The organism is Nocardiopsis sp. M1B1, from assembly GCF_052466615.1.
The window spans coordinates 2,066,006-2,181,348 of record NZ_CP196194.1; the positions used below are offsets into that span (position 1 = coordinate 2,066,006).

General features: G+C 72.8%; 93 protein-coding genes and 1 tRNA gene (2 of these 94 running past the window's edge). 54 read left to right on the forward strand and 40 right to left on the reverse strand.

The genetic code is table 11. The annotated features are described in order from the left end of the window. From ACSTA4_RS08910 to ACSTA4_RS08925, 4 genes are all read left to right on the forward strand, one after another. On the forward strand, positions 1 to 733 hold the 3' portion of the coding sequence (locus ACSTA4_RS08910) for an LCP family protein (RefSeq protein WP_248774219.1). The gene continues 710 nt to the left of window position 1, outside the view; 733 of the gene's 1,443 nt are visible here — the last part of the coding sequence; the start codon falls outside the window, past its left edge; its stop codon occupies positions 731 to 733. A gap of 195 nt (positions 734 to 928) precedes the next feature. Continuing rightward, the gene (locus ACSTA4_RS08915; protein ID WP_248774220.1) at positions 929 to 2,332 is read left to right on the forward strand and encodes an LCP family protein; all 1,404 of its coding nucleotides are present in this window, start codon (positions 929 to 931) and stop codon (positions 2,330 to 2,332) included. A 297-nt stretch (positions 2,333 to 2,629) separates the two neighbouring features. After that, the gene (locus tag ACSTA4_RS08920; protein ID WP_444963127.1) at positions 2,630 to 3,280 is read left to right on the forward strand and encodes a DUF2975 domain-containing protein; all 651 of its coding nucleotides are present in this window, start codon (positions 2,630 to 2,632) and stop codon (positions 3,278 to 3,280) included. Next, a complete protein-coding gene (locus ACSTA4_RS08925; protein WP_444963128.1) occupies positions 3,280 to 3,504 on the forward strand; it encodes a helix-turn-helix domain-containing protein in 225 nt (74 codons plus the stop codon). Before ACSTA4_RS08920 ends, ACSTA4_RS08925 begins: the two co-directional genes overlap by 1 nt. An 81-nt stretch (positions 3,505 to 3,585) precedes the next feature. Here ACSTA4_RS08925 and ACSTA4_RS08930 read toward each other — a convergent pair whose 3' ends face one another. The 10 genes from ACSTA4_RS08930 to ACSTA4_RS08975 form a co-directional block, all read right to left on the reverse strand. Then, positions 3,586 to 4,311: a DUF4191 domain-containing protein gene (locus ACSTA4_RS08930; RefSeq protein ID WP_444963129.1), complete on the reverse strand. Its 726-nt coding sequence runs from the start codon at positions 4,309 to 4,311 to the stop codon at positions 3,586 to 3,588. A gap of 215 nt (positions 4,312 to 4,526) precedes the next feature. Continuing rightward, complete coding sequence (lipA, locus tag ACSTA4_RS08935; RefSeq protein ID WP_047867607.1) at positions 4,527 to 5,480, reverse strand: lipoyl synthase; 954 nt, start codon at positions 5,478 to 5,480, stop codon at positions 4,527 to 4,529. A gap of 93 nt (positions 5,481 to 5,573) precedes the next feature. Beyond that, positions 5,574 to 6,278, reverse strand: coding sequence for a lipoyl(octanoyl) transferase LipB (gene lipB / locus ACSTA4_RS08940; protein ID WP_444963130.1), 705 nt, complete (start codon positions 6,276 to 6,278; stop codon positions 5,574 to 5,576). A gap of 10 nt (positions 6,279 to 6,288) precedes the next feature. Then, positions 6,289 to 7,215: a TIGR01777 family oxidoreductase gene (locus ACSTA4_RS08945; RefSeq protein ID WP_444964129.1), complete on the reverse strand. Its 927-nt coding sequence runs from the start codon at positions 7,213 to 7,215 to the stop codon at positions 6,289 to 6,291. Between the two features lie 399 nt (positions 7,216 to 7,614). Beyond that, positions 7,615 to 8,181 (reverse strand): NADPH-dependent FMN reductase, encoded by a 567-nt coding sequence (locus tag ACSTA4_RS08950; protein ID WP_444963131.1) that lies wholly within the window; start codon positions 8,179 to 8,181, stop codon positions 7,615 to 7,617. A gap of 249 nt (positions 8,182 to 8,430) precedes the next feature. Continuing rightward, entirely contained in the window at positions 8,431 to 10,227 is a 1,797-nt protein-coding gene (gene sucB, locus ACSTA4_RS08955) for a 2-oxoglutarate dehydrogenase, E2 component, dihydrolipoamide succinyltransferase (protein WP_444963132.1), read from the reverse strand. A 103-nt stretch (positions 10,228 to 10,330) separates the two neighbouring features. Continuing rightward, positions 10,331 to 11,707: a dihydrolipoyl dehydrogenase gene (gene lpdA, locus ACSTA4_RS08960; RefSeq protein ID WP_013151995.1), complete on the reverse strand. Its 1,377-nt coding sequence runs from the start codon at positions 11,705 to 11,707 to the stop codon at positions 10,331 to 10,333. Positions 11,708 to 11,845: 138 nt separating this feature from the next. Further along, positions 11,846 to 13,345: a leucyl aminopeptidase gene (locus tag ACSTA4_RS08965; RefSeq protein ID WP_444963133.1), complete on the reverse strand. Its 1,500-nt coding sequence runs from the start codon at positions 13,343 to 13,345 to the stop codon at positions 11,846 to 11,848. A gap of 342 nt (positions 13,346 to 13,687) precedes the next feature. Further along, the gene (locus ACSTA4_RS08970; RefSeq protein ID WP_444964130.1) at positions 13,688 to 14,446 is read right to left on the reverse strand and encodes an adenosylcobinamide-GDP ribazoletransferase; all 759 of its coding nucleotides are present in this window, start codon (positions 14,444 to 14,446) and stop codon (positions 13,688 to 13,690) included. Positions 14,447 to 14,550: 104 nt separating this feature from the next. Continuing rightward, positions 14,551 to 15,546 (reverse strand): bifunctional adenosylcobinamide kinase/adenosylcobinamide-phosphate guanylyltransferase, encoded by a 996-nt coding sequence (locus ACSTA4_RS08975; protein WP_444964131.1) that lies wholly within the window; start codon positions 15,544 to 15,546, stop codon positions 14,551 to 14,553. A 207-nt stretch (positions 15,547 to 15,753) separates the two neighbouring features. On the opposite strand from ACSTA4_RS08975, the gene ACSTA4_RS08980 reads away from it, so the two are divergent. Continuing rightward, positions 15,754 to 15,960 (forward strand): hypothetical protein, encoded by a 207-nt coding sequence (locus ACSTA4_RS08980; protein WP_013151999.1) that lies wholly within the window; start codon positions 15,754 to 15,756, stop codon positions 15,958 to 15,960. Positions 15,961 to 16,003: 43 nt separating this feature from the next. On the opposite strand, the gene ACSTA4_RS08985 is transcribed toward ACSTA4_RS08980, so the two are convergent. From ACSTA4_RS08985 to ACSTA4_RS08995, 3 genes are all read right to left on the reverse strand, one after another. Beyond that, positions 16,004 to 16,366 carry a DUF1622 domain-containing protein gene (locus ACSTA4_RS08985; RefSeq protein WP_444963134.1) on the reverse strand — a complete coding sequence of 121 codons (363 nt, stop codon included), beginning with the start codon at positions 16,364 to 16,366 and terminating at the stop codon, positions 16,004 to 16,006. Positions 16,367 to 16,620: 254 nt separating this feature from the next. Next, complete coding sequence (locus ACSTA4_RS08990; RefSeq protein WP_444963135.1) at positions 16,621 to 17,625, reverse strand: aldo/keto reductase family protein; 1,005 nt, start codon at positions 17,623 to 17,625, stop codon at positions 16,621 to 16,623. A gap of 162 nt (positions 17,626 to 17,787) precedes the next feature. Next, the gene (locus tag ACSTA4_RS08995) at positions 17,788 to 18,459 is read right to left on the reverse strand and encodes a DUF3043 domain-containing protein (protein WP_444963136.1); all 672 of its coding nucleotides are present in this window, start codon (positions 18,457 to 18,459) and stop codon (positions 17,788 to 17,790) included. Between the two features lie 96 nt (positions 18,460 to 18,555). On the opposite strand from ACSTA4_RS08995, the gene ACSTA4_RS09000 reads away from it, so the two are divergent. The 5 genes from ACSTA4_RS09000 to ACSTA4_RS09020 all read left to right on the forward strand — a co-directional run bounded on the left by ACSTA4_RS09000 (position 18,556) and on the right by ACSTA4_RS09020 (position 22,871). Then, on the forward strand, positions 18,556 to 19,338 hold the full coding sequence (locus ACSTA4_RS09000; RefSeq protein WP_268742363.1) for a PspA/IM30 family protein: 783 nt from the start codon (positions 18,556 to 18,558) through the stop codon (positions 19,336 to 19,338). Further along, positions 19,335 to 19,613 carry a PspA-associated protein PspAA gene (gene pspAA, locus ACSTA4_RS09005; protein ID WP_013152004.1) on the forward strand — a complete coding sequence of 93 codons (279 nt, stop codon included), beginning with the start codon at positions 19,335 to 19,337 and terminating at the stop codon, positions 19,611 to 19,613. The genes ACSTA4_RS09000 and pspAA overlap by 4 nt, the downstream gene beginning before the upstream one ends. Positions 19,614 to 20,082: 469 nt before the next feature. Further along, entirely contained in the window at positions 20,083 to 21,006 is a 924-nt protein-coding gene (gene htpX, locus ACSTA4_RS09010; RefSeq protein WP_444963137.1) for a zinc metalloprotease HtpX, read from the forward strand. 112 nt (positions 21,007 to 21,118) lie between these two features. Continuing rightward, positions 21,119 to 21,718, forward strand: a complete 600-nt coding sequence (gene pspAB, locus ACSTA4_RS09015) for a PspA-associated protein PspAB (RefSeq protein ID WP_444963138.1) — start codon at positions 21,119 to 21,121, stop codon at positions 21,716 to 21,718. A 52-nt stretch (positions 21,719 to 21,770) separates the two neighbouring features. Next, complete coding sequence (locus ACSTA4_RS09020; protein ID WP_248774234.1) at positions 21,771 to 22,871, forward strand: glycerate kinase family protein; 1,101 nt, start codon at positions 21,771 to 21,773, stop codon at positions 22,869 to 22,871. A gap of 233 nt (positions 22,872 to 23,104) precedes the next feature. On the opposite strand, the gene ACSTA4_RS09025 is transcribed toward ACSTA4_RS09020, so the two are convergent. After that, positions 23,105 to 24,352 (reverse strand): ABC transporter substrate-binding protein, encoded by a 1,248-nt coding sequence (locus tag ACSTA4_RS09025; protein WP_444963139.1) that lies wholly within the window; start codon positions 24,350 to 24,352, stop codon positions 23,105 to 23,107. Between the two features lie 464 nt (positions 24,353 to 24,816). Beyond that, on the reverse strand, positions 24,817 to 25,245 hold the full coding sequence (locus ACSTA4_RS09030; protein WP_212640771.1) for a PaaI family thioesterase: 429 nt from the start codon (positions 25,243 to 25,245) through the stop codon (positions 24,817 to 24,819). Positions 25,246 to 25,380: 135 nt separating this feature from the next. Here ACSTA4_RS09030 and polA point away from each other — a divergent pair, with 135 nt between their 5' ends. From polA to ACSTA4_RS09060, 6 genes are all read left to right on the forward strand, one after another. Continuing rightward, positions 25,381 to 28,167, forward strand: a complete 2,787-nt coding sequence (gene polA, locus ACSTA4_RS09035; RefSeq protein WP_444963140.1) for a DNA polymerase I — start codon at positions 25,381 to 25,383, stop codon at positions 28,165 to 28,167. Between the two features lie 43 nt (positions 28,168 to 28,210). Beyond that, the gene (gene arfB / locus ACSTA4_RS09040; RefSeq protein WP_212640769.1) at positions 28,211 to 28,654 is read left to right on the forward strand and encodes an alternative ribosome rescue aminoacyl-tRNA hydrolase ArfB; all 444 of its coding nucleotides are present in this window, start codon (positions 28,211 to 28,213) and stop codon (positions 28,652 to 28,654) included. Positions 28,655 to 29,083: 429 nt separating this feature from the next. After that, the gene (gene rpsA / locus ACSTA4_RS09045) at positions 29,084 to 30,574 is read left to right on the forward strand and encodes a 30S ribosomal protein S1 (protein ID WP_212640768.1); all 1,491 of its coding nucleotides are present in this window, start codon (positions 29,084 to 29,086) and stop codon (positions 30,572 to 30,574) included. A 161-nt stretch (positions 30,575 to 30,735) separates the two neighbouring features. Continuing rightward, positions 30,736 to 31,254 carry a GNAT family N-acetyltransferase gene (locus ACSTA4_RS09050; RefSeq protein WP_248774237.1) on the forward strand — a complete coding sequence of 173 codons (519 nt, stop codon included), beginning with the start codon at positions 30,736 to 30,738 and terminating at the stop codon, positions 31,252 to 31,254. A 48-nt stretch (positions 31,255 to 31,302) separates the two neighbouring features. Further along, positions 31,303 to 31,905 (forward strand): dephospho-CoA kinase, encoded by a 603-nt coding sequence (gene coaE, locus ACSTA4_RS09055; RefSeq protein WP_444963141.1) that lies wholly within the window; start codon positions 31,303 to 31,305, stop codon positions 31,903 to 31,905. Between the two features lie 40 nt (positions 31,906 to 31,945). Further along, positions 31,946 to 32,470, forward strand: coding sequence for a hypothetical protein (locus ACSTA4_RS09060; RefSeq protein WP_444963142.1), 525 nt, complete (start codon positions 31,946 to 31,948; stop codon positions 32,468 to 32,470). 43 nt (positions 32,471 to 32,513) lie between these two features. Here ACSTA4_RS09060 and ACSTA4_RS09065 read toward each other — a convergent pair whose 3' ends face one another. Further along, a complete protein-coding gene (locus ACSTA4_RS09065) occupies positions 32,514 to 33,935 on the reverse strand; it encodes a hypothetical protein (RefSeq protein ID WP_444963143.1) in 1,422 nt (473 codons plus the stop codon). Positions 33,936 to 34,112: 177 nt separating this feature from the next. Next, positions 34,113 to 35,156 carry a hypothetical protein gene (locus tag ACSTA4_RS09070; protein ID WP_444963144.1) on the reverse strand — a complete coding sequence of 348 codons (1,044 nt, stop codon included), beginning with the start codon at positions 35,154 to 35,156 and terminating at the stop codon, positions 34,113 to 34,115. Between the two features lie 213 nt (positions 35,157 to 35,369). Here ACSTA4_RS09070 and uvrB point away from each other — a divergent pair, with 213 nt between their 5' ends. From uvrB to der, 17 genes are all read left to right on the forward strand, one after another. After that, entirely contained in the window at positions 35,370 to 37,469 is a 2,100-nt protein-coding gene (gene uvrB / locus ACSTA4_RS09075; RefSeq protein WP_358415887.1) for an excinuclease ABC subunit UvrB, read from the forward strand. A gap of 276 nt (positions 37,470 to 37,745) precedes the next feature. Next, a complete protein-coding gene (locus ACSTA4_RS09080; RefSeq protein WP_248774240.1) occupies positions 37,746 to 38,198 on the forward strand; it encodes a DUF3060 domain-containing protein in 453 nt (150 codons plus the stop codon). A gap of 430 nt (positions 38,199 to 38,628) precedes the next feature. Then, positions 38,629 to 39,624 (forward strand): GNAT family N-acetyltransferase, encoded by a 996-nt coding sequence (locus ACSTA4_RS09085; RefSeq protein ID WP_061078554.1) that lies wholly within the window; start codon positions 38,629 to 38,631, stop codon positions 39,622 to 39,624. A gap of 354 nt (positions 39,625 to 39,978) precedes the next feature. Then, on the forward strand, positions 39,979 to 40,128 hold the full coding sequence (locus ACSTA4_RS09090; protein WP_444963145.1) for a hypothetical protein: 150 nt from the start codon (positions 39,979 to 39,981) through the stop codon (positions 40,126 to 40,128). A 265-nt stretch (positions 40,129 to 40,393) separates the two neighbouring features. Continuing rightward, the gene (locus tag ACSTA4_RS09095) at positions 40,394 to 41,290 is read left to right on the forward strand and encodes a hydroxymethylglutaryl-CoA lyase (protein WP_444963146.1); all 897 of its coding nucleotides are present in this window, start codon (positions 40,394 to 40,396) and stop codon (positions 41,288 to 41,290) included. 244 nt (positions 41,291 to 41,534) lie between these two features. Next, positions 41,535 to 43,175 (forward strand): CTP synthase, encoded by a 1,641-nt coding sequence (locus ACSTA4_RS09100; protein ID WP_444963147.1) that lies wholly within the window; start codon positions 41,535 to 41,537, stop codon positions 43,173 to 43,175. A 44-nt stretch (positions 43,176 to 43,219) separates the two neighbouring features. After that, on the forward strand, positions 43,220 to 43,882 hold the full coding sequence (locus tag ACSTA4_RS09105) for an NUDIX domain-containing protein (RefSeq protein ID WP_444963148.1): 663 nt from the start codon (positions 43,220 to 43,222) through the stop codon (positions 43,880 to 43,882). 3 nt (positions 43,883 to 43,885) lie between these two features. Beyond that, a complete protein-coding gene (locus ACSTA4_RS09110) occupies positions 43,886 to 44,872 on the forward strand; it encodes a site-specific tyrosine recombinase XerD (RefSeq protein ID WP_444963149.1) in 987 nt (328 codons plus the stop codon). Between the two features lie 250 nt (positions 44,873 to 45,122). Continuing rightward, positions 45,123 to 46,076 (forward strand): ParA family protein, encoded by a 954-nt coding sequence (locus ACSTA4_RS09115; protein WP_274976981.1) that lies wholly within the window; start codon positions 45,123 to 45,125, stop codon positions 46,074 to 46,076. Continuing rightward, a complete protein-coding gene (locus ACSTA4_RS09120; RefSeq protein ID WP_444963150.1) occupies positions 46,073 to 46,474 on the forward strand; it encodes a hypothetical protein in 402 nt (133 codons plus the stop codon). Before ACSTA4_RS09115 ends, ACSTA4_RS09120 begins: the two co-directional genes overlap by 4 nt. 122 nt (positions 46,475 to 46,596) lie before the next feature. After that, positions 46,597 to 47,472 (forward strand): segregation and condensation protein A, encoded by an 876-nt coding sequence (locus ACSTA4_RS09125; protein WP_248774247.1) that lies wholly within the window; start codon positions 46,597 to 46,599, stop codon positions 47,470 to 47,472. Then, the gene (scpB, locus tag ACSTA4_RS09130; RefSeq protein ID WP_444963151.1) at positions 47,469 to 48,152 is read left to right on the forward strand and encodes an SMC-Scp complex subunit ScpB; all 684 of its coding nucleotides are present in this window, start codon (positions 47,469 to 47,471) and stop codon (positions 48,150 to 48,152) included. Before ACSTA4_RS09125 ends, scpB begins: the two co-directional genes overlap by 4 nt. After that, the gene (locus ACSTA4_RS09135) at positions 48,139 to 50,268 is read left to right on the forward strand and encodes a pseudouridine synthase (protein WP_444963152.1); all 2,130 of its coding nucleotides are present in this window, start codon (positions 48,139 to 48,141) and stop codon (positions 50,266 to 50,268) included. Before scpB ends, ACSTA4_RS09135 begins: the two co-directional genes overlap by 14 nt. A gap of 99 nt (positions 50,269 to 50,367) precedes the next feature. After that, entirely contained in the window at positions 50,368 to 50,730 is a 363-nt protein-coding gene (aroH, locus tag ACSTA4_RS09140; protein WP_013152028.1) for a chorismate mutase, read from the forward strand. Positions 50,731 to 50,801: 71 nt separating this feature from the next. Further along, positions 50,802 to 51,965, forward strand: a complete 1,164-nt coding sequence (locus tag ACSTA4_RS09145; RefSeq protein ID WP_444963153.1) for a prephenate dehydrogenase — start codon at positions 50,802 to 50,804, stop codon at positions 51,963 to 51,965. A gap of 200 nt (positions 51,966 to 52,165) precedes the next feature. Next, positions 52,166 to 52,861, forward strand: a complete 696-nt coding sequence (gene cmk, locus ACSTA4_RS09150; RefSeq protein ID WP_378637791.1) for a (d)CMP kinase — start codon at positions 52,166 to 52,168, stop codon at positions 52,859 to 52,861. Positions 52,862 to 53,154: 293 nt separating this feature from the next. Continuing rightward, entirely contained in the window at positions 53,155 to 54,591 is a 1,437-nt protein-coding gene (gene der / locus ACSTA4_RS09155; protein ID WP_444963154.1) for a ribosome biogenesis GTPase Der, read from the forward strand. A gap of 190 nt (positions 54,592 to 54,781) precedes the next feature. On the opposite strand, the gene ACSTA4_RS09160 is transcribed toward der, so the two are convergent. Next, positions 54,782 to 56,227 (reverse strand): MFS transporter, encoded by a 1,446-nt coding sequence (locus tag ACSTA4_RS09160; protein ID WP_444963155.1) that lies wholly within the window; start codon positions 56,225 to 56,227, stop codon positions 54,782 to 54,784. Between the two features lie 120 nt (positions 56,228 to 56,347). Here ACSTA4_RS09160 and ACSTA4_RS09165 point away from each other — a divergent pair, with 120 nt between their 5' ends. Then, positions 56,348 to 56,845, forward strand: a complete 498-nt coding sequence (locus ACSTA4_RS09165; RefSeq protein WP_444963156.1) for a DUF523 domain-containing protein — start codon at positions 56,348 to 56,350, stop codon at positions 56,843 to 56,845. 50 nt (positions 56,846 to 56,895) lie between these two features. On the opposite strand, the gene ACSTA4_RS09170 is transcribed toward ACSTA4_RS09165, so the two are convergent. Then, positions 56,896 to 57,435, reverse strand: coding sequence for a dihydrofolate reductase family protein (locus ACSTA4_RS09170; RefSeq protein WP_444963157.1), 540 nt, complete (start codon positions 57,433 to 57,435; stop codon positions 56,896 to 56,898). Further along, on the reverse strand, positions 57,432 to 58,364 hold the full coding sequence (locus tag ACSTA4_RS09175) for a helix-turn-helix domain-containing protein (RefSeq protein ID WP_444963158.1): 933 nt from the start codon (positions 58,362 to 58,364) through the stop codon (positions 57,432 to 57,434). The genes ACSTA4_RS09170 and ACSTA4_RS09175 overlap by 4 nt, the downstream gene beginning before the upstream one ends. Positions 58,365 to 58,530: 166 nt before the next feature. Between ACSTA4_RS09175 and ACSTA4_RS09180 the strand changes: the two genes are divergently transcribed. Then, positions 58,531 to 58,604: transfer RNA gene (locus ACSTA4_RS09180), tRNA-Pro, on the forward strand. A 225-nt stretch (positions 58,605 to 58,829) separates the two neighbouring features. On the opposite strand, the gene ACSTA4_RS09185 is transcribed toward ACSTA4_RS09180, so the two are convergent. Next, positions 58,830 to 59,264, reverse strand: a complete 435-nt coding sequence (locus tag ACSTA4_RS09185) for a hypothetical protein (RefSeq protein ID WP_444963159.1) — start codon at positions 59,262 to 59,264, stop codon at positions 58,830 to 58,832. Between the two features lie 241 nt (positions 59,265 to 59,505). Continuing rightward, complete coding sequence (locus ACSTA4_RS09190) at positions 59,506 to 59,772, reverse strand: hypothetical protein (protein ID WP_444963160.1); 267 nt, start codon at positions 59,770 to 59,772, stop codon at positions 59,506 to 59,508. Between the two features lie 761 nt (positions 59,773 to 60,533). Here ACSTA4_RS09190 and ACSTA4_RS09195 point away from each other — a divergent pair. Genes ACSTA4_RS09195 through ACSTA4_RS09210 form a run of 4 tightly spaced genes read left to right on the forward strand, consistent with a single transcriptional unit; the run spans position 60,534 to position 65,287 of the window. Continuing rightward, a complete protein-coding gene (locus ACSTA4_RS09195; RefSeq protein ID WP_444963161.1) occupies positions 60,534 to 62,045 on the forward strand; it encodes an ABC transporter substrate-binding protein in 1,512 nt (503 codons plus the stop codon). After that, on the forward strand, positions 62,045 to 63,043 hold the full coding sequence (locus ACSTA4_RS09200; RefSeq protein ID WP_444963162.1) for an ABC transporter permease: 999 nt from the start codon (positions 62,045 to 62,047) through the stop codon (positions 63,041 to 63,043). The genes ACSTA4_RS09195 and ACSTA4_RS09200 overlap by 1 nt, the downstream gene beginning before the upstream one ends. Then, positions 63,040 to 63,891, forward strand: coding sequence for an ABC transporter permease (locus ACSTA4_RS09205; protein WP_444963163.1), 852 nt, complete (start codon positions 63,040 to 63,042; stop codon positions 63,889 to 63,891). Before ACSTA4_RS09200 ends, ACSTA4_RS09205 begins: the two co-directional genes overlap by 4 nt. Continuing rightward, on the forward strand, positions 63,884 to 65,287 hold the full coding sequence (locus ACSTA4_RS09210; protein WP_444963164.1) for an ABC transporter ATP-binding protein: 1,404 nt from the start codon (positions 63,884 to 63,886) through the stop codon (positions 65,285 to 65,287). The genes ACSTA4_RS09205 and ACSTA4_RS09210 overlap by 8 nt, the downstream gene beginning before the upstream one ends. Before the next feature lie 79 nt (positions 65,288 to 65,366). On the opposite strand, the gene ACSTA4_RS09215 is transcribed toward ACSTA4_RS09210, so the two are convergent. The 4 genes from ACSTA4_RS09215 to ACSTA4_RS09230 all read right to left on the reverse strand — a co-directional run bounded on the left by ACSTA4_RS09215 (position 65,367) and on the right by ACSTA4_RS09230 (position 69,780). Further along, positions 65,367 to 66,224 (reverse strand): SAM-dependent methyltransferase, encoded by an 858-nt coding sequence (locus ACSTA4_RS09215; protein WP_444963165.1) that lies wholly within the window; start codon positions 66,222 to 66,224, stop codon positions 65,367 to 65,369. A 58-nt stretch (positions 66,225 to 66,282) separates the two neighbouring features. Beyond that, on the reverse strand, positions 66,283 to 67,605 hold the full coding sequence (locus tag ACSTA4_RS09220; RefSeq protein ID WP_444963166.1) for a salicylate synthase: 1,323 nt from the start codon (positions 67,603 to 67,605) through the stop codon (positions 66,283 to 66,285). A 141-nt stretch (positions 67,606 to 67,746) separates the two neighbouring features. After that, a complete protein-coding gene (locus ACSTA4_RS09225; protein ID WP_358415839.1) occupies positions 67,747 to 67,944 on the reverse strand; it encodes a ferredoxin in 198 nt (65 codons plus the stop codon). Positions 67,945 to 68,121: 177 nt separating this feature from the next. Beyond that, positions 68,122 to 69,780: a (2,3-dihydroxybenzoyl)adenylate synthase gene (locus ACSTA4_RS09230; RefSeq protein WP_444963167.1), complete on the reverse strand. Its 1,659-nt coding sequence runs from the start codon at positions 69,778 to 69,780 to the stop codon at positions 68,122 to 68,124. Positions 69,781 to 69,976: 196 nt separating this feature from the next. On the opposite strand from ACSTA4_RS09230, the gene ACSTA4_RS09235 reads away from it, so the two are divergent. The 4 genes from ACSTA4_RS09235 to ACSTA4_RS09250 are packed head-to-tail and all read left to right on the forward strand — an operon-like array spanning position 69,977 to position 85,075. Beyond that, complete coding sequence (locus tag ACSTA4_RS09235) at positions 69,977 to 76,510, forward strand: amino acid adenylation domain-containing protein (RefSeq protein WP_444963168.1); 6,534 nt, start codon at positions 69,977 to 69,979, stop codon at positions 76,508 to 76,510. Beyond that, positions 76,507 to 81,978, forward strand: coding sequence for an amino acid adenylation domain-containing protein (locus ACSTA4_RS09240; protein ID WP_444963169.1), 5,472 nt, complete (start codon positions 76,507 to 76,509; stop codon positions 81,976 to 81,978). Before ACSTA4_RS09235 ends, ACSTA4_RS09240 begins: the two co-directional genes overlap by 4 nt. Further along, positions 81,975 to 83,120 carry an NAD(P)H-binding protein gene (locus ACSTA4_RS09245; RefSeq protein ID WP_444963170.1) on the forward strand — a complete coding sequence of 382 codons (1,146 nt, stop codon included), beginning with the start codon at positions 81,975 to 81,977 and terminating at the stop codon, positions 83,118 to 83,120. The genes ACSTA4_RS09240 and ACSTA4_RS09245 overlap by 4 nt, the downstream gene beginning before the upstream one ends. After that, the gene (locus ACSTA4_RS09250; protein WP_444963171.1) at positions 83,117 to 85,075 is read left to right on the forward strand and encodes a Gfo/Idh/MocA family oxidoreductase; all 1,959 of its coding nucleotides are present in this window, start codon (positions 83,117 to 83,119) and stop codon (positions 85,073 to 85,075) included. Before ACSTA4_RS09245 ends, ACSTA4_RS09250 begins: the two co-directional genes overlap by 4 nt. On the opposite strand, the gene ACSTA4_RS09255 is transcribed toward ACSTA4_RS09250, so the two are convergent. Beyond that, positions 85,065 to 86,246, reverse strand: a complete 1,182-nt coding sequence (locus ACSTA4_RS09255; RefSeq protein WP_444963172.1) for a cytochrome P450 — start codon at positions 86,244 to 86,246, stop codon at positions 85,065 to 85,067. The two genes, ACSTA4_RS09250 and ACSTA4_RS09255, sit on opposite strands and share 11 nt — an antisense overlap. A gap of 261 nt (positions 86,247 to 86,507) precedes the next feature. Here ACSTA4_RS09255 and ACSTA4_RS09260 point away from each other — a divergent pair, with 261 nt between their 5' ends. The 4 genes from ACSTA4_RS09260 to ACSTA4_RS09275 all read left to right on the forward strand — a co-directional run bounded on the left by ACSTA4_RS09260 (position 86,508) and on the right by ACSTA4_RS09275 (position 90,711). After that, positions 86,508 to 87,299, forward strand: a complete 792-nt coding sequence (locus tag ACSTA4_RS09260) for a thioesterase II family protein (RefSeq protein WP_444963173.1) — start codon at positions 86,508 to 86,510, stop codon at positions 87,297 to 87,299. 25 nt (positions 87,300 to 87,324) lie between these two features. Continuing rightward, complete coding sequence (locus ACSTA4_RS09265; RefSeq protein ID WP_444963174.1) at positions 87,325 to 88,086, forward strand: methyltransferase; 762 nt, start codon at positions 87,325 to 87,327, stop codon at positions 88,084 to 88,086. Positions 88,087 to 88,703: 617 nt separating this feature from the next. Further along, a complete protein-coding gene (locus ACSTA4_RS09270; RefSeq protein ID WP_274977010.1) occupies positions 88,704 to 90,386 on the forward strand; it encodes a sodium:solute symporter family protein in 1,683 nt (560 codons plus the stop codon). A 52-nt stretch (positions 90,387 to 90,438) separates the two neighbouring features. Continuing rightward, entirely contained in the window at positions 90,439 to 90,711 is a 273-nt protein-coding gene (locus ACSTA4_RS09275) for a hypothetical protein (RefSeq protein ID WP_444963175.1), read from the forward strand. Positions 90,712 to 90,764: 53 nt separating this feature from the next. On the opposite strand, the gene ACSTA4_RS09280 is transcribed toward ACSTA4_RS09275, so the two are convergent. From ACSTA4_RS09280 to ACSTA4_RS09300, 5 genes are all read right to left on the reverse strand, one after another. Then, positions 90,765 to 91,658 carry an alpha/beta fold hydrolase gene (locus ACSTA4_RS09280; protein ID WP_444964132.1) on the reverse strand — a complete coding sequence of 298 codons (894 nt, stop codon included), beginning with the start codon at positions 91,656 to 91,658 and terminating at the stop codon, positions 90,765 to 90,767. Positions 91,659 to 92,058: 400 nt separating this feature from the next. After that, positions 92,059 to 93,186, reverse strand: coding sequence for an MFS transporter (locus ACSTA4_RS09285; protein WP_444963176.1), 1,128 nt, complete (start codon positions 93,184 to 93,186; stop codon positions 92,059 to 92,061). 154 nt (positions 93,187 to 93,340) lie between these two features. Continuing rightward, entirely contained in the window at positions 93,341 to 94,873 is a 1,533-nt protein-coding gene (locus ACSTA4_RS09290; protein WP_444964133.1) for a tripartite tricarboxylate transporter permease, read from the reverse strand. Positions 94,874 to 94,878: 5 nt separating this feature from the next. Beyond that, the gene (locus tag ACSTA4_RS09295; protein ID WP_444963177.1) at positions 94,879 to 95,649 is read right to left on the reverse strand and encodes a tripartite tricarboxylate transporter TctB family protein; all 771 of its coding nucleotides are present in this window, start codon (positions 95,647 to 95,649) and stop codon (positions 94,879 to 94,881) included. Beyond that, the gene (locus ACSTA4_RS09300) at positions 95,646 to 96,647 is read right to left on the reverse strand and encodes a Bug family tripartite tricarboxylate transporter substrate binding protein (RefSeq protein WP_444963178.1); all 1,002 of its coding nucleotides are present in this window, start codon (positions 96,645 to 96,647) and stop codon (positions 95,646 to 95,648) included. The genes ACSTA4_RS09295 and ACSTA4_RS09300 overlap by 4 nt, the downstream gene beginning before the upstream one ends. A gap of 345 nt (positions 96,648 to 96,992) precedes the next feature. On the opposite strand from ACSTA4_RS09300, the gene acnA reads away from it, so the two are divergent. Further along, complete coding sequence (gene acnA, locus ACSTA4_RS09305; protein WP_444963179.1) at positions 96,993 to 99,746, forward strand: aconitate hydratase AcnA; 2,754 nt, start codon at positions 96,993 to 96,995, stop codon at positions 99,744 to 99,746. A gap of 210 nt (positions 99,747 to 99,956) precedes the next feature. On the opposite strand, the gene ACSTA4_RS09310 is transcribed toward acnA, so the two are convergent. The 3 genes from ACSTA4_RS09310 to ACSTA4_RS09320 all read right to left on the reverse strand — a co-directional run bounded on the left by ACSTA4_RS09310 (position 99,957) and on the right by ACSTA4_RS09320 (position 103,397). Next, positions 99,957 to 100,898, reverse strand: coding sequence for a GntR family transcriptional regulator (locus ACSTA4_RS09310; RefSeq protein WP_444963180.1), 942 nt, complete (start codon positions 100,896 to 100,898; stop codon positions 99,957 to 99,959). 98 nt (positions 100,899 to 100,996) lie between these two features. Next, on the reverse strand, positions 100,997 to 101,932 hold the full coding sequence (locus ACSTA4_RS09315) for an alpha/beta hydrolase (protein ID WP_444963181.1): 936 nt from the start codon (positions 101,930 to 101,932) through the stop codon (positions 100,997 to 100,999). Between the two features lie 391 nt (positions 101,933 to 102,323). Further along, positions 102,324 to 103,397 (reverse strand): alkene reductase, encoded by a 1,074-nt coding sequence (locus ACSTA4_RS09320; protein ID WP_444963182.1) that lies wholly within the window; start codon positions 103,395 to 103,397, stop codon positions 102,324 to 102,326. Positions 103,398 to 103,510: 113 nt separating this feature from the next. Here ACSTA4_RS09320 and ACSTA4_RS09325 point away from each other — a divergent pair, with 113 nt between their 5' ends. Both ACSTA4_RS09325 and ACSTA4_RS09330 read left to right on the forward strand, forming a co-directional pair. After that, positions 103,511 to 103,888, forward strand: coding sequence for a MerR family transcriptional regulator (locus ACSTA4_RS09325; protein ID WP_444964134.1), 378 nt, complete (start codon positions 103,511 to 103,513; stop codon positions 103,886 to 103,888). 121 nt (positions 103,889 to 104,009) lie between these two features. After that, a complete protein-coding gene (locus tag ACSTA4_RS09330) occupies positions 104,010 to 105,188 on the forward strand; it encodes an alpha/beta fold hydrolase (RefSeq protein WP_444963183.1) in 1,179 nt (392 codons plus the stop codon). A gap of 57 nt (positions 105,189 to 105,245) precedes the next feature. On the opposite strand, the gene ACSTA4_RS09335 is transcribed toward ACSTA4_RS09330, so the two are convergent. Then, positions 105,246 to 105,917, reverse strand: coding sequence for a TetR/AcrR family transcriptional regulator (locus ACSTA4_RS09335; RefSeq protein WP_444963184.1), 672 nt, complete (start codon positions 105,915 to 105,917; stop codon positions 105,246 to 105,248). Between the two features lie 54 nt (positions 105,918 to 105,971). Here ACSTA4_RS09335 and ACSTA4_RS09340 point away from each other — a divergent pair, with 54 nt between their 5' ends. Both ACSTA4_RS09340 and ACSTA4_RS09345 read left to right on the forward strand, forming a co-directional pair. After that, positions 105,972 to 106,964 (forward strand): alpha/beta fold hydrolase, encoded by a 993-nt coding sequence (locus ACSTA4_RS09340; protein WP_444963185.1) that lies wholly within the window; start codon positions 105,972 to 105,974, stop codon positions 106,962 to 106,964. Positions 106,965 to 107,100: 136 nt separating this feature from the next. After that, positions 107,101 to 107,397 (forward strand): hypothetical protein, encoded by a 297-nt coding sequence (locus ACSTA4_RS09345; protein WP_444963186.1) that lies wholly within the window; start codon positions 107,101 to 107,103, stop codon positions 107,395 to 107,397. A gap of 352 nt (positions 107,398 to 107,749) precedes the next feature. On the opposite strand, the gene ACSTA4_RS09350 is transcribed toward ACSTA4_RS09345, so the two are convergent. From ACSTA4_RS09350 to ACSTA4_RS09365, 4 genes are all read right to left on the reverse strand, one after another. Continuing rightward, the gene (locus tag ACSTA4_RS09350) at positions 107,750 to 109,369 is read right to left on the reverse strand and encodes a CBM35 domain-containing protein (protein WP_444963187.1); all 1,620 of its coding nucleotides are present in this window, start codon (positions 109,367 to 109,369) and stop codon (positions 107,750 to 107,752) included. Between the two features lie 1,193 nt (positions 109,370 to 110,562). Continuing rightward, positions 110,563 to 111,327 carry a cupin domain-containing protein gene (locus ACSTA4_RS09355; RefSeq protein WP_444963188.1) on the reverse strand — a complete coding sequence of 255 codons (765 nt, stop codon included), beginning with the start codon at positions 111,325 to 111,327 and terminating at the stop codon, positions 110,563 to 110,565. Then, positions 111,324 to 112,244: a PmoA family protein gene (locus tag ACSTA4_RS09360; protein WP_444963189.1), complete on the reverse strand. Its 921-nt coding sequence runs from the start codon at positions 112,242 to 112,244 to the stop codon at positions 111,324 to 111,326. Before ACSTA4_RS09360 ends, ACSTA4_RS09355 begins: the two co-directional genes overlap by 4 nt. Further along, positions 112,237 to 113,376, reverse strand: coding sequence for a Gfo/Idh/MocA family protein (locus ACSTA4_RS09365; RefSeq protein WP_444963190.1), 1,140 nt, complete (start codon positions 113,374 to 113,376; stop codon positions 112,237 to 112,239). The genes ACSTA4_RS09360 and ACSTA4_RS09365 overlap by 8 nt, the downstream gene beginning before the upstream one ends. 155 nt (positions 113,377 to 113,531) lie before the next feature. On the opposite strand from ACSTA4_RS09365, the gene ACSTA4_RS09370 reads away from it, so the two are divergent. Continuing rightward, complete coding sequence (locus ACSTA4_RS09370; RefSeq protein WP_444963191.1) at positions 113,532 to 114,548, forward strand: LacI family DNA-binding transcriptional regulator; 1,017 nt, start codon at positions 113,532 to 113,534, stop codon at positions 114,546 to 114,548. Between the two features lie 574 nt (positions 114,549 to 115,122). Next, positions 115,123 to 115,343 carry the 5' end (the start) of an amidohydrolase gene (locus ACSTA4_RS09375; protein ID WP_444963192.1) on the forward strand. It continues 1,426 nt past the right edge of the window, so 221 of the gene's 1,647 nt are visible here — the first part of the coding sequence; the start codon lies at positions 115,123 to 115,125; the stop codon falls past the right edge of the window.

Below are 115,343 nucleotides of genomic sequence, written 5' to 3' on the forward strand. Positions count from 1 at the left end.
CGACCGCCAGCAGGAGTTCATGGGCGCCATGCTGCGCCAGGTGCTCAGCAGCGAGGTCATGACCAGCCCGGTGACCATCACCAACTTCCTCAGCGCCGTCACCGACTCGGTGACCACCGACGAGGAGCTGACCGTGGAGACGATGACCGACATCGCCATCTCCATGCGCGAGGTGGACCTGGAGCGCATCCAGTTCGTCACCGTGCCCAACGGCCAGCACCCCGCCGACGCCAACCGGCTGGCCATGAGCCAGCCCGCCGCCTCCGAGCTGTTCGCGGCGATCAACTCCGGCGCCTACCTGGAGGACGAGGAGCCGGAGGACGAGGGGGAGGAGTCGCAGGAGGAGTCCGGCGAGGCCGCACCGGCGCCCGCCGACATCTCCGTGCAGGTCCTCAACAACACCGGTGTCTCCGGTCTGGCGAACGAGGTCCAGGGCGTCCTGCTGGGGGAGGGGTACAACGTCACCGGTATCGGCGAACCCGTGGTGCGCTTCCCCGAGCTGACCACCGTCTACTACGCTCCGGGTGAGGCGGCCGCCGCCGAACTGCTGGCGGGCTCGCTGGAGAGCGCGGTCACCGAGGAGGTCGCCGACCTCCCGCAGACCCTGGAACTGGTCATCGGCCAGGACTGGAACGGCTTCACGGGCGGGGGCGGCTCGTCCGGGTCCGAGGTCTCCATCACCGAGGACCTGGGCGGCACCACCGCGGCCGGGGCCCAGGAGAGCGCCTGCTGAGGGCTGATCACCGGCACCCGGAGACCGGTTCCGATCTGACACGGTACGTGCCCGTCCGGTACCATCCGGCCGTTACGTCCGTGTCAGCTCTCGCGCAGTACGACCTCCCCCACCGACCGGACCAGCCCTTGTCCCATACCGAATCGCAGGTGCCCTTTGGCTCCCAGAAACGCGTCCTCAGCCCTGGCGGGGAAGATGAGTGCCGGCCAGTGGGTGGCGTGCGGGGCGACCGGCCTGCTCATCGCGGCCAGTCTCACCGTGTACGCGGGCTACCGCGACGTCCTCAGCATCGCCACCGAGGAGGTCAACACCGACGCCTGGGGTGACCGTCCGGCCCAGGCGGAGGGCATCCACAACATCCTGCTGCTGGCCACCGACCAGCGCGCGGAGGAGAACGCCGAGTACAGCGTGGCCAACGGCGTCCGCCCCGACGTGCTCGTCGTGGTGAGCATCAACGTGGACGAGGGCGGGGTGACGATGGTCAACATGCCCCGCGACCTGATGGTCCCGATGCCCGACTGCCCGGCCAACGGCGAGAACCCCGGGGTGACGGCGGGCACGGTGGACCAGCTCAACCACGCCATGACCTACGGCGGGATGGACTGCCAGGGCAACACGGTGGAGACGGTCACCGACATCCACCTCGACCACATGGTGATGGTCGACTTCGCGGGCTTCCAGGAGATCGTGGACTCCATCGGCGGCGTGGAGATGTGCGTCCCCCAGCCGATCGACGACCCCAAGGCCCACATCACGCTCGACGCCGGGATGCAGACCCTCAACGGCGAGCAGGCGCTGGGCCTGGCCCGCTCCCGGGCCAGCACGGAGCAGGGCAGCGACCTCAACCGGATCGAGAACCAGCAGCGCATGATGGGCGCCATCCTGCGCAAGGTCACCAGCGGCGAGATCATGTCCAGCCCCGCCACGCTCTACGACTTCATGGGCTCGGTCACCGACAGCCTGGTGACCGACGACGGGTTCACCGTGGACCAGATGACCGAGCTGGCCATCTCCATGCGCGAGGTCGACCTGAGCCGGATGCGGATGGTCACCGCCCCCGTGGTGGACTCCCCCGTCCACGGCGGGAAGCTGGACCTCCAGCAGCCCGCCGCCGACGAGCTGTTCTCCGCAGTCGCCTCCGGCGACGCCCTGCCCGAGGAGGAGGGCGGCGACGGCGGTGGCGGCGGCGGAGGCGAGGGCTCGGAGGAGGCCGCGGAGCCCGCCGTCGAGCCCGCGGACGTGTCCGTGCGGGTGCTCAACGGCACGGGCATCACCGGCCTGGCCAGCCAGGTCGGGACGCTGCTCACCGAGCAGGGGTTCAACGTCACCGGTGAGGGCGACCCGGTCGAGCGGACCCCCGCCGTCACCACGATCTACCACGGCCCCGACCAGCGCGCGCAGGCCGAGGAACTGGCCTCGGCGCTCAGCGTCGCCCAGTTGGAGGAGGTCCCCGACTTCGGCCCGGAGCTGGAGCTGGTGATGGGCGCGCAGGACTGGGACGGCCTGGCCACGAGCGGAGGCGGCTCCGGCGGCGGGGGCGACGCCCTGGCCGGTCTGGGCGCCACCAGCGCCGCCGAGGACGAGGTCAGCTGCGAGTAGCCCCTTCGGAGGGCTTCGGGGCTCCGCAGGCGCCGTGCAGGCGTCCGCGGGGCCCTTTTCCTGTGCCGGGCGGGGTCCGGCGACGGTTCCCGTCGCACTGGGGGCCTCGTGCCGGGAGCGCTGCCGGACGAGTGGGCCACAGGGAGGGCGGATGGGCTCCCGGCGGCGCGCGAGGAGCCTTCGCCGTCCCTAGGGGCCTCTCCCCGGTGCCCCCGGTGGGACGCGTGCCACCCCGTGTGACAGACCCGGACTTATCGTTTATCGTTAATATCGAAAAGCGATAAGAGAAAGGCCGTCATGTCCCTTCGCAAGGCCCTGGACTGGTCCGGGGCGGACTCCGCCCTGCTCCGGTTCGTCCTCGTCGTCCTCCTGGGCTTCCAGGTGGTCCACGGGCTCTTCCTACTCGCCTGGAGCACCGGACTCGTCCCCGCCGCCACCAGCGCGGGCCTCAACGTGCTCACGCGGGACCTGCCCTCCGGCACGGTGCCGCATTCGCCGGACGTCGCCGTGCGCGGCGACGCCACCGTGGAGGGGGCGGGCGGCATGGAGATCGCCTTCCACGACCCCTCGGTGGCCGAGCGCGTCATGCTGGTCGCCCCCGCGCTGCTCACCGCCCTGGCGGCGGGACTGGTCGCCTATCTGCTGCTGCGCATGGTCCTGACCCTGGACGGGGGAGACCCCTTCGTCCCGGCGAACGTCCGTCGCATGTACGCCATCGCCCTGACGGTGGTCACCGGCGCCGTCGCGGTCCCGGCCGCGGAGGCCCTCCTCGGCGCCGTCCTGGAGCACCGGGCGCTGGGCACGGACGCCACCGTGGTGTTCTCCCTCAGCCTGGACCTCGACGGCGGTGTCCTCCCGCTGGTCGCGGTCGGCCTCGTCATCGCAGCCCTCGCCGAGGTCTTCCGCCGGGGCACCCGGCTCCGCGAGGACGTCGAGGGGCTCGTCTGATGCCACCCGAGGAGGCCACCGGCGTCCGCGTGCACCTGGACAAGCTCCTGGCCGAGCGCGGCATGACCCTCACCCAGCTGGCCGAGCGGGTCGGCGTCACCGTCGTCAACCTGTCGGTGCTCAAGAACGACCGGGCCAGGGCGATCCGCTTCTCGACCCTGGCCGCCCTGTGCCGCGAACTCCGCTGCCAGCCGGGCGACCTGATCAGCTACGACCCCGACTGATCCGCACCCGGGCACGCGCGAGGGGGCCGCCGCACCCGACGGTGCGACGGCCCCCTCGTCCGACTGCGGCCCCGGTCGGGGTCAGCCGCCCATCTGGCCGCGCATGCCCCGGGGCATCTTGGCGTTCTTGGGCATGGGCCCCTTGGGCATCTGCATCTTGGCGGGCAGCGCCTTGAGCCGGTAGTTCAGCTCGGCGGTCCCGGCCTTGTCCAGGTTGCGCGGGAGCCTGACCAGCGTGCGCTGGAGCTTGGAGACCGGCACCTGGTCCTCGCCGTTGCCCACCTTGAAGTCGTAGATGGGGGTGTCGTAGGCGACGCGGGCCACGCGCTTCTTCTCACCGGCGATCAGCGGCTTGAGGCGGCCGGGGTCGCCCTCGCCGACCAGGATCACGCCGGGGCGCCCCACCACGCGGTGCACGACGTCCATCTGCTTGTTGGCCGCCACGCCCGGCTCGACCACCCAGTTGCCGCGCATGTTGTCCAGGATCGCCATGCCCGCGCCCAAGCGTCCGTCCAGCATCTTGTACTGCACGCGCTGCGCGGAGCGGGTGAAGATGATGAACCCCACCAGGAAGGCGACCGGCAGACCGGTCAGCGGCCACAGGATCCACGACCCGGTCCAGATACCGATGCCGACGAACACCACGAGGATGACCAACGCCGCCGCGACCGCGAGCGGGATGCTGCGCGGACTCTGCTGGTGGACGACCTTGGCGACCATGCCGATCTGCTTGAGACGGCCCGGCTGCTTCTCGGCACCGTCCTTGCCTTGGGCCGTGTTCTGTGAACCCTTGGGCTTTTTCGCCATCGTGCTCTCAGGCAGCTCACGCCGACGCCGGATCGGCGGGGAAGGAGATCCCTCGGCTGCCTTGCCTCCTCTTCGCGGTCGTCGTGGGTGCGGCGCCTCGCGGCGCCATCGACGGGCGCCTGTCCACATCAGGATATGTGCGGGTGCCCGTAACTGAGGAACGGTGGCCAGCGGGCCACCGTTCCAGCTTGGTCACGACTCGGGTGGAAAGTCCGTTACGCGTTGTTCGCCAGGGCGGCGTTCTCGGCGTCCCGCTTCTCCCGGGCCTGCTTGTACAGGCGGCCCGCGCGGTAGGAGGAGCGCACCAGCGGCCCGGACATGACACCGGCGAAGCCGATCTCCTCGGCCTCCCGGCCCAGCTCCACGAACTCCTCCGGCTTGACCCACCGGTCGATCGGGTGGTGCAGCTTGGAGGGGCGCAGGTACTGGGTGATGGTCAGCAGGTCGCACCCGGCCTCGTGCAGGTCGCGCATGGCCTCGCTGATCTCCTCACGGGTCTCGCCCATGCCCAGGATCAGGTTCGACTTGGTGACCAGGTTGTCCGCGCGCGCCTCGGTGATCACCTTGAGGGAGCGCTCGTAGCGGAAGCCCGGGCGGATGCGCTTGAAGATCCGCGGCACCGTCTCGACGTTGTGCGCCAGCACCTCCGGACGCGAGCCGAACACCTCGGCCAGCTGGTCGGGGTCGGCGTTGAAGTCGGGGATCAACAGCTCCACGCCCGTGCCCGGGTTGAGCTCGTGGATCTTGCGGACGGTCTCGGCGTACAGCCAGGCGCCGCCGTCCTCCAGGTCGTCACGGGCCACACCGGTGATGGTGGCGTAGCGCAGGCCCATGGTCTTGACCGAGTTGGCGACCTTGGTCGGCTCCATGCGGTCCAGGGCGGTGGGCTTGCCGGTGGCGATGTTGCAGAAGTCGCAGCGCCGCGTGCACTGGTCGCCGCCGATGAGGAAGGTCGCCTCGCGGTCCTCCCAGCACTCGTAGATGTTGGGGCACCCGGCCTCCTGGCAGACCGTGTGCAGGCCCTCGCTCTTGACCAGGGAGTGGAGCTCGGTGTACTCGGGCCCCATGTGCGCCTTGATCTTGATCCACGGCGGCTTCTTCTCGATGGGGGTCTCGCTGTTGCGCGCTTCCACGCGCAGCAGCCTGCGGCCCTCAGGAGCGATGGTCAACGTGAACCCGTTCCCTTCTGTGCCCCGTGCCGGGGACCCTTCCCCTCGTGGGGGCTCGGCGTCCCCGCGGGGACTGGCTCATGGTGTGGTGTGTCATCCACGCGCGGTGGCGCCGGAGAGCAGGTCCGCGCCGTCGGTGTGGCGGTACTCCCGCGCGCCGAGCAGGTCCGCCAGGTGGCGTTCCATCCGGGGCCGCGCGTCGGCCACGGACACGTCGCGCCCCAGTTCGGCGGAGAGCGAGGTGACTCCGGCGTCGGTGATTCCGCACGGGACGATCCGGTCGTACCACGACATGTCATTGTTGCAGTTCAACGCGAGCCCGTGCATCCCGACCCCGCGGGCGATCCGGCAGCCGATGGCGGCCACCTTGCGCTCGATGAGGCCGCGCTCGGGGTCGGCGGCCAGCCACACCCCGGTGCGCCCCTCCACCCGCGTGCCGGTCAGGCCGTACTCCGCGATGGTGCGGATGATGGCCTCCTCCAGCATCCGGACGTAGGCGATCACGTCGATGGGGTCCGGCAGCCGGACGATGGGGTACACCGTCAGCTGGCCGGGGCCGTGCCAGGTGATCTTGCCGCCCCGGTCGATGTCCACCACGGGCGCCCCGGGGTCGGTGATGGGACGATCCCACCTCCCGGTGCGCTTTCCGGCGGTGTACACGGGCTCGTGTTCCAGCAACAGGACGGTGTCGGGCACCTCATCGGCGACGCGGCTCTCGTGGAGCCGCTTCTGGAGATCCCAGCCCTGGTGGTAAGGGACGGGAGCGTCGCCCAGCCATGCGTAAACGAGATCACTCACACATCCAACCTTACGCCCCGGTGGACTGTGCGGGTCTGGCCAGGATGTCGGATAGCGCACTGTCCACGGTGGGCAGCGCGAAGGAATAACCGGCCTTCGTGAGGCGTTCGGGCTCGGCCCTCATGTCGATCAGCGCGGTCTCCTCGGCGAAGTCCCCCAGCAGTGCGCGCATCGCCGGCGCAGGGACCGGCAGGACGGCGGGGCGCCGCAGGGCGCGGCCCAGAGCCCTGGTGAACTCGGCGTTGGTCACCGGCTCGGGCGCGCACATGTTCACCGGCCCGGTGATCTCGGGGTGCTCCAGCAGGAAGCGCACGGCCCCGATCTGGTCGCGCATGGCGATCCAGCTCATGTACTGGCGCCCCGACCCCAGGCGTCCGCCCAGCCCCGCCCGGTACAGCGGCAGCAGCGTGCCCAGCATCCCGCCCGAGCGGTCGAGCACCACCGAGGTGCGCATGTGCGCCACCGACAGGCCCGCCTCCTCGGCCGGGGCGGTGGCCTCCTCCCAGTCCCGGCAGACCCCGGCCAGGAAACCGGTGCCCGGCGGGGAGGTCTCGGTGGCCGCGCGCCCGCCGGTGTCGCCGTAGAAGTGCATCCCCGACGCGCTCAGCAGGCGCGGGGGAGGCGAGGACATCCCAGCCAGGGCCTGGCACAGGGTCCGGGTGCCGCGCACGCGGCTGCGCCGGATGAGGGTGCGCCGGTGCCGCGTCCACAGGGCCGGGCCGACCGGCGCCCCGGCCAGGTGCACCACGGCGTCGGCCTCGTGCAGGGCCACGGTGTCCACCCGTCCCTGTTCGGGGCGCCACTCCGCCTCCTCCACGTCCGGGTGGTCCCGCCCCCGCGGCAGGTGGCGCACCATGCGCACCACCGTGTGCCCGTCGCCGAGCAGGGACGCCTCCAGCGCCCTGCCGATGAGGCCCGTCGCCCCCGTGATAGCCACTCGCATGGTCCTGGGTCTACCCGAAGGAGGGCGGTCCTCGCGCGTGAAGACACACCAAACGGACGACGGAGGACACCCGCCCGGTTTTTCTTCGGCTTTTTCCTCGAAAGAGCTGCGCGAGGGGCCCTCGGTCTTCTAGTTTGAACGTGGGACAGGAACTCCGCGTCAACGCGGGGCTACTGTGGGCGACGCGCTGTCGGGCTGACTGCCGCGTCCCCGACCACAGACCTTTGATGATGGGGATCATCAGGGGATGGTGATTGGTGGGGTAGAAAGACGGGGCGGTGCCGAGAGGCGCCGCCCCGTCCACTTTCCCGCCGCGGGGCTCCGCGCCGCCCCCCGGGGAGGCGCGGGCCGCGGGTGCCTCAGGGGCCCGCGGGCCCCTCAGCCGGTCAGCCCCTAACCGGGGTAGGGGCGCCGCTCCCGGGCCTCGCGCAGGGCCAGCGCCCACCACGCCAGCTGGCGCAGCATCCGCTCCACGGCGGCCTCCGCGGACGACATGTCCACGACCGGGGTCCCGTCCGGGCCGAACATCGTCTGCGCGTTGTGCAGGCTGACCGTGTCGCGGATCGTGGCGGTGTGCAGCTCCGAGAAGACCGACCGCAGCTGCTCGATCGCCCGCAGGCCGCCGGACATCCCGCCGTAGGAGACGAAGCCCACCGCCTTGCCGAACCACTCCCGGCGCGCGGCGTCGATGGCGCTCTTCAGCTCGCCCGGGTAGCCGTGGTTGTACTCCGGGGTCAGCACGACGTACCCGTCGGCCGCCTCCACCGTGCGCGCCGACTCCGGGGCCATCGGGCCGCCGTGGCCGTCCTGCGGGCTGATGTCCTCCACGTCGAGGAAGTCGAACGACACGGAGGGGTCCGGATACTTCCGGGCCCGGTCCACGAACCAGCGGGAGACGGCGGGTCCGGTGCGGCCCCGGCGGTTTCCGCCGAGGATGACCGCGATCCGAAGGTTGTCCATGTGGGTCCTTGCTTCTTTGGTGCCGTCTCGGCCCACACGTGAGCGGGCACGTCGGGCGGGCACGCGCGGACCGGCTCAGGGAGCCGCGCGGCGCACCGTCGGTTCTTAGGGGACGGGTCAACGCTAGGACCTCAACAGGTCTTGAGGTCAAATCGGACAACACATTCCCCGATAAAGGACGCGCCGGGCCGGGTGCCGACATGCGGCACCCGGCCCGGCGGGTGGTGTGGAGGCCTTCGCGGCCCGGGCCTACAGGCCCAGGTCGTCCTCGAAGGCGCCCTCCTCCAGACGCGCCTTCACGCTCTGGAGGAAGCGTCCGGCGTCGGCGCTGTCGATCAGGCGGTGGTCGTGGGCCAGCGACAGGTACACCATCGAGCGGACCGCGATCACCTCGTCGCCCATGGCGGTGTCCTCGACCACGACGGGGCGCTTGACGACCGCGCCGGTGCCCAGGATGGCCACCTGCGGCTGGTTGATGATCGGCGTGCCGAACAGCGCGCCGGTGCAGCCGGTCTCGGTGATGGTGAACGTGCCGCCGCCCAGCTCGTCCGGGCCGAGCTGGCCGGTGTGGGCGCGCTCGGTCAGGTCCTTGAGCCTGCGCGCCAGCTCACCCAGGCCCAGCTTGCCCGCGTCCTTGACCACGGGGGCCAGCAGACCGCGCTCGGTGTCCACCGAGACGCCGAGGTTCTCCACGTCGTGGTAGGTCACCTCCTGCTTGTCGCTGTCGACCACGGCGTTGAGCTTGGGGTGGGAGCGCAGGGCCTCCACCGCGGCCAGCGCGAAGAACGGGAAGAAGTCCAGCCGCACGTCCTCGCGCTCGGCGAAGCGCTCGGCGGAGTGCTCGCGCAGGCGGGCGATCTTGGTGACGTCCACCTCGATGACCTGCGTGGTCGTGGCCGAGACGTGCAGCGACTCCACCATCCGGTCCGCGATGGACAGGCGCAGGCGGGTGAGCTTCTCGGTGCGGCCGCGCAGGGAGGTGTCGGTGGCGCCCTTGCGCGGGGCCGAGGACGGCGCGGGGGCGGCGGCGCGCGCGGCGTCGGCCTTCTGCTCCTCGGCGGCCTTGAGCACGTCCTGCTTGCGGACGCGGCCGCCCACGCCGGTGCCCTTGACGCGGCTGAGGTTCACGCCGTGCTCGGAGGCGAGCTTGCGCACCAGCGGGGTCACGTACGCCTCGGTCCCGGCGTCGGTGCCCGAGGCGCGGCCGGTGCCGCTGAGGGTGCCGATGTCCACGGACGGGCTCTCGCCGTCCTTGTCCCGGTCCGCGGCGGGCTCGGCCTCGGCCTCGGCCTCGGGCTCCGGGGCGGGGGCGGCGGGCTTGGCGGGCTCCGGCTTCGGCTCGGCCTTGGGCTCGGCCTCGGCCGGGGCGGCTCCCTCGGAGACGGCCGGGGGCTCGTCCCCGGTGCCGCCGATGACGGCGATCTCCGCGCCGATCTCCACGGTCTCGTCCTCGTCGACGAGGATCTTGGTGAGTACGCCCGCGACGGGTGAGGGAATCTCGGTGTCCACCTTGTCGGTGGAGACCTCCAGGAGCGGTTCGTCCACCTCGACGGTGTCGCCCACGCTCTTGAGCCACTGGGTGACGGTGCCCTCGGTGACGCTCTCACCCAGGGCGGGCATGGTCACCGACGTGGTCGGGCCCTGCTCGGAGGACGAGGCCTGCGCGTCGGACCCGGCCTGGGGCTCGGGGGCGGGCTCCGGCTCGGGCTCCTCGGCGGCCTCCTCCTCGGGCTCCTCGGTCTCCTCGGGCTCCCGCGCGGACTCCTCGGCGGCGGGCTCGGCGCCGCCCTCGTCGTCGGTGCTCTCGCCTTCACCGCCGATGACGGCGATCTCCGCGCCGATCTCCACGGTCTCGTCCTCGTCGACGAGGATCTTGGTGAGTACGCCCGCGACGGGTGAGGGAATCTCGGTGTCCACCTTGTCGGTGGAGACCTCCAGGAGCGGTTCGTCCACCTCGACGGTGTCGCCCACGTTCTTCAGCCACTGGGTGACGGTGCCCTCGGTGACGCTCTCACCCAGGGCGGGCATGGAAACGGAAGTCGGCATGGGTTTCCTCGTTGGATCTGGGCGCGGTCTCTGCCCAACCCCTTGATGGGCAGCGCGGATGTGTGCGGGGGCGGGCCCTTGCGGCCCGCCCCCGGTGGTGCGGTCAGTCGTGGACGTGCAGCGGCTTGCCCGCCAGCGCGAGGTGCGCCTCGCCCAGCGCCTCGGACTGGCTCGGGTGCGGGTGGATCAGCTGGGCCACCTCGGAGGGCAGGGCCTCCCAGTTGTAGATCAGCTGCCCCTCGGCGATCAGCTCGCCGACGCGGCTGCCGACCATGTGGACGCCCAGTACGGGGCCGTCCTTCTCGGCGATGACCTTCACCGCGCCCTGCGTCTGCAGGATCTGGCTCTTGCCGTTGCCCGCGAGGCTGTAGTTCATCTCCACGACGTCGTGTCCGCGCTCCTTGGCGACCTTGGTGGTCAGGCCCACGGACGCGACCTCGGGCTCGCAGTAGGTGACGCGGGGGACGCCGTCGTAGTCGATCGCGGGCGGGTTCTGCCCGGCGATGTGCTCGGCGACGAAGATGCCCTCGGCGAAGCCGACGTGGGCGAGCTGGAGGGTGGGGATGAGGTCGCCCACGGCGTAGACGTTGCCCACGCCGGTGTGCAGGTTCTCGTCCACCTGGACGAAGCCGCGGTCCAGGGTGATGCCCTGCTCCTCGTAGCCCAGGCCCTCCGAGACCGGCCCGCGGCCGATGGCCACCAGCAGGACCTCGGCCTCCAGGGTCTTGCCGCCCTTGAGGGTGACGGTCACGCCGGAGTCGGTGGTCTTGACCGACTCGAACGGGGTGCCCAGCTCGTACTTGATCTTGCGCTTGCGGAAGGCGCGCTCCAGCAGCTTGGAGCTGGACTCCTCCTCCACGGGCACCAGGTGCGGCAGGGCCTCGACGATGGTGACGTCGGCGCCGTAGGAGCGCCACACGCTGGCGAACTCCACGCCGATCACGCCGCCGCCCAGGACGATGACCGACTCGGGCACGCGGTCCAGGTCGAGGGCCTGGTCGCTGGTCATGACCTTCTCGCCGTCGATGTCCAGCCCCAGGGTCTTGGGCTTGGAACCGGTGGCCAGCAGGATGTTGCGGCCCTTGTAGACGGCGCCGTCGACGGTGACCTCGTCCTTGCCGGTGAGCTTGCCCTCGCCCTCGACGACGGTGATCTTGCGCGACTTGACCAGGCCGGTCAGGCCCTTGAACAGGCCGCCGATCACCTTGTCCTTGTAGGTGTGCACGGCCTGGATGTCGATGCCCTCGAACGTGGCCTTGACCCCGAAGTTCTCGCTCTCCTTGGCGGAGTCGGCGACCTCGGCCGAGTGCAGCAGGGCCTTGGTGGGGATGCAGCCGCGGTGCAGGCAGGTGCCGCCGAGCTTGTCTTTCTCGATCAGGACGACGCTCATGTCCAGCTCCGCGGCGCGCAGTGCCGCCGCGTAGCCGCCGCTGCCGCCGCCAAGGACGACGAGGTCGAAGGTGCCGCCGCTCTCACTCACGGGAACGAACTCCTTGTTGTGGCTGGTGATGGGTGGTGGCCGCGGCCGGGCCCCGCGCGGGCGGAGGGAGGGTGTGCGCGGCCGCGGTGGCCGGAAGGGGCGGCGCTCCGGCTCGGGAGGCCGCCCCCTGGGCGGGTGCTATCCGGCGTACTCCTCGGCGATGCGGACCAGGGTGCGGGTGCCCGCGCCGGTGCCGCCCTTCGGGGTGTAGCCGTGCGGACCGCCCTGGTTGAAGGACGGTCCGGCGATGTCGAGGTGCGCCCACGTGACGCCCTCCTCGATGAACTCCTTGAGGAAGACGCCCGCGGAGAGCATGCCGCCCCAGCGCTCGCCCGCCACGTTGGCGATGTCGGCGACCGCGGAGTCCAGGCCCGCGCGCAGCTCCTCGGGCAGGGGCATCGGCCAGGAGGCCTCGCCCGCCTCGGCGGCCGCGGCGACGATCCGGTCGCGCGCCTCGTCGTCGTTGGACATGACCGCGAACACCCGGGTGCCGAGCGCGACCAGCTGGGCGCCGGTCAGGGTGGCGATGTCCACGATCAGGTCGGGCTCGTCCTCCTGCGCCCGCACGATGGCGTCGGCCATGACCAGACGGCCCTCGGCGTCGGTGTTGAGCACCTCGACGGTCTTGCCGCCGTAGATGGTCAGCACGTCGGAGGGGCGCTGGGCGGTGCCGCTGGGCATGTTCTCGGCCACGGCGAGGTAGCCGACCACGTTGACCCGCAGGTTCAGGGCGGCGATGGCGCGCATGGCGGCCAGCACGGAGGCGGCGCCCGCCATGTCGGACTTCATCCAGTCCATCGAGCCCGCGGGCTTGAGGGACAGGCCGCCGGAGTCGAACGTGATGCCCTTGCCGACGAAGGCGACGGTCTTGGTGGCCTCGGGGTGGCTGTGGGCCAGGCGGACCAGGCGGGGCGGGTTGGCCGAGCCCTGGCCGACGCCGGTCAGGCCGCCGTAGCCGCCTTCGGACAGGGCGGCCTCGTCCAGGACCTCGACGCGCAGGCCGGACTGCTGGGCGATCTCCTGGGCGGTGGCGGCCAGGTCCTCGGGCACCAGGTCGGCCGGTGCGGTGTTGACCAGGTCGCGGGTGAGGTTGACGGCCTCGGCCAGGACGGCGGCGCGCTCGGCGGCCTCCCGGGCGTCCCCGGCGGAGCTGGCCAGGACCAGCTCGGCGGCGGGCTTGTCCTTGGCGGAGGTGCGGTACCGGTCGAAGCCGTAGGCGCCGAGGCGGGCTCCGAGGGCGACGGCTCCGGCCTCGGCGGCGGTCCCGGCGGGCAGGGCCAGGACGACGCGGCCCGCGCCCTCGGGGCGCGAGGTCAGCGAGCGCAGCGCGGCGCCGGCGGCGCGGGACAGGACGTCGGGGTCGACGGGGCCCTCGGCGGGCGCCGGGCCGAGACCGACCGCGACGACGACCGGGGCCTTGACGGCTCCGAGGGAGGCAAGGGTGTGCACCTCCTCGGGGGCGCCGCTCGCTCCCAGGAGCGACAGGGTCTGGGCGAGGCCGCCGGAGAAGGCGGCATCGACGTCATGAGCGCCCGACGCGGGCTCCGGAGCGTCGCCTCCGGAGTGGTAACCGACGACAACCGCGTCGGCGTCGAGCGAACTGGGGGACTCCGTATTTACTGACAACGACGTGCTCACGTCCCCGATGCTAGTCGCCCCGCGCGCCCGGCGGGGACGCGGCGCCCCGGGTCCGCGGGGCCCTGACGCGGCGCTGCGGGGGGCCGCGCGAGCCGGGGGTGTGCGGGGTCGGCTCCGGCCCGCGCGCGCGGCGAGGGTGCCTCTGGCCGCCGGTGAAGGGTGTCGTGGGCCGTCTCCGGGGCGGACGCCGCGTTCCCGTCTGCGAGAACCGTGAAACCTGTGTGAAAAAATGTGATGATCACGACATCGGGCACCTCCGAGCCGGTTACCGATTGGTAGGAAACTGCCTGGTGGGACGCCCCGGGGCCCGCCGACCGGGGCCGTGAATCCCCGTTCCGGTCCTCACAGCCGGGCCGAGGCCGCCGCGGCCACCACCAGCGCCGTCGTCACCGCCGTCTCCGACAGCGCGCCCAGCACGTCGCCCGTGACGCCGCCCAGCCGACGCACCGCCCGGCTCAGCACGAGGCCCGCCGCCAGCAGCCCCGCCGCGGCGGCGAGCGCGCAGGCCAGCGCGAACCCCGGCGCGTGCGCCCAGCCCGCCAGGCACACCAGCGGCACGGGGACGGCGGCCAGCAGCGCACCCGGAAGGCGCACGGTCCCCGCCACGAACGCGCCCAGCCCCTCGTGCCGCGCCGAGGGCACGCGCGGGGTGCACGCCAGAGTCACCGCCAGCCGCCCGGCGGCCCCGGCCGCCGCCGCGCCCGTCAGAGCCGCCCCGGCCGATGCCTGCGCAAGCTGGCCCAGGGCCAGGGCCTGCGCGGCGAGCACGACCACCAGGGTGATGACGCCGAACGGGCCGATGTCGGACCGGCGCATCACCTCCAGGGCGCCCTCGGCCGGGCGCGCGCTGCCCAGCCCGTCGGCCAGGTCGGCCAGCCCGTCCAGGTGCAGTCCCCGCGTCAGCAGCGCCCCCAGGCCGACGGCCAGCACCGCGGCCAGGGCGGCGGACAGTCCGACCGCCGTCCCGAGCACGGCCGCGGCGCCGGTGAGGCCGCCAAGGAGCGCGCCCAGCACGGGCGCCCACACCATCGCCCACCCGGCCACCCGGCGGTCCAGCCGCCCCGCGCGCACCGGGAACACGGTGAACGTCCCCAGCGCCATCCGGGCCCCCGCGACCGCGTCCGCGGCCCGGGAGGGGCCGGAGGAGCCGCCCGGGGGAGGCCCGTCCGGCGCGGGGTCCTCCGGAGGGGGACCGGCGGCAGCGCTCACGGCAGCTCCAGGACGCGGCCCGCGGTCACCAGCACCACGTCCTCGGACTCGGCGCCCACCCACTGGTTCAGCCGGCCCAGGTGGTCGCGGAACAGCCCCCCGGCGCGGGTCGCGGGCACCACGCCCGAGCCCACCTCGTTGGTGACCGCCACGACGTAGGCCTGGGTGGAACGCCAGGCCTCCAGCAGCCCGTGGACCGCGGCCTCCACCTCGTCCTCCGCGTCGGACGGGGGGCTGTCCTCCCACAGCCCCGCCTCGTCCATCACCCGGGTCAGCCAGGTGCCCAGGCAGTCCACCAGTACCGCGCCCCTGGTGCCCTTGAGCAGCGCGGCCAGGTCGGTGGTCTGCTCGGTGCGCCACCACCAGGGGCGGCGCCGCACGTGCCGGGCCACCCGGTCGGCCCAGTCGGGGTCCGCGACCGGGTCGGGCTCCGGGCCGGTCGCCGCGTACAGCACCTTCGGCTCCGCCATCAGGCGCAGCTCCGCCTCGGTGGACTTGCCCGAGCGGGCGCCCCCGGTCACCAGGGTCCGGTGCGGCCCGCGCGGCCGCGGCTCCGGCCACACCGCCGGAGGGCACGACAGGACCTGCCCGTCGTTCGGTACCAGGGCGCCCCACAGCCGGGCCCGGCGGGCGAACTCCTCCGGTGAGCGGACGCGGTGGTCGCCGCCGACCGCGACGACGGCCGTGGTCACCCCGATCACCCCCGAGCGGCGCAGCTCGCCGATGACCTCCGGGCGCTGCGCCGCGTCCACGACGACCATGTCCACCTGCTGGTCGGGGCGGACGGAGGAGTAGCCGGAGGAACCCTCGGCGCGCGCCTCCGCCGGGGGCACGCCGGGCAGGGGCCCCGGGCCCGTGCGCGCGTACATCAGCCTGCCCCCCTCGGGGCCCTCGACCAGGACGCCGTCGGGGGTCGGGCTCACCGAGTACCCCGGCGGCACCGGGCCGACCACCCCCGCCTCGCGGACGCGGAAGCGGTCGTCCACCGTCACGCGCAGGGGCAGGCGGCGCTCGGCGAGGGCCTTGTTGCAGGAGGCGCAGGTGCACTGGGGGGCGGGCCACCCCGAGTGCCCGGCAGTCCCGAGAAATCGGATACGCACCGAAAAAGTAAACAGCATCCTCCGCCAAGGCTTGGTTAAGCTCGGGCCAGGATCACGGTGACCGGCGCTGTGACCTCCGTGACGAAGGGGCGGTCGAACATGGCGTGGACCTGGCGGTACTTCGAGGCCGACGGAGCCGACCCGCTGGGGCAGGACCTGCCCTCGGAGTCGTTCACCTCGCGCGGCGACGCGGAGAGCTGGCTGGGGGAGAACTGGCAGGAGCTCGCCGAGGGCGGCGTGGGACGCGTCGCCCTGCTCGACGGCGACACGGAGGTCTACGCGATGTCCCTGGAACCCGTCGAGTAGCGCCCGCCCGTCCGGGGGCCGGGAAGGCCTCCGGCGGCGGGGTTCAGCCGGTCCCGGGGACGGATCGGCGGCCCTGCCACGGCCAGCGGTTCTCCAGCTCCACCTCCAGGGAGAAGCTGAGGAAGGTCCGGATGAGGACGATCCCGGCGAGCACCCCCACGGTGGCGAAGGTGGGCGACACCGCGACCGTGCGGATGATGTCCCCGGCGACGAGGAACTCCAGGCCCAGCAGGATCGCCCGGCCCAGCCCCTGCCGGTAGGGCCGGTAGGCCGCGTCCAGCCCGTGCCCGCCGACCCACCGGTACAGGAACAGCGCGGTCGCGCCCAGGGCCCCGACGACGATGACGCCGACCCCGGCGACGTCGACCGCGGTGCCCACCGCCTCGATGACGTGCGCGATGTCCATGGAGCCCCCTCCGTGCCGCGTGCGTGCGCGCCAGCAGCTACCCAGGTCGGGCGGGGGCGACACCAGGGGCCGGACCGGCATCCGGTCCCGGAAAGCGGAAGGGCCCGGCCGTCCTGGGGACGGCCGGGCCCGCGGCGTCGGACACCGCTCGGGCGCGGCTGGGGTCTGTTCTTCGAACCGGTCTCAGCTTGTCGGGGGTTGGTTCGGGCGCCCGAACACGGACCGAAGCGGAGCGGAGGTCCAAGAAAACGCGGCTAGCCGCGGATGTTCTCGGGGCTCTTCGTCAGCGCCGGGTCGCGCTGGACGCTGTCGCCCAGGACCTCGTCGATCCTCGCCATCAGCTCGGCGTCCAGCCTGACCCCAGCGGCCTTGACGTTGCCCTCCACCTGCTCGGGGCGGGAGGCGCCGATGATCGCGGCCGACACGTTCGGGTTCTGGAGCACCCAGGCCACGGCCAGCTGCGCCAGCGTCAGGCCCGCCTCGGCGGCCAGCGGCTCCAGCCGCTGCACGCGCTCCAGCATGACCCGGTCCTTCATCTGGTCGCTCAGGAAGCGGCCGCCGCCGGGGTCGGCGGCGCGCGAACCGGCGGGCAGCTCCTGGCCGGGCTTGTACTTGCCGCTCAGGACGCCGCCCTCGAGCGGCGACCACACGATCTGGCCGACGCCCTCGCGCTCGGAGAGCGGGACGACCTCGGACTCGATGACCCGCCACAGCATGTTGTACTTCGGCTGGCTGGAGATGATGCGGTCGAAGCCCATCTCGTCGGCGATCTTGAGCGCCTGCTCGATCTCCTCGGCGCGCCACTCGGAGACGCCGACGTAGAGGACCTTGCCCTGGCGGACCAGGTCCTCGAAGGCCCGCACGGTCTCCTCCAGCGGGGTGGAGTAGTCGAACCGGTGGGCCTGGTACAGGTCCAGGTAGTCGGTCCCCAGGCGGCGCAGGGAGTTCTCCACGCTGCGGACGATGTGCTTGCGGGACAGGCCCCGGTCGTTCTTGCCCTCACCCGTGGGCCAGAAGACCTTGGAGAAGATCTCCAGCCCGTCCCGGCGCTCGCCCTTCAGCGCGCGGCCGAGCACCTCCTCCGCCCTGCCCCCGGCGTAGCCGTCGGCGGTGTCGAACGTGGTGATGCCCGCGTCCAGTGCCGCGCGGACACAGGCTTTGGCCGTGTCCTCCTCGACCTGGGAGCCGTGCGTGATCCAGTTCCCGTACGCGATCTCGCTGACCATGAGGCCGCTGTTGCCCAGATGCCGAAATTCCATGTCGAGCACTCTAGTAGGGGATTGTGCCCGTTCGCGAGGTTCTGTGCCGTGCGGTTGGAAGCGCTCCCAATCCGAGGGGAGCGGGGGGCTCGGCGGGGAGTGAGGGGCCGGTGCTGGGACCGGCCCGGGCTCACGTCGTCGGGGAGGCGGTGGCGGGAGCCGTCAGCGCGCCTGGCGGGGCGTGGGGTCCTCGCGGACCTTGAGCCGCGGCTTGGGCAGGCGCAGGCGGCGGAACTGGAGCTGGCGCATGGCCGCGTACATCCCGATGCCCTTGACGGCGGGGTCGTCGGGGAAGTACCCGGCGGCGCGCTTCTTGACCGTGCGGCCCACCATGACGCCCTCGGCGATGATGGTGACCATCATCAGCGGCCACAGGACGTAGGCCACACCGATCTGGAACATCGGGTTGTTGATGAACAGCAGCGCGATGATCACGATCGAGAACGGCAGGAAGAACTCGCTGGCGCTGCGGCGCGAGTCGACGAAGTCGCGGGCGAACGCCCGGGCCTCGCCGAGGTCCTGCTGCCGGTAGTAGCGGGCCTCGTCCTTGGGCACGCCCTTGATCGCGGAACTCGCGGTGCCCCTGCCGCGTTGGCGGTCAAGACGATCCCGGTAGGCCTGGTAGGCCTCCTTGCGCGTCTCGGGCGCCTTGAGCGGTCGGCGGGGGTTGGGCTCGGATTCCCTGCGCTTTGGGGTGGGAACACCCTTCTTGGGCGTGTATCCCTTAGGTTGGGTGGACTCAGTGGCCTCAGGGCTGGCGGATTCGGCGGAGGCCGGATCCGTGGCTGCGGAAGCGGAGCGACGTCGGAACACACCCACAGGGTAGCCGGTCATAGCTTTATGGCGACCGCGGGCCAGAGCGCGTAGGGTTGGGCAAAGCGCCCGCTGGGAACAGCCGATGTACGCACCGAGAAGGGGACGGCCACGCCGATGAGCGTGTTTCAGCGACTTTCGATGATCTTCAGGTCCAAGGCCAACAAGGCCTTGGATTCGGTCGAGGACCCAAGGGAAACGCTCGACTACTCGTACCAGAAGCAGCTCGAGCTCCTACAGAAGGTGCGGCGCGGTGTGGCCGACGTCGCGACCTCCCGCAAGCGCGTCGAGCTCCAGATCCAGCAGCTGGAGCAGCAGTCCGGCAAGCTGGAGAACCAGAGCCGCGCCGCCCTGACGCAGGGGCGCGAGGACCTCGCCCGCGAGGCCCTGACCCGCCGCTCCGGCCTGTCCCAGCAGATCGAGGACCTGCGCGGGCAGCACGCCAACCTCCAGGGCGAGGAGCAGAAGCTCACCATGGCGGCCCAGCGCCTCCAGACCAAGGTGGACGCCTTCCGCACGCGCAAGGAGACCATCAAGGCCAACTACACCGCCGCCCAGGCCCAGACGCAGATCAGCGAGGCCTTCTCGGGCATCTCCGAGGAGATGGGCGACGTCGGCATGGCCGTCCAGCGCGCCGAGGACAAGACCGCCGAGATGCAGGCCCGCGCGGGCGCCGTGGACGAGCTGCTCGCCTCGGGCGCGCTCGACGACGTCACCGGCACCGGCAGGGACGACATCCAGAGCGAGCTGGACCGCATGGCCAGCACCACCGGCGTCGAGGCCGAGCTGGAGCGCATGAAGATGGAGCTCGGCCAGGGCAGCGGCGGTTCCACCCCCCAGATCGAGGGCGGCAACGGCGCCGGGAACACCGGCGGCACCGGTAACCGGGAGGGCGCGTGATCGTCCGCATCATGGGTGAGGGGCAGCTCGACCTCACCGACGCCGACCTGGAGCTGCTCAACTCCTTCGACTCCGCGCTGGAGTCGGCGATCGAGTCGGGCGACGAGGCCACGTTCCGCCGTGCCCTGCACGACCTCCTGGAGAGGGTCCGCGAGGACGGTCGGCCGCTGCCGCCCGACGCGCTGGAGCCCTCGCAGTTCATCCTCCCGCACGCCGACGCCACCATGGAAGAGGTGCGGGAGATGCTCCAGGACGACGGACTCATCCCCGGTTAGGACCGGGTCCTCCGTCCGGCGCACCGCCTCCGTCCAGGTGCGTCCGGACCGGTGAGTGCGCACGGCGGGCCGGATTCCGGTCGGCCGGTGCGGCGCTCGGTGCCTGCGCGCGCGTTTCCGGGCCGCCGTGACCACGTGTCACGGCGGCTTTCGCGTGTCCGGGGGCGTACGCGCCCGTCCGGGCCGCCCGCGACGGGCCGCGTGTGGCGGGCCGCGTGTGGCGTGCGCCGCTCCCGCCCCAGGAACCGCGGCGGGACCCCCGTCCGTTGGACGTGGTGGAGGGAAGGGGAGAGGACGGGAACCCGCGGTGCGCGCGGGGGACGGTCCGCCGGGGAGGCCGCACCGGCTCCGCGGGGCCGGCAGCGGGCGCTGTCGGCGAACACGCGGCGGGCGGACCACCTCATACTGTTTCCCACCTGCGCGAACTACACTCCGAGACAGTCGACGCGTCGGCGGAGGGGACTACGGCATGGCCGGATCCAAGTTCAGACCTGACCGGGGACTGACCGCCCGCATGGTGACGACCATGGGCCTGCTCGCCCTGGTCTACGCGGCCTTCGTCGTCGGGCTGGTCCTCGTGGGCCTCAACGTGTGGCTGGTGCTGCTCATCGTCGCCGGGTTCGCGCTGTTCAGCTACTTCGCCTCCGACAGGATCGCCATGTTCGCCATGGGCGCCAAGGAGGTCTCCCCGGAGCAGGCGCCCGAGCTGCACGCCCTCGTCGACCGGCTGTGCGCCATGGCGGACATGTCCAAGCCCCGCGTGGGGATCGCCGACACCGACGTGCCCAACGCCTTCGCCACCGGGCACAACGAGAAGTCCGCGGTCGTGTGCGTGACCACCGGCCTCATGCGCCGCCTCGACGGCCCCGAGCTGGAGGCGGTCCTGGCGCACGAGCTGTCCCACATCGCCCACCGCGACGTCATGGTGATGACCGTCGCCGGGTTCCTGGGCATCGTGGCCGGGTTCCTCACCCAGGCCGGTCTGCGCTTCGCGATGTTCGCCGGGGCGACGCGCGGCAACAACAACAACGGGCCCGCGCCGGCCGTGGTCGCCCTGCTCGTCGTGGCCGTCAGCGCCGCGGCCTGGGCGCTCAGCTTCCTGCTCACCCGGGCGCTGTCGCGCTACCGGGAGCTGTCGGCCGACCGCGCCGCCGCCTACCTCACCGGGCGCCCGTCCGTGCTGGGCAGCGCCCTGACCAAGATCACCGGCGACATGTCCCGCATCCCCACCCGCGACCTGCGCCAGGCGGAGCCGTTCAACGCCTTCTTCTTCGCTCCGGCCTCCTCCCGCAAGGGGTTCAGCTTCAGCCAGCTGGTCGCCACACACCCGCCGGTGCAGCAGCGGCTGGAGCAGCTGTCCGACATCTCGCGCCAGCTCGGGCAGGGGCGCTGACCCCGTCCGCGGGGGCCGCCGGAGGGGACGGCGGCACCGATCCGCGCGGGCGGACACGGGGCCGATCCGGTCCGCGCGCGACCGACACGACCACGAGAGGGGACCGGCCACGATGAGCTTCTGGCGAGCGCTGTTCGGGCGCTCCGAACCGGCCCAGCCCGACCTCGACGCCCTGTTCGGCCTGCCCTCGGCGTCGGTCACCCTGCGTGCCGCAGCGGGTTTCACGCCCACCGGCACCGGCTCCGTCGCCTTCCGCGCCACCGAGGGCGCCGCCTTCGCCGACCTGGAACGCGACGTCACCGAGCTGCTCGACGCCGACGGGGGGACGCCCGTCGAACAGGTCACCGACGACTACGGCTACACCTGGCTGGTGGTGCGCTCGGCCGACCCGGCCCGGGGCCCGGACGGCGCCGCCGCCCCCGACATCACCGGCCTGGTGACCGACCTGCACGCCGTCAACTCCACCCTGGAGGCCAACGGCTACGGGCCCTCCCTCCTGTGCTCCCTGGTCGGCTTCACCGACGGCACGCGCTCGCTGGGGCTGGTCTACCTCTACAAGCGCGGCACCTTCTACCCCTTCGCCCCGGTCGGCGACGGCGGCCGCAGGGACAACGCCCTGGAACTCCAGGCCGAGGCCGCCATCGGCCGCGACCTGCCCCTGGAGGAGGACCGATCCCGCTGGTTCCCCGTCTACGGGGCGCCCGGCCTCTGACCAGCGGGGGGTGCCCCGCGCCGGGAGAAATGTGGCCTGGCACACTGGTCCGGTGCGTATCCTCATCGCTCCTGACAAGTTCGCCGGTACCCTCTCCGCCCTCGAAGCCGCGCAGGCGGTCGCCGACGGCTGGCACCGGACCGATCCCTCCGCCACCACGGACCTGCTGCCGCTCTCCGACGGCGGCCCCGGCTTCGTCGAGGTCCTGCACACGGCCCTCGGCGGCGAGGTGCACCGGACCGAGGTGACCGGCCCTCTCGGCGCGCCCGTGACCGCGGAGTACCTCCTGGACGGCGACACCGCCTACGTGGAGAGCGCCCAGGCCTGCGGCCTGCACCTGGTGCCCTCCGGTGACCGCGACCCCGGCCGCACCACCACCCACGGCGTCGGCGAGCTGGTCGCCCACGCGGTCCGCTCCGGCGCCCGCACCGTCGTCGTCGGACTCGGCGGCAGCTCCACCAACGACGCCGGGGCCGGTCTCCTGGCCGCCCTGGGCGCCACCCCCGCCGACCGCCTGAGCCACGGCGGCGGCCCCCTGGCCGACCCCGGCGACGTCGACCTCGACGCGGCCCGCCGGGCCGTGGCCGGGGTCCGTGTCGTCGCCGCCACCGACGTCGACAACCCCCTGCTGGGCATCCACGGGGCCAGCGCCGTCTTCGGGCCCCAGAAGGGCGCCGACCCCGACCAGGTGCAGCGCCTGGACGCCGCCCTGACCGCCTTCGCCGACCGCGTCGACCCCGGCGGCGAGGTCCGCGACACCCCCGGCGCCGGAGCCGCGGGCGGCCTGGGCTTCGCCCTGCTCCTGCTCGGCGGCACCGTCGAGTCGGGCATCAGCCGCGTCCTGGACTCCGTGCGCCTGACTGACCGCCTCGCGGGGGCCGACCTGGTCATCACCGGAGAGGGCTCCTTCGACTCCCAGTCGCTGCGCGGCAAACTGCCCCACGGCGTCGCCCAGGCCGCCAACAAGCACGGCGTCCCCTGCGTGGTCACCGCGGGCGCGGTCAAGGTCGGCCGCGCTGAGGCGGCCGCGGCCGGGATCACCGAGACCTACTCCCTCGTGGAGTCCTCGGGATCGGTCGAGGCCGCCATGACCCGCTCCGCGGACGAACTGCGCGCCCTGGCCGCCGACATCGCCCGCCGCTGGACCCGCTGAGCCCCCGGTGAGGCCGGGTTCCGGCTGAGACCGGACCCCGGCGGACACGGAGGGGGCTGGCTGCCCCGCCCCCTCCCCGCGTTCCCCCCGCTCGGCCCGCGCCGCGGGGCGCGCACACGCGAAGCGGCGCCCCGGGAGAACCCGCTCCCGGGGCGCCGCTGCCGTGCGTCGTCACGGGCCGCGCCGTGACGGAGGGGTCCGTGCGCGGCGGGGGCCGCTACGAACCGTCGCCGCTACTCCTCCAGGGAGTGCTCCTCGTAGGCCAGGATCTCGTGGCCGTCCTCCCCGTAGTGGAAGATCTCGAAGGTGGCGGCGGTCGGGTCGCCGTTGTCGTTGAAGTCGATGTTGCCGCTGACGCCCTGGTAGTTGATCTCCTCACCGTCGGCCAGCAGGTCGCGGCACTCCTCGAAGGTGCCGCACTCGGTGCCCTCGGGACGGCTGACGTTGGGCAGCTCGGCGACGTACTCGGACGGGTTCACGCTGCCCGCGGCCTCGGCGGCCAGGGCGATCACGGTGACGCAGTCGTAGACCTGCGGGGCGAACTGGAAGACCTCCAGCTCCTCGTTGAAGCTGGTCAGGCCCTCGGTGAACTCGGGGTTGTCCGCGCTCGGGGCGATACCGGTGATGCCGGTGACGCTCCCGGGGTCGTCGGCGCTGACGGTCTCGCCCAGGTTCGGGTCGTTGAGGCCGTCGGTGACGTAGAGCTGCTCGCCCTCGGTGCCGCCCTCCAGGAGCTGGGCGATGACCTGCGCGCCCTCCTCGAAGGCGATGAGCGCGACGGCGTCCGGCTCCTCGTTGGTGACGCTGTTGACGACCGAGTCGAAGGTGGTGGCCAGCGGGTCGTAGGTCTCGTTGACCACGACCTGGGCGCCCAGGTTCTCCAGCTCCGTCTGGAGGGCGCCCGCGTAGCCGCCGCCGTAGTCGTCGGCGCGCGCGACGATGGCGATGTTCTGGTTGCCGTTCTCGACCATCGTGCGGGCCATCACGACCGCGGAGAGCAGGTCGCTCGGCGCGGTGCGGAAGTAGTAGCCGTTGTCCTCGATCTCGCTGAGCTCGGCGGCGGTGTTGGAGCCCGAGCACTGGACGATCTCGGAACCGGTGATGGTGTCGTAGGTCGCCTGCGTCATGCCGGAGGCCGCGGCGCCGATGACGGCGTTCACCTGGTCGGAGACGAGGTTGTTGGCGGCCTCGTTGGCCTGGGCGTTGTCGCCCGCCTCGTCGCCCTCGACGATGGCGGGGACCTCGGTGCCGAGGATGCCGCCCGCGGCGTTGATCTCGGAGATCGCGTACTCGGCGGCCGTGATCTGGGGCGGGCCGAGGAAGGCGAGGTTGCCGGTCTGCGGGTAGAGGATGCCGTAGGTGAACTCTTCACCGCCCTCACCGCCGCCGCCTCCCTCGCCGCCGTCGCTGCCACACGCGGTCAGGCCGAGGACGAGGGCCGCGGTTGCGGCAGTGAGGCCTAGGACCTTCTTGCTAGCCATGATCGTGGTCACTCCGTTCAACCGGCGAAGCACGTGCTGCGCGGGGCAGCCGTGCCATGAGCATGCGCGTCCTGAATGTCCGTGATGTGTGGCATGACTTAATCAGGAGCGTTAGCGGAGCTTAATCATGAAAGTTCTGGTGCGGAAAGGACGGAACGGGCGTTGGTGCCGACTCGCCGTCAGGCTGTTATGGCTCTGTAGTCATCATTGACATCCGACGTTTCGTCTCTGTACAGATCACAGCTTTCCGTGCTCGCGGGGTAGCGAACTGTCGCGGTGATCAGGCATGACGCGGCCCGGCCGTCAAGGGCGGCGGCCGGGCCGGAGGAAAGCCACAGGCGTACTACACGCGGGTGTGAAGCGGTCCTTCCTTAAAACGAGAAAACCCTTGACCGCTATACGCGGCGCAGAAGGGACGGCCACCCCGCGGACCCGCCGGGACCTCCCGGGCGGCCGGGCCCCCGCTACGCCCCCGGCAGCTCGCGCAGCATGCACGTGAGCCGGGAGGTGCACACCTTCCGGCCCCCGTCGTCGGTGATGGTGATGTCCCACGTGGCCAGCGTCCGGCCCAGGTGCACGGGTGTGGCCACACCGGTCACGTGCCCCTCCGTGGCCGAGCGGTGGTGCGTGGCGTTGATCTCGATACCGACCGCGACCTTGCCGAACCGGGAGGCGTGGGCCGTGGCGCCGATCGACCCCAGGGTCTCGGCCAGCACGCACGACGCGCCGCCGTGCAGCAGCCCGAACGGCTGGACGTTGCCCTCCACCGGCATCCGGCCCACCACGCGCTCGGCGGACGCCTCCGTCACCTCGATGCCCATGCGCTCGCCCAGACCGCCCGCGAGCGCGCCCGTGTCGAGCATCCGCCGCATCGCCTCGGAGTCCGTCGTCATCTGCCCTCAGCCTCCTCGGGACCCCGCCGCGGCCGGGCACGGGCCGCGCCGGACCGGGGGCGGCGTCCCCGCCGTCGTGTCACTGCCCTCGCGGTATGGCCGCGAAGTGTCTCCGTCGCATCCTAGGATTCACCTGTGGTGACCAAGCGAGAGACCCCCGACCAGACAACCCGGACCGGCGACGGCGGCAGGCGACCCCGGCTCCTCCTCCTGGACGGCCACTCGATGGCCTTCCGCGCGTTCTTCGCGCTCCCGGTGGACAAGTTCGGCACGAGTACCGGGCAGTCGACCAACGCCGTGTACGGCTTCGCGTCGATGCTGGTCAAGCTGCTGCGCGACGAGGAACCCACCCACGTCGCGGTGGCCTGGGACCTGTCCGGCCCCACCTTCCGGCACGAGGAGTACGCCGAGTACAAGGACGGCCGCTCCGACACCCCGCCGGAGTTCCCCTCCCAGGTGCCGCTCACCCAGGATCTGATGAGGCTGATCGGCGTCGCCAACCTGTCCGCCCCCGGGTTCGAGGCCGACGACGTCATCGCCACCCTGGCCCACCAGGGCGGCGAGGCCGGGATGGAGGTGCTCATCGCCTCCGGCGACCGCGACGCCTTCCAGCTGGTCACCGACTCCTGCACGGTCCTGTACCCGGGCAAGAGCCTGTCCGACCTGCGGCGGATGGACCCCGCCGCGGTCGAGGACAAGTACGGGGTCACCCCCGAGCGCTACCGCGACCTGGCCGCGCTGGTGGGGGAGAAGGCCGACAACCTGCCCGGCGTGCCGGGCGTGGGCCCCAAGACCGCCGCCAAGTGGATCACCAAGTACGGGTCCCTGGACGAGCTGGTCGCCCACGCCGACGAGCTTCCCGGCAAGGCCGGGCAGAGCTTCCGCGACCACCTGGACGACGTCCTGCGCAACCAGCGGCTCAACCGGCTGGCCACCGACGTGGAGCTGGAGGCGGAGGTCACCGCCCTGGCCCTGGGCGAGGCCGACCGCACCGGGATCGACGCGCTCTTCGACAACCTGGAGTTCGCCTCCAACCTGCGCGAGCGCCTCTACGCCGTCGTCCGCCTGCCCGAGGACGGCTCCGGGGAGACGGGGACCGAGGCGGTCGAGGGCTTCCGCGTCGAACTGACCGTTGCCGGGACCGGCGAGCTGGCCCCCTGGCTGGCCGCGCACGCCGCCCCCGACGACGCGGCCTCCGACACCCTCACGCCCACCGCGCCCGCCGGACTGGCCCTGGACGGCGCCTGGGGGCAGGGCACCGGCCGGGTGGACGCGCTGGCCATCAGCGTGCCCTCCGGCGACGCCGTGTTCGTGGACCCCACCGCCCTGGACCCCGCCGACACCGAGGCGCTGGCGGACTTCCTGGCCGACCCGCGCCGCCCCAAGGCCGTGCACGAGTACAAGGGCGCCCTGCTGGCCCTGGGCGCGCACGGCTGGGAGCTGGGCGGGGTGGTCAGCGACACCGCCCTGGCCGCCTACCTGGCCCAGCCGGGGCAGCGCCGCTTCGACCTGGCCGACCTGTGCCGCAAGTACCTGGGCCGGGAGCTGGAGGAGGACTCCTCCGGCGACCAGCTGACCCTGGACCTGGGCGGCGAGGACGGGGCGGGCTCGGGCCGCCAGCACCTGCTGGCCGTGCGCGCGAGCGCCACCCGCGACCTGGCCGGGGTGCTCTCCGCCGAACTCGACAAGCGCGGCGGCACCCACCTGCTGCACGAGGTCGAGCTGCCGCTGGTGGACGTGCTGGCCCGCCTGGAGCGCGCCGGGATCGCCGCCGACCGGGCCTACCTGGAGGAGCTCCAGGGCGAGTTCGCCGCGGCGGGCCGGGTCGCGGTGGAGCGCGCGCACGAGATCGTGGGCCGCGAGTTCAACCTCGGCTCGCCCAAGCAGCTCCAGCAGGTGCTGTTCGAGGACCTGGGCCTGCCCAGGACCAAGAAGATCAAGACGGGCTACACCACCGACGCCGACGCGCTGGCGTGGCTGGCCGCCCAGACCGACAACGAGCTGCCCGCGGTCCTGCTGCACCACCGCGACCAGACCAAGCTGCGCACCACGGTCGAGGGGCTGATCAAGACCGTCGCCGACGACGGCCGCATCCACACCACCTTCAACCAGACGGTGGCGGCGACCGGGCGCCTGAGCTCCACCGACCCCAACCTCCAGAACATCCCCGTGCGCACCGACGTGGGGCGGCGCATCCGCCGCGCGTTCGTGGTGGGGGAGGGCTACGAGGAACTGCTCACCGCTGACTACAGCCAGATCGAGCTGCGCATCATGGCGCACCTGTCGGGCGAGCAGGCGCTGATCGACGCCTTCAACAGCGGCTACGACTTCCACGCGCAGATGGCCGCGCAGATCTTCGACGTCGAGGTCGAGCAGGTGGACGGCGAGGCGCGGTCCAGGATCAAGGCCATGAGCTACGGCCTGGCCTACGGGCTGAGCGCCTACGGCCTGTCCCAGCAGCTGGGGATCACGCCGGAGGAGTCCAAGCGCCTCATGGAGGACTACTTCGCCGAGTTCGGCGGGGTGCGCGACTACCTCAACGCCGTGGTCGAGGAGGCCCGCCGGGTCGGCTACACCGAGACCATCCTGGGGCGGCGCCGCTACCTGCCCGACCTGACCAGCGACAACCGCCAGCGCCGGGAGATGGCCGAGCGGATGGCGCTCAACGCGCCGATCCAGGGGTCGGCCGCCGACATCATCAAGGTGGCCATGCTCCGGGTGGACGCGGCCCTCACCGGGGGCGGGTTCGCCTCCCGGGTCCTGCTCCAGGTGCACGACGAACTCGTGGTGGAGGTCGCGCCCGGTGAGCGCGGGGAGGTCGAAAACATCGTGGCGCGCGAGATGAGCTCCGCCTATGATCTGCGTGTGCCGCTGGCCGTCTCGGTCGGCAGCGGCCAGAACTGGCACGACGCCGCGCACTGAACAGGGGCCGCGCGGCCCGCGCACGACGGGAAGGTGGGGGACGGTGACGACACGGAGCACGGCCGAGGAGGGGCTGAGCGCGGGTCCGGTCACCGTCCCCGCCGACGCCCTCACGTGGCGCTTCTCACGCTCCTCGGGGCCCGGCGGCCAGCACGTCAACACCTCCGACACCCGGGTGTCGCTCTCGTTGGACGTGGCGGCCTGCCCCGGCCTGGGCGGCACGCGGCGCCAACGCGCGCTGGAGCGGCTCCGGGGGCGCCTGGTCGGGGACGTGCTCACGGTCACCGTGCAGACCCACCGCTCGCAGGCGCGCAACCGGGCCGAGGCCAGGGAGCGGATGGCCGCCCTGCTGGAGGAGGCGATCGCGCCGCCCGCCCGCGAGCGCCGCGCGACCCGTCCGAGCCGCAGGGCCAAACAGCGCCGCCTGGACGCCAAGAAGCAACGGAGCGCCATCAAACGGTCACGCTCCAAGCCTTCCGCGGACTGACCGTAACCGGCCCTTCGCACTTTTTCTTCCAGCCTCCGCGCCGGCGCTCCGGGCCGCCGCCGCGACCGTCCCGCGGGAACGAAACCCCCGTTCGGACGTGGGACTACCCCCCAGTTGATCTTGACCGCCATGCTCGGGTAAATTGCCGCCATTGCGACCTACGCCGGGTTGGCGGCCCTGGGTTCCGATTGACCAGGACGCCCTTGTCTCATATTCTGGCGGGAGCGTTGTGGGTTCCTGCGTGCGTCCGCTGTCTCCGATGAGGGTCGGCGCGACCGCGCCGCTCCGGTCGACACCCTGCACCTGGCGATTGGTGTCCAGGCGGTTCATCGCCGCCTCGGCTCCGCTCCTCGGACGACGGATCGACGGGTTCGAACCCGCGATGTGACCATCTTTCTGAATCTGTCCGTATCCGGAGTCCACCCACACATGACGAGCAGCACCGAGGCCACCTCGACACCCCAGGTAGCGGTCAACGACATCGGGTCCGAGGAAGCCTTCCTCGCGGCGATCGACGAGACCATCAAGTACTTCAACGACGGTGACATTGTCGAGGGCACCATCGTGAAGGTCGATCGAGACGAGGTCTTGCTCGACATCGGCTACAAGACCGAGGGTGTGATTCCCTCACGGGAACTCTCGATCAAGCACGACGTCGACCCCGGCGAGGTCGTTGCCGTCGGTGACCAGGTCGAGGCCCTCGTCCTCCAGAAGGAGGACAAGGAAGGCCGCCTGATCCTGTCCAAGAAGCGCGCCCAGTACGAGCGCGCCTGGGGCACGATCGAGAAGATCAAGGAGGAGGACGGCGTCGTCACCGGCACCGTCATCGAGGTCGTCAAGGGCGGTCTCATCCTCGACATCGGTCTGCGCGGCTTCCTGCCCGCCTCCCTGGTCGAGATGCGCCGTGTGCGCGACCTGCAGCCCTACGTCGGCCGCGAGCTCGAGGCGAAGATCATCGAGCTGGACAAGAACCGCAACAACGTGGTCCTGTCCCGCCGCGCCTGGCTGGAGCAGACCCAGTCCGAGGTCCGCCAGACCTTCCTCAACACCCTCCAGAAGGGCCAGATCCGCAAGGGTGTGGTCTCCTCGATCGTCAACTTCGGTGCGTTCGTGGACCTGGGCGGCGTCGACGGCCTGGTGCACGTCTCCGAGCTGTCCTGGAAGCACATCGACCACCCCAGCGAGGTCGTCGAGGTCGGCCAGGAGGTCACCGTCGAGGTCCTCGACGTGGACATGGAGCGCGAGCGCGTCTCCCTGTCGCTCAAGGCGACCCAGGAAGACCCGTGGCAGCAGTTCGCCCGGACCCACCAGATCGGCCAGGTCGTTCCCGGCAAGGTCACCAAGCTGGTTCCGTTCGGTGCGTTCGTGCGCGTCGAGGAGGGCATCGAGGGCCTGGTCCACATCTCCGAGCTGGCCGAGCGCCACGTCGAGGTGCCCGAGCAGGTCGTCCAGGTCGGCACCGAGATCTTCGTCAAGATCATCGACATCGACCTCGACCGCCGCCGCATCAGCCTCTCGCTGAAGCAGGCCAACGAGAGCGTCTCGCCGGACCAGGTGGACTTCGACCCCACCCTCTACGGCATGGCCGCGGAGTACGACGAGCAGGGCAACTACAAGTACCCCGAGGGCTTCGACGCGGACAGCGGCGAGTGGCTCGAGGGCTTCGAGGCCCAGCGCGACGAGTGGGAGCGCAGCTACGCCGAGGCCCAGGCCCGGTTCGAGGCGCACCGCAAGCAGGTCGAGGAGGCGCGCGCGGCCGAGGCCGACGCCGCCAACGCTCCTGCCCCGGTGGAGGAGGACGACTACACCGGTGGCGGACAGAGCAGCAGCTCGTCCGGCTCGGAGTCCTCCAGCGGCGCCCTGGCCTCCGACGAGGCCCTGGCCGCCCTGCGCGAGAAGCTCGCGGGTGGCGAGGCCTAAACAGCCTTCGAGGACACGCTGAGAAGCTGTTCGGGCCGTCCCCTCTCCGGAGGGGGCGGCCCTTCGCCGTGCCCGGCCCCGGCCGTGTCCCGTGGTACCCGCCGGGCCGGGGGCTAGGCTCGTGGCGTGCCCCCCGACGGAGGGGCCCTTCAGGAGGCGACGTGTTCGACATCCACCCGGCCGCCCCCGCCGACGCGGGCGAGGTCTTCACCCTCCAGCGCGCGGCGTTCGTCGACGAGGCCCAGGCCTTCGGCGACCCGTTCGTGCTGGCCCTCACCGAGAGCCTGGAGAGGGTGGAGAGACTTCTGGGGCAGGAGGACACCCTCGTGCTCAAGGCGGTCGCCGGAACCCGCCTGGTCGGCTCGGTGCGGGCGCGGGTGCTGGGCACCAGCGCGGTGGTCTCCCGTCTGGCGGTCGTGCCCGACCTGCGCCGCCGGGGGATCGCGCGGGCGCTGCTCGCCGACCTGGAGGGCCGCCTGCGCGAGCGCCACCCCGGCCTGGCCGCGCTCACCCTGTCCGCGGGGGCCCAGGACACCGGCCAGCAGCGGCTCTACCGCGGCCTGGGGTACGCCGAGACCTCCCGCGAGCGCGTCGCCGAACACCTGGTCATGGTGCACATGCGCAAGGAGCTCACCCCGGCCGCGGCGCGCCCGGACGGCGCCGCACGGGCCGCGCGGTAGGCGGGGGCGCCATGACGCGGACACGGGCGGCGGTCTAGGGTTTCCGACATGCTCACAGTGGGACTCACCGGCGGGATCGGCTCGGGCAAGAGCGCGGTCGCGACCGGACTGGCCGCCTACGGCGCCACCGTGGTCGACGCCGACGCCATCGCCCGGGAGGTCGTCGAACCCGGCACACCGGGCCTGGAGGCCGTCGTCGCCGAGTTCGGCGAACGGGTGCTCACCCCCGACGGGCGCCTGGACCGGCCCCGGCTCGGGGAGATCGTCTTCGCCGACGAGGCCAGCCTGGCCCGGCTCAACGCCATCGTGCACCCCCTGGTGGGCGAGCGCAGCTCCCAGCTCATGGAGGAGGCCGTGGCCTCCGGTGTGGAGGTGGTGGTCTACGACGTCCCGCTGCTGGTGGAGAACGGCCTGGGGCCGCTCTACGACGTGGTGGTCGTGGTGGACGCCCCCGACGAGGTTCGGGTGGAGCGGGTCGCCGCCAATCGCGGCATGCCCCGCGAGCAGGTGGAGGCCCGCATCCGCGCGCAGGCCGACCGGGACACCCGCCTGGCCGCCGCCGACCTGGTGGTGGACAACTCCGGCACCCGCGAGGAACTGACGGAGCGCGTGGCCGAGCTCTGGCGCGAACTCGTCGAGCGCGCCCGGTAGCGCGCCCTTTCCATCCCCCCACCCCGCCGGAGAGCCAACGATGTCCACCGTCGACGACCTGGTACGCCTGCTCTATCCCCAAGGGCCCCCGCCACCCGCCCGGGACGGGCCGCCCGACTTCCCCCTGCCCTCCGACGTCCGGGAACTGCTCACCCGTGTCGGCAGCGGCTTCGAGATCGACAACAGGTTCCACTTCACGGTCGACGGGAACCTGCTGGAGTACAGCCGGGAACACCAGGAGACCCAGCGGCGGATCTACGGGAGCGACGAGATCACCATCGACGGGGACAGCCGCTCGTACCGTGACGGGAGAGGCGACTACCGGATCGTCTTCTCCGACCTGCTCTTCGTGGGGTCCGACGACAACGGTTCGGACCTCTTCTGGGAGGCGGTGGGAGCACCGGACGGATGGGTCCTGCTGGCAGACGCACGGGGCCGGTGGGTCCGTCACGAGATGTCCACCGTCGACTACCTCCACGGCCTGCTCAGCGGGTCCCTGCGCTGCCCGGTCTTCACGTTGGCGGACTGGCCCGAGGCCGTTCTCGACGTGGTCCCGTCGGCTTAGCGCCGTATCGCCCGCCTCACGGACGGCCAGCACGTCAGCGGTGTCAGGCGTGCGCGAACCCGTCACCGTCCACCCCGCCCACGCCCAGGGCCGCGACGCCCCAGCAGGTCAGGGCGGCCGTCAGGTACAGCAGAGCCGTCGCGACGTCGCCCGGGAGCAGGAACAGATCCGGGGCCAGCTGTTCGACCAGGTACACCACGACGTCGCGCAGGACCGGCATCAACCCGACACAGGCCACGGCCGAGACCACGGCGTAGGCCGCGGCCTCGCCCCAGGACATCCACGCCTCCCGTCGGACCCTGACCCGCACGACCAGGACCCCGGCCGCCGTCCAGCCCAGGACCAGCAGCAGGTGGAACGCGTCGTACCAGGTCAGCGCCAGGGCCGCGCCGCCCAGGAACAGGAGGCCGACCAGGGCCGTCGCCACCCGTGACCGGGGACGCGCCCTGACGGTGCGGCGGACCGCCTCCCGCAGGCCCGCCGCGGAGGAGGCCGGAGCCCACAACCCGGCGCCGGGCCCGCCGAGTTCGGCCGCCCGGCCCAGGAACTCCTTCTCCAGCCGCTCCGAGGTCCGGCGGGACCTCCACAGCTCGACCGCGGGAACCGTTCCCGGCCCGGACCCCGCCAGCCGCCTCCAGCGCCGGTGCGCCGCGACCACCCTGTGCGCCGCGAGACCGAGCCGGAGCGGGCGGCGGACGTCCTCCACCGACAGCTCCGGCCGCCCGGGAGCGCCCCGGCGCGGGGAACCGCGCCGGTGCCGCAGGTTCACACGCACGAACGCCGCCCACTCCTCCCTTCGTGCGAGGGCGACCGCCTCGGCGGTCCTGCTGTCGGGTCCCAGCACGCGGTGGGCCTCGACGACGCGGTCGGTCGCCTCCTGGAGGTCGAGCAGGAGGCGGTGTTCGGGCCAGGGCTCCCCCGACCGGCCCGGGTCGCCGCTCACGTGCGGCAGCAGGTAGTCCACCCCGTGGACGAGAGCGCCGTCCCCCCGCCGGGCGGGGCCGAGACGTGCGGTGGCCAACAGCAGGAGGGCGGCGACGGCGAACAGCAGGGCCGCGGCGGTGTTCGGCCCCGCCCAGGGCATGAGGAACGCGAGCGCCCGCGCCAGGAGGAAGTTCAGCAGCGGCGGTTCGACGGTGACGGGGCTGGACACCGCGACCAGGAGGACGAACTGCCGGGTGCTGAACCCCGGGTACCTGCGCCCTAGGCCCGTGAACAGGTAGACCCACCCGCCGACGCCCAGGAACAGGGACGCCACCGCTCCGGCGAGGGGTTCGCCGGAGAACAGCAGCAGCACGGCGGTGCCCGCGCAGACCGCGGCCGACCAGGAGTGCAGGGGATCGCGCGGGGACGGCCCCCGCGCGGTTCGGCCGGAGGGGCCGCCCAGCGGGGCGGCCGCGTGCGCGGGCAGGCGCTCGGCGAGTTCGAGGGGTAGATCGGGGTGCAGGGTGGCGCGGGCGTGCATGGGGGCCTCGTGGGGGGAGCGGAGTTCGGCCGGGTGGAGAAGACTAACCCGCGGGCGCCCGCCCGGACACGGAGCGGGCGTGCGGGAACGCCTCCGCAACCGGGCCGTCGCCCACCGCTGTCACCGCCGCGGCGGCCGTCCCCGCACCCGTCACTCCCGTCCCCGTCCCCGCACCCGTCACTCCCGTCCGCGGTCGCGGTGCAGGACCTCGGACAGGGACGACCCGGCGGCCACGGCCTCGCGCACCAGCTCCTCGCGGACCGAGTGCGCGGCCTCCACGCTGAGCAGGCTGTCGTCGATCTCCTGGGGGCGCACCCGCTCCTGCGCCGAGAACAGCGCCAGGTCGGCGTAGTCCCCGGCGCGGTCGGCGATCTCCTGGCACTGCTCCCACTCGCGGTGCGCGGTCACCGCCGCGTGCACCCGGTCGCCGTAACCGGTCAGCACCCCGACCCGCTCGTCGAGCGCCTCGGTGGCGCGGGCCACCGCCTCCTCCTGCGGTTGCAGGGCCCGGGTGACCTGCTCGGACACGGCCTCGCGCCGACGCACCAGCAACTCCCTGCGCAGGGAGCGCAGCCGCAGCAGCTCCTGGGCCAGCTTCCACTCCTCCTCGCGCAGCAGCGGCAGGGTCTGGGCGGCGTCGAAGGAGTCGCCGAGCACCCGCACGCCCTCCTCCACCCGGTCGGTGGCCTGCTGGAGCGCGGCGAACAGGTGGGCCTCGGGCTCCTCGGTGCGGGAGGCGTAGCCGTGGGTGCGGCCGAAGTCCTGGGGCAGCACGTACCGGTCGGCGTACTCCGAGGCCAGGCGGGCGACCATGCCGGGCCGCAGGATGGCCCCGGCGCCGCCCGCGGCGGCGGTCAGGTAGAGGGCGGCGGTCGCGGGGTCGCCGGGGACAACGGCGCCGACCGGCCCGAACGCCTGGTCGAGCAGCGTCCGGGCGCCCAGGACGCCCACGGTGGAGGCGGGCAGCGCCCAGAAGGCGTGCATGACCAGGTCGGCCCAGTCGTCGGTGAAGGAGCCCCGGAGCGAGGCCAGGCCGAGGACGGCCGCGGTCGTCCCCAGGCAGAGCAGGGCCACCAGGACGGCTCCCGCCGCCGGGGAGAGCAGGGCGACGGCGGCCAGGGAGGTGCACCCCGCGGCCGTGATCGCGGCGCCCTGGCGCCAGGTGGGCCCGCGCCGCGGGCGGGCCGCGGCCGGGAGCAGTTTCTCGGGATGGGCCCTCATGCGCGCGACCGCGCGCGGGGGGAGGCCCGGGTCGAAGGTCGGTCTGGAGGGGTGTGACACGGCTGCCACCTCGCTTCGGACGCAGAGCGCTGGTCTCGATGGTAACTCCGCGCCCTCGGCCGGGAAGGGATGTCGTACGCGGTCTGTAGCGTTAGGGGTGAGGGACACGCGGGCCAGCGGGGGCGGCCCGCCTTCGACGGGAGAAGAGACGACGTGCGACCGGTCAGCGACATCAAACGCAGCGAGGCGCCCTTCGAGGTGATCTCGGAGATGACCCCGGCGGGGGACCAGCCGGGCGCGATCGCCGAGATCAGCAGGAGGGTGCGGGACGGGGAGCCGCACACAGTGCTGCTCGGCGCGACCGGCACCGGCAAGACGGCGACCGTGGCGTGGACGGTGGAGCAGCTCCAGCGGCCCACCCTGGTGATGCAGCCCAACAAGACCCTGGCGGCGCAGTTCGCCAACGAGCTGCGCCAGATGCTGCCCAACAACGCCGTCGAGTACTTCGTGTCGTACTACGACTACTACCAGCCCGAGGCCTACGTCCCGCAGAGCGACACCTTCATCGAGAAGGACTCCTCCATCAACGACGAGGTCGAGCGGCTGCGCCACTCGGCCACCAACTCGCTGCTCACGCGCCGGGACACGATCGTGGTCGCCTCGGTCTCGTGCATCTACGGCCTGGGCACCCCGCAGGAGTACGTGGACCGGATGGCGCAGCTGGCGGTGGGTATGGAGGTCGACCGCGACGACCTGCTGCGCCGCCTGGTGGAGATGCAGTACTCCCGCAACGACACCGCGTTCACGCGCGGCACGTTCCGGGTACGCGGCGACACCATCGAGATCATCCCGGTCTACGAGGAGCTGGCGATCCGCATCGAGATGTTCGGTGACGAGGTCGAACGCCTGCTGACCCTGCACCCGCTCACCGGCGAGGTGCTGGGCGAGAGCCGGGAGATGTTCATCTTCCCCGCCTCGCACTACGTGGCCGGCGAGGAGCGAACCGAGCGGGCGATCGCCACCATCGAGGCGGAACTGGGCGAGCGGCTGGCCGAGCTGGAGGCCCAGGGCAAGCTGCTGGAGGCGCAGCGCCTGCGCATGCGCACCACCCACGACCTGGAGATGATGCGCCAGCTCGGCACCTGCTCGGGCATCGAGAACTACTCGCGGCACTTCGACGGCCGTGAGCCGGGCAGCCCGCCCAACACGCTCCTGGACTACTTCCCCGAGGACTTCCTGCTGGTGCTGGACGAGTCGCACGTGACCGTCCCGCAGATCGGCGCGATGTACGAGGGCGACGCCGCGCGCAAGCGCACCCTGGTCGAGCACGGGTTCCGGCTCCCCTCGGCGCTGGACAACCGGCCGCTGAAGTGGGAGGAGTTCACCGAGCGCATCGGGCAGAGCATCTACCTGTCGGCGACTCCGGGCCGCTACGAGCTGCGCCAGGGCGGCGGCGAGGTGGTCGAGCAGGTCATCCGCCCCACCGGGCTGGTCGACCCCGAGGTGCTGGTCAAGCCCACCGACGGGCAGATCGACGACCTGGTCCACGAGATCCGGGTGCGCGCCGAGCGCGACGAGCGGGTGCTGGTCACCACGCTCACCAAGAAGATGTCGGAGGACCTCACCGACTACTTCACCGAACTCGGCATCCGGGTGCGCTACCTGCACAGCGAGGTGGACACGCTGCGCCGCGTGGAGCTGCTGCGAGAGCTGCGCGTGGGCGAGTTCGACGTGCTGGTGGGCATCAACCTGCTGCGCGAGGGCCTGGACCTGCCCGAGGTGTCGCTGGTGGCGATCCTGGACGCGGACAAGGAGGGCTTCCTGCGCTCGGAGACCTCGCTGATCCAGACGATCGGGCGCGCGGCGCGCAACGTCGCGGGCCAGGTGCACATGTACGCCGACAACGTCACCGACTCCATGCGGGCGGCCATCGACGAGACCAACCGGCGCCGGGACAAGCAGCTGGCCTACAACGCCGAGCACGGGATCGACCCCACGCCGCTGCGCAAGCAGATCGCCGACATCCTGGACACGCTCAACCGCGAGGACGTGGACACCGAGGAGCTCATGGCCACCGGGTACCGCAGCTCGGGGGGCCGGGGCGGCCGGGCGCCGGTGCCCGCGCTGGGCGAGCGTTCGGCGGACGTGTCCGCCATGCCGCGCGCGGAGCTGGCCGGGCTCATCGAGCAGTTGAGCGAGCAGATGCACCAGGCGGCCACCGACCTCCAGTTCGAGCTGGCGGCCCGGTTGCGCGACGAGATCGGCGAACTCAAACGTGAGCTGCGCGGCATGGACGCGGCCGGGGTGAAGTGACGCGAGTGCCTGTGGAGTAGTGTTTCCAGCTCTGGGGACACCGGGGTTCTCTGGGGGCGCTGGGGTTCTTGGGGGGCACGGGGATTCTCTGAGGGTACGAGGGGCCTCTGGGAACACAGGGCGCTCTGAGGGCACCGGGAGCGGGGCGGCGCCCACATCTCGAAAAAGAAACTTTTTGAGAACGGTGAGGTCGCACAGTTACCTCCGCGTGACATACTCTTGGCTTCGCGCAAGCCGTATGTCGCAATTGCCGGTTATCCGGTTGTGGGGGAGAACATGAGAGTTCGGCTTCTCGTGGCCGCGGGCGGTGGTCTGCTGATCACCGGCCTCCTTCCCGGCTGTGGTCTGGCCTTCGGGCACGAGGACGTCGAGCCGCCCAACGGTGCTCCGGGCACCCAGGGCGCCTCCGACGAGGACGAGCCCGACATGCCCAAGCACAACGTCAGCACCGAGGACGTGCTCATCGTCGTCGACGACGGCGCCGAGGTGAGCGAGGACTGCGGTGAGCGCGAGGTCGTCGTCACCGCGGACGACGCCGTCGTCGTGCTGCACGGCGAGTGCGGGCTGGTGCGCGCCACCGGTCGCGGGTCCACCGTCGACGTGGGCTCGGCGGACAAGATCGTGTTGGTCGGGGTGGACAACAGGATCTCCTTCGCCGCTGGTGAGCCCGAGGTGATCAACCACGGGCGCAACACCACCGTGGCCGAGGGCGGCGCCGCGCAGCGGTGATCCCGCGGGCGCCGCGTGCCGGGGGATTCGGGTTGGGGAATTCGTGCCGGGGGTCTGTGTCGGAGGAGCCCGGGTTGGGGCCCGTGCCCGGGGAAGGCCGCCCGCGCCGGGGGTTCGTGTCGGGGCGTTGACCGCCCCGGCACCCGAGAGTGACCTTCGATCCGTTACGGTGGTGCGCGTCCGTGCGCGCGCGGGGAAGCGGCGCGGGACGCCGAGGCCGAGCGGGCGTGGCGACGCGCAGTGAATTCTTGGTTGCAGTTGGCTGTTTCGTCCTCCTGATCGGTTCTGAGGCGGTACGGTCGTTTCGTTCCGCCCGCGGTGTGGCCTGCCCCGCCGGGGCGGTGCGACGGCCCAGGGGCGGTGCACGCGCCCTGCCGGAGCCGTTCCGAGGGCGCGCGTTCGACGTGAGGACCCGCTAGGGGAGGGGTGGATGAGCGGTTATGTCGCACGGGTGCGGCATGATGAGTCGCCCGGAGGCGACGTCGGCCTGGACCCGTTGGTGAGTTCGGCCGCCCAGCGCTGGGCGGCCGTGGATTCGCTGTTGCCCGAACCAATCAACTTCGCTCCGGGCTCCTATCCCCTCCTGACCGTCAGCGACGAGGACGGCCGTGCCGTCGCCGCCGGGACCATGCACTACACCTGGTACCAGCCGGGCGAGGTCGGCCGGATATGGGGTGTGCCCGACCAGCACTGGCTCACCCCCATCGTGGGCGGGCCCGACCCCGGCCGCGCCTTGGACTCGCTGCTGACCAGCTGGCGCGACCAGCTGGAGGACCTGCCGACCGGCACCGGTTCGGAGTCGGCGGCCCTGGTGAGCTGGCCCGCCCGCGACGTGTGCGGCATCATCCCGCTCCAGCGCCACGGCCTGCAGCCCTACACCGTGTTGGCCGCCCGCCAGCGCCGCCGCGGCGTGCCCCCGTCGCTGCCGCCGCGCGACGTGACCATCCGGCTGGCCGACCGCAGCGACCTGACCCAGGTGGTCGGTCTGCTCATGGAGGAACACCGCTACGAGCAGCACTTCGGCGGGGTGTTCCTGCAACCCGACACCGCCGAGCAGACCCGTGAGGTGGCCGCCCGGGCGCTGAACCGCTCCCGGTCCTGGATCTGGCTGGCCGAACGGCGCGGTCGCGCCGTGGGCCTGCTGTGGGTCTCCCCGCCCGAGCGTTCGCGCTGGGCCAAGTCGCTGGTCAACGCGCGCCCGATCGCGCACATCGGCTACGGGGTGGTGACCGCCGCGGAGCGCGGCAGCGGTATCGGCACGGCGCTGGTGGGCCAGGCGCACCAGGCTCTGGACAGCCACGGCGTGGGCGTCTCGGTGCTCAACTACGCGGCGATGAACCCGCTGTCGGGGCCGTTCTGGCACCGCATGGGGTACCGCCCGGTGTGGACGACCTGGGAGGTCCGCCCCGCGCTCGCCCTGCGCTGAGGTGGAGGGGAGCGAGGGGACGTAGGGCGGAGGGTCGTGGGGTTGAGGGTCGTGGGGTTGAGGGGTTCTGAACCCTCGGCTGCGGGGGTCGGGCGTGCACGGTCGCGCTGACCTCAGCTGGTGGGGGTTGGGCGTGCACCCCTTGGGCCTGCGCCCCGGGGTTTGGTCTGTGGTGCGGGAGGGCGGTGACCTGATCCGTGACTACCTGCTTGTGGTTGAGCTTCACACCCCCCTCTGCTCAAGGTCGCGCGTAACGCGTGCCTTTCACCCCCTGGCTTGGGGAGGGCGCGAACGTGCGCGTTCGTACCACCCCCAGTGGTCGGGACCTGGAGGCTGTTCTGACGGTGTGGGGCGGTGGCTGAGCCGCTTATCACGTACTTCGCGGACGTGTTGTTGACCGCGGCACTGGAGGACCGGGGCGAAGCACGCGATGCGCTCACCCCCTGGACAACCGATGTGCGCATCGCGTGGTCCCCAGCACTGGAGAAGACCCCCGGGGTCTGAGCGGGGAGCCCGGGACCTACGGCCACCCCCCGCACCCCTACCCGGCACTGGTGTTTTCCGTCTGTACCCCGCTGTGTCTGAGGAGGGCGGCACCGCACACCTGCAACCACCAGAGGGCTGGACTTCAAAACCCCCTTCGGTGGGGGTTCGAACCCCCTGGAGTGGGGGTTCAGAACCTCTGCGGGCTGGCCCCCTGGTGCGGGGCCGCGGACGGGTGCTCCACTAACCTTGCGCTGACGCAACGGCGCGTGGAAGGGGACGGACGATGGCGGAGCACGTCGAGATCGTCGAGGTGGGGCCGCGCGACGGCCTCCAGAACGAGGCGAGGACTCTTTCGGTCGAGGACCGCGTCGAGCTGATCGACCGCGCGGTGGCCGCCGGGGTGCGCCGGATCGAGGCGGTCAGCTTCGTCAACCCCAGGCGCGTTCCCCAGATGGCCGGGGCCGAGGAGGTCATGGCGGGCGTCACGCGCGCGCCGGGGGTCTCCCACATCGGGCTGGTCCTCAACCGGCGCGGCCTGGACCGCGCGGTGGCCGCGCGGGTGTCGGAGGTCAACGTCGCGGTGCCCGCCACTGACGGGTTCTGCGTCCGCAACCAGGGGTGCACCGTCGAGGAGATGCTCGGTGTCCTGGCCGACATCGACGCCGCGCTGGAGGGCACGGGCATCCCGCTGAGCGTGACCGTCTCCACCGCGTTCGGCTGTCCCTTCGACGGGGAGGTGGCGCCCGAACGCGTGGTGGAGGTGGTCCGCCGCATCGCCGACACGGGTGCTGTGGAGATCGCCCTGGCCGACACGATCGGCGTGGGTGTGCCCCGCCAGGTGAGGGAACTGGTGGCCGCCGTCGGCGAGGTCGCGGACGGACGCGCGCTGCGTTGTCATTTCCACAACACCCGCAACACCGGTTACGCGAACGCGCTCACGGCCGTGGACGCGGGCGTGCGGGTGCTCGACTCCAGCCTGGGCGGCTTCGGCGGCTGCCCCTTCGCCCCCGCCGCCACCGGTAACATCGCCACCGAGGACCTGCTGTACGCGCTGCACCGCAGCGGCCTGCACACCGGGATCAGCCTCTCCGGGGCCGCCGCCCTGGGTGGGTGGATGGGCGAGCGCCTGGACAAGCAGCCGCCCGCCTATCTGGGCCGCGCCGGGGCGTTCCCGGCCTGACCGGATGTGGTGTTCGTCGCCCGGCCCGCGCGGCCCGAACCGCTGCGGGCAAGGCGATCACGCTGGTGACGGGAGGGGACCCGGGGCGTCCCCGGGTGTGGACAGCCGGGGTGCCTGTTATCCTGGTGCCCCGTGGAGTCCGGCGGCCGGAGCGACGAAACCAACCGCCCGCAACCGGACCGCCGCACGGCCGCTCAGCCCGACCCGAGCCCGCCGTAGCCACTCAACCCACGGGAGCATCACTTTGGCATCCGCCGCGAGTACCAAGCACCTTTTCGTTACCGGCGGCGTCGCCTCCAGTCTCGGTAAAGGCCTGACCGCTTCCAGCCTGGGACGACTCCTGAAGTCGCGCGGCCTGCGGGTCACCATGCAAAAGCTCGACCCCTACCTCAACGTCGACCCGGGGACGATGAACCCCTTCCAGCACGGCGAGGTCTTCGTCACCGACGACGGGGCCGAGACCGACCTGGACGTCGGCCACTACGAGCGCTTCCTGGACACCGAGCTGTCCGCCACGGCCAACGTCACCACCGGCCAGATCTACTCCAGCGTCATCGCCAAGGAGCGCCAGGGCGCCTACCTCGGCGACACCGTGCAGGTCATCCCGCACATCACCAACGAGATCAAGGCGCGCATCTACGCGATGGACGCCCCCGACGTCGACATCGTCATCACCGAGATCGGCGGTACGGTCGGCGACATCGAGTCGCAGCCCTTCCTGGAGGCGGTCCGCCAGATCCGCCACGAGATCGGCCGGGACAACTGCTTCTTCCTGCACGTGTCCCTCATCCCCTTCCTCGGCCCGTCCGGCGAGATGAAGACCAAGCCCACCCAGCACTCCGTGGCCGCCCTGCGCAGCATCGGCATCCAGCCCGACGCCATCGTGTGCCGCTCGGACCGCCCCATCACGCAGAGCCTGAAGTCCAAGATCAGCCTCATGTGCGACGTGGACGAGGCCGGGGTGGTCTCCACCCCCGACGCCCCCTCGATCTACGACATCCCCAAGGTCCTGCACCGCGAGGGCCTGGACGCCTACGTCGTGCGCCGCCTGGGCATGCCCTTCCGGGACGTGGACTGGACCGAGTGGGACGAGCTGCTGCGCCGCGTGCACCAGCCCGACCACGAGGTCACCATCGCCCTGGTCGGCAAGTACATCGACCTGCCCGACGCCTACCTGTCGGTCAGCGAGGCGCTGCGCGCGGGCGGTTTCGCCACCGACACCCGCGTCAACATCCGCTGGGTGGCCAGCGACAACTGCGCCAGCCCCTCCGGCGCCGCCTCGGAGCTGGACGGCGCGGACGGCATCCTCATCCCCGGCGGCTTCGGCGTGCGCGGCATCGAGGGCAAGATCGGCGCCATCCGCTACGCCCGTGAGAACGGCGTGCCGCTGCTGGGCATCTGCCTGGGCCTGCAGGCCGTCGTCATCGAGTACGCCCGCGACGTGCTCGGGCTGGAGGGCGCCAACAGCACCGAGTTCGACGACAAGGCCGTCGACCCGGTCATCGCCACCATGGCCGACCAGACCGACGTCGTCGCCGGGGAGCGCGACATGGGCGGCACCATGCGCCTGGGCATGTACCCGGCCGCGCTGGGCGAGGGCACCGTGGTGCGCGAGCTCTACGACGGCAGCGCCGAGGCCTCCGAGCGGCACCGCCACCGCTTCGAGGTCAACAACGCCTACCGCCCGAAGCTGGAGGAGGCGGGTCTGGTGTTCTCCGGGCTCTCCCCGGATGGCAAGCTGGTGGAGTACGTCGAACTGCCCCGGGACGCCCACCCGTTCTTCGTCGCGACGCAGGCGCACCCGGAGCTGCGCTCCCGCCCGACCAAGGCCAACCCGCTCTTCCGCGGTCTGGTCTCGGCGGCCCTGGAGTACCACAACTCCTGATCCGAGGGGCCGGGCGGGGCACGAGGCCTGAGAGGCGAGAACCCATGCCCAGTGACACCGACCCGGCCCTTCCCACGGGGGCGGACGCGAAGGTCGCGGACGCCCCCGAGTCGTGGCCGGTGGAGCGGTCCGAGGAACGCTTCCGCAGCGTCAAGTGCGGCATGCGTACGGACTGGGTGCGCATGGTCGGCAGCGACGGCGAGGGCACGACCGTGGCCGCCCGCGACTACATGGAGCACCCCGGCGCCGCCGCGGCCCTGGCCCTGGACGCCGACGGCCGGGTGCTGCTCCAGCGCCAGTACCGCCACGCCACCCGGCACACCCTGTGGGAGCTGCCCGCCGGGCTCATCGACGAGGAGGGCGAGGGGCCGCTGCGCACCGCCCAGCGCGAACTCGTCGAGGAGGCGGGGCTGCGCGCCGGGCTCTGGCACGAGCTGGCCGAGTTCTTCCCCTCGCCGGGGTTCTCCGACGAGCGCATCCACGTGTACCTGGCCCGGGACCTGTCGGTGGTGCCGCCCGAGGAGATCGGCTTCGAACGCGAGCACGAGGAGGCCGACCTGGTCGCCGAGTGGGTGCCCCTGGAGGAGGCGGTCGCCCTGGTGATGGCGGGCAGGCTGCACAACGGCGCCACCGTCATCGGCGTCCTGGCCGCCCAGGCCGCCGCCGCGAACGGGTTCGCCTCCCTGCGCGAGCCGGCGGAGGACTGACCCGTGGCCGACCGGGCGGGCGAGGAGCGGGACCCGCTGGCGCGGGTGTGCGCCGCCTTCCTGGACCACCTCAGCGCGGAGCGCGCCCTGGCCGACAACACCCTCGCGGCCTACCGTCGCGACCTGCGGCGCTACCGCGCGTATCTGGCCGAGCACGGCGTCCTCTCGCCCGACCGGGTGGGCCCCGCCCAGGTGGGCGACTTCCTGCGGGCCCTGCGCGAGGGCGACGCCGACCACCCGCCGCTCGGCGCCGCCTCGGCCGGGCGGGCCCTGGCCGCCGTGCGCGGCCTGCACCGGTTCGCGGCCCGGGAGGGCTGGGCCACCACAGACCCGGCCGCCGACGTCTCCCCGCCCGCGCCGCCGATGCGCCTGCCCAAGGCGGTGCCGCTGGAGTCGGTGGAGCTCCTCCTGGACGCCGCCGGACCGGTCGGGGCCCCGGGCTCCGGCGACCGCGCCGAGCTGCTGGCCCTGCGCGACCGGGCGCTGCTGGAGGTGCTCTACGGCACGGGCGCCCGCGTCTCCGAGGCGGTGGGGCTGGACGTGGACGACGTCGCCGACGCGGTGGAGGGCGACGACGCCGTGGGCCTGGTGCGCTTTCGCGGCAAGGGCGGCAGGGAGCGCGTGGTGCCGCTGGGCTCCCACGCCCGCCGCGCGCTCTCGGGCTACCTGGTGCGGGCCCGGCCGGGCCTGGCCGCCTCCGGCCGGGGCGGTCCGGCGCTGTTCCTCAACGCGCGCGGGGGCAGGCTCACCCGCCAGGGCGGCTGGGGGATCCTGTCGGCCGTGGCCGGGCGCGCCGGGGTCGAGGGCGTCTCACCGCACACCCTGCGCCACTCCTTCGCCACCCACCTGCTCGACGGCGGAGCCGACATCCGGGTCGTCCAGGAGCTGTTGGGGCACAGTTCGGTCACCACCACGCAGATCTACACGCTGGTGACGGTCGAGCACCTGCGCGAGGTCTACGCGTCGAGTCACCCGAGGGCACGGCGCTGAGCGGGGACGCCGCCACGAGGGGTCCGCGCGCGGTGCGAAGCGGAACAACCCGGTTGGAGGCTCCGATTTCCCCCAGGGGCGCAGGCGTGGGATTCTACCCGTACGTTTTGTTGATGTGCGTCGTGTCGGCGTTCTAGAGTCGCCGCGCGGAGGTACGTTGCTGTCGACATATTGAGTTTCCGACGGCGGCCAGGGACAGGGGCGCGCGGCATCCCTAGCCGTGGCCGATCCGTAGGGGAGGTCAAGGGTTGTGAACTGGGACAACGAGGCTGCGAACACCGCACCTGTCGGCGAGGGGGAGCTCGCCGACCCGGTGACCAACCCGTGGGGGACGACACGCAACACGGGGGCTAACCTGCACACCTCAAGACCCGAGCGAGCCTATCCGGAGCCCGGGCCCGTAGATGAACACGGCCCGGCACGGATTGTAGCACTCTGTAACCAGAAGGGTGGGGTCGGCAAGACCACCACGACGATCAACCTCGGCGCCGCCATCGCCGAGTACGGAAGACGGGTGCTGCTGGTCGACTTCGACCCGCAGGGGGCCCTCTCCGTCGGCCTGGGCCGCCTCGACCCGCGCGAACTGGACCTGACCGTCTACAACCTGCTCATGCAGCGGGACGTGACGGTCGAGGACGTCCTGCTCAAGACCGACGTCGACGGCCTGGACCTGATCCCGAGCAACATCGACCTGTCGGCCGCGGAGGTGCAGCTGGTCGGCGAGGTGGCGCGCGAGCAGATGCTCGGCCGCGCGCTGAGACCGGTCATCAACGACTACGACGTGGTCCTGATCGACTGCCAGCCCTCGCTGGGCCTGCTCACCGTCAACGCGCTCACCGCCGCGGACGGCGTCATCGTGCCGCTGGAGTGCGAGTTCTTCGCGCTGCGCGGTGTGGCACTGCTGATGGACACCATCCAGAAGGTCCAGGAGCGGCTGAACGAGGACCTGGTCATCGACGGCTTCCTGGGCACCATGTACGACCCGCGCACGCTCCACGCGCGCGAGGTGCTGTCCACGATCATCGACGGCTTCGGGGACAAGGTCTACGGCACGGTCATCAACCGCACCGTGCGCTTCCCCGACGCCACCGTGGCGGGCGAGCCCATCACCAGGTTCGACTCGTCCTCGGCCGGGGCCAACGCCTACCGGGAGCTGGCCAAGGAGGTGCTGGCGAGGTGGCCTCTCAGCGGTCACGGCGCGTGACCCTACCCGGGGCGGACGAACTGTTCTTCCGTCCCAGCGGCACCGAGGAGGTGCCGGAAGAGACCGAACGCCAGTACAAGGCACCGGAGCAGGGCAGCAAGGGCAGCAGGGGCGAGACTCCGTCGCGCTCCGACGGCACCACCAGGGGCACGTCCGCCGTGAAGGCGGCGCGCGCGCCCAAACCGAGCGGGCGCCAACGCCACGACGAGAAGATCACCGTCTACATCTCCGGGCCCGAACTGCTGGCACTGGAACAGACCCGGCTCTCGCTGCGCGCCGAGCACGGGCTGTCCGCCGACAGGGGCCGTCTCGTCCGCGAGGCCGTCGCCGTGCTGCTGGCGGACTTCGAGGAGCACGGACCGGCCAGCATGCTGGTACGCAGGCTGACCGAGGACTGAGGGCACGCGCACCGGTACCGGAGGGGGTGCCGGTTCGACGACGGAGGTGCCACGGGTGTCACCGGCGGGTTCTGGCCGGTGACACCCTTGTCTCATGAGGAAGACGACGCGGGGCCGGTGCCATGGGGGCTGAGGGAACGTCGGCGGACACCGGCGCGGAGGTGGACGACAACGCCTTCCAGGTGCACCTCGACAACTTCGAGGGGCCCTTCGACCTGCTCCTCGGACTGATCTCCAAGCACAAGCTGGACATCACCGAGGTGTCGCTGTCCAAGGTCACCGACGAGTTCATCGCGCACATCCGGGCGCACGGCGACGACTGGGACCTGGACCAGGCCAGCAACTTCCTGCTGGTCGCGGCGACCCTGCTGGACCTGAAGGCGGCGCGCCTGCTGCCGCGCGGCGACGTCGAGGACGAGGCCGACCTGGCCCTGCTGGAGGCCCGCGACCTGCTGTTCGCCCGGCTGCTCCAGTACCGCGCGTACAAGGAGGTCGCCTCCTTCATGCGGGCGCGGCTGGCCGCGCAGGGGCGCCGCTACGCGCGCGCCGTCCCGCTGGAGGAGCGCTTCGCCGGGCTGCGGCCGGACGTGCTGTTCAAACTGGGCCCCCAGGAGTTCGCGGCCCTGGCGGGGATGGTCTTCACGCCCAAGGAGCCGCCCAGCGTCCCGGTCACCCACATCCACCAGGCCAAGACGTCGGTCAAGGAACAGGGCGAGCTGATGGTCGCGGAGCTGCGCGAGCACGGGCGGTTGACCTTCGCCCAGCTCACGGCCGCCTGCACCGGTACCTTCGAGGTCATCGCCCGCTTCCTCGCCCTGCTGGAGCTGTACCGGGCCGCCAACGTGGGCTTCGACCAGCCCGAACCGCTGGGGGAGCTGCTCGTCTCCTGGACCGGCGGCGAGGGCGAGGTCGAACTGGAGAGCGAGTACGACGAGGCCGACGGCGCCGGGGACACCGGTGGCGGGAGCGGGCCGGGGGAGACGGAGGAGCGCGCATGAGCGTCCGGGACACGGCGCAGGATCCGACAGCGGAGGGCCCGGCGGCGGGGGACACGGCGGCCCGGGAGGCGGTCGGCGGTGCGGTCGGCGGTGAGTCGGTCGGAGTGGTCGTGGAGGCGGCCGGGGACGCCCCGGCGACCCTGCGCCGCGATCTGGAGGCCGTGCTGATGGTGGTGGACCAGCCGGTGTCGGAGTACGACCTGGCGCGGGCCATGGACGTGCCCGTCACGGTGGTCGTCGGGGTGCTGGAGTCGCTGTCGCGGGAATACACCGAGCAGGGCCGGGGTTTCGACCTGAGGGCGGTGGCCGAGGGGTGGCGTGTGTACACGCGGCCCGAATGCGCCGACGTCGTCGAGCACTTCCTCCGGGAGGGGCAGGAGGTGCGGCTCACCCAGGCCGCACTGGAGACGATGGCGGTGGTGGCCTACCGACAGCCGGTCTCCCGGGGCAGGGTCTCCGCCGTGCGCGGTGTCAACTGCGACGGGGTTATGCGTACCCTCGTACTGAGGGGCCTGATCGAAGAGGCCGGACACGACTCCGAGTCCGGCGCGCTGCTGTATCGGACCACCTCCTATTTCCTGGAACGGTTGGGCCTGCGAGGCCTCGACGAGCTGCCTGATCTGGCGCCGTTCCTCCCCGACGACATCGAAGGTCTAGACGACACCGGTGAGCACACCTAACAACAGTTCCCGCGGTGCGCGGGACGACGCCCCGCGCGGTGAGCGCGGCGACTACGACAAGCGCGGCGCACAGGGCCGCGGCGACAGCCGGGACCGCCGGGATGACCGTCCCCGCGGCGGTCACCGGGACGACCGCGGCCCCCGGGGCCGCGACGACCGCGGCGGGTTCCGGGGTGACCGCGACAGCCGAGGCGGGCGCGACTTCCGCGGCGGACGTGACGGCCAGCGCGGTGAGGGCCGTTCCTTCGGCGGCGATCGCGACGGCCGCCGTTCCTACGGTGACCGCGACAACCGGGGCAACCGTGGCGGGCGCGACTTCCGTGACGGCGGGGACCGGCGTTCCTTCTCGGGCGGTCGTGACGACCGTGACCGCGGTGGCTTCCGGAATGACCGGGGCCCGGGCGGCGGCCGTGACGACCGTGACCGCGGTAGCGTCCGGGGTGACCGGGACAACCGGGGTGGGCGCGACTTCCGCGGTGGCCGCGACGGTCAGCGCGACGACCGCCGTTCCTTCGGCGGTGACCGTGACAACCGCGGCGGACGTGACAGCCGTGGTCCCGGCGGTGGCCGTGACTTCCGTGACGGTGGGGACCGCCGTTCGTTCTCGGGAGGCCGGGACGATCGCGGTGGCCGTGACTTCCGGGGCGGTCGTGACGACCGTGACCGCGGCGGCTTCCGCGCCGACCGCGACAACCGCCGCTCCTTCGACAACCGTGGTGGCCGTGACGGCCAGCGGGACGACCGTCGCTCGTTCGGTGACCGTGACAACCGAGGCTCGGGCGGTCGTTTCCAGGACCGTGACAACCGTGGCGGGCGCGGCTCCGGTGGTGGCCGTGACTTCCGTGACGGTGGGGACCGCCGTTCGTTCTCGGGAGGCCGGGACGACCGTGGTGGCCGCGACTTCCGTGACCGCGAGGACCGCCGTTCGTTCGGTGACCGCGACAACCGCGGTTCGGGCGCTCGCTCCTACGACCGTGGCGGACGCGGCCCCGGCGGCGGCCGTGACGACCGTGACCGCGGTAGCGTCCGCGGCGATCGGGACAGCCGAGGCGGGCGTGACTTCCGCGGCGGACGTGACGGCCAGCGCACCGAGGGCCGTTCCTTCGGCGGCGGCCGCGACGACCGCCGTTCCTTCGGTGACCGCGACAACCGTGGTTCGGGCGGTCGTTTCCAGGACCGTGACGAGCGCCGCGGGCGCGACTTCCGCGACCGCGAGCCCCGTGAAGACCGCGAGGACCGTCCCGGCGGCGACCGCTCCGGCGCCAAGCGCGTCACGAGCGAGAACCAGCTCTCCAAGGCGGCCCGCGAGCGGCTCAGCGCCCTGCGCGCCGACTACGACCCCAAGGACGAGGACCGCGCCGACGAGGCGCGCGACACCTACACCGACGTCGAGAACGGCATCCGCCTCCAGAAGGCGCTCGCCGCGGCCGGGGTCGCCAGCCGCCGGGCCAGCGAGGAGATGATCGCGGCCGGACGCGTCAGCGTGGACGGCCAGGTCGTGCGCAGGTTCGGCGCCCGGGTCAACCCCGAGTCCTCCGAGATCCGCGTCGACGGCATGCGCGTGGTCACCGCCCCGGACAAGCTGTACTTCGCGCTCAACAAGCCGCGCGGCGTCGTCAGCACCATGTGGGACCCCGAGGGCCGCCCCACCCTGGCCGACTACACCGGTCAGACCGAGGAGCGGATCTTCCACGTCGGTCGGCTCGACACCGAGACCGAGGGCCTCATCCTGCTGACCAACGACGGCGAGCTGGCCAACCGGCTCACCCACCCGCGGTACAAGGTCGTCAAGACCTACATCGCCAAGGTGCCCGGCCCGGTTCCGCACCGCGTCGTCCGCGAGATTCAGAAGGGCGTGGAGCTGGAGGACGGCCCGGTCGAGGTCGACTCCTTCCGCGTGGTCGACAACGACCCGCCCAAGTCGCTCGTCGAGATCCGGCTGCACGAGGGCCGCAAGCACATCGTGCGCCGCCTCATGGAGGCCGTCGGCCACCCGGTCGCCGACCTCGCCCGCACCCAGGTCGGCCCGATCGACCTGAACGCCCTCAAACTGGGCACGATGCGGGCGCTCACCTCGCGTGAGGTGAGTGAACTCTACGAGGCCGCGGGCCTGTAGATACAGTTGACGGCGGTCGCCTGCCCGGACACCGGGCGGCGGCCGCCGTTCCCCTTTCCCGGGCACGGCACGCTGAACGAGGACGAGGCGGGATCGAACGTGGCGGTACGGGCCATCCGCGGTGCGGTACAGGTCGACGCGGACGAACGCGAGCAGGTTCTGGAGGCCACGGCCGAACTGGTCTCGGAGGTGATGCGGCGCAACTCACTGGAGACCGACGACGTGATCAGCGTGCTGTTCACCGCCACCCCCGACCTGAACAGCGAGTTCCCCGCGCTGGCCGCGCGCAAGCTCGGCTTCTCCGACGTCCCGCTGATGTGCGCGACCGAGATCGCCGTCCCCCACGCCCTGCCGCGCGTGGTGCGCCTCATGGCGCACGTGGAGACCGACCGGCCGCGCTCGGAGCTCCAGCACGTCTACCTGCGCGGTGCCCAGGCGCTGCGGCTGGACATCGCCCAGTAACGGTCTCCGTCGGCCTCCGGGCAGGTCGTAGGCTTGGGAGGTAACGGGAACACGTCGGAGGCGGGGGAACAGTGGGCGACAGCGGCGGTGTGCGCGGGGACGGGGAGCAGCGGCTCCCGGTGCGCCGGGTCACGGTGGTCGGCACGGGGCTCATCGGCACGTCGGTGGCGCTCGCCCTGCGTTCGCGCGGCGTCGACGTCGCCCTCTCCGACCCCGACGCCGCCTCCCTGCGCCTGGCCTGCGACCTGGGCGCGGGACACCCTCTTGAGGAGTCCGACGACCCGACCTCGGCCCCGGCCGACCTCGCGGTCATCGCCGCGCCGCCCGCCGTCATCCCCTCCGTGCTGCGCCGCGCCCAGGACCGGGGCCTGGCCCACGTCTACACCGACGTGGCCAGCGTGAAGGCGAGCGTGCTGGCCGAGGCCGAGCGGCTGGGCTGCGACATGGCCACGTTCGTGGCCGGGCACCCCATGGGCGGCAGGGAGAAGCAGGGCCCCGGCGCCGCGCGCGCCGACCTGTTCCTGGGCCGTTCGTGGGCGCTGTGCCCCACCGGCAAGGCCGAGGCGCAGGCCGTCGCCGTCGTCGCCGAGGTCGCCCGCATGTGCGGCGCGGACCCGCTGGTGCTGGACGCGGCGGCGCACGACCGGGCGGTGGCGCTGGTCTCGCACGCCCCCCACGTGGCCTCCTCTGCGGTGGCGGCCCGGCTGCTCTCGGGCGACGACGCCGCCCTGACCCTGGCGGGACAGGGCGTGCGCGACGTCACCCGGGTGGCGGGCGGCGACCCCGCCATGTGGTCCGAGATCCTCACGCACAACGCCGCCCCGGTCGCGGAGGTCCTGCACGCGGTGGCCGCCGACCTCGCGGCGACCGCCGACGCCCTGCGCGCGCTGGCGGACCCGCCGGGGACGGGGGAGGCGTCGGACCGCGACCTCGCTCCGGTGCGCGACCTGCTGGAGCGCGGCAGGTCCGGCCACGGCCGCATCCCCGGCAAGCACGGCACGGTACGGCTGCCCGACTACACGGTCATGCCCGTGGTCATCCCCGACGAGCCCGGCGCGCTGGGCCGCCTGTTCGCCGCGGCGGCGGAGGCCGGGGTCAACATCGAGGACGTGCGCATCGAGCACACGCCCGGCCTACCGCTGGGTGTGGCGCAGCTGTACGTGCTGCCCGAGGCGGTGGACACGCTCGCGCGGGCGCTGGCCGCCGACGGCTGGTCGGTGCATCCGGGACTCTGAGCCTCCTTCGCGGTGGCCGTGCGCCTGCGGCGGGGTCCGAGTACCGGCACCGGCTGATCCGCAGGTCAGGGCCCTCGCGTCCCGCCGGTCCCGGTTCCGGCCCACCCAAACTTGGCGCGGACCGCACGGTCCCGCGCACGCACGGGCCACGGGTAGGGTTGGGCGTCGGCAACAGTGAACGCAAGCGGGAGTCAACGGCAGTGAGCGCGCAGGGCAGCACCGAGGGCATCGTCATCGCGATCGACGGTCCCTCCGGGTCGGGCAAGTCGAGCACCTCCCGGGGCGTGGCCAGGGCGCGGGAGCTGCGGTACCTCGACACCGGCGCGATGTACCGCGCGCTGACCTGGTGGATGCTCTCCCAGGGCGTGAACGTCAACGACGCCGACGCCGTGACCGCCCTCGTCGACACCCCCGTCATCACCATGGGCACCGACCCCGACGCGCCCTCCGTGGCGGTGGACGGCCGCGACGTGGCCGCCGAGATCCGCGGCAGGGAGGTCACCACCAACGTCAGCGCCGTCTCGGCCGTGCCCGCGGCGCGCGAGCGCCTCGTGCGCACCCAGCGCGAGATCATCGCCGCCGCCAGGGCCGAGAGCGCGGGCATCGTGGTCGAGGGGCGCGACATCACGACCGTGGTCGCCCCCGACGCCCCGGTCAAGCTCTTCCTGACCGCCAGCCCCGAGGCCCGCGCCCAGCGCCGCAGCAAGGAGGTCCGCAGCGCCGACGTCGCCGCCACCCAGGCCGACCTGGCCCGGCGCGACGCGCTGGACTCCAGCCGGGCGCACTCGCCGCTGCGCCAGACCGAGGACGCCACCGAGCTCGACACCAGCGGGCTGACCCTGGACGAGGTCGTCGCCCTGGTGGTCAAGCTGGCCGACGAGGCCCGCGACCGCTGACCCGCGGGATGGGGCGCCGCCGAGTTCCGGCGGACGGGCGGCCCGCACGGCCGGGCGCCGCCGCGACGGGCGGACGGTGCGCCCCGAGGCCGTAACACCGGACACATTCGTCCCCGACAGCCCTTTGCAGGGAACACAACGACATCCGCGGGGGTTCCTCCCCGTGGCCAGTACACGGGCGCCGTCGGCGCCCGCGTCGATCCGCGCGACCCGGGACACCGGGGCGGGTCGGCCCTTCGCATCCTCGCGGCACGCATCCTGGGCGCGCGGGGACACAGAACCGGGAGCAGTACATGAGTGACTTCGACATCTCCGACGTCGTCCACGGGGGAGCGGACGCCGAAGAACCCGCCGCCCTGCCCGTGGTGGCCGTGGTCGGACGCCCCAACGTGGGCAAGTCCAGCCTGGTCAACCGCATCATCGGCCGCCGTGAGGCCGTGGTGGAGGACGTGCCGGGCGTGACCCGCGACCGGGTCGCCTACGACGCCGAGTGGCAGAACACCAGGTTCACCCTGGTGGACACCGGCGGCTGGGAGACCAGCGTCAGCGGCCTGGCCGCCATGGTCGCCCGCCAGGCCGAGTACGCCGCGCAGACCGCGGACGTCATCCTGTTCGTGGTCGACGCGACCGTGGGCGTCACCGACGCCGACGCCGCCGTGACCCGCGTCCTGCGCTCGACCAAGCGCCCCGTGGTGCTGGCCGCCAACAAGGTGGACGGCAGCATGCAGGAGGCCGACGCGCTCGACCTGTGGCAGCTGGGCGTGGGCCAGCCCTTCCCCATCAGCGCCCTGCACGGCCGCGGCACCGGCGACCTGCTGGACGCGCTCGTGGCCGAGTTCCCCGAGCAGCCCCTGGGCGAGGAGGACGAGGGCGAGGACGGCCCGCCGCGCATCGCGCTGCTGGGCCGCCCCAACGTGGGCAAGTCCAGCCTGCTCAACCGCCTCGCCGGTGAGGACCGGGTGGTCGTCGACGCCGTGGCGGGCACGACCCGCGACGCGGTGGACGAGCTGATCGAGCTGGGCGGGAAGACCTGGAAGTTCATCGACACCGCCGGTATCCGCCGCCGGTTCCGGGCCCTCCAGGGAGCCGACTACTACGCCACCATGCGCACCGGCACCGCCCTGGAGCGGGCCGAGGTCGCCGTGGTGCTCATGGACGTCAGCGAGCCCCTCGCCGAGCAGGACATCCGGGTCGTCGAGCAGGTCGTGGAGGCGGGCCGCGGCCTGGTCCTGGCCTTCAACAAGTGGGACATCCTGGACGAGGAGCGCCGGACCTACCTGGAGAAGGAGATCGACCGCCAGCTGGCGCGGGTCTCCTGGGCGCCGCGCGTGAACGTCTCGGCCAAGACCGGGCGCCACATGGAGAAGCTGGTCCCGGCGATCGAGACCAGCCTGAGCGGGTGGAACCAGCGCATCCCGACCGGGCAGCTCAACAACTGGCTCAAGGAACTGGTGGCGGCCACCCCGCCGCCGGTGCGCGGCGGCAAGCAGCCCAAGATCCTGTTCGCGACGCAGGCGGGTTCGCGTCCGCCGCACTTCATCCTGTTCACCACCGGGTTCCTGGAGGACAACTACCGCCGCTTCATCGAGCGGCGCCTGCGGGAGGACTTCGGCTTCGAGGGCTCCCCGGTGCACATCAGCATGCGCATCCGCGAGAAGAAGGGCGGCGGGGTCCAGGGCCGCGCCTCCAAGGGCAGCGTGCGTCCGGACCGCAAGCACCGCCGCCGGTAGTCGTACCGCTCCGGCCACGGCATGAGGAAGGGGGCTCCCCGCCGGGGGAGCCCCCTTCTCCGTGTTCCCGGGCCGGGGCCCTGAGCCGGGGCGTACTCCCGGTTCCGCGGAACTCGGGGGGCCACTCCGCGTGTACCCGGGCGCACGGTGCCGTGGCCGCCTCGCGCGCGGGCAGCGTTCCCCGAGCGGGTCAGGCCTCCCCGCGCAGGCGGCGGACGTTGCCCTGCGGCGGGTGGCTCCCCGTCGATCCCCCCTCGCGGGCGCGGGGCGGTCGGTCCGTCTCCTCCCCGGGGACCGGGATCGCGGGGGCGCCGGGCAGCGGGCGGTTCGCGCTCTCCTTCATCCGCCACACCACCACCAGACCCACCACACCCGCGACCATCACCAGCCACGCCGGTGCGTACAGGTTTCCGGTGGCCTGTACCAGCGCCTCGGCGATCAGCGGGGTGGTGCCGCCGAACAGCGCCACCGACACGTTGAAGCTGATGGCCAGCGCGCCGTAGCGGACGCTGGTGGGGAAGAACGCCGGGAGCGCTGCGGGCGCGCCGCCGGAGAAGTGCACCAGGGTCACCGCCAGCACCACCATGCCCAGGGCCACCGTCCACAGGCCGCCCTGTTGCAGCAGCCAGAACGCGGGCAGGGCGAGCACGATCGAGAACAGGCTGCCCGAGAGCAGCACGGGCCTGCGCCCCACACGGTCGCTCAGGTGCCCGAACCCGGTCACCGCGAACAGCATCAGCACCATCGCCGCCAGCGTCAGCACCAGGGCCGTGGTGGGGCCGTACCCCAGCTCCGCCTCCAGGTAGGTGGGCATGTACGCGGTCAGGACGTAGTTGTTGACGTTGAAGACCATCACCAGGCCCACGCACAGCAGGATGTGGCGCCACTGGTCCACGACCGTCGCCCGCAGCTGTCCCTCGCGGTGCCCTCCGTGGGAGTCCTTGGCGAAGCCCTCGGTGTTCTGCTCGAAGACCGGGGTGTCCTCCAGTTTCACCCGCAGGTACAGGCCGACGGCGCCCAGCGGCAGCGCGATCAGGAAGGGGACGCGCCACCCCCAGTCCTGCATGGTGTCCGAACCGAGCAGGAGGGTCATCACCGTGACGACGGTGGCGCCGCCGACGTAGCCGCTGACCGTGCCGAACTCCAGCCAGGAGGTCAGGAAGCCCCGCCGCCGGTCGGGCGCGTACTCGGCGATGAAGGTCGTGGCGCCGCCGTACTCGCCGCCGGTGGAGAAGCCCTGGAGCATCCGCGCGACCAGCAGCAGCACGGGCGCGGCGAAGCCGATGCTCGCGGCCGAGGGGATGAGCCCGATCGAGAACGTGCTCACCGCCATGAGCAGCATCGTGAAGGCCAGGACGCGCTTTCGGCCGATCCGGTCGCCGAGGGGGCCGAAGAACAGCCCGCCCAGGGGCCGCACCAGGAAGGCGGCGGCGAAGGTGGTGAAGGTGGCGATGAGCTGGGTGCCCTGGGTCTGCTCCGGGTAGAACACCAGGCCGATCGTGACGGCCAGGTAGCTGTAGACGCCGAAGTCGTACCACTCGGTCGCGTTGCCGATCGCCGCGGCCACCACGGCCTTGCGCGTCGCCCTGCGGTCCGTGGCCAGGGCCGTCCGCCCCTGCGGCTGCGGCTCGTTCAAGTCTCCCCCTCGCTGCCCCGCGGTCCTGTTGTACCCACTTAATCACCCTGGGTGACGAGAGTGCGGGCTCTGCCCGTGTCGCCGCCCCGGTAGCGTGGTGGCGGCCGAGAGGGGGAGTCCATGCGCAGGGTGCTGGTCAGCGCGTGTCTGATGGGACGCCGGGTGCGCTACGACGGGCGCGCCAAACCGGTGGAGGACGACGTGGTCGCCCGCTGGCGAGCGGAGGGCCGCCTGGTGGTGCACTGCCCTGAGGTCGCGGGCGGCCTCCCGGTGCCCCGGCCGCCCGCCGAGATCGAGCCCGGCGCGACCGCCGCCGACGTGCTCGCGGGCCGCGCGCGCATCCTCACTCCCGAGGGGCGGGACGTGACCGCGCACTTCGTGGACGGCGCCCGGGCGGCGCTGGCCACCGCCCGCGCGCACGGCGTGGCGGTGGCGGTGCTCAAGGAGTCGAGCCCCTCCTGCGGGGTGCACCGGGTCTACGACGGCGCCTTCGGCGGGAACAGGGTGCCCGGGGAGGGGGTCACCGCGCGGCTGCTCGCGGACGGTGGCGTCGCGGTGTTCACCGAGGACGAGATCGCCGGGGCCGCCGCGCGCCTGCGCGAGCTGGAGGGCGTCTGAGGGTCGGCGCCGGGACCCGGCCGGTGGCGGCGGGCCCCGGAACCCCCGGATCAGGGACGGACGACCTCGTAGCGCATGCACGCGAAGTCACCGGCGCGGTGCACGTCCAGCACCCTCAGGTCCACGCGCCCGGCCAGCAGGGGTGAACCCGCGCCCAGGGTGACCGGCGCGACCGATACGAACACCTCGTCCAGAAGGCCGAGCCGGGCCAGGTCCGCGGCGATCCGCCCGCCGCCGACCAGCCACACGTCGCGCCCGCCGGCCGCCTCGACCATCTCCGCGTGCAGGTCGCGCAGTTCCTGGTCGGTGTCGGCGCTGGCGAAGCGGACGTCGCCCTCGACCTTGGGCAGGTCCCGGTGGGTGAGCACCCAGGTGGGGGCCTGGTAGGGCCAGGGGTCGCCGCCCTCGTGCTTCAGGATCCACTCGTAGGTGCCCGCGCCGGACACGATCGCGCCCGCCTCGCGGACGAAGGCCTCCGTCTCGTTCAGGGCATCGCCCCCGTCGGCGGCGAACAGCCACTCCAGGGAGTGGTCCTCGGTGGCGATGAAGCCGTCCAGGCTCGTCGCGGTGTTGTAGATCGTCCTGCTCATCGTGTACCTCCGTCGTGGTGTCGGTCCTGAAGCCATTCGATGGGGTCGCCGTGGTCCACCTTCATGCCCTCCGCGCGCAGCATGTGGCGCACGAGCTGCCTGCGGTGGGCGGAGAAGGTGAGCACGTGCGCGACGACGCTGCCCAGCACGAAGCTCTCGGGCGGGTCGCACAGGGCGTCGATCAGCCGGTCGCCCCAGGCGCCCCGCCGCCCGATGTCGTCGACCGCGGCGACCCAGCGCGCCCCCGAACGCGTGTGCCGCTCCGCCAGCGTCTCCAGGTCGTCCGCGCCCCGCTCGGGCAGGTCGGCGCCGTCGATCGAGGCGAGCCACATCTCCTTGGTCCGGACCAGGTGGTCGAGCACGGCGGCCACGGACTCCTCCGGTCCGTCCCACTCCAGGACGGTCTGTCCGGGGGACCGCACCCGCCGGTAGGCCTCCTCGGGCAGCCGCCCGGCGAGGCGGATCAGGTGGGCGGTGTCGTCCACGTCGTGGTGGACCTGGAGGGTGGTCAGGTCCATGCCGGTCCGCTCCTTGGGTCTGTCCTCGATCCACAGGTGGATCGGCGGATGGAAGTGGATGCCGTTGGGCGCGGACAGCCATGTGCCGCTGCCGGGCGTGGTGGCGCTGGGCGGGTGCCCGAAGGCGCGTCCGAAGGCGCGCGTGAACCCCTCGACCGACTCGTATCCGGCGGCGAACGCGGCGTCGGTCACGCTGCTGCCCTGGCTGATCTGCCAGGCCGCGCGTTCCAGGAGCACCCGGCGGCGCAGCGCGACCGGTGACTCCCCGGTGTCGCGGGTGAGTCTGCGGGTGAAGTGGAACGGTGAGGCGAAGGCGTGGTCCGCCATGTCGGTGAGGCGGGTGTTCTCCTCGTCCAGGACCGCGTCGAGCAGTTCGCGCAGGCGGTCCCGGCCCGGGGTGGGCTCGGTCATGGCACCAGTATGTTCACCGGCGGCGCCCGGGCGCCTGACCGATCTTGCCCACCCGTGCCGCCGCGCGGCCCGGGGTCGGCGGACTCCGTCTCCGGTGCGAGCGCCCCGGCGGATGCGGTAGAGTCTTCTGCGTCGGCGGGGCCGGAAACGGTGACCGCTCGACGAACGGGACGTAGCGCAGTTTGGCAGCGCACTTGACTGGGGGTCAAGGGGTCGTGGGTTCAAATCCCGCCGTCCCGACAGAGAAGTAGCAGGTCAGCGAGGGGTCCACCATCAGGTGGGCCTCTTTCTGCGTCTCCGGTGGGGTGGAAGTGGGGCTGTGACCGGGGCATGCGGGCGGTCAGCCCACGTCGTTGCCCCCGCAGTCCGGCCGGGCGCCCGCCGTTGCCGCAGGTGTCCGGACCCGGCGCCCCGGCACGCACCTCGGGGCGGAGAGGTCGCGTGGCCGGACCAGGCGCCCCAGGGCTACCAGCGTTCTTCCTCGCTCACCGGCTGCTGTGCCACCGGCCACTGGCCGGTGGTTGCGCGCCAGGCGAAGTACACGCCCGCGAGGAGCCAGATGAATCCGGCTGTGCCGTCCTCCAGGTTGCCTCGCTGGCCTCCTGGGTCCGCCGTCAGCGAGACGAGGAACGCGATGATCATGCTGACCATGTACGCGACGCCCGCGAGGCCGAGCCCAGCACCGATGCGCAGGCCGAGGGGCGCACGAAAGGCGCCTCCCGCGTAGACCGCGAGAGCGCACATCCCGGCGATGATCCCCCACCCGCCGAACTCCGTCAGCTCCGGCACGTACTGATCGGCGCCGAAGTAGACGACGACCATCACCACGAGCGCCGCCCCGCCGACAACGGCGAGCACCGCACAGACCCCGAGTACCACCCGGCTCACCACTGCAGTCATCTTCGGTAGCCTTTCCACAACATACGGTGATGCGTGCGGCCTCAACATAACCGGTCTGGTTTTGTCGGGCAGTGGTGAGAGCGGATCTCGACCGCTGCGGGGAACACCTTCGACGGCGGCCGATCCCGGCGGGCTGTGGCCGGTCACGGGCTGGTGGACCGAGCCCGACCGGTGGGACTGGGCTCCTGCTGCGAGAACAGGGCCCCGGGGCCCAGCACCCTCGTACGGAGCGAGCCGTATGTCAGCCGACGGGTTCGATGCGAAGGACGGCACTGGTGTCGAGGGTCTCGACGACCTCCAGGGCCATGGCGTCGTTGATGGTCGCGGCGGTCCCCTCACCGCAGGTGAACCCGACACCGCCGCCGCCCCCCGAGGTCACGCCGCCGCCACCGGAGCAGCCCGCGATGCTGTAGCCCGACCCTGTCAGCGGTGCGGCCATCTCGACCTCGCCGTCGGTGATCGCCGTCACCTCGATCGGCCCGAGGCCGTAGTCTTCCGGCACTGTCACGACGTCCCCCACGGCGACCTCGATCTCACACGTCCCGTCAGCGCACGGCCCGGTCGGTGTGTCCGTCTCCGTGGCGGTCGGACCGGGGTTCGACGCCGACGCCTCGGCGTCGGATCCACTGGGGCGGCCTTCAGCGTGGGACTCCTCCGAGGGATCGGCGGAACACGACGTGAGAGCGGCGAGCACGACGGCGACGACAGCGGCGACGACGGGGGCGGATGGCGTTCTACGCGTCATGGCCTCCATTGAACGCTGTCACCACCGGGGTGTCTACGGGTTCGGTCAAGCCGGTGGGGCTGGCTCCTTGGGACACCTCGCTCCACACGCGCTGCGCGGGCTCCCGTCACCGGTGTCGTTCCGCTCTCGGGCCACCCCGTGTGCCCTGTGCCGAGGGCGTCCACCTGCCCGGTGAGCCGGACTTCCCGGGGCCGCGCGGCCGGTCCGTGGCGCCGGTTCTCCCAGGGCCTCAGGAGCCGGGGTCGCATCCGTGGGATTAAAGGTGCTATACATGGACATACCGGCAATGAAAACGGTTTTCATTACTGAATATCCTGTCCGGTGCGACCGCAGGGGTGTGCAGCTCAGTGTCGAAGGAGGCCGGGCTGGAGGCCGAGGCCGCCTTGGGGGCCCTCTACGAACGAATCGCTGCCCTCCGCGCCGACCCGACCCGTTCGACCGGGACGCCGGGGACCCGACCCCCGGTCGCAGACACCTCCCGGGGCCGTTTCTCCCGCGGCCCCGCCCCCGAGAAAGGCCGAACGATGAGACGACGACTCCTGCCCGCGGTCACCTTCGCGGTGCTCCTGGCGGCCACCGCCTGCGGCGGCGGCGAAGCCGAACAGGCCTCCGCTGACGGCGCCACCCTGCGTTACGCCGCGGTCGGAGCTCCGGCGGCCACCACCCACGACCCGCACGGCCGCGTCAGCAACGAGGCCGACTACATGCGGTTCGCCATGCTCTACGACGTGCTGACAGTGACCGATGAGGAGGGTGCGGTCCAGCCGCGCCTGGCTCAGTCCTGGGAGCCGGCCGGAGAAGCCCTCGACCTGTGGACCGTCAGCCTGCGCGATGACGCCGTCTTCTCCGACGGCCAGCCCGTCACCGCCGACGACGTCCTGTTCTCGCTGAAGCGGATCCAGAGCAAGGGCGCCGAGAACAACGGACGCCTGGCGGTGTTCGACCTGGAGTCCTCCTCCGTGGTGGACGAGCACACCCTGGAACTGGCCACCCACCAGCCCTATGCCGAGGTCGGCAGCGCCCTCGCCTCCCTGACCTTCGTCGTCCCCGACGGCAGCGACGACATCACCGAACCCGTGGCCGGCTCCGGACCGTTCCAGCTGGAGGAGCACGACGACACCACCGCGGTCCTGAAGCGCAACGACGACTGGTGGGGCGGGGCCGCCGACTACGAGACCCTCCAGATCACCGCCATGCCCGACCCCGCCGCGCGCGCCGAGGCGGTGGCCTCGGGGCAGGCGGACGTCGCGGGCAGCGTGGCGCCCGTCAGCGCACAGCAGTACGAGGAGTCCGACGCGGTCCAGGTGGTCACCAGGCCCGCCGGGGTGAACTACCCGCTGGTCATGGACCTGGAGACCGAGCCCTTCGACGACCCGGGTGTGCGTGAGGCCGTCAAGCTCTCCCTGGACCGTGAGCAACTCGTCGAGACGGTCTTCCTCGGTTACGGGGAGCCCGGCACCGACGTCCTGAACCCCGACGCGCCCTTCGCCCCCGACCTCGAACCGGTCGAGCGGGACCTGGACCGGGCCCGGGAACTGCTGGAGGAAGCCGGGCACGCGGACGGTGTCGAACTCACCCTGTACGCCACCAACTCCTACCCGGGCATGGAGGAGACCGCGGCCCTGGCCGCCGAACAACTCGCCGAGGCGGGCATCGACGTCGAGATCGAGGTGGGCGCGCCCGACACCTACTGGACCGAGGTGTGGAACGTCGAACCCTTCTACCTCAACAGCCTGGGCGGGAACGGGTTCGTGGACTTCGCGCGTATGTCCCTGCTCTCCGACGGCCCCGTCAACGAGACCGCCTGGAACGTTCCCGAGTGGGACGCCGACTTCACCGAGGCACTGGCCACCGCGGACGAGGAGGACCGCCACGCGATGCTCGCCGACCTGCAGGAGCGCGTCGCCGACGACGGCGGGTACGTGGTCTGGGGTACGGGAGACGGTATCGACCTGACGGGCCCCGGTGTGAGCGGTCTGCCCACCGGTCCCGGTTTCCACCGCCTGTTCGTCGAGCGGGTCGAGGTCGCCGGCTGATGTCCGGCCCCGAGGCCGCCCCCGCGGCCGGCCGCCCCCGCGTCCCGGGGGCGGCCGCGGGGGTCTCGCTCCCGTTCGCCGTCGTGCGGGCGGTGTTCCTGCTGGCCCTGGTGTCGGTGGCGGTGTTCACGGCCACCGAGTTCCTGCCGGGAGACGCCGTGGACCTGCGTGCCTCGCCCGGGGCCGACGAGGCGCAGGTGCGGGAGCTGCGGGAGGAGCTGGGCCTGGACGCCGCGCCCTGGCGGCGCTATCTCGACTGGGCCGGATCCCTGCTCACCGGTGACCTCGGCACGTCCCTGGTCAACGGCCGCCCCGTCGCCGACGCCCTCGCCCAGCGGCTGCCGGCCACCTTCGCGGTCGTCGGGTCGGCGTTGGCGGTGGCGGCCCCCGCGTCCCTGGCCCTGGCCTGGTGGGCGGGGGGAAGCAGGCTGGCCCGCCGGGCGTCCACGGCCGTCCTCACCGGAGGCGCGGCCGTGCCCACGGCTGTCACGGCCGCGGTGCTGGTCACCGTGTTCTCCGGAGTGCTGGGTCTGGTGCCCCCGGTTTCCCTGCTCCCGCCCGGAGCCGCGCCCTGGCACCACCCGGAACTGCTGTTCCTCCCCGTGGCGGCCCTGGCGCTGCCCACAGCGTTCTACGGCGCGAGCCTGCTGACGGGCGCGGTGGCCGACACCGTGCGCCTGCCCCACGTGGCTGACGCCCGCCGGCGGGGCGTCCCCCCGTGGCGGATCGCGGCGACCGACGTCCTCCCCTTTCTCCTGGCCCCCTTCACCCGGGTCATGGCGGTGTCCGCAGGGGGGCTGATCGCCGCCGCGGCACTGGTGGAGACACTCTTCGGCTATCCGGGCGTCGGGTCCCTGCTGGTCTCCTCGATCGCCTCACGGGACCTGCCCGTCGTCCAGGCCACCGCCGTGGTCGCCGCCGCGGTCGTGCTGGCCGGACTGCTGGTCGCAGACCTGGTCGCCGCCCTGACCGAACCCCGCCGGAGGCGCTCGCCGTGAACCGCCGTCCCCTTCTGCCCCTCGCCTCCGCGGCTGTCCCCCTGCTGTCGGCCGCGGTCCTGGCCGCGGCCCTGTTCGGCGGTTGGTGGGCGCCGCACAGCCCCACGTCCCCGGTGGGGGCGCCCTGGCAGGAACCCGCACCCGGCCACCTCCTGGGAACCGACGCCCTGGGCCGTGACGTGTGGTCCCGTGTCCTGGTCGGCGGAGGGGGCCTGCTCGGTGTCTCCGTGACGGCCGCCGTGTGCGCCTGTGCGGTCGGGACCGTCGGAGGCCTGGCCGCCGGGTGGTTCGGCGGACCGGCCTCGCGGGCCCTCACGGCGGCGGCCGACCTGCTGCTCGCCCTGCCCTCCCTGCTGCTGGCCCTGGTGGCGGCGATCGCCCTGCCCGGGCACACGGCGGTGGTCCTCGCGACGGTGTGCGGAGGAGCCCCGCTCACCCTGCGCGTGGTCAGGGACGCGGTCCGTGCCGTCCGCACCTCCGGGTACGTCGAGGCCGCACTCCTGCGCGGCGAGACGACCGCCTCGATCCTGGCGAGGGAGGTCCTCCCCGCCATGCGGGGGGTGGTCACCGCCGACCTGGGGCTGCGCCTGGTGGTCGCGCTCCAGGTCGCCGCCGCCCTGAGCGTCCTGGGAATGGGCGCCGAACCGCCTGCCCCCGACTGGTCCCTCATGCTCAGGGAGAACATGCCCGGCGTGGCGATCAACCCCTGGGCCGTCGGTGCGCCGGCCGCGGCACTGGGCGTCACCACCGTCCTGCTCGCCCTCCTGGCCCAGCTGTACCTCTCCGACGACCGCACGAGCCGGGTCCGTGACAGCGCACCCGCACCGAAGGAGCCCACGGATGGCTGAGGGACTGTGCGCGCAGGCGCTGCTGGTCGAGGACGAACACGGCGCCCGTGTGGTGGGCCCGTTGGACCTGCGGGCGCCGGACGGCGCGGTGCTCGCGGTCATGGGCGCGTCCGGGAGCGGCAAGACCAGCGCCGTCCTGGCCGCGCTGGACGCGCTGCCGCCCGGCCTGGTGCGCCGGGCCGGGCGGGTGCGCTGGCAGGGAGCGCCGGTGCCCGCGGGGCGTGCGGCGCGCCGGTGGCGCCGGGCCAGCACCGGCGTGCTCGGACAGGACCCCGCCTCGGACCTGCACCCCCTGCGCCCGGTCTGCGCCCTGGTCGCCGAAGCCCTGCCGGGCGGTCTCCGGCGCGCGAACGCCGAGGCCGTCCGCGCGGTGCTCACCTCGCTGGGGCTGGACGCCGACGCCCTGTGGCGTCGTCGCCCGCACGAACTCTCCGGAGGCCAGGCCCAGCGTGTGGCCCTGGCACGGGCGGTCGTCGCCGATCCCGGGCTCCTCGTGCTCGACGAGCCCACGAGCGGTTTGGACCCCGCCACGGTGGAACTCGTGCTCGACGCCCTCGGACAGCGGCGGGGGCGCCCCGGAAGGAGCACCGTCGTGATCACCCACGACCGGGGTTTCGCCGACCGCGTGGCCGACGTCCGTCTCGACATCGGTGAGCCCGAACCGGTTCGCGGGGTCGGCGCCACGACCACGGGCCCCCGGGACCCGGGCGGTGTTGCGGTCCTCGGCCTGCGGGGGGTCCGTCTCACGGCTCCGGGCGGCCGGGAACTGCTCGACGGGGTGGACCTGACCGTCGCCCCCGGGGAGGCGGTCGCCGTCCTGGGGCCCTCCGGATGCGGTAAGTCCACGCTGCTCAGAAGCCTGGCGGGGCTCCATCCTCCCGCAGCGGGTTCGTTCTCACTCGACGGTCGGCCCCTGCCCGCCAGGCACACCGACCGTGCCGGGGAAACGCTGCGAGCCGTCCAGCTGATCGCCCAGGACCCGGCCGGAACCCTGAACCCGGCTCAGCGGGTCGCCACGGCACTCGCACGCCCGGCCATGGTGCTCCGCGGGCTGACCCGCGGCCGGGCCGCGGCCGAGGTCCCCGAGCTCCTGGAACGGGTCGGTCTGCCGGCGGACACCGCACGCGCGCTGCCGGGCCGCCTCTCCGGCGGCCAGCGCCAGCGCGTGGCCGTCGCCCGCGCCCTGGCCGCGCGGCCCCGGGTGCTGCTGGCCGACGAGGTGTCCTCCGCTCTGGACGCCGCGAGCGCACGCACGGTCCTGGACCTCCTGGACACCCTTCGGGCCGAGGAGGGCCTGGCCGTCGTCATGGTGACCCACGACCGGCGTGTCGCCGACCGTGCGAACCGGGTGCTGACGTTGGACCCGGAGCGCCGCGGTCTGGTACCGGGGCCGTAGTGCAGCCTGCGGCGGCGTTCGCGCCCTGCGCGGGCGGCGTCCGAGACGGTCGGCGCTCCGGAGCCGTGCGACCGGGGGCTCAGTCCGAGGGCCGTCGCCCGAGGGCGAGCATGGTCGGATGGACCATGTAGTAGCCCGGGGCGTCGAGCACGTAGTCCGGATGGCCCGGGGTCAGGAGCCGCTCGACTCCGGCCACCTCCTCACCGCTCAGACCCGCGTCGGTGCCGCGCTTGAGCACCGACTCCCGCATCTCCGGCCAGACGACGTTCTCCAGGTAGGGGCGCACGGTCGGGTCGGCGTCGACCGGCGAACCCACCCTGGGGAAGACGTGCACACGCACGTCGAGCAGCCCCGCGGCGGCCATCCAGGCGGTGTGGCGCTCATAGTGGGCGGGCCCTCCGGAGGGGAGCCCCCAGTTGAGTTCGGACGCGGTGCGCGCCGCCCGCTCCAGCCGTGAGTGGCCGGGCAGGAACATGGCCTGGTAGTAGTTGCTGGTGAACAGCCCCAGCAGGCCGCCGGGGCGCAGGGCGCGCGCGGCGCGTGCGACCAGGTCCCCGGGGTCGTCGAAGTTGCCGGGCCAGACCACGTCCGAGGCCCAGATCGCGTCGAACCCGTCGCCGGATCCAGCGGCCTCGTCGAGCACGTCGACCAGGTCGGCGGCGCGCACCTCGACCCTGTCCGACACCCCCTCGGACCGCGCGTGCTCCCGGGCGAGGTCCAGCACGTCGGGGTTGCGGTCGACGGCCAGGACCCGGGCCCGCGGGCCGGCCGCCCGGGCCAGCGCCACCAGCCCGCCTCCGGCGCCGGTGCCCGCGTCGAGCAGGCGCGTGCGTCCGGACAGGTCCATCGCCCCGACCGCCTGTTCGACGGCCGGGGCGACGAAGGCCCGGTTGGCGAGCAGGTAGGGGATCAGTCCGTTCTGTTGGATGTCTGTCATGGCATGGCCACCTCGGCTGTCTCGGATGGGGGACGGTCGCGCTTGTCGGTCGGCACGGTCACGGCCGTGAGGCGGGCACGACGTGCGGCAGTACGCTGGCCAGTTTCTCGCTGGTCTCCTCGAACTCGCGTTCGGGGCGGGAGCCCTCCACGATCCCGGCACCGGCCCGGAGCCAGGCCCGGCCCTGTTCCTCGTAGACCGCGCGCAGGACCAGCGCGGCGTCGAGTTCACCGCTGGATGTGGCGGTCACCACGGCCCCGGAGTACAGTCCGCGCTCCTCCTCCAGACGGGTGATCGCCTCGATCGCCTGGGACTTGGGGATCCCCGACGCGGTGATCGCCGGGAACAGGGCCTCGAAGGCGTGCCAGGGGGTGGCGTCCTCGTGCAGGCGCCCCCGGACGCTGGACGCCAGGTGCTGGACGCTGCCGCGGACGGAGACGCCCATGAACTCCGACACCGCGACGGAGTCCGGCACGCACACCGAGCGCATCTCCGCGACGGCCTCGCGAACCGATATGGCGTGCTCGTGGATCTCCTTGGGGTTGGCCTCCAGTTCGGCGCGGGCGGCGCTGTCCGCCGCCTCTCCGCGCCCCGCCGCCCGGGTGCCCGCGAGCGGGTTGGTCAGGACCTCGCGGTCGGGTCCGACCGTGACGACCAGTTCGGGGCTGAAACCCGCGCTGCGGAGCCCGTCCAGATCCAGCAGGAACGACCGCGCCGGGGTGTTGGCCCCGCGGCCGACCGCGTAGGTGGCGGGGACGTCCACGGGCGAGGGCAGCTCGACCTTCCGGGACAGGATCACCTTGTGGTAGTCGCCGCGTCCGATCTCGCCCAGGGCCTCGCCCACGAGCGCGCGGTAGGCCGGGGAGCCGGCCCGTGAATCGACCGTGACGCGGTTCCGCGCCGGTTCGGCGACCTGCTCGCGCAGCACGGAGAGCACCTTCCCGCGCATCTGCGCTCCGCCCCCGCTGATCCGGGCCCCGTCAGCGGTGATGCGGACCTCGGTCTGGGGCACGATGAGGCGGGCGAGCCGCGCGGACCTCTTCGGGGCGGACAGGTGGGCCCCGCGTAACCGGAGCGCGAAGTCGAACCCCACCCAGCCGTAGGCCCGCCAGGCCGGGTCGGGCAGCCCGGCCAGGGCCGCGTCCAAGGCGTCGGCCGGGCTGCCGGTGTAGTCGCGGGAGTCGGCGGTCCCGTCGGCGCCGCGGACCGTGACCCGGTCGCTGTCGAGGTCGATCCCCCACCGCGCACCGCCGCCGAAGAGCCAGACCCCCTCGCGTTCGTAGAGGACGTACTCGGGGAAGAGCCCCGAGCCCGCGAGCCGGGCGGCGGCCGCGACGGGGTCGAGCGGCCCTTCGACCTGTTCGGTTTCACGACTGCTCACGGCCGTCTCCTCGCCCGGGACGGCCCGTGGGCCGCGTCTGGTGTACCCGTGGTCAACATTCTTCTCCGGTCTTGTGTCGAGGCCAGCGAGGACGCCCGCCTCCTCGTCGGACGGGGGAGCGGGGGGAGCGCGTCCGGGGTTTCAGTCCGAGGTGAGCTCGATCGCGCCGGAAGGGCAGCGGTCGACCGCGTTGCGCACGTGCGCGGCATCGCGGGGGCCCGGCCGGTCGGTGCGCAGGCGCACGAGCCCGTCCTCCTCGCCCTGGTCGAATACTCGGTCGGCGGCGATGACGCACTGGCCAGCGCCGATGCAGACCTCGGGGTAGACGGTGATTCGCACGCGGGGACGTCCTCTTCACTGTGGAGCGGCCCGGGCAGGGCCGCCGAACGCCCGAAGGCGCCTTGGTGATCGTAAATGATAATCATTTTCGCCAGAAGCGCTCATCCGTGTGGCTGAGGTCGCAACGCCTTGTGTGTCGCTTCGGTCGCGAAGTGTGACGAAGGGTGGCGAAGTCCCTCATCGGATCCGCTCGCGCAGAGCGTTCTTGTCGACCTTGCCCACGGGGGTCAGGGGCAGCGCGTCGACGGCCTCGATCCGGTCGGGGGCCTTGTAACCGGCCAGGCCCCTCCCGCGCAGGAAGGCGCCGAGTTCGCGGACCGTGGGCGGGGCGCCCGCGCAGACCAGGAAGGCGACCGACCGCTCGCCGAGGTCCGGGTCGGGAGCGGCCACCAGGGCGACCGCCGACACGTCCGGGTGGGTGAGCAGCTGGCCCTCCACCTCGGTGGCGTCGATCTTCTCGCCGCCGCGGTTGATCTGGTCCTTCACCCGGCCGACGACGTCGATGTGGCCGCTGGGGTGGAGCCGGACGAGATCGCCGGTCCGGTAGAACCCGTCGGGTGTGAAGTGCGTGGTGGCGAGTTCGGGGGCGCGGTAGTAGCCGCGCAGTGTGTAGGGGCCCCGCGTCAGCAGTTCGCCCACGGCGCCGACGGGCACCGGGGCGCCCGTCTCGTCGACCACCCGCACCTCGTCACCGGGCGAGATGGGGCGCCCCTGCGTGGTGCACACCAGCTCCTCGGGGTCGTCGAGACGGGTGACGTTGATCAGGCCCTCGGCCATGCCGAACACCTGCTGTAGACGGCACCCCAGCGTCGGACGAACGCGGCGCGCGAGGTCGTCGGCCAGCCGCGCTCCCCCCACCTGGAGGACCGAGAGGCTGTCCAGCGCCGCTGAGCCCGGAGCCCGGTCGGCGTAGGCCTCCAGCCACACGGGCACCATCGGCGGACTGAGCGCCGTGACGGTCACGCCCTCGCGTTCGATCAGGGGGAACACCGTCTCGGGGGCGGGGCTGGGCGCCATGACCACCGTCGCGCCCACGGTGAGCGCGCCCAGGACGCCCGGGCAGGACATCGTGAAGTTGAAGGCGGCGGGCAGCACCGCGAGGTAGACGCTGTCCGGAGTGAGTTCGCAGGCGGCCGCGGCGGCGCGGGCGTTGTAGGCGTAGTCCCGGTGCGTGCGCGGGATGAGCTTGGGCGTCCCCGTGGTCCCGCCGGAGAGCAGGAGGAGTCCGATGTCGCCGGGGGAGGGGCGCCCGGAGCCGGGGACGCGGTCGCCGGGGGCGTCGGAGAGCAGGTCCGCGAAGCCGACGGCGTCATCGAGTCCGCCGGTGTCGCCGACGACGATCACCTGGCGCAGCTCCTCGTGCTCCTCGCGCATGGACGCGGCCAGAGTCCGGTAGTCGAACCGCGCGTGGCGGTCGGCCACCGCGTAGCCGACCGCGCGGGTGACCCGCAGGAGGTGGGAGATCTCGTGCCCCCGGTGTCCGGGCATGGCGTGGACCGGGACCGCGCCGAGGTACTGCAGCCCGAACCAGAGCAGCAGGAACTCCGCCCGGTTGGGCAGCTGCACCACCATCCGGTCGCCCCGGCGCAGCCCCAGCCGATACAGCCCGGCCGCCACCGCCCCCGCCTCCGCGGCCAGCTCGGCGTAGGTCCACCGGCGCTCGCCGTCGACGAGTGCGACGGCGTCGGGGCGCTGCTCCGCCTGGTGCGTCAGCAGGTCGGCCAGGACCTCCTCACGCCAGAATCCGGCCTCACGGTAGCGCTGACCCGCCTCCTCCGGCCACCCCGGCCAGTCCTGCTCCTGAGCTGTTACGGGCATGTTTGCGCTCTTGGTCATCTCTGCTCCTTTTGCGTTCTATGCCACACATGAGGGGGATCGCGCTCAGTGTGAAGCTTAGGATAAAAAAGATAACGGTTTTCGTTTTCAAGCAAGCCATCGACCCCCGGCCCCCACCGGGTTCACGTCGGCCCCCGAAGCCCGCTGCGAGTCAAGGAGACGATGACGCGTGTCGCTGCCAGCCGATCCGCCAACGGTGCCCACGACGGAAGGGGAGCTGCGCGCCGCGGTCGCCGCGCTGGTGGACATCCCCCCGGAGGAGGTCGGCCCGGACGACGACCTGTTCGAGCTCGGCATGGACTCCATCTCCCTGATGCGCCTGGCCTCGCGGTGGCGGCGCGCCGGCCTGGGAGTCGGCTTCGACGAACTCGCGGAAGCGGCGACCCTGCGCGGTTGGCAGCGGCTCCTGGCACCGACCGACCCGGCCCGGGAACCCGGCTCCGAGGCGGAGGACTCCGGCGGCCCCTTCCCGCTCGCCGCCATGCAGCACGCCTACTGGATCGGGCGCCAGCCGGGCCAGCCCCTCGGCGGGGTCGGCGCGCACTTCTACGCCGAGCTCGACGGTTCGGGAGTCGACGCCACGCGCCTGGAGGCCGCGGTGACGGCGCTGCGCCGCCGCCACGGGATGCTGCGCGTCACCGTGCTCGACGACGGCCGCCAGCGCGTCCTGGACCGCCAGCCCGAGCTCGCGCTGACCGTGCGCGACCTGCGCGAGGAGACGGCCGAGCGGGTCGACCAGGTGCTCGCCGAGCTGCGCGAGTACTACACCCACCGGCGGATGGACGTGGAGCGGGGCGAGGTCTTCGACCTCGCGCTGACGCTCCGCCCCGGCGGCGCCACCCGCCTGCACATCGACCTCGACATGCTGGCGGCCGACGCCGCGAGCATGCGGGTGCTGCTGCGCGACCTCCAACTGCTCTACGCCGACCCCGACGCGGAACTTCCGGAGATCCCCCTGGACTACCGCGCCTACCTGAGCGCGGCCGAGACCACCCGGGCGAGGGAGCGCGAGGAGGACCGCGCCTGGTGGAGCGGGCACCTGGAATCGCTGAGCGCCCCGCCGGCCCTTCCCACCGTCGTGGACCCGCTCGACCCGGACTCCTCCTCGCCGCGCTTCCACCCGACCACCCGACTGCACCACTGGCTCGCCCCCGAGCGCAAGGAACGGCTGATCGCCGCCGCACGCGGCCACGGGGTCACCCCCGCCGCCGCCTTGGCGGCCGCCTTCGCCGAGGCCCTCGGGGCCTGGAGCGACTCCCCGAGGTTCCTGCTGAACCTCCCGCTGTTCCACCGCGACCTGGACCTGGCGGGGGCCGAATCGCTCGTCGGCGACTTCAGCAGCTCGATCCTGCTCGACGTCGACCTCACCGAGGAGCGGACCTTCGCCGAGTCAGCGCGCCACGTGCAGACCCGGCTGCGCACGGCGGCCGCCCACGGCTCCTACTCCGGTGTCGAGGTGCTCCGGGACCTCTCCCGCGCCTCCGACGGTGTGCCGGCCCTGGCCCCCGTCGTCTACACCAGCGCCCTGGGCCTGGGCGAGATCTACGACTCCGAGGTCAGGAACGCGTTCGGCGACCCGGTGTGGATCATCTCCCAGGGGCCCCAGGTCTGGCTGGACGCCCAGGTGACCGAACTCGACGGCGGGCTGCTCCTGAACTGGGACGTGCGGCACCGCGCGTTCGAGCCCGGCGTTCCCGAAGCCGCGTTCGAGGCCTACCGCGACCTCGTCGAAGACCTCATCGACGACGCCTCGGCGTGGACCAGGCCCGCGGACCCGCCGCTGCCCGAGGCCCAGGCGCGCGTGCGCGAAGCGGTCAACGCCACCGACGCGCCGGCCGTGACCGAACGGCTGCACGAGGGCTTCTTCCGCTCCGCGCGCGAGAACCCCGCGGCCGTCGCGCTGGTCCCCGACTCCGGTGAACCGGTGACCTACGCCGCGCTCGCCGACCGCGCGGGCCGTGTCAGCGCGCTGCTGTCGGAGGCTGGGGTGGCACCGGGCGACGCCGTGGTGGTCAGCCTGCCCCGTGGCGTGGAACAGGTCGCCGCGGTGCTCGGAGTCCTGGGCGCGGGCGCCGCCTACATCCCCGTCGGGGTGGAACAGCCCGCGGAGCGGATGGCGCGCGTCCTGGACGCGGCCGACGCCGCGGCCGTGCTCACCGGCTCCGCGCACGCCGACCGGTTCACCGACCCGCCGCGGGGCCGACAGGGGACACCGGTCGTGCGGATCGAGGACGCGGACCGGTTCGCACCCGCGCCTCCGGACCTCCGGCAGCCCCTCGACACGACCGCCTACGTCATCTTCACCTCCGGTTCCACCGGGGTCCCGAAGGGCGTGGAGGTCGCGCACGCGGCGGCCGTGAACACCATCGCCGCTCTGAACGACCACTTCGACGTGGGGCCGCGGGACCGCGGCCTGGCACTGGCGGACCTGGACTTCGACATGTCCGTCTACGACCTCTTCGCCCCCCTGTCCGCGGGGGGTTCGGTGGTCCTCGTCGGAGAGGAGTCCCGCCGCGACGCCCACCACTGGGTCACCATGATCCGTGAGCACGGGGTCACGCTCCTGAACTGCGTGCCCGCCCTGCTCGACATGGTGCTGACCGCCGCCGAGTCGCGTCCCGAGGGCCTCGGCGACCAGCTGCGGTTCGTGCTGCTCGGCGGTGACTGGGTCGGTCTCGACCAGCCCGCGCGCCTGCGCGCCCTGGTCCCCGGCGCCCGGTTCACCGCCCTGGGCGGAATGACCGAGGCCGCCGTGCACTCCACGGTGTTCGAGGTCGACCGGGTCGACCCCTCGTGGGCCTCGATCCCGTGGGGGAAGCCGCTGCCCAACATGCGCGCCCGGGTCGTGGACCACCGCGGCCGCGACCGCCCCGACTGGGTGGCGGGTGAGCTGTGGGTCAGCGGCGCGGGACTGGCGAACGGCTACCGCGGCGACCCCGAGCGCACCGCCGACAAGTTCGTGACCGACCAGGGCCGCCGGTGGTACCGCACCGGAGACCGTGCGCGCTACCGGTCCGACGGCGTCCTGGAGTTCCTCGGCCGCGCCGACCACCAGGTGAAGCTACGCGGACACCGCATCGAACTGGGCGAGGTCGAGGCGGCCGCCGCATGGTGTCCGGTGGTCGGGGCCGCGGTCGCGCTCATCACGGGTACACCGCGCAGGCTCGCCCTGGTGGCGGCCGGGGTGACGGGGCCGGCGGCCGAGGCGGAGCTCCGCGCCGCTCTGGAGCGCAACCTCCCCTCCTACATGGTCCCCTCCCAGACCGTGCTGGTGGACGAGCTCCCCCTGACCGCCAACGGCAAGCTCGACCGGCGGCGCGCCGAGGCGCTGACGGCGGCCGCGACCGGCCGCGCGTCCGAGGGCGACCCCGCCGGGGACCAGTCCCCGCGCGGGTGGGCCGAGACCGTGGTGGCCGAAGTCTGGGGCGAGCTCCTGGGCGTCAAGGCCGTCCGGCGCGACGACGGGTTCTTCGCCCTGGGCGGTGACTCGCTGCTGGCGACCCGGATGATCGGCGCTCTGCGGGAACGGGGCGTGGGCGGCGCGCGGGTCGCGCGCCTGTTCGCCTCGCCCGCGCTGGCCGACTTCGCCGCAACGCTCACACGGCAGGAACCGTCGACCGACGCCGTCCTGGGGGAGGGCGACCCGGCCAACCGCCACCAGCCCTTCCCGATGACCGACGTCCAGAGGGCGTTCTGGATCGGGCGCGACAGCAGACTCTCCCTCGGGGGCGTGGGCACCTACCACTACAGCGAGTTCGACGGCGCCGACTTCGACCTCGACCGCTTCGAACGCGTCTGGGCGGCCCTGGTGGACCGGCACGAGATGCTGCGCGCCGTCTTCGACGAGGACGGAAGGCAGCGCATCCTGCCGCAGGCGCCGCCGGTCACGGTGGCGGTCACGGAGGTCGGCTCCGAGGAGGAGGCGGCGAAGGTCCTGGCCGGGCTGCGCGAGGAGTCCTCCCACCTGAGCATCGACCTGACCCGGTGGCCCCTGTTCGAACTGCGGGCCGTGCGCTACCCCAGCGGCGGCGCGACGCGCACGCGCCTGGCGATCGGGCTCGACTACATCGTCCTCGACGCCGCGTCCATCATCGCCCTGTATGGGGAGCTCGACCGGCTCTACAGCGACCCCGAGGCGGAGCTGGAGCCGATCGACGTCTCCTTCCGCGACTACGTCCTGCACTCCGAACCCGACCCCGACTCGGTCGAGCAGGCGCGCCGGCACTGGACGCGCCGGCTCCAGACGCTGCCCCCGGCACCCGCGCTCCCGCTGGTCGCCGACCCCTCCACGGTGGAGCGCCCCCGCTTCACCCGGCGCCAGCGCCCGTTCCACGCGAAGTCGTGGGAGGCGATCACCGACAAGGCCCGGGCACACGGTCTGACACCGTCGGTCGTCCTGCTCACCTGCTACGCCGAGGTCCTGTCGGCGTGGAGCGACCACCCGGACGTGGCGGTCAACCTCACCCTGTTCAACAGGCAGCCGGTCCACCCCCGCATCGACCTGATCATGGGCGACTTCACCTCGGTCTCCCTGCTCGGGTACGAGCCGCGCACCGGGGAGCCCTGGTCGGACGCCGCCCACCGCCTCCAGCGCGTCATGAGTGAGGACCTCGACAACCGCGAGGCCTCCGTGACCTGGCTGCTCCAGGAGCTCGCCAAGCGCACCGGCGCGGTCGACGCGGCCATGCCCGTGGTCTTCAGCAGCTCCGTCGGAGTGGGCGACCGCACCGTCAAGGACCTCTCCGACGGCTTCCCCGAGAAGGTGTGGGGCATCTCCCAGACCCCGCAGGTGCTCCTGGACAACCAGGTCACCGAGTCCCACGGCGGTGTCATGGTCACCTGGGACGCCATCGAGGAGCTGTTCCGGCCCGGCGTGCTCGACTCCATGTTCGACGCCTACAACGCGATGCTGGCCTGGCTGGCCGAGAACGACTGGGACACGGCCGCCCCGCCGGTGCTGCCGCGCGCCCAGGCGGACGTGCGGCTCCCCGCTCCGGACGCCGTCCCCGCCGTCCCCGCCGTCCCGGAGGGCACCCTCCACGGCGAGGTCCTGCGCCAGGCGCGGGAGCGTCCGGACCTGCCCGCCGTCCTCGGAGCACCGGAGCACGAACCCCTCACCTACGGCGGGCTCGCCGCGCGGGCGGCCCGGGTCGCGGGCGGGCTTGCTGAGCGGGGCGTGGGCCCCGGAGACGTCGTCGCCGTCGCCCTGCCCTCCGGAGCCGACCGGGTCGTCGCGATCCTGGGAGTGCTCTCCGTAGGCGCGGCCTACCTGCTGACCGACCCGGGGGAGCCCCGCCCGCGGCGCGAGTACGTCCAGCGGGCGGCCGGGGCTCGTACCGTGATCGTCGCTCCCGGGCGCGCGGACGGCCCGGACCAGGCCGACATCGGGGACCTGGCCGCCGCCGAACCCCTGCGGGGCGCGGTCGCCGCCGATCCCGGAGCACCGGCCTACGTCACCGTCGGAGCCGGTCAGGACGGGGCGGACCCCGCCGTCGAGTTCGTCGAGCACCGGTCCGCGGTGGCGACGATCGCGGCGGTACGTGAGAGGTTCGGCCTCGACGCGCGGGACCGGGTGCTGGCGGTCGACCCCCCGGCGGCCGGAGTGGACGCGTTCACCGTGTTCGGTCCGCTCGGCGTCGGCGGCGCACTCGTGTGCCCCGGAACCGAGGGGACGGGCGACCCGCACACCGCGGTCGCGCTGGCCGCCGAGCACGGCGCGACGGTGTGGAACGGCCCGCCGATGCTGCTCGACGAGTTGATCGCGGCGGCCTCGACCGCGGAGGGGGCGCCGCTGCGAGGCCTTCGCCTGGCGCTCGTCTCGGGCGACCGGGTGAGCACCGGCCTGCCCGAGCGCCTGCGCGGGGCCACCGGCGGTGGGGGCGGGCTCGTGGCGCTGTACGGCGGCCGCGGTGTCTCCGGCTGGGCGAGCGCCGTCGAGCTCGACGGCGGTGCCGACCGCTCCGCGCCGTCCGGGACGCCTCTGCCGGGCCACCGGTTGCGCGTCGTGGACTCCGCGGGCCGCGAATGCCCCGACCAGGTGATCGGCGACCTCTGGATCGGCGGTCCCGCCGACCCGTCCGGTCGCCTCCGCCCGGCGGGTGTCCGAGCCCGGTACCTGCCGGACGGCACGGTCGAGTTCCTCGGCCCCGAGCCGCAGGCCGTGCTCAGCGGTCGCCGCGTCGACCTCGGCGCCGTCGAGAGCGCGGTCGAATCGCACCCGGGCGTCGTCCACGCGGCGGTGGTCACCGTGGGGGAGGGGCGTGAACGGCGGCTCCACGCCTTCATGGCGACCGCCGACGGCGAGGAGGCGGACGGCCTCTCCCGGCACCTGGCCGACCTGTTGCCCCCCTTTGCCGTGCCGGCCCGGCTCACCCGGCTGCCGCACCTGCCCCTGACCGCCGCGGGCGCCGTCGACCGCGGCGCGCTGGCCGAAGCGGCCGTCGCCGAGGAGCACGCCGCCTCGGGCCCGCCCACGGGGGAGACCGAGGTCCGCATCGCCGCCTTGTGGACCGAACTCCTGGGCACGCGGGCCGACCACCGCTACGCCGACTTCTTCGCCGCCGGCGGCGACAGCCTGAGCGCGCTGCGCCTGGTCACGGCCACGGGCGAGGAGTTCGGCGTCGAGATCTCGGTCCGTTCGTTCCTCACCGCATCCACCCTCGCTGACCTGGCACGACAGGTCGACCACGCCCTCGCCTCCCGCGACGACGAAGAAAGCGGAGTCCTGTGAACGCCCATCAGATCGTTTCCGAAATGGAGAAGGACGGCATCCGGCTCTGGGAGGACGGCGGTGCCCTGCGGTTCCGAGCCCCCAAGGGCGTGCTGACCGAGGAGCGCAAGGCCCTGCTGCGCGAGAACCGCGCCGACGTCCTCTCCCACCTGACCGCCCGCCGCCGCGCCGCCCGGATCACCCCCGCTCCCGAGGAGGCCCACACCCCCTTCCCGCTCACCGACATCCAGGCCGCCTACCTGGTCGGCCGCGGCAGCGCGTACGGGTACGGCGGAGTGGCCTGTCACGTCTACGTCGAACTCTCCTTCCCGGCCGACACCGACCCGCGGCGGCTCCAGGACTCCTGGTGGTCCGTGGTGCGCCGCCACGGCATGCTGCGTGCGGTGGTCCACCCCGACGGTTTCCAGGAAGTGCTTCCGCAGATCCCGGAGGAGCCGGTGCCGACCGCCGACCTGCGCGGCGCCGCCCCCGCCGAGGTCGGGGCGCGCGTGGACCTGGTGCGTCGCGAGCTGGCCTCCAGGGTTCCCCCCACCGACGTGCCGCCGCTGTTCGAGCTGCGCATGACGCGCTGCGACGACGAACTCATCCTGCACCTGTCGATCGACCAGCTCATCGTCGACTACGCCAGCCTGCTGCTGGTCCTGTCCGAGCTGGAGGACACGTACCACGGCCGGGAGGGCGAGACCCTGGAGATCGGGTTCCGCGACTACGTCCTGGCGCGCCGCAACCAGACCCTGACCGGAGAGTACGACCGGGCACGCGACTACTGGACCCGGCGGCTGCCCACCCTGCCCCCCGCCCCCGACCTGCCGCTGCCCGCGGACGGCGGGCGGGTCGGCGCCTTCCGGCGCTTCGAGGAGGTGCTGAGCGCCGAGCAGCGCGCGTCCTTCGAAGCCAACGCCGTCCGCGCGGGCGTCACCGCCTCGGCCGCCGCGATGGCCGCCTACGCCGAGGTGCTGGGCCGCTGGAGCCGCAGTCCCCAGTTCACGCTCAACGTCCCCACCTTCACCCGCCTGCCCCTGCACGCTGACGTCGACCGCCTCGTGGGGGACTTCACCTCCGTCGAGCTCCTCGCCGTCGACCTGCGGCCCGCGCAGACGTTCGCTGAACGCGCCGCCACCCTGCGCGACACCCTGCTGGAGGACCTGGAGCACTCCCTGTACACCGGGAGCCAGGTCCTGGCCGACCTCACCCGTCGCAGCGACAGCGACACCGTGCTCATGCCGGTCGTGTTCACCAGCACTCTCGGCTCCGCGGCGGCCCGCCGCCCCGCGGCCGCGATCCGCCACGCCCAGACCCAGACCCCCCAGGTCTGGCTCGACTGCCAGGTCATGGAACGCGCCGACGAACTCGCCCTGAGCTGGGACGTCCGCGAAGGGGTCCTGGGCGGCGACACCGCCGCCGACCTCTTCGCCGCCTTCGCGGCCCTCATGACCCGCCTCGCGGAGGACCCGGACGCCTGGAACGAGGCGGCCCGCGTCGAGCTGCCCGAAGCCACCCGCGCCGTCCGCGAGCGGGTCAACGACACCACCGCCCCGGTGCCGCGCGCCCTGCTGCAGGACGGGGTGCTCGCGGCGGCCGAGCGCGACCCCCAGCGCGTCGCCGTCATCGACCGGGACCGCTCGCTGACCTACGGCGAGCTGGTCGCGCACGCGACGGCTGTCGCACGGGCGCTGGGCGCCAGCGGCGTCGGCGCGGGCGACCTCGTCGCGATCACGATGGAGAAGGGGTGGGAGCAGGTCGCCGGTGTCCTGGGCACCCTGCTCGCGGGAGCCGCCTACCTCCCCCTGGACACCACACAGCCGCCGCGGCGCCGCGGGGCGATCCTCGCCGATGCCGGTACCTCGGTGGTCCTGACCCAGTCCTGGCTGGTGGAGGAGGGCGAGTGGCCCCCGGGGTGCAGGACCGTCGCCGTCGACGTCCTCCCTCCCGTGTTCGGTCCCGCGCCGCGGCCCGACACCGGCCCCGACGACCTGGCCTACGTCATCTACACCTCGGGGTCGACCGGGGCGCCCAAGGGCGTCATGATCGGCCACGCCGCGGCGTTGAACACGACCACCGACGTCAACCGCAGGTTCGGCGTGACCGCCGACGACCGTGTCCTCGCGCTGGCCCAGCTCGGCTTCGACCTGTCCGTCTACGACGTCTTCGGCCCGCTGGCGGTGGGGGCGGCCGTGGTGCTGCCGGACCCCGCGCGCCGCGGTGACCCCTCCGAGTGGATCGAGACCGTCCGGAACAGGCAGGTCACGTTCTGGAACTCGGTACCGGGGCAGCTCCAGATGGTGCACGACTACCTGCGCGCCGACGACCCGCCCCTGCCGTCCCTGCGCGTCGCCCTGCTGTCGGGGGACTGGATTCCCACCGCCCTGCCCGAGGCCGTGCGGTCCTGGGCCCCGAACATGGCGGTGCACAGTCTCGGCGGGGCCACCGAGGCCTCCATCTGGTCCATCCACCACCCGATCGACCGGGTCGACCCCGCCTGGCGCAGCATCCCCTACGGCAGGCCGATGGACAACCAGACGTTCCACGTCCTCGACGCGGCGCTGCGCCCCTGCCCCGACCTGGTCGTCGGCGAGCTGTACATCGGAGGCGTCGGACTGGCGCAGGGCTACTTCGGCGACAAGGAGCGGACCGAGGCCCGGTTCATCCGGCACCCGGAGACCGGCGAGCGCCTCTACCGCACCGGTGACATGGGCCGCTACTGGCCCGACGGGGTGATCGAGTTCCTCGGACGCGAGGACCAGCAGGTCAAGATCCGCGGTTACCGGATCGAACTCGGCGACGTCCAGGCGGCGGTGGAGTCGCTGCCCGAGGTGGGCGCCGCCGCGGTCGTGCTCACCGGCGGGCGCGGCACCGCGCCCACGGGAGCGGGACAGAGCCTGACGGCCTTCGTCGAACCCGCCCGTCTGGACACCCCCCTCCCCGTCCCCGAGACACTGGTCCCCGCCGTCCGCGACGCCGGCCGGGAGGCCGGGCGGCGGGTGGACACCGCGGGGCTCGCCGCGTTCCGTGCCGCGCTCAGCGAGGCGGCCGCGGCGTCCGTCGCCGACACGCTCGCGCCAGTGTTCGCCGACGGCGGCGCGTACTCACCGGAGGAGGTGTCCGACGCCCTGGGAGCGGCCCCCGCACACCACCGGCTGGTACGGCGCTGGCTGAACGGCCTCGTCACGGCCGGTCTCCTGGAGCGCACGCCCCAGAGCAAGCTGAGCGGCCTGCGGGCCCCCGGTCCGCAGGCCACCGCCCGCGCCTGGGCCGAGGCCGCCCGGCTGGAGAGCGAGGCGGGGTGGAGCACCGAGCTGTTCGCCACGGTGCGCTCCAGCGCCGAGCACCTGTCCGACCTGATCGCCGGCCGTGAGGAGGCGGCTGCCCGGCCGTTCTCCGGAGCCGATCCGCGGGCGCTGACCGCCGCCTACGCGGAGAATGCGGGCTCCTCGGCACTGCGTTCGGTCCTGGCCGCCGCGGCCGCCGAGATCGCCCGGACCCGCGACACCTCGGACCCGCTGCGGGTCATGGAGGTCGGACTGCGCGGCGGCGGGGTGGCCGCCGACCTGCTGTCCGCTCTCTCCGACCACCCGGTCGACTACCTGGCGACCGACGGGTCGGCCCAGAACCGCTCCGCGTTCGAGCGGGACTTCTCCGACGACCCCCGGGTGCGCTGCGCGGCCTTCGACCCCGCGCAGGACCCGGCCGAACAGGGGCTGGCACGCAACTCCGTCGACCTGCTGGTCTGCGTCGGCGTCCTGGACAACCTCCCCGACGCGCACGCCGCCCTGGACCGGCTCTCCACCCTGGTGGCGCCGGGCGGGTGGATGCTCCTGCTGGCCAACACCGATGACGACGACCACGCGCTCCGCGTCTCCGCGGAGTTCATGGCCGAGCACGCGGGGCCGTTCACCGACGTCCGCAGGGAGCGGGAGCAGACCTTCCTCAGCCATGAACAGTGGCGGGAGCTGATCGGCGACAGCGACAGCGGCCGCCGGATCGCCGCGGAGTTCCCCGAGGACCCCGAAACGGCCCGGGCCTTCGGCCAGCACCTGTACCTGGTCCAGGCCAAACCGGCGCAGGCCCCGGTGGCGGTGGAAGCGCTGACGCGCCGCAGCCACGAGCTGCTCCCCGAGTACTCGGTGCCCGCGCACTGGGAGATCGTCGACGCCCTGCCGAGAACGGAGAACGGCAAACTGGACCGCGGCGCGCTGGAGAAGCGGTCGCTCCAGCTGGGGACCGGCTCCGCGGAGGAGGCCGGTGACCAGACGCCCCGCGACGACCTCGAACGCGCACTGGCGGACCTGTGGGCCGAGCTGCTCGAAACGGAGCACATCGGACGCGACGACGACCTCTTCGCGCTGGGCGGCGACTCGCTGCTGGTGGCCCGGATCGTCGGTCGGCTGCGCGACGGGCTGGCCGGGCACGAATGGGACCTGGAGTGGGAGGTCGTCCTGCGCCACCTGCTGCGTCGGCCGACCATCGCGGGCCTGGCGGCCTACCTGCGCGAACTCTCCGCCCCCGAAGCGGAGGAGGAGGCGGAGAACTCGCCGCTGGTGGAGCTGGTCGCGCCGCAGGCCGGCGCCCCGGTGACCGTGCTCGTGCACGCCGGAACGGGGACCCTGCTGCCCTACCGGCCCCTGGTCACCCGGCTCCGCGCCCGTTCCACCGAAGGACACGGGCTGGTGGGCCTGGAGCTTCCGGCACCCGAGGACTTCCGCAACGCCGACCCGAACGGGCTCATCGACCGCACGGCCGCCGAGTACGTGCGCGCCCTGGTCGACGCCGGGCACACGCGGGTCGACGTCGTCGGCTACTGCGTGGGCGGGGTCATCGCCACCGAGGTGGCCCGCGGGCTCGCCGAGGCCGGTGCCACCGTCCGCAGCCTCACGGTCATCAGCAGCCACAGCCCGACCTTCCGTATCGACGACGAACTGCTCTCCGAGTACTCCTTCTCGCTCATGATGGGCATGGACCAGGCCCGTATCGGGTTCCCCGCCGACTCCGACCGCGTCGGCGAGGCGGTCTCCTCCCTGCTCGACCGTTCTCCGGAGGCCGTCCTGGACGGCGCGATCGCCGATCTGGACGGGGAGTTCGCCGATGTCGGGGCCGCCTTCGAGGCCTTGGAGGCGCTGCCCAGGATGGCCCGGGTGAAGCGCATGTGCGAGGCGCTGCCGCCCGAGCTCGCCGACACCTACCAGCCCGAGGGCCTGCTGCGCGCGCTGCGCACCTACCAGCAGAGCATCTTCGCGCTGAGCCGGCACCGGGCCGAACCCTACGCGGGCGACATCACCTTCCTGCGGCACAACGGCGCCTACCCCTTCCCGGGAAGCGCCGACACCATCGCCGACCACTGGGCGCGCATCTGCCTCGGCGAGCTGCGCACCCGCGACATCCCCGGCGAGCACTTCACCTGCATGACGGGTCAGAACGTCCCCACCGTGGACGGCCACCTGCACGAGATCATCGAAGGGAAGACCTCATGATCGGCCTCATCGGCGCCTCGGGCGCGGTCGGCCGCCACACCGCCGCCGCCCTGGCCAGAGCGGGTGTCGGCCCGCTGCGCCTGGGCGCCCGGCGTCCTTCCGCCGTCCCCCCGGGCCCCTGGCCCGAGGGCAGCGAGACCGTCGGGGTCGACGCCCTGGACCCCTCCTCGCTCGCCCGGTTCAGCGCGGGCTGCACCCTGCTGGTCAACTGCGCCGGGCCGAGTTACCTGCTCAAGGACACCGTCGTGCGGGCCGGGCTGGCCGCGGGCGCCGACGTCGTCGACGTCCTGGGGGACGACCCCGTCCACGAGTCCCTGACGGAGTCGGGCGGGGTCGGGCCGGACCGCTGCGTCGTCCTGTCGGCCGGGACCGTCCCCGGCCTGGCCGGCCTCATCCCCCCCTGGCTCGCCGGATCCGACCCCGCGAAGGGGCCGGCGCGCAGGATGACCGGCTACGCCGGCGGGCTGGAACACGCGACCGAGAGCGTGGCGGCCGACATCGTCCTCTCCCTCGACACCGGCGGGTCCGGCGGCGAGCGCTTCGGCCGCCCCCTGGCGGCCTGGCGGCACGGCCGCCGCGCCGACAGGGTCCTGCGGGTGGCCGACGGAGCCGAGGTGCCCTACTTCCCCCACCGGGTCGCCCTGCACCCGCTCCTGACCGCCGAGGTGGAGCGCCTGGCCGCGCGGATGGGCCTGGCCGAGGCCGACTGGTACAACGTCTTCCCCGGAACGCGGGTGCGCGAACTGTTCACCGCGCTGCCGACACTGCCCATGGACACCGCCGGGGAGCGGGCCGCGGTGACCGAGCGCATCCGGCGCGCCGCCGAGGTCGACGCCGCGGGCAGCGTGCCCTACTACCGCCTGGTGTTCAGCCTCTCGGGGCAGGACTGGGCGCGCACCTGCGTCGTGTACAGCGAGAGCAGCTACCAGCTCACCGGCGCGGTCGCGGCGCTCGCGGTCCTGGACGTCCTGGCCGGCCGCGTCGGCGGGGGGCTGCACTACGCCGCCGAGGCGATGGACCCGCAGGCCACGGTGGCGGCGCTCAGCGCCGACGGGGACGCGGAGTTCGCGGTCCACGAGCACGCCGCCGCGCTGCCCGCCCCCGGGGACGCGGACGCCGCCGTCGAGGACGGTGCCCTGTGAGCCCCCGGACGCCGCTGCGCGCCGTCGTCTGCGGCACGAACTTCGGCCGCCTCTACATCGACGCCGTCCGGCGCCACCCGGAGTTCACCCTGGCGGGAATCCTCTCCACCGGCAGCCGCTACTCCCGGGAACTGGCCGAACGGCACGGCGTGCCCTGCCACACCTCCCCGGAGGAGCTGCCCGACGACATCGACGCCGCCTTCGTGGCGGTCCCCGCGGCGGTCATGGGCGGCAGGGGTTCGGAGCTCGCGCGCACCCTGCTCGACAGGGGGGTGCACGTGCTCCAGGAGCACCCGCTGCACCCCGACGAGCTGTCGGAGTCCCTTCGCGCGGCGCGGCGGGCCAACCGGCAGTTCCAGGTCAACACCCACTACCCGCACGTGGCCCCGGTGCGCGGCTTCATCGAGGCGGCCGGCAGACTGAGGAAGCTGCAGCGCGTCCTGTTCGTCGACGCGGCGGCCCCGGTCCACGTCCTGGCCCCCCTGATCGACATCCTGGCCCGGGCCCTGGGCGGTACGCGCCCCTGGCGGCTGGGTGATCCGGCCCCGGTCCCCGAGGACGTCGCCGCGGCCGCGAACGGCGAGGCGCCGTTGAGGCTGCTGCACGGCGCCATCGCCGGAGCCCCGCTGACGCTGCGGGTGCACAACCAGCTCCACCCCGGCGACCGCGACAACCACTCCCTCTTCTGGCACCGCGTGGCGGTGGGTACCGAAGGGGGGGTCCTGACCCTGGCCGACACGCACGGCCCCGTGCTGTGGCACCCGCGGGTGCACTCCCCCCGCGACTCCGGGCACCGGTTGGTGTTCACGCCCGGGGCCGGAGCCGAGGCGCTCCGGCTGCCCGCGTCGGCGGTCCTGGACGGGGTGGACCCGCCGCCCCGGATCTCCGACATCTTCTCGGAGCTGTGGCCCGCGGCGATCGGCGAGGCCCTCGACGGCTTCGCCGCGGCGATCGCCGCGGGCGGGGACCCGCTCCGGTCGGCCCAGCACGACCTCGCGGTCTTCGCGGTCTGGCGGGACCTGATGGCCCGTCTGGGGCCACCGGAGCTGATCCGCCCCGCCGACCCCGAACCCCTGGCGCCCGCCGTGCTCGCGGCGCCCGGCACCCCGGGCACGGCGGGGTCCGCCGGTCCCGGGCCCGAGGGGGCCCGCCCGGCCCCCGCCGGTGAACCGGCCCGCCCGCACGCGGCGGACCTGTCGGACTACAACGAGGCCGCGGAGTTCTTCGACCTCGGCGCGCGCGAGCACACCGCCCGCACCGGCCCCGCGGTCGTCGCGTGCCTGTCGGGGATCGATCCGGGCGCCGGACCCCTGGTGGACATCGGCGCGGGCAGCGGACTGGTCACCCGGCAGGTCGCGGCGGCCTACCCCGACTGCCGCCTGATCGCCACCGAACCCGCCGCGGGGATGCGCGCCCTGCTCACGGCCCGGGTCGGCGACGACCCCGGGCTCGCGCGGAGGGTGACTGTCCTGCCCCACGCCGCGGAGCGCCTGCTGGAGCCGGGAGTCCTTCCCGAACGGCTGTGCGGGGTCGTGCTCTGCGGTGTGCTGGGCCACCTCGAACCCGACCTGCGCCGCGAACTCCTGTGGGGGCTGGCCCGGCGCATGGCTCCCGGGGCCCCGATCGTGGTCGAGCTGACGGGGATGCGCGAGCCCACGACGATCCGCCCGACCCTCCTGCGCCACGCCGAGCTCGGCGACCAGCGGTACGAGTGGTGGATGTCCGGAGAACCGGACGGTCCGGGCCGGATGCTCCTCGACACCGAGTGGCGCGTCCTCCGCGGGGGTGAGCCCGTCCGCGAGGTCCGGGAGCAGTACCGCTGGTACACGCTGGAGCTCGCCCAGCTCGCCCGGGAGTGCGGTCTGCGCCTCACTCCGCCGCCCGCGCCCCACGCCGCGAGCGTGCCCTACCTGGGTACGCTCACGGCGCCGGGGGAGGGTCCGGTCACCACGTGACGAGCACCCGTTCGGGTCCGAAGGCGATTCCGTCGTGACGAAAGCGAACCGACGAGAACGGCTCGGCCGCCCGCAACCCGGGCATCCGGTCGACCAGGGTGCCGATGGCGACACCCAGTTCGAGGCGGGCGATGTTCTGGCCGACGCACTGGTGGATCCCGTAGCTGAACGCCACGTGGGTCCTGCCGGTGCGGTCGAAGTCGATCCGCTCGGGGTCGGGGAACACCGCGGGGTCGTGGTCGGCCGCCGCCAGCAGCGGGATGATCCCGTCGCCGGCGGGGATCACGGTCCCGCCGACCTCGATGTCCTCGGTCGCCGTGCGCAGCGCGATGGAGTCGCCCACGGAGAGCGCCCGCAGGAGTTCCTCGACCGCCTGCGGGAGCACCGCGGGGTCGCGCCGCAGCCGGTCGAGCAGGTCGGGGCGTTGCAGCAGTGCGAGCACGCTCAGCGCGATCTGGTTGGTGGTGGTCTCCCAGCCCGCGACGATGAGGATGCTGATCGTGGTCACCAGTTCCTGCCGGGTCAGCTCGCCCGACCGCAGTTGCTCGTGGACCAGTCGGCTCAGCAGGTCCTCACCGGGGTCGTCCTCCTTGGCGCGCACGGCGTCCTCCACCACGGCGCCCAGGGCGCCGATGCCCTCGCTGGCGCCCTCGGCGGTGCTGCCGCCCCCGCCGAAGACCTGCGAGCCCAGGGTCTCGGTGACGCGCCGAAACAGCTGGTCGCCGCGGCGCAGACCGATCAGTTCGCACATGACGGTGCTGGAGACCACGTGGGCGAAATGGGTCACCAGATCGGCCGGCGGGCCGTAGTTCAGCAATTCGTCGATTCGGTCGTCGACGATCCGCTGGATGTCACGGCGCATCCGCCGGGCCTTGCGCACCGTCATCTCGGCCAGCAGCATCCGGCGGAACCGGGAGTGCTCGGGCGGGTCCATCCGGATGAACGGCGTCGTCTTCGTGCCGGCCTCCTGTTCGCCCTCCACCAGTGCGGGGAAACCGGGGCGGCGGATGTCCGCGCTCACGCGGGGGTCGGCGAGTACCGCGCGGACCTCCTGGTATCCGGTGACGACCCAGGCCGTGCGGCCGGTGGGTAGGCGCACCCGCGCCACGGGCCCCCGCTCGCGCAGGTCGGCGTAGGCGCCCGGTGCCGAGAACGGGCACTCACGTGGCATGGGAAAACCCGGAAGCCTCGCGACGTCGGCGTCGGACATACGCGCACCAGCCCTTCTATGCAGGATTCAAAAACGGCAGGAAAAATCGGGGAAAAGGAGAATCCGACTGATCTTCACTGATAACTTTACAACGCGCGGATCTGATTTCCAACCCGATTGGAAATCTGCTGTCCGAGACCAATGTCACCGGTGTCGCCAATGGCGGCGCCATTAAAAGCCATTCTGTTTTCACCGGAAGAGAACGCGAGGAGTGGAATTCCCATGGACCTGCGGCATACGCCCATCAGCCCGTGGCTGCGCCGGCCCCAGCACCGCCCGCGCGCGGACGTGCGGCTCGTCTGCCTGCCCCACGCAGGGGGGTCGGCGTCCTCGCTGCGACCGTGGCAGTACCTGCTGCCACCCGGTATCGAGGCGTTGACCGTGCAGTACCCCGGGCGCGAGGACCGGTTCGGCGATCCCATGGTCGACACGATGTCCGAGGTCGTCGACGCGGTCGTGGACGCGCTCGACCCCCTCCTGGACCGCCCCTACGCGCTCCTGGGCCACAGCATGGGAAGCGCCGTGGCCTACGAGGTGGCCGTGGAAGCGCGTCGGAGGGCGATCCCGGCCCCGGTCCGGCTGTTCGCCTCGGGGCGGCCCGCGCCCCTCCACGTCAGACCCGGGGACGTCCACCTGCGCGACGACGAGCACCTGGCGGCCGACCTGACCCGACTGGGCGGCACCCCGCCGGAGGTCCTGGCCGACGAGGAGCTGCGGACCGCGGTCCTGCGCTACGTGCGCAACGACTACCGGCTGATCGAGACCTACCGGCCCACCCGGGCGGAACCGCTCGACATGCCCGTGCACGTCTTCGTCGGCGCACAGGATCCGGAGTGCTCCGAGGAGGCCGCGGCGACCTGGAGGACCACGACGACCGGTGAGGTCACGACCGAGGTGTTCCCGGGCGGCCACTTCTTCCTCGCGCAACAGCGCCGCCCGGTCGCGGCGGCCGTCGCCCGGGCCCTGGGCCACGCACCGACCGAGACGGCACCCACCTGGCCCAGCACACCCTGACGCCACCACGACGAGGGAGATCACCATGGTCGCCGACTACTACACGGCCTCGGCCGAGTTCTACGAGATGGTCGCGGCACGCCATGTGCGCACCAGTGCCGGACCGCTGCGCGCGGCGCTGGCCGGGGTCGTCCCCGGCACCGGCCCCGTCGTCGAGATCGGAGCCGGCACGGGCCGCATCACCGAAGTGATAGCGGAGGCCCTGCCGGGCGCCCCGATCATCGCCGCGGAACCGTCCACCCCCATGCGGGCGATGCTCACCAGCCGGGTCGTCGGCAACGACGACCTGCGCCGACGCGTGACCATCAGCGCCGAACCCGCCCAACGCCTGCGGCTGCCCGACCGGGTCGGCGCGGTGGTCGTCTTCGGAGTGGTCGGCCACCTCACCAGGGACGAGAGGCTGGCGCTGTGGCGCCGACTGAGGGCCCACGTCCCGCCGGGTGCGCCGGTCGTCGTGGAACTCATGGGCACCGGTTCCGCCAGAGCCGTTCCCCCCTTCCGCATGCTGCGGGAGCGCATCGGCGAGCAGACCTACGAGTGGTGGACGCGGGCCGAGCCCGTCGAGGGCGCCGAGACCGAGGTCCTCCGGTGGGAGACCACCTGGAAGGTCCTCCGCGGTGACACGCTGGTGCGCAGCACCAGCGACACCTACGTGTGGGAGAACCTCAGCATCGCCGGGCTCGCGGAGGAGGCCGGTATGACCGGGCGTCTGGTCAGCGAGCCCGGCCTGCCCGGAGCCCCCGAGATCGGCGTTCTCACCTTTCCGGAGCCCGGCCGGGACCGCTGACCGGTCCCGTCGGCGGCCCGCCCCGTACTCCGGGGCGGGCCGCCCGCTTCGCCCGACGCAAGACGTTCACTCCGAGCGGCCCCTCCTTCCGTTCCAGGCGAGGGGTCGCGCCCCGGCCCGGCCTGTCTCCCGCGCCCCGTCCGCCGCACCGCCTTCGGCGGCATTTCATGAGAAACAGCCCCGGATGCACACGATAGGCGCGTTCCGGCGGGGTAGGTGGACATGCGCCCCTGCCCCCCGGCGCCTTGGGAGAAGGCCTCCCGCGACGCCGCTCCCACCGGTGCCCGCGACCCCCCGCGGGGCCGCGCGCGCCGCCCGAACGGGGCGGCGCCAGACCCTTGACACACCGGTGCTTGTGCAAGATGGTTGCTTACCTTGATGGTTAATGTTTGGTTCCGTGGAAAAATGTGGGGAATGGTCCTCATGTGCACGGTGCACATGCGTGAACGGAGTAAGAACATGGGCGCACCCCGTCCTGAGGTGGAGACACGGGTACCGGTCCGCGACGCCGCGTCCTTCGTCGCCCGAGATCCGGTGCCGACCCGCGCGCATCACGTCCGAAGGTGTGAACAGGCCTTCCACGGAGGGGCCGCCGCGTCGAGAGAGGACCAGCCGACGTGACCGTGCTAGCACAGGACTCCCTGCGGCTGGACGCCAACGCCATCGACTACACCCTGCTCGCGGTGTACTTCGCGTTCGTGCTGGGCATCGGCTTCATCGCCCGGCGTTCGGTCTCCAACAGCCTCGACTTCTTCCTGTCGGGGCGCTCCCTGCCCGCCTGGGTGACGGGTCTGGCCTTCATCGCGGCCAACCTCGGCGCCATCGAGATCATCGGCATGTCGGCCAACGGCGCCAACTACGGCATGCCGACCATGCACTACTTCTGGATCGGCGCCGTCCCGGCGATGCTGTTCCTGGGCCTGGTCATGATGCCGTTCTACTACGGCTCCAAGGTCCGCAGCGTCCCCGAGTTCATGCTCCGCCGCTTCGGCACCGCCGCCCACCTGCTCAACGGGATCAGCTTCGCGGTCGCCCAGATCCTGATCGCGGGCGTCAACCTCTTCCTGCTGGCGACCATCGTGGACGCGCTGCTGGGCTGGCCCCTGTGGCTGTCGCTCCTGGTGGCCGCCGCCATCGTCCTCAGCTACACCGCGCTGGGCGGGCTCTCCGCGGCCATCTACAACGAGGTGCTCCAGTTCTTCGTCATCGTCGCGGCGCTGCTGCCGCTGACCCTGGCCGGACTGAACCGGGTCGGCGGCTGGTCGGGCCTGGTGGAGGAGGTCACCGCCTCGCCGCAGGGCGCCGAACAGCTCTCCGCCTGGCCGGGCAACGCGCTGACCGGTTTCGGCGACAGCTTCCTGAGCATCCTCGGCATCGTCTTCGGCCTCGGCTTCGTCCTCGCGTTCGGCTACTGGACGACGAACTTCGTCGAGGTGCAGCGCGCCATGGCCTCCAAGAGCATGTCGGCCGCGATGCGCACCCCCATCATCGGCGCCTTCCCCAAGCTGTTCATCCCGTTCATCGTCATCATCCCCGGGATGATCGCGGGCGTGAGCGTCTCGGAGATGGTCCAGCTCAAGGCCGGTGAGAACCCCGGGGTCGACTACAACGACGCGATCCTGCTGCTGATGCGCGACGTGCTGCCCAACGGTCTGCTGGGCGTGGCCCTGGCCGGTCTGCTCGCGTCGTTCATGGCCGGTATGGCCGCCAACCTCAGCTCGTTCAACACCGTGTTCACGTACGACATCTGGCAGGCCTACGTCGTCAAGAACCGGCCCGACTCCTACTACCTGGGCATGGGCCGGTGGGTCACGGTCGGAGCCACCGTCGGCGCCGTGGGCACGGCGTTCATCGCCTCGGGCTACTCCAACCTGATGGACTACCTGCAGCAGCTGTTCTCGTTCTTCAACGCGCCGCTGTTCGCCACGTTCATCCTCGGCATGTACTGGAAGCGGATGACGCCCCACGCCGGTTGGAGCGGCCTGGCGGCGGGAACCCTGGCCGCCGTGGGCGTTTTCCTGCTCGCCGAGACCGGCGTGCTGGCCCTGTCGGCGCAGGGCGCGAGCTTCGTCGGCGCGGGCGCGGCCTTCGTGGTCGACATCCTCGTCAGCGTCGTGGTCACCATGTTCACCCGGCCCAAGCCCGACTCCGAGCTGGTGGGCCTGGTGCACTCCCTGACCCCGCGCGAGTCGCGCAAGGCCTCCACCACCGGTGAGGACTCCGGCTGGTACCGCCGACCGGGGCTGCTGGCCGGGATCGCCCTGGCACTCGTCATCATCCTGAACATCATCTTCGCCTGAGCGACCCCGAGAGGTGCACCGTGCTGAGACAAGCTGGCAAGGAGGTCATCCGATGAGCGCTGACAGCCCCGGAACGAGGAAGGGCCGCACCGCCTCCCGGGTCTTCGACATCCGCACGATCATCGCGCTGCTGTTCGCGATCTACGGCGTCGTGCTGACGGTCATGGGGTTCGCGGCCACGCCGGAGGAGATCGAGCAGGGCGGCACGAACCTGAACCTGTGGTCGGGCCTGGGCATGCTCGCCTTCGCCGTGTTCATGGGCGCCTGGGCGCTGGTCAAGCCGCTCAAGGCCCCTGAGGAGCCGGGCCCCGACACCGAGGCCTGATCCGCGCGGTCACACGGGCCCCGGGCCCCGGGCCGCGGACGCGGCCCGGGGCCTCAGGTGTCGGGGAGCCCCCGCAGCAGGTCCCGCACCAGGTCGGGGCGTTCGTGGAGCGCGAGGTGTCCCGCGCCCCGGACGGTGTGGACGGCGGCGTCCAGGAAGAGCAGGGCCGGGCTGTGCAGCAGGTCGGGGGAGAAGAAGGGGTCGTGCGACCCGGTGGCGACGCTGACCGGGGTCCGCCGCCAGTGGCGCAGGGCCTCCGCCCGCAGCGGTCGGGGCGGCAGCACGTTGACCGCGCGGCAGGACCGGCCGACCAGGGTCGTCCACTCCAGCAGGGTGGCGTCCCGGGGTTCGGCCGAGCCGGGGCCGCACATGGCGCGCAGCAGCGCGGAGCTGGATCGGGCGTCGGGGTGGAACCTCCAGCGCACCAGGGCGGCGGCCAGGGCGGTTGCGCCGGTCGCCGGTGTCAGGCCGCCGGGGTTGACCAGGCAGAGCCCGGCCACCAGGGGCCCGGGGGTGGCCGAGAGCGCGATGGCCGCGCCGATGCCGTGGCCCAGGACCAGGACGGGCCGGTCGGTGATCTGCGGCAGCACCTCGTCCAGCCAGCCGCCGTAGTACGCCGGGCGCTCGACCAGGGGCCGGACGCCGTCGCTGAGCCCGGGCTGTCCGGGCGGGTCGGCGATCAGGACGGGGCGGTCCTCGGCCAGGACGCGGACGGCGTCCAGGAGCGTGGCCGTGCTCAGGACCGAACCGGGGAGCACGAGGACCGGGACGCCGGGGCCTCCGGAGGCGGTGAAGACGCGGGTGACGCCCAGGGAACAGGGGACGGTCGCGAGCGGGGTGAGCAGGGGCTGGGCGTTGAGCCTGTCCCAGCACCAGTCGTGGACGGCCTGCTTGGTGGTCCGGGAACGGTAGACGCGCTGTGCGGGGGAGGGGGCGGGGTGGTTCACGTTGCCTGGTTCCGTGGAGACGCCGGGGTTGGTGGACCCGACTGCCGACACACTAACTTCTCATCGTACGCCCCCGGGGAGTGTTCGAACAGGGGAGTGCGCGACCTGTGCGTTCGCTCCGAGGCGGTTCCCGGGTTTGGTTCCGGGACGGGAGAGCACGGTTGTGACGCCTGTGCTGAGCACCCGCCTCGCACGCCCCGGGCCACTCTGGCGGGCTCACGCGTCCCACACGCATCTGCTGCCTCGTGCTGCTACCCGCTCGGGATGGTCGGGTGTCCGTGTGGCTCACGCGCCTCATGCGCACCTGGCTTTCCGTGTGCGTCTGTCTCGCGTGGTCGGGAGGCCCTGCGGGCATCTGGCGCCTCACGCTTCCCGCCCGCCCCGCGGGCCCCGGGGCGGGTCAGATCTGCTTGGCCGCCGTGACCGCGGACGCCACGAGCACCACCGCCGCGAACCACAGCGCCCCGGGCGCGCCCACCGCGCCCGCGACCCCCGCGCCCACGGCCGGGATTCCGACCTGCCCGAGCCGGTTGCCCCAGATCCGCAGCGCCAGCGCGGCCCCGCGCGAGCCCTCCGGCGCGGCCGTGGCCACCGCCGACATCGTCAGCGGCTGGCCCAGACCCAGCAGGAACCCCCCGACGGCCAGCACCGCTCCCAGCACGAACACGTTGCTGACCGGCAGGGCCACCGCAGCCATCGACAGGCCCGCGGCCCCGGCGCTGACCGCGATCAGCGTCTCGCGAGACCACCGCAGCACCAGCCGGGACAGCACCAGGCGGGACAGCAGGGAGAACCCCGCGCGCAGGCTCAGCAGGACGCCGACCGTCATCGGTGAGATGCCGCGGTTCTCGGCGACAAGCGGCAGGTAGGCGGTGAGGATGTCCACGGCCGAGAGCAGCGCGAGGCTGGCGAACAGCCCCGAGGGCAGGCCCGGCCTGCGCAGCAGTTCCCGCGCGGGGGTCCTCTCCGAGCCCTTCTCGCGCGAGGGCGCGGGCATGCGCACCCGGACGAAGGCCAGGATCGGCACCAGCCCCAGTCCGCCGATCACCGCGGCCAGGAGCAGGGCGGCGGAGGTCGCCGACAGCAGCGCGTCCCCCGAGGCGTCGGCCAGCATCGCGCCCGACAGCAGGGGGCCCACGAGCTGGCCCAGGGAGGCCGCCGCGGTGAACCACCCGAAGTCGCGGTCCAGGTTCCCCGGTGCGGCCATGCGCGCGATGAGCCCCTGACCCGCGACCATGCACAGCAGGTGGCCCATGCCCAGCACCGTGCTGGCCGCGGCGATCGCGAACAGGTCCGTGCCGTACGCCAGCAGCAGCGAGCCCGCGCCGAGCACCGCCGCGCCCAGGCCGACGATCCACGCCATGCGCCGGGACCGGTCGGTCGCACGCCCCAGCGGGACCGCCACCAGCAGGGGCAGCAGCGCGTAGGCGGCGGTGACCAGCCCGACCGCCACGGCGTCACCGCCCAGGGCGATCGTCCGGTACGAGACCAGGGGACGGGCGAGGTTGAGCGCGGTGTGGGTGCACATGACGCTCAGTAACAGCGGCCAGAGCCACGACGCCCCCCTGACGCGGCCTCTTCCCAACGTTCTCTCCCCCTCGTCCGTGTGCTCCCCGCCCGACGCCACGGCGCCCCGGGGGCTGGGGGTCCCCCGGGACGTCCGATGACGTGACCATCCGGTTCTACACGGTGCCCACCCGGCTCCCGTCGGCCGGGGTCGCGGACCGGCGCCGGTCCCGCACCCGCTTGACCGCGAAGACCGCCACCACGGCCACGAGGATGGTGTAGATGCCGACCGCGATGCCGCTGTCGAACAGGATCGACACGTCGCCCTGGCTCGCGGCCATCGCCCGGCGCAGCTCGCTCTCGGCCAGCGGCCCCAGGATGACGCCGATGAGGACCGGCGCCACGGGGATGTCGTACCTGCGCATCAGCAGACCGAGGGCGCCCACCGCGAACAGCAGGACGACGTCGAACACCGAGCCCTTGACCGAGTACACGCCCACCGTGGCGAAGACCATCAGTCCCGCGAACAGGTGGCGCTGGGGCAGGCGCAGGAGCCGCGCCCACAGCGGCGCGAAGGGCAGGTTGATCACCAGCAGCAGGAACGTGCCGATGAACATGCTGGCCAGCAGCGCCCAGACCAGGTCGCCCTCCTGCTCGAAGAGCAGGGGTCCCGGCTGCATCCCGTACTGCTGGAACGCCGCCAGCATCACGGCGGCCGTCGCGGACGTGGGCAGGCCGAGCCCGAGCAGGGGGACCATCGCGGTCGCCGTGGTCGCGTTGTTGGCCGCCTCCGGACCGGCCACGCCCTCGATCGCGCCCCGGCCGAACTCGCTGTTCCCGCGCCGCCTGGCCAGCGCCTTCTCGGTTCCGTAGGACAGGAAGGTGGGGATCTCGGCGCCGCCCGCGGGGATCACGCCGAAGGGCAGTCCCAGCGCCGTTCCCCGCAGCCAGGGCTTCCAGGAGCGGCGCAGGTCCGCGCGCCCCAGCCACGGCGTGCCCGACGCCACCAGCTGACCCGCGGCGGCCCGCTTCGGCCGGAAGCCGGTGTGCAGGACCTCGCCCACGGCCAGCAGTCCGACCGTGATCACGACGATGCTGACCCCGTCCAGCAGCTGCGGGACGCCCAGGGTCAGGCGGATGGCGCCGCTCTGGTCGTCGATGCCGACCACGCTGATCGTCAGGCCGATGCCCAGAGCGGTGATGCCCCGCAGAGGGGAGGAGGTCACGACGGCGGCGGTGCACACGAAGGCGAGGACGGCGAGCGCGAAGTACTCGGCCGGTCCGAACCCGAGCGCCAGGACCACCATGCGCTGGGCGAAGAAGGCCACCACGGTCGTGGCCACGATGCCGCCGATGAAGGAGCCGATCACCGCCGCCGCCAGCGCCTGGGAGGCCCTGCCGCCCCGCGCCATGGCGTGGCCCTCGAACGCGGTGGCGATCGACGAGCTCTGCCCGGGGGTGTTGAGCAGGATGGACGTGGTCGCGCCGCCGAACTGCCCGCCGTAGTAGATGCCCGCGAACATGATGAACGCCGCGGTCGGCTCCAGCAGGAAGGTCAGGGGGAGCAGGAGGGCGACCGCCATGGACGAGCCCAGCCCCGGCAGGACGCCCACGGCCGTGCCCAGGACCACGCCGAGGAGGCACCACAGCAGGTTGACGGGGGTCAGGGCCTCGGCGAACCCCGACATCAGGAGGGAGAAGGTGTCCACGGTGTTCACAGGACCTTTCCGAGCAGGCCGCTGGGCAGCGACACGTCCAGCAGGCCGGAGAAGCAGATCTGCACGAGCGCGGCCAGGGCCACGGCCACGCACAGGTCCAGCAGGGGTGAGCGCCGGTCCAGGGCGAAGCTGACGCCCCAGAAGAGCAGGGTGCCCGAGAGCAGCCAGCCGAGCGGTTGGAGCAGCAGGACGTGGGCGGTCAGGGTCGCGGCCATGATGCCCAGGGTGCACCAGTCGCCGTGTTCGCTCTTCGCGTCGGAGGCGTCGGTGTCGGCCTCGGCGGCCGTGGTGGGAGCGGCCACGGTCCCGGTCGTTTCGGCGGACGGGGAGCGCCGCACGGCCAGGACCGCGCGCACCCCCGCCACGCACGCCGTGACACCCAGGAGGGCGCCCACGGTCAGCGGGAAGAACTGCGGGCCCAGGAAGCCGCTGCTCTCCGGCACGCGGATCACCATGCCGCCCACGAGCAGGAAGAGGGCCGTCACCAGGGTCACCGCGGGCACGGCCAGTGCCGTGCCGAGGGTGGCGGGCGCGGGGTCGGCCGCGGGTTCCGGGGCGGCGGTGTCGGCTCCGGTCACGCCCTCGGTGGTCCCGGCCCGGTCGCCGGTCACGCTCTCGACGGTGTTCCCAGCACCGGTTCCGTTGCCGTCCCCGGCCTCGGTCCGGGCGCTGACTCGCGTCTCGCTCCCGCTCGCGGGCCCGGTGTCCGTGCCGGTCTCCGCGTCGGTCTCCGGGGACTGCACCCCGGCGGGTCTTTCTCGGGTCACGACAGTCCCAATCCCTCGATGATCTGCTCCAGGCGCGCGGTCTCCTCGGTGAGGAACGCGTCGAAGTCCTCCCCGGCGACGAACGCCTCCCGCCACCCGAAGCGCTCCACGGCCTCTCGCCACTCCGGCGTCTCGACCAGCGCGTGGACCAGGTCCAGCAGGACCTCGCGCTGGTCCTCGTCCAGCCCGCCCGGCGCGGCCAGGCCGCGCCAGTTGGCCAGGTCCAGGTCCATGCCCGCCTCGCGCAGCGTGGGGACGTCCACGCCGGACAGCGGTTCGGCGGCGGAGACCGCCAGCGCCCGCACCTCCCCGGCCTCGATCTGCGACTGGAAGCCGTTGTAGCTGGACACCGCGATGTCGGAGGTGTGCGACAGCAGGGAGGTGAGCACCTCGCCGTCGCCCGAGTAGACGATGTAGTTCAGCTCGGAGGGCGAGATCCCGAGCCCGTCGAGCATGAGCGCGGCCAGCAGGTGGTCCGAGGTGCCGATGGCGCCCCCGCCTACCACGAGGTCGCGGGGTGCCTCGGTCCAGGCCGCGGCCAGGTCCTCCAGGGTCCTCAGCGGGGAGTCCTGGCGGACCGCGACCACGATGTAGTCCTCGGCCAGCCGGGCCAGCGGCGTGATGTCGGCCAGGGTGGTCCGCGAACCGGTGATCTCGATGCCGCCCAGGATCGAGCTGCCCATCACCATGAGCACGTCGCCGCGCCCGCGCTGCTGGGCCGTGTGGTTGAGGCCCACGGTTCCGCCGCCACCGGGCAGGTTGAGCACCTCGACCCCGCTGGCCAGACCGTTCTGCTGGAGCGCGTACTGCGTCTGCCTGGCGACGGTGTCGAAGCCGCCGCCCGCCGCGGCGGGAACCACGACCTCCAGGCGCCCACCGCCCGTACCCGCTTCACGGGAGGTCTCGCCGGCGCGGACCTCCACCAGGGCACCGGCGAGGGCGACCGCTCCGATCGCACCCGCGATCGCCTCGCGTCGGCTCGGAGCCGTTATCTGCATTGCTCTCCCCCACGGATCGCGTGACCGGTGCCGAGGCCCGGTCCCTGTGTGACGTGTGCCTCGTGAGGCGGGGCACACACCTGGAGATATTGCACCAAGATGAACGCGAGTGCAATATGCGGAACCCGAGATCGGCGCTCGATACTCCTCGGAAACCTTCCGGCTCGTCCCGCCTCGGGGTGGAGTTGGCGGGCCGGTCGCGACCTGGAAGGACGCCTTCGAGCATTGGGCAGCCGCTCCCGGGGGCTGACTCCACCGGGTGTTTCCACTTTGTACTAGTCTCATTGCTAGAACAATCATGGGTGTCCGGGAACCGGCGCACCCGAGGACCAGCGTGGGGAGACGATGGACGACTCCGTGTCCACAACCGCCAGAACCGCCGCGACAGCGGTACTCAACGCGGCCGGAAGCGAGTTCCGCTACGTCGCGCTCGATCGGCTGCTCACCCCCGACGAGCTGGACCGCGCGCCCTACACGGTCCGCGTCCTGGTGGAGAACGTGGCCCGCCGGGCGCCCGAGGCCCTGCCCGCGGTGCTCGCCCGCGTGCGCTCGGGCCACGGGGACTGCGAGGTCCCCTTCCACCCCAACCGGATGATGCTGCACGACACCACGTGCCTGCCCACCCTCACCGACCTGGCCGCCCTGCGTGACACGGTCACCGAACTGGGCGGCGACGCCGCGGACGTCAACCCGGTGATCGCCACCGACCTGGTCGTGGACCACTCCGTGATCGCCGAGGCGCACGGGTCGGCCGCCGCCTTCGCCCGCAACCTCGACATCGACTTCCGCCGCAACGCCGAGCGGTACGAGTTCGTCAAGTGGGCCGAGCGCAGCGTGCGCGGCTTCCGCGTGGTCCCCCCGGGCCGGGGCATCATCCACCAGGTCAACATGGAGACCCTCGCCCGCGTGGTCTGGCGTGAGGACGGCGGCGACGGCCCCGACCTCCTGCACCCCGACGTCCTCGTGGCCACCGACAGCCACACGCCGATGATCAACGCCATCGGCGTCCTGGGCTGGGGCGTGGGCGGACTCCAGGCGCAGGCCGCCATGCTCGGCGAACCCGTGATGCTCAACTTCCCCGAGGTCGTCGGCGTCCGGCTCACCGGGGCCCTGCGGCGCGGCGTCACCGCCACCGACCTGGCGCTGACGCTGACCGAACTGCTGCGCGCGACGGGCGTCGTGGACGCGTTCGTGGAGTTCTGCGGACCGGGGATCGACGGCCTGTCCTGGTCGGCGCGCGCGGCGGTGGCGAACATGGCGCCCGAGTACGGCGCCACGTGCGCCTACTTCCCCTACGACCGCGAGGTCCGCGACTACCTGCTCCTGACCGGGCGCGAGGACGAGCACGTGGAGGCGGTGGACGCCTACATGCGCGCCCAGGGGCTGGTGCGCGGCGCGGACTCCCCGGAACCGCGCTTCGACCGGCTCGTGGAGTTCGACCTGGGCGCGGTGGAGCCCTGCCTGGCCGGGCCGCACCGCCCCGACCAGCGCGTTCCGCTGTCCCGGGTGCCCGCCTCCTTCCTGGAGACCGCGTCCGCACCGGAGAGCGCTCCTGCCCTGGAGAGCGTTCCGGTGTCGGCGAGCGCTCCTGCACCGGAGAGCGTTCCGGCGTCGGACGCGGTCCCGGTGAAGGGGGAGGACGTCTTCGGTGAGCCCCTCCCGCGCGGACCGGTGGGCATCGCCTCCATCACCAGCTGCACCAACACCGCCAACCCCGCGCTCATGATCCAGGCGGGCCTGCTCGCGGCGCGGGCCATGGAACGCGGCCTGCGCGTCAAGCCCTGGGTCAAGACCACCCTGTCCCCGGGTTCGCGGGTGGTCGTCGGCTACCTGGAGAAGGCCGGGCTGATGGAGCCCCTGGAAGCGGCCGGTTTCCACACCGTCGGTTTCGGCTGCATGACCTGCATCGGCAACTCCGGCCCCCTGGTCCCCGAACTGGAGGAGCTGGCCGGGGAGGGCCTGGAGGCCGCGGCCGTGCTGTCCGGCAACCGCAACTTCCCCGGCCGGGTCAACCCCCGCGTCTCGCACGCCTACCTGGCCTCGCCGCCCCTCGTCGTGGCCTACGCCCTGGCCGGAACGGTCCTGCACGACTTCGCCGCCGAGCCCCTGGGCCGTGACCGCGACGGGAACCCGGTGTACCTGGCGGACTTGTGGCCCGAGGACGAGGAGGTCGCGCGCGTCGCGGAGAAGGCCGTCGACCCGCGGGCCTTCCGGGAGAACGCCGCCGCGGTCTGGGAGGGCACCGAGCAGTGGCGGGCGCTGGACGCGTCCGGGAGCACGCACTTCCCCTGGAACGGGCGCTCCACCTACATCCGCAGGCCGCCCTACCTCACCGGCGTGCGCCCCGAACCCGGCAGCGAGGTCCGCGTCGAGGACGCCCGCGTCCTGCTGTGGCTGGGCGACCACGTCACCACCGACCACATCTCACCGGCCGGGGCCATCCCCCGTAACAGTCTTGCGGGCGCCTACCTGCGGGAACTGGGCACCGAACCGCGCGACCTCAACCAGTACTCCACCCGGCGCAGCAACCCCGAGGTGATGCTGCGCGGCGCCTTCACCAATCCGGCCGTGGCCAACCTGCTCCTGCCGGAGGGCGAACGCGGCCGGGGAGGGCACGCCCGCGTCCTCGACGGCTCGCGCGTGGAACCGGTCTTCCACGCCGCCGCGACCTACCGCGAGGCCGGGGTGGACCTGGTGGTCCTGGCGGGCCGGTCCTACGGGACGGGGTCGAGCCGCGACGTCGCGGCCAAGGTCCAGGCCCTGCTGGGCGTGCGGGCGGTGATCGCGGAGAGCTTCGAACGCATCCACCGCAGCAACCTCATCGGCATGGGTGTCCTGCCGCTGCTGTTCCCCGAGGGGGCCACCGCGGCCGACCTGGAACTCGACGGCGGCGAGCGGCTGACCGTCCTCGGGCTCGGCGGGATCGGCGTGGGGGTGACGCCGCTCGTCCTCAGGGTCACCGGGGCCGACGGGAGCGCGCGGGAGCACACCGTGCTGCTGCGCCTGGACTCGGGGCACGAGGTCGCCTACCTGCGGCACGGGGGCACGATGCCCTACGTGGCCCGCCGCTTCGCGGACCGCCCCGCCTGGCCCGCCTGAGACCGGACCGTCCTGGGCCGTCCCGATCGGCGGACACCTGCGTGCCCGGGGCCGTCCCGGACCGGTGAACGCCTGCGCGCTCGGCCCGCCGAACCGGGGGCGCGGCGATCCCCGGCAACGGACGTCCGCGCGCCCGGGGCCGGTCCCCGATCAGGGCCTTCTCCGGTCAGGTCCGCACGCGGGCACGCTCGGTCGCGGGGCCGCCGCCCGTCACAGCAGGGCGGGCGGCTCCGCGCCGATCCCGGTCTTGATCCACCGGACCCGGTCCAGGTGCGCGTGCAGGGCCCGGGACGCCTCCTCGATTCGCCCCTCCCTGAGCAGGTCCATCAGGAGCAGGTGCTCGCGGGCCTGGTGCACCATCCGCGTGCGGTCCACCTGGTGGCGGTACTCGATGAGCCTGCGCACCCGGTTCTGCCGACGCACCGCGTCGAGCAGGACCGGGTTGTTCGCGCACCCCACGAGCATCTCGTGGAACTCCGCCCCCGTCTGGAACAGGGTGCCGCGCGCGGACGACAGCGCCCTGCCCCGCACCAGGCCCTCCTGGCGCTCCCGGTGGAGCGCGAAGGCCTCCGCGTCCACCGCGAACCCCGGCTCCAGCAGGGCGGCGGGCTCCACGATCATCCGGAACCGGTAGCTGTGGTCGTGCCCCTCCGCGGTGGACAGCACCTCCTGGAACTCCCAGCCGCGGCCCGCCCGCCGCCGCACCAGGTCCTCGGCCTCCATCCGGACCAGGACCTGCTGCACGTGCCGGGCCGCCACCCCGTGGCGGCGCGCGATCTCCGCGGCGGTGAACTCCCGGTCGAGCCGGTCGTTGAGGAAGTCGTCCACCACGCGGAAGTACAGGTCCTCCAGCCCGTCCCGCTCCGGCACGGCGTCCACCGAGGCCAGTTCGCTGCCCGGCCTGGTGAGGAAGTACCCCCGGTTCGGGATGTGCTCCACGATCCCCATCTCGTCCAGCAGCGCCAGCGCGCGCCGGACCGGGGACCGCGACACCTGGAGCCGGTCGGCGATCCACTGCTCGGTCAGGTGCGCGCCCTCGTCCAGGCCGCCCGTCCGCGCCAGCTCGCTGATCTGGGTCGCGAGAGAGAGCGCGAGCGCGGAGGCCCGGCCGTCCCCGCGCTTCTTGGCGGCCGTCTCGACTGCTCCGGTCATGCACGTTCCCGTCGTGTGGCTGCGTTCCCTTCCTATGATGCCGGTGTTCTCCGGTCGGGGGCGCGGGCGCCCGGGGCCGGGCTTTCAGGACCGGAGTGTCAGGAGCCGCCCAGCTCCCGGACCAGTGCCTTCTCCAGCCAGGTCCGGGCCCTGGCGAGGTAGTCGCGGGCGACGGAGGTCTTGGCGCCCCAGGAGTCGAACCCGTGGGGAGCGCCGGGCTCCAGGTAGAAGGTCGTGTCCACCCCGGCGTCGCGCAGCCTGTGCGCGTACTCGCGGGACTCGTTGTGGAACAGGTCGATGTCGCCGACGCCGATCCAGGCGGGCGGCAGGCCGCTGAGGTCCTCGCGGCGTGCGGGCACGGCGTAGCGCGGGACCGCGGCCGCACCGGGTTCGGCGCCCAGGTAGGAGCGCCAGCCGAAGCGGTTGACCTCGTTGTTCCAGATGCGGTGGCGGACCCTGTCCAGGTCGCGCCGGGCGGCGGTGCGGTCGTCGAGCATGGGGCACAGCAGCCACTGGCCGACCGGTTGCGTGCCGCCCTCGTCGTGCAACCGTTGGACGAGTGCGGCGGTGAGGCCGCCGCCCGCGCTCTGGCCGCCGACCGCCACGCGCGCGGGGTCCACGCCCAGGGAGGCGGCGTTGTCCTGGAGCCAGGTCCAGGCGGCGTGGCAGTCGTCCAGGGCGGCGGGGTAGGGGTCCTCGGGGGCCATGCGGTACTCGGCGGAGACGACGGTGACGCCCAGTTCGCGGGCGGTGGCGTTGCACAGCGGGTCGTCCTGCACGGCGCGGCCCATGACCAGGCCGCCGCCGTGGATCCAGACGAGGGCGCCGTCCGAGCGCTGCTCGTCGGGGCGGTATACCCGGACGCCGGGGGCCGCCTCCTCGGGGAGTTCCATGGTGACGCCGGGCAGTTCCCGGGCGTCCAGGTCCTCCATCAGTCTGCGCGTGAGTTGCAGTGCCCAGGGGCGGTGTACGGGGATTTCCGGTGAACGGAGCAGGGGGCCGCGCAGCTCCGGTGCCACCCTCGACAGCTTCACGACAGCGGTCCTGGAACGGTGGTCGTCGGCACGGGGCCTCCCTCGGTTCGCGGGCGGGCGAGCAGGGCGTCGCGCCGTCCGCCGCCGGGCGGCGCGGATGCCGTCCGGAGCATACCGGAACGGGTTGCGGGGACGGATGCCCTGGTCGGGTGTCCGGGAGTCCGCGCCTGTGGTCCCTGGGACAGAGGAGGGGCCTGGTCCCCCGGTCGTGGTTCCGCGGAACCACGGCCCTTCCGGGAGCCTTCCCGGAAGGGCCGCCGCGTTCCCGCATTCCCTCCGCTGCCTTGTGTCCTCCACACGAGTTTCCATGTGGACTTACAGGCCTGAGCTCCGGAGCCGAGCAGGACCAGGATCAGACCCGGGAACCAGGCGGAGTCTCAGGACCCGCGATCTACGCGCTGTACTGGTACGCCGGGTAGGTCAGGTAACCCCGGTCGCCGCCCTGGTAGTAGGTCGCCTCGTCCACCGGCGCGATCGGCAGCCCGGTGCGCAGCCGCTCCACCAGGTCGGGGTTGGCGATGAACGAGCGGCCGAAGCTGATGAGGTCGGCCCCCAGCCCGAGCCAGTGGTCGGCTTCGGTCCGGCCGACCTGCTTGGGGCCCATGGGGAGCACCGGGTTCATGATGAGGGTGGTCGGCCAGGCGCGGCGCAGCTCCAGCAGCAGTTCCTCGTCGGCGGTGGCTTCGAGGTGGACGTAGGCCACCCCGATCCGGGCCAGCTCGGCCAGCAGCGCGGTGTACAGCTCGCGCACGCCCGTCTCCTCCACCCCCCAGAACCCGGCGCCGGGGGAGAGGCGGATGCCGGTGCGCTCGGGCCCCACGGCGTCGGCGGTCGCGGCGGTCGCCTCGACGGCGAACCGGATCCGGTTGGCCACCGAGCCCCCGTAGGAGTCGGTGCGCAGGTTGGCGTTGTCCGAGAGGAACTGCGAGATCAGGTAGCCGTTGGCCCCGTGCAGCTCGACCCCGTCGAACCCGGCGGCGACCGCGCGGCGTGCTGCCCGGGCGTAGGACTCGGCGTGCTCGGGCACCTCGGCCTCCTCCAGCGCACGCGGCACCGGCACCGGCTGGGGACCGCTCGGCGTGAACACGTCGCCCACGGCCGCGACGGCCGAGGGGCCGACCGGCCGCGTTCCGGTGGTCTCGGGGTGCGAGACGCGTCCGCCGTGCATGATCTGGGCGAAGATGCGGCCGCCGTTGGCGTGCACCGCCTCGGTCACCGGCTTCCAGGAGGCGACCTGCTCGTCGGTGTACAGGCCCGGCGTTCCCGGGTTGGACTGCCCCACCAGGCTCGGCTGCACCCCCTCGGAGACGATGAGCCCCGCGGTCGCGCGCTGGGCGTAGTACGCCGCCATGGACGGCGTCGCCAGTCCGCCCTCCGCGGCGCGGACACGGGTCATCGGCGCCATCACGACCCGGTTGGGCAGGTGCAGTTCGGCGAGCCGGTAGGGCTGGAAAAGGCTGGTCACGACAGGTTCTCCTCCGTGGGCGGTGTGCTCCGGTCGGGCACGTCGACTACGCTAAAACCTGACATTGATGTGAGAGGCAAGCGGCTGTGTCGCAGGTCACGGGGGAGGAAGTCGTGCGCATCGGGGAACTCGCCAGACGGACGGGTGTGAGCGTCCGGTCCCTGCGCTACTACGAGGAGCAGGGGCTGCTCAACAGCACCCGCAGCGCCAGCGGGCAGCGGCACTACACCGAGGCCGCCGTCGAGCGCGTCGCCTTCGTCCAGCGGCTGTACGCCGCCGGGCTGTCCAGCCGCACCATCGCCGAGGTGCTGCCCTGCGCCGAGGCGCCCAGCGAGCGCAACTCCGACGCGGCGATCGAGCGCATGGCCCGGGAGCGCGACCGGCTCACCGAACACATCGCCGAGCTGGTGCGCACGCGCGACGCGCTCGACGGCCTGACGGAAGCGGCCCTCGCCTACCGGGAGCGGTTCCGCTCCGGCGCCGCCGCCTGACCCGTTCCGCCGGAGAGCCCTGGCCGTGCCGACGGGAGAGGCGGGTCGGGTTCGCATTCAGGTCCGTGGTCCGAAGATCCTCGTTTGACCTGGACCGAGGTCCAAGTGCGAGGCTCGCACCATGAGTGAGCAAGAAGAGCAGTTCGGCATCGGTGAGGTCGCCGCGCGTACCGGTCTCGAACCCGACACGCTGCGGTACTTCGAGCGACAGGGGACCCTGCCCGCCCCGCGGCGTGACACCGCCGGGCGCCGTCAGTACGTCGCCGCCGATGTCGACCTGATCCGCATGCTGGTTCACCTGCGCGAGACGGGGATGCCCCTGGCCGACATCGCGCAGTTCACCGGCGCCGACGCCGAGGTCACCGACCCGTCGCGGTTGCGGCTGGAGCTGCTCACAGCGCATCGCCGTCGCGTCGAGGACCGCCGTGACGCGCTGGACCGTGCCCTTGAGGTGATCGCCCGCAAGATCGCGGACTACACCGATCAGGTAACCGACTCGCCGGAAGTCCTCGAACGACCCGACACGACGATCGCCTACAGCGTCCAGGGGGAGGGGCCGCTGCTCTTCCTCGTCGGCGCGCCGGCGGGGCGGGGCGGGTTCGCCGCTCTCGCGGACGAGCTCGCGGGGCGGTTCACCGTCGTCACCCATGATCCCCGCGGTATCGGTGCCAGTCGCGTCACACCCGGAATGGCTGCGCCCACGCCCGAAGTCCTCGCTGGAGACCTCGCCGCGCTGGTCGACACGTTCACCGGCGCCCCGGCGATCTTCGTCGGCACGAGCGGCGGTGCCGTGACCCTTCTCGAACTGGCCGAGCAGCATCCCGACCTCGTCGGATCGGCCGTGCTGCACGAGCCGCCCCTGATCACCCTCCTGGACGACGCCACCCTCGCAGATCGCGCCGCGTCGGCGTTCGCCGTCGCGACGACTGATCCTCAGCGAGCCGTGCAGGAGTTCTTCGACCTGAGCGGCGCCGCCCACCACACAGCCCCGGACCAGGTGCCTCCCACACATATCGCGTTGCCGGAGTTGCCGCCCGAAGAACTCGACAAGAACCGCTACTTCCTCGGTCAGATGGCAGGCCCCGCCGTCTTCTACGAGCCCGACATCGAGGTCCTGCGCCGAGCCGGGCTGACCGTGTGCGCCGGTTCGTTGAGCCATCACCAGATGGCGCGTCGGGCGGCTGGCGCCCTGGCCGCTCTGCTGGGTCAGCCCTTGATCGACATGCCCGGCAACCACGTGGGCGCGAGCGCGGAACCGGCGGAGTTCGCTCGCGCTCTCGTGCCGCTGCTCGGCCTCTGAGCACACGTCCCCACGGGATCGTTCGGTCGTCCTGCACTCGAATGCACGCCCGGTCCGTCAGGGCCGGGAAGCTGACGAGAAGAGAACGCCGTCGAGCATGGCGACCAGCTCCTCGGCCGCCGCGAGCGGGTCGTAGTCGGGGTGGTCCAGGTGCTCGGCCACGATCGCGTCCATGCCGCCGCCGACGATCAGCGCCGTGGTGCGCAGGTCCGGCCCCTCCGTGCCCGAGTCCGCCCCGCGTGCCCGCCGGGCGGCCGCCATCAGGTCCGCCAGGGGGCGCCAGCGCTGGCTGGAGCGGCGGTCCTCATCGCTCACCGCCGCGATGACCACCCGGGTGTGCCCCGGGTGGTCGCGCAGGTAGCCGACCATCGAGCGGATGTAGGCGGCGGGGGCCCGTTCGGCGTCGACGCTCTCCACGGCCCGGCCCACGTGCTCGACCAGGCCGCTGAGCGCGCTCTCGTGCGCCGCGCGCACCAGGGAGTCCTTGGAGCGGAAGTGGTACAGCACCGCCGCCTTGGTGATGCCCGCGGCCTCGGCGATGCGGGCCAGCGAGGTCGCCGCGTCCCCGTGTTCGGCGATGAGCCGGACCGTCACGTCGATGAGCTGCGCGCGCCTCGCCTGCTCGGTCAGGGTGGGCTTGCGGGACCCGCGCTCCCGCCTCCGCGTCTGCACTTCTGCCTGCTCGTGCCCCTGTTCGGGCTCCCGTGACCGGGGGTTCTCTCTTGTCATGACTCCAGAACTTACCGTATGGTCAGATTACTTACCAAGCGGTTAGGAGTTGTCATGCAGAAGAAGAAGCGCAGCCGGTGGATCATCGTGGCGTGCGCCGTGGTCGTCGTGGTGCTCCTCGCCGCGGTCGCCCTGCGCACGCCCTCACCGGTGGGGCACTGGCGCTCGGCCGAGGGGCGGGACGCCTTCATGCGCACCTACGAGGCCGCGATGGCCGACCTGCCCCGGCCCGACGCCGAGATCGACGTGCGCACCGACTACGGGGTCGTGCGGATGTACCGCTTCGAGGGCGAGGGCGAGGGCGAGGGCGAGGGGGACCGGGGGGAACCGCTGGTCCTGCTGCCCGGCCGGGCGGCGCCCTCGCCGGTCTGGGCGGACAACCTGCCCTCCCTGCTGGAGGTCGGGGACGTCTACACGGTCGACCTGCTGGGCGAACCCGGGATGAGCGTGCAGGAGCGGCCCATCGAGGACGACGCCGACCAGGCGGCGTGGCTGCACCAGGCCCTGGACGGCCTGCCCGAGGAGGGGTTCCACCTGGTGGGGCTGTCAATCGGCGGCTGGACGGCGACCAACCTGGCCGTCCGCGAACCCTCGCTGGTGGCCTCGGTGACGCTGGTCGACCCGGTGTTCGTCTTCGACGACATGCCCATGGAGGCGATCCTGCGCTCCCTGCCCGCCTCGCTGCCCTGGTTGCCGCGCTCCTGGCGCGACGGCTTCAACTCCTGGACCGCGGGCGGCGCTCCGGTGGAGGACGTTCCGGTCGCCCGGATGATCGAGTCCGCCATGCAGAACTACGCGCTCAAGCTGCCCCAGCCGGGCAGGATCAGCGAGGAGGCCCTCACGGACCTGGACGTGCCCGTGCTGGCGTTCGTCGCCGGACGGTCGGTGATGCACGATCCCGACACCGCCGCGGCCACCGCCGAGCGCGCCCTGCCCCACGGCACGGTGGAGGTCTACCCGGAGGCCTCGCACGCGATCAACGGCGAGTACCCCGAGGAGCTGGCCGCCGACATCGCCGCCTTCCTGGACGAGGCGGACCGGACCTGAACCGGGCGATGACCGGACTCGGGACAGGCGTCGACCTGTCCTGAAGTCCGGCGATGACCGGCCCGGGGGCAGGCGTCGACCGGTCCCGGAGCCAGCGGCGCGCTTGTCCGGGACCGATCGCGGGCACCACACGGACATGCCCGAACGCACCGAGGACGGACGCTACGTCGTGGTCTCCGGCCGACGTTGGCGCGCGAGCGACCCGCAACTGCCGGAACCGGTACGCGAGCGCCTGGTGAGACACCTGATGTCCGCGCGCAGGGACGTGGCCGCCGCGCTGCGCGCCGGGGACCCGGACGCCGAAGGGCGTGCGCGCGCACGCGTGGCCCTGGCCAAGGAGGGCCTGGGCGAGCGTGGAACGCCCTGGTGGGAGATGCCGGAGGCCGACCGCCGCCACCGCTGGGAGGGCGCGCTGCGCCGCCTGGACCCCTGAGGGGCCGCAGCCCGGAAGGCCTTCGTAGCAGGAGGCGAACCCGCCGCCCTCCGATGCCGGGGTGCCGCGGCGTCCGCGCGGGTCGAGCGGACCGCCGCGCCCGGAACCGGAGCGCCGAACGCCCTCCCCGCCGTGCTTACCCCCGGACGGCGGCCCGGTGCGGTTACGGGCCCGTGGACCCGTGCACGCCCGGGTGGGCGGGGTCCCTCCGGGCGTGCACGGAGGCCCCGGCCGGCGGGGAGGTCCGCCGGCCGGGGCCTTTCGTGCCCCGGTCACGGTGCGGGTGCGGGTCCGGGGACCGAACCGTGGCGGGCGCCTCGGTCGCGTCAGCGCACCCGGCCCGTGGCGCCGGTTACGGCGTGACCCGCTGGCCCCCGAAGGTCACGACCAGGGTGCCGTCGGCGGAGTAGGACCAGTCCAGGCCGCCGTCGTAGGAGGAGCACCGCGACCCGTTCGAGCCGGACCAGAACTGGTTGGAGCTGTCGGCGTTGCCGATGATCCGGTCGTTGGAACCGCTGTCGCACGAGGTGTTGCCGCGGAACACCGAGGAGCCGTCGTCGAAGTTGAAGTTGCGCTCCTCGTTGCCGATGCTGACGTTGTCCGACACCGTCATCGAGCCCGGGTTGCTGTTGTAGGTGAACCCGTGCTTGCCGTTGTCGTAGGCGATGTTGCCCCTGATGACGTGGTCGACCCCGATGTCCTCGCCGCCGAGCTTGAAGCCGTTGCGGTCGCCGTTCCCGGCCTGGGAGCCGTCGCTGAGGATGCCGTTCTCGTAGGCCAGGGAGTCCTCGATGGTCACGGTGCCGATGGGACCGGTGTCGTCCTTGGTGTAGAGGTCCCAGCCGTCGTCGATGTTGTTGTGGGCCACGGCGTAGCGGAAGACGTTGCCGGGGCCGGAGGTGAGCTTGGCGGCGAAGCCGTCGGCGTCCTCACCGTCGGAGTCGGCGTTGTCGTGCGACTCCGCGCTCAGGATGAGGTTGTGGGCGGGCCAGTCGCTCTCGGGGGTGCTGGAGACGCGGCGCGAGAGCTGGAGGCCGGTGTCGCGGTTGAAGCGGGTCACCGTGCGCTCGATGACGTTGTGGCTGCCGCTGACGAAGATGCCGTTGTCCCCGGCGTGCTCGACGACGATGCCCTCGATGTGCCAGTAGGACGCCTCCAGCGCCAGGCCGCGGTTGGTGGAGTCCTCGCTCTGGGCGGAGAAGTTCAGCACCGGGGTCTCACCCGGGTAGGCGGACAGCTCCGTGCGGTCGCCGGAGGTGCCGTCCTCGCCCAGCGGGATGGTGACCGTGTCCGAGAAGGAGTAGGTCCCGCCGCGCATGTGGATCGTCCCGCCGGGCTCGATCCGGTCGATGGCCGAGGTGAGCGTGGTGGGGTCGGACTCGGTGCCGTCAGCGCCCGCGCTGCCGCCCGGGGCCACGTACAGCGCGTCCGAGGTCGGCGGGTTGCCGTCGTCGCCGCCCCCGTCGTCGCCGCCTCCGTCATCGCCTCCGCCATCGTCGCCGCCGCTGGTCTCCACGTCGAGGTAGTCGACGTTGGGCATGCCCTGGGAGCCGGTCGGGTCGAACCGGATCGTGTTGGCGCCCTCGTCCAGTTGGACGGTGAGCGTCTTGGTCGCCCACTCGTCCCAGTCGCCGGTGCCCTCGAAGGAGACCGAAGCCGCCCGGGAGCCGTTCACGAGGACGTCGGCCGGGCGGGCGGAGGAGGTGCCGTTGGCGAAGTGCACGGTCAGCGTGGCCGTTCCCGAGACGGATGCGTTCACGCTGAACTGCACGTGGGCGCCCTCCTCGTTCTCGGTGTCGCAGAACCCGTCGCCGGAGTAGCCCGGCCACTCGGTCTCGATGCTGCCGTTGCAGGAGGCGGAGGAGCCCTCGGCCTCGTAGCGGGTGGTGGCGGCGTGCGCCGCGGTGCCGGAAAGCGTGACGAGCGTGCCTGCCAGGAGGGCGGCGCACGCGAGGGCGGGTCTGGTCTTCATCGTTCGTCTCCAGGGGGGTTGGTGCGTCTGACCATTGGGACGGTGAACGGAAAGGACGGGAGTGCGGGAAGGGACGGAAGGGGCTGGGGGACGGGGACTTCGCGGGTGCGGTCGGCGCGGCACAGCCGGTGCTGTGGGGTCGGTGCGGCGCGGTAAGTGCGGCGCGGTCGGTCATGGGATGGTGCGGCCACGGGGGCGACCGTGCCGGTGGAACGGTGGCGCCCGTAGTTCGGAAAGCGCTTTCAAACGAGAAGTTAAGTGTTTGTTCTCAGCGCGTCAACGGTCTTGTTCTCCATGTGTTTTCGTGTTAATGGCGCGAAGTCCTTCCTGCTCGGAGCGGTGTTCACTTTCTCGGAAGTGCTCTGCGTCAGCCTCCGTGGCTCTTGGTCGCGGCGTCGGCGTCGCGCGGGCGGCGCGTTGAGGCGTCCGTTTATGTGTCCGGTGGGGAAGAAGGGGCGCGAGTGACGGAGGGTGTTTCGACTGTGTTCGCGCTACGCGCTTCGCGAGGGCAGTGACCTGGACGGACGGCCTCGTCGGAGACGCCGAACCAGGTGATACGGAAAGCCCTTACCAGGACATTGGTGAACGCTGGCGCGCTTCGTCGTCAGGCGGCGTGCAAGCGGATCTCCGAAGCGTTCATCGGAGTTCCGCAGGCAGGACGCAGGGCGCAATGTGCGAGGTGCGAGGTGCGAGGTGCGCGTATGAGGTCAGCGACCCACGTGACGGGTGGTGCACAGCGGGGAAGGCGCGCTGCCGAGGTCGGGCTGCGCCTGGTGGAGGCGGTCCGCCCTGAACGCCCGCCGGGCCCCGCACGGCCCCGTGGCGGTCCCGGCGAGGCGGTCTGTTCACCGGTTTCGCCGTCACTTCGCGCGGGCGGAGCCGTGGCCGTTTCCCAAGGCGGTCAATGTGCCTTTCCGGGGCTTCCGGGACTCAGGGGGTTACCGGGGAGTCCGGGTCCCCGGGGCCGCTGAGGCGTAACGGGTCCCCGGGGCTTCTGTCAGACCGGAGGTGTCCGTGGCCGCTGGGGTCTCCGGGACTTCCGGGGCGTCCCGGGCCTCTGAAATCGAGGGTGCCCGGGGCTTACGGGGTCTCCGGGACTCCCGGGGGCGCCCCGGGCCTCTGAAACTGAGGATGTCCGGGGCTCTTGAGGCTTGCGGGGCTCCCGGGAGACCGAAACGAAGGGTGTTCGGCGCCTACGGGGCCTCTGGGGCTCCCGGGGGCTCATCGGCGCCCGGGGTCTCCGCGACCCGCCACGTGCGCAGGCGTCCGCACATCCCGAACGCCCGGGGCCCCGGCCTCGGCTCGGTACGCACCACGGCGGCCTCCCGCATGATCCCCGGGTCGCCCCCGGCCAGCGCCGCGAGCTGCTCCCGGGTGCGCTCCACCTCCCGTTCCACGCCCTCGCGCCAGATCTCCCGCCACTCCCGCACGCGCGGCCGCACCACCTCCGCCGCGAGCCGGTGGAACTCCTCCAGCGCCCCCGCGCCCTCCTCCCGGACCGACGCGACCAGTTCCCAGTAGCCCCGCAGGGCCAGGTCGCGCCGGGCCCGCGCCCGCTCCGCGCGCAGCTCCTCCGACCCCTCCTCGGGCAGGGCCGCCGCGGCGGCGTAGGCCGCGGGGTCGGCCAGCACCTCACGGGGGAAGGTGAACACCGCGTCGCCCGCCTCGGGCAGGCCCGCGTTCTGCATGACCACGGTGATCTCCAGCCCGCCGGAGTTCACCAGCCGGTGCACCGTGCCCGGGGCGAACCACAGCACGGCGCCGACCGCGAGCGGGTCGGCCGCGACGCCCCCCGGGGTGACCGTGTGCACCTCGCCCCGGCCCGCGACCACCACGTAGGCCTCCGACGATGCGGTGTGGACGTGGGGCGTGCCGCCGTGCAGGCCGTCGGGCGCCTCCCAGTCGTAGACCCGCAGGCCGCTGACGGCGGTGCCGCCGGGGAAACGGGGCGTGTTCACGGCGTGTCCTCCCCGGGCGCGTACTCCCGCGCGAGCGCACCGGCCTCGTCGGCGGCGCACACCCGGTCGACGAACACCAGGCGGTGGCGCAGGCTCAGGGTGCGGTCCGGTTCCAGGACGATCTCCTCGTCGAAGGAGGGGGAGGGGCTGAACACGGGGAAGGGCTCGGTCCGCACGAACCACCTGATCGGGACGGCGGCGCTCGTGGTCCCGGCGTAGGCCAGGACGGTCGCGCCCCCGTCGATCTCGTCGTGCTGGCCGCTGAAGGCGATCCAGTTCGCCTCAGTGCCCATGACGTCGGCGCCGGTGAGGCCGGTCGCGCTGACCACGTCGCCGCCGGTCCACGACCGGGGGCCGCGCCAGAAGAGCCCGGTGTAGCCCGCGGCGGCGCGGCCGTGGGTGGTGGGGCTGCCCAGTTCGAGGGTCTTCCCGCGCACGTTGGTCAGCGAGGTCGCGAAGTCCAGCGCCCAGATGCCCCGTTCGCGGTCCGCCGAGTGGAACCGGTGGGTGCGCACCTCGGCGATCCACCGCTCGCCGTCCGAACTCGTCCAGGCCAGGCGCTCGGTGACCGAGACGCCGTCGCCGTCGCGGGCGACGGAGGTGAACCCCTCGTGGCCGATGGCGCCGTTGTCGCCCAGCCACCGGTAGCCCTCGCCGCGGACGAAGGTCGGCCCTCCCCAGAAGTTCTGTCCCGAGACGTGGGACCAGGTCATCTGGAGGCCCTTGTGCCACCGGTGGTCCCACGGCCGGAACGCGGTCAGCGGCGCGCCGCTGAGGGTGCGCAGGGGGTGCAGGTAGGGCTTGGGGGACTCGGTGGCGGGGGAGTCGGGGCGCAGCACGTAGCGCGCGATCTCGATCCCGCCCACCGCCACGGTGAGAGCGTCGTCGCCTTCGGTCAGGGTGGGGGTCTCAGACACCTGTGGTCTCCTCCGTTCTGGTGAGGACGGCCGCGGCGGTGACCGCGTCGCCCCCGTGCATCGCGTGGTAGAAGCCGTCGTCGGGGGTCAGGTCCCGCCGCCGTACCGTCGTGCCGGTCAGGGCCGACCGGTACATGCCCGCGACGAGTTCGAGCGCGCGCCGCCCGTCGGGGCCGCTGGCGCGGGGCCGCTCCCCGCGTTCCATCGCGTCGAGCAGCGCGGCGAGCTGGGCCCGGTGCGAACTCGGCTCGTCCTCCACCGGCGGCCAGGACGCGACCGCGTCGGCGTCGCGCACGTGCGGCGCGGGGGTCCAGCGCCAGTGCGCGTTGTCGTAGCCGTAGAGGTGCTCCAGCTCGACCGTGGCGTGCTCGAAGTCGAAGCGCAGGTAGCTGGTCTCGCGGGGGGAGAGCAGGCTGTTGGCCACGGAGACGGTCGCGCCCGACTCCAGGCGCACGATCGCCATCGACACGTCCTCGGTCTCGGTGGACCGTGCGGTCGTGGACATCACGGCCGTGACCTCGGACCAGTCGCCGAGCAGGGAGAGCATGAGGTCCATCTGGTGGATGCCGTGGCCCATGCTCGGGCCGCCGCCCTCGGTCGCCCAGCGTCCGCGCCAGGGGACCTCGAAGTAGTCCGGGGCGCGGAACCAGAGGGTGTTGCACACGCCGACGAGCGGACGGCCGAGCGTTCCCTCGGCCAGGTGGCGGCGCAGGCGCTCGGCGCCGGAGCCGAAACGGTGCTGGAACACGTAGCTGACGAAGGGCCCGCGCTCGCCCCCTTCGTGGGCACCGACCTCGTCGTACTCGGCCAGGGACAGCGCCGGCGGCTTCTCGCACCACACCCAGCACCCGGCGTCCAGGGCCGTGGTCACCGCGTCCTTGTGCGCGACGGGCGGCGTGCACACGATCACCAGGTCGGGGGACTCGGCGCGCAGCAGGGCGTCGAGGCCGGTGTAGCGGCCGGGAACGCCCCACTCGTCGGCGGTCGCGGCCACGCGGGACGCGTCGAGGTCGGCCAACGCGACCACCTCGACCCTGTCCCCCAGGGCGGCGAGCGCGGGCAGGTGCCTGCCCCGGGTGATGCCGCCGCTTCCGACGACGGCTACGCGAATCGGTGGTCTGGGACTCGGCACTGGCACACCCCTCGGATCACGAACCCATGGTGAACGTTCACTTTCTGCGGCCGGGTCTAAAATAGTGATCGTTCACATCCACCGTCAAGACCGACGCGGTCAAGACCGGTCCCGCCGACGGACGCCGCCGACGGGCCCCGCCCCAGGAGGAGCCGATGGCCGAGCCCGAACCGCCCAGGCGCCGACCGACCATCATGGAGGTCGCCCGCCTGGCGGGCGTCTCCCACCAGACCGTCTCGCGCTACCTGCGCTTCGAGGGCGGGCTCAAGGAGGCGACCCGCGAACGCGTGGACGCCGCGATCCGGGAGCTCAACTACCGCCCCAACCTGGTGGCCCGGTCGATGCGCACGCGCCGGACCGGGCGCCTGGCGATCCTCCTGCCCGGCGTTCCCGGCGCCAGTCCGAGCCGGTTGCTGGCCGGGGCCATCGCGACGGCCCACGCGGAGGGGTTCGTCGTCGAGGCGGTGAGCGTGGACGGCGGGGTCGGGGCCCGTACCGAGCGCATGCTCGAACTCGCCGGATCGGGCCAGGTGGAGGGCGTCCTGTCCCTGGCCCCCGTCGCCCCCGACAGCCTCCGGGACGCGGGCGAGGGCGCCTCCGTGGTCGTCTCCGCCGACTACGACGACGAGATGCGCGGTCTGGGCGAGATCGCCGACGGTTCGGTCGTCGCCGATCTCGTCGAGGGGCTGGCCAAGGCAGGGCACCGGCGCTTCCTGCACGTGTCCGGCCCCCTCCAGTACGCCTCGGCGCGGGGGCGCAGGCGGACCTACCTGGAGGCGGTCGAACGCCTGGGGCTGGAGTCCCACGGCGTGTTCGACGGCGACTGGACGGCCGAGTCCGGCGCCGAGGCCGTGCGCTCCCTGCCCGAGGACAGCGGGGTCAGCGCCGTCATCGCGGGCAACGACGTGGTCGCGGCGGGCGCGGTCCGCGCGGCGATGGAGCGCGGGTGGAGCGTGCCGGGCGACCTGAGCGTGACGGGGTGGGACAACAACCCGGTGGGCGCCTACCTGTCGCCCTCGCTCACCACGGTCGACGTGGATCTCGAACGGCTGGGCGTCAACGCCATGCGCCGCCTGGTCGCGGCCGTGCGGGGCACTGCGGCGGAGGTCGGGCGCGAGCCGCTCAACACGATCCTGTGGCGCGAGTCCACCGGCCCGGGCCCCTGGCGCTGACGGCGGGCCCGCCCGGGCCTCCGCGCCCCTCGCGTTCCTCGCATCCCTCGCGCCTTCGTGTCCCTCGCGTCCTCGTAGCTTCGTGTCCCCCGCGTGCCTCGGGCACCGGGGGCGACACGGAGGCGCCGGGCCCGGACCGTCCAGCGCCCCGCACGTGCGACTGTGCGATGTGACACCGCGCAGGTAACGGCGTATGACGTGCGTGTTTCGGAAATGTCGCGCACCGGGCGGTCGTTGTGCACATGCCTATCGCCGCGTGCCCAATCCGCTGCGAATCGCCATTGTTCGCCAGCTCACAGTTGCTGCAACCTGGAGGGAAATCCCAGGTGGGGGCGGCGTGAACCGTGCGGCACCAGCGGAGGCGGGAGCACGCGCGACCGCCACGGCGCGGGCGGTTCCACGCCCGCCGCCGACCCCGCGCGCGGTGCGTCCGGCGGCTCCGCTCCGCCCGTTTCCGTGCACGCGGCACGTCGGCTCAGCCCGTCGGATCCGCCGCGTCCGGCCGCGCGCCCCGCCCGGGACCCGACCGCCGCAACCGTCCCAACCGCTGCACCCCACGGAGAACGCCTCCAGCATGCTCGACCTCAAACTGACCAACGCCCGCATCCGCACGGTCGACGACGACCGGCCCTTCGCCACGGTGCTCGGCATCGCCGCCGGGCGCGTCCTCGGCCTGGACGAGGAGGTCGCCGACCTGCCCGCGCGCAGGACGGTCGACTGCGGCGGCGCCGTGGTCGTCCCCGGGTTCGGGGACGCGCACAACCACATGGCGTGGTTCGGCCAGTCGCTCGCCGA

What these genes read in the sequence shown, in the direction of transcription:
- ACSTA4_RS09185 (WP_444963159.1), bottom strand. Translation starts at nt 59,264, where the DNA reads ATGACTGCAGTGGTGAGCCGGGTGGTACTCGGGGTCTGTGCGGTGCTC.
- ACSTA4_RS09070 (WP_444963144.1), bottom strand. Translation starts at nt 35,156, where the DNA reads ATGAGGGCCCATCCCGAGAAACTGCTCCCGGCCGCGGCCCGCCCGCGG.
- ACSTA4_RS08915 (WP_248774220.1), top strand. Translation starts at nt 929, where the DNA reads ATGAGTGCCGGCCAGTGGGTGGCGTGCGGGGCGACCGGCCTGCTCATC.
- ACSTA4_RS09210 (WP_444963164.1), top strand. Translation starts at nt 63,884, where the DNA reads ATGGCTGAGGGACTGTGCGCGCAGGCGCTGCTGGTCGAGGACGAACAC.
- der (WP_444963154.1), top strand. Translation starts at nt 53,155, where the DNA reads ATGAGTGACTTCGACATCTCCGACGTCGTCCACGGGGGAGCGGACGCC.
- ACSTA4_RS08985 (WP_444963134.1), bottom strand. Translation starts at nt 16,366, where the DNA reads ATGGACATCGCGCACGTCATCGAGGCGGTGGGCACCGCGGTCGACGTC.
- ACSTA4_RS09195 (WP_444963161.1), top strand. Translation starts at nt 60,534, where the DNA reads ATGAGACGACGACTCCTGCCCGCGGTCACCTTCGCGGTGCTCCTGGCG.
- ACSTA4_RS09060 (WP_444963142.1), top strand. Translation starts at nt 31,946, where the DNA reads ATGTCCACCGTCGACGACCTGGTACGCCTGCTCTATCCCCAAGGGCCC.
- ACSTA4_RS09265 (WP_444963174.1), top strand. Translation starts at nt 87,325, where the DNA reads ATGGTCGCCGACTACTACACGGCCTCGGCCGAGTTCTACGAGATGGTC.
- ACSTA4_RS09165 (WP_444963156.1), top strand. Translation starts at nt 56,348, where the DNA reads ATGCGCAGGGTGCTGGTCAGCGCGTGTCTGATGGGACGCCGGGTGCGC.
- ACSTA4_RS08920 (WP_444963127.1), top strand. Translation starts at nt 2,630, where the DNA reads ATGTCCCTTCGCAAGGCCCTGGACTGGTCCGGGGCGGACTCCGCCCTG.
- pspAB (WP_444963138.1), top strand. Translation starts at nt 21,119, where the DNA reads ATGAGCTTCTGGCGAGCGCTGTTCGGGCGCTCCGAACCGGCCCAGCCC.
- ACSTA4_RS09125 (WP_248774247.1), top strand. Translation starts at nt 46,597, where the DNA reads ATGGGGGCTGAGGGAACGTCGGCGGACACCGGCGCGGAGGTGGACGAC.
- ACSTA4_RS09245 (WP_444963170.1), top strand. Translation starts at nt 81,975, where the DNA reads ATGATCGGCCTCATCGGCGCCTCGGGCGCGGTCGGCCGCCACACCGCC.
- ACSTA4_RS09025 (WP_444963139.1), bottom strand. Translation starts at nt 24,352, where the DNA reads ATGGCTAGCAAGAAGGTCCTAGGCCTCACTGCCGCAACCGCGGCCCTC.
- ACSTA4_RS09170 (WP_444963157.1), bottom strand. Translation starts at nt 57,435, where the DNA reads ATGAGCAGGACGATCTACAACACCGCGACGAGCCTGGACGGCTTCATC.
- ACSTA4_RS09030 (WP_212640771.1), bottom strand. Translation starts at nt 25,245, where the DNA reads ATGACGACGGACTCCGAGGCGATGCGGCGGATGCTCGACACGGGCGCG.
- ACSTA4_RS09300 (WP_444963178.1), bottom strand. Translation starts at nt 96,647, where the DNA reads ATGCAGATAACGGCTCCGAGCCGACGCGAGGCGATCGCGGGTGCGATC.
- ACSTA4_RS09285 (WP_444963176.1), bottom strand. Translation starts at nt 93,186, where the DNA reads ATGTGCACCCACACCGCGCTCAACCTCGCCCGTCCCCTGGTCTCGTAC.
- ACSTA4_RS08925 (WP_444963128.1), top strand. Translation starts at nt 3,280, where the DNA reads ATGCCACCCGAGGAGGCCACCGGCGTCCGCGTGCACCTGGACAAGCTC.
- ACSTA4_RS09200 (WP_444963162.1), top strand. Translation starts at nt 62,045, where the DNA reads ATGTCCGGCCCCGAGGCCGCCCCCGCGGCCGGCCGCCCCCGCGTCCCG.
- ACSTA4_RS08990 (WP_444963135.1), bottom strand. Translation starts at nt 17,625, where the DNA reads ATGGAATTTCGGCATCTGGGCAACAGCGGCCTCATGGTCAGCGAGATC.
- scpB (WP_444963151.1), top strand. Translation starts at nt 47,469, where the DNA reads ATGAGCGTCCGGGACACGGCGCAGGATCCGACAGCGGAGGGCCCGGCG.
- ACSTA4_RS09215 (WP_444963165.1), bottom strand. Translation starts at nt 66,224, where the DNA reads ATGACAGACATCCAACAGAACGGACTGATCCCCTACCTGCTCGCCAAC.
- ACSTA4_RS09000 (WP_268742363.1), top strand. Translation starts at nt 18,556, where the DNA reads ATGAGCGTGTTTCAGCGACTTTCGATGATCTTCAGGTCCAAGGCCAAC.
- htpX (WP_444963137.1), top strand. Translation starts at nt 20,083, where the DNA reads ATGGCCGGATCCAAGTTCAGACCTGACCGGGGACTGACCGCCCGCATG.
- ACSTA4_RS09080 (WP_248774240.1), top strand. Translation starts at nt 37,746, where the DNA reads ATGAGAGTTCGGCTTCTCGTGGCCGCGGGCGGTGGTCTGCTGATCACC.
- ACSTA4_RS08980 (WP_013151999.1), top strand. Translation starts at nt 15,754, where the DNA reads ATGGCGTGGACCTGGCGGTACTTCGAGGCCGACGGAGCCGACCCGCTG.
- ACSTA4_RS08930 (WP_444963129.1), bottom strand. Translation starts at nt 4,311, where the DNA reads ATGGCGAAAAAGCCCAAGGGTTCACAGAACACGGCCCAAGGCAAGGAC.
- ACSTA4_RS09095 (WP_444963146.1), top strand. Translation starts at nt 40,394, where the DNA reads ATGGCGGAGCACGTCGAGATCGTCGAGGTGGGGCCGCGCGACGGCCTC.
- ACSTA4_RS09105 (WP_444963148.1), top strand. Translation starts at nt 43,220, where the DNA reads ATGCCCAGTGACACCGACCCGGCCCTTCCCACGGGGGCGGACGCGAAG.
- ACSTA4_RS09085 (WP_061078554.1), top strand. Translation starts at nt 38,629, where the DNA reads ATGAGCGGTTATGTCGCACGGGTGCGGCATGATGAGTCGCCCGGAGGC.
- ACSTA4_RS09230 (WP_444963167.1), bottom strand. Translation starts at nt 69,780, where the DNA reads ATGACCAAGAGCGCAAACATGCCCGTAACAGCTCAGGAGCAGGACTGG.
- ACSTA4_RS09260 (WP_444963173.1), top strand. Translation starts at nt 86,508, where the DNA reads ATGGACCTGCGGCATACGCCCATCAGCCCGTGGCTGCGCCGGCCCCAG.
- ACSTA4_RS09065 (WP_444963143.1), bottom strand. Translation starts at nt 33,935, where the DNA reads ATGCACGCCCGCGCCACCCTGCACCCCGATCTACCCCTCGAACTCGCC.
- ACSTA4_RS09370 (WP_444963191.1), top strand. Translation starts at nt 113,532, where the DNA reads ATGGCCGAGCCCGAACCGCCCAGGCGCCGACCGACCATCATGGAGGTC.
- sucB (WP_444963132.1), bottom strand. Translation starts at nt 10,227, where the DNA reads ATGCCGACTTCCGTTTCCATGCCCGCCCTGGGTGAGAGCGTCACCGAG.
- ACSTA4_RS09275 (WP_444963175.1), top strand. Translation starts at nt 90,439, where the DNA reads ATGAGCGCTGACAGCCCCGGAACGAGGAAGGGCCGCACCGCCTCCCGG.
- ACSTA4_RS09330 (WP_444963183.1), top strand. Translation starts at nt 104,010, where the DNA reads ATGAGTGAGCAAGAAGAGCAGTTCGGCATCGGTGAGGTCGCCGCGCGT.
- coaE (WP_444963141.1), top strand. Translation starts at nt 31,303, where the DNA reads ATGCTCACAGTGGGACTCACCGGCGGGATCGGCTCGGGCAAGAGCGCG.
- acnA (WP_444963179.1), top strand. Translation starts at nt 96,993, where the DNA reads ATGGACGACTCCGTGTCCACAACCGCCAGAACCGCCGCGACAGCGGTA.
- ACSTA4_RS08950 (WP_444963131.1), bottom strand. Translation starts at nt 8,181, where the DNA reads ATGGACAACCTTCGGATCGCGGTCATCCTCGGCGGAAACCGCCGGGGC.
- ACSTA4_RS09340 (WP_444963185.1), top strand. Translation starts at nt 105,972, where the DNA reads ATGCAGAAGAAGAAGCGCAGCCGGTGGATCATCGTGGCGTGCGCCGTG.
- ACSTA4_RS09335 (WP_444963184.1), bottom strand. Translation starts at nt 105,917, where the DNA reads ATGACAAGAGAGAACCCCCGGTCACGGGAGCCCGAACAGGGGCACGAG.
- ACSTA4_RS08995 (WP_444963136.1), bottom strand. Translation starts at nt 18,459, where the DNA reads ATGACCGGCTACCCTGTGGGTGTGTTCCGACGTCGCTCCGCTTCCGCA.
- ACSTA4_RS08970 (WP_444964130.1), bottom strand. Translation starts at nt 14,446, where the DNA reads ATGGCGCTGGGGACGTTCACCGTGTTCCCGGTGCGCGCGGGGCGGCTG.
- ACSTA4_RS09255 (WP_444963172.1), bottom strand. Translation starts at nt 86,246, where the DNA reads ATGCCACGTGAGTGCCCGTTCTCGGCACCGGGCGCCTACGCCGACCTG.
- rpsA (WP_212640768.1), top strand. Translation starts at nt 29,084, where the DNA reads ATGACGAGCAGCACCGAGGCCACCTCGACACCCCAGGTAGCGGTCAAC.
- ACSTA4_RS09175 (WP_444963158.1), bottom strand. Translation starts at nt 58,364, where the DNA reads ATGACCGAGCCCACCCCGGGCCGGGACCGCCTGCGCGAACTGCTCGAC.
- ACSTA4_RS09310 (WP_444963180.1), bottom strand. Translation starts at nt 100,898, where the DNA reads ATGACCGGAGCAGTCGAGACGGCCGCCAAGAAGCGCGGGGACGGCCGG.
- ACSTA4_RS09350 (WP_444963187.1), bottom strand. Translation starts at nt 109,369, where the DNA reads ATGAAGACCAGACCCGCCCTCGCGTGCGCCGCCCTCCTGGCAGGCACG.
- ACSTA4_RS09345 (WP_444963186.1), top strand. Translation starts at nt 107,101, where the DNA reads ATGCCCGAACGCACCGAGGACGGACGCTACGTCGTGGTCTCCGGCCGA.